This window comes from Pseudomonas sp. NY15435 (assembly GCF_048068295.1).
GTDB lineage: Bacteria > Pseudomonadota > Gammaproteobacteria > Pseudomonadales > Pseudomonadaceae > Pseudomonas.
This window is the reverse complement of the sequence record NZ_JBLUQA010000001.1, coordinates 278034-389484: the sequence shown is the minus strand read 5'-3', so window position 1 is coordinate 389484 and position 111451 is coordinate 278034. Positions and strand designations below refer to the sequence as shown.

General features: G+C 65.6%; 104 protein-coding genes, 1 tRNA gene and 1 other RNA gene (2 of these 106 only partly in view). 68 read left to right on the top strand and 38 right to left on the bottom strand.

The features are described from left to right. A protein-coding gene (gene motA / locus ACNFH5_RS01840; RefSeq protein ID WP_416743788.1) for a flagellar motor stator protein MotA crosses the window boundary here: on the top strand, nucleotides 1-599 show its 3' portion. 274 nt of this gene lie to the left of the window's left edge; only the last 599 of its 873 coding nucleotides appear in the window; its start codon lies beyond the left edge, outside the window; the stop codon is at nucleotides 597-599. Continuing rightward, on the top strand, nucleotides 596-1642 hold the full coding sequence (locus ACNFH5_RS01835; RefSeq protein WP_416743786.1) for an OmpA family protein: 1047 nt from the start codon (nucleotides 596-598) through the stop codon (nucleotides 1640-1642). Before motA ends, ACNFH5_RS01835 begins: the two co-directional genes overlap by 4 nt. Nucleotides 1643-1647: 5 nt before the next feature. Here ACNFH5_RS01835 and ACNFH5_RS01830 read toward each other — a convergent pair whose 3' ends face one another. From ACNFH5_RS01830 to lafA, 3 genes are all read right to left on the bottom strand, one after another. After that, nucleotides 1648-2136 (bottom strand): hypothetical protein, encoded by a 489-nt coding sequence (locus tag ACNFH5_RS01830; RefSeq protein ID WP_416743784.1) that lies wholly within the window; start codon nucleotides 2134-2136, stop codon nucleotides 1648-1650. Then, nucleotides 2124-2966 (bottom strand): winged helix-turn-helix domain-containing protein, encoded by an 843-nt coding sequence (locus ACNFH5_RS01825; protein ID WP_416743782.1) that lies wholly within the window; start codon nucleotides 2964-2966, stop codon nucleotides 2124-2126. The genes ACNFH5_RS01830 and ACNFH5_RS01825 overlap by 13 nt, the downstream gene beginning before the upstream one ends. A gap of 291 nt (nucleotides 2967-3257) precedes the next feature. Beyond that, nucleotides 3258-4139: a lateral flagellin LafA gene (gene lafA, locus ACNFH5_RS01820; protein WP_416743780.1), complete on the bottom strand. Its 882-nt coding sequence runs from the start codon at nucleotides 4137-4139 to the stop codon at nucleotides 3258-3260. A 297-nt stretch (nucleotides 4140-4436) separates the two neighbouring features. Here lafA and ACNFH5_RS01815 point away from each other — a divergent pair, with 297 nt between their 5' ends. The 7 genes from ACNFH5_RS01815 (at nucleotide 4437) to ACNFH5_RS01785 (ending at nucleotide 11485) form a co-directional block, all read left to right on the top strand. After that, a complete protein-coding gene (locus tag ACNFH5_RS01815; protein WP_416743778.1) occupies nucleotides 4437-5057 on the top strand; it encodes a CDP-alcohol phosphatidyltransferase family protein in 621 nt (206 codons plus the stop codon). Between the two features lie 63 nt (nucleotides 5058-5120). Further along, complete coding sequence (locus ACNFH5_RS01810; protein WP_416743776.1) at nucleotides 5121-6875, top strand: bifunctional alpha/beta hydrolase/class I SAM-dependent methyltransferase; 1755 nt, start codon at nucleotides 5121-5123, stop codon at nucleotides 6873-6875. An 8-nt stretch (nucleotides 6876-6883) separates the two neighbouring features. Further along, nucleotides 6884-8224 carry a phosphatase PAP2/dual specificity phosphatase family protein gene (locus tag ACNFH5_RS01805; RefSeq protein ID WP_416744374.1) on the top strand — a complete coding sequence of 447 codons (1341 nt, stop codon included), beginning with the start codon at nucleotides 6884-6886 and terminating at the stop codon, nucleotides 8222-8224. Then, nucleotides 8214-8660 carry a hypothetical protein gene (locus ACNFH5_RS01800; RefSeq protein WP_416743774.1) on the top strand — a complete coding sequence of 149 codons (447 nt, stop codon included), beginning with the start codon at nucleotides 8214-8216 and terminating at the stop codon, nucleotides 8658-8660. The genes ACNFH5_RS01805 and ACNFH5_RS01800 overlap by 11 nt, the downstream gene beginning before the upstream one ends. 14 nt (nucleotides 8661-8674) lie before the next feature. Continuing rightward, the gene (locus tag ACNFH5_RS01795; protein WP_416743772.1) at nucleotides 8675-9304 is read left to right on the top strand and encodes a lysophospholipid acyltransferase family protein; all 630 of its coding nucleotides are present in this window, start codon (nucleotides 8675-8677) and stop codon (nucleotides 9302-9304) included. Between the two features lies 1 nt (nucleotide 9305). Next, nucleotides 9306-10235 carry a phosphatidate cytidylyltransferase gene (locus tag ACNFH5_RS01790; RefSeq protein WP_416743770.1) on the top strand — a complete coding sequence of 310 codons (930 nt, stop codon included), beginning with the start codon at nucleotides 9306-9308 and terminating at the stop codon, nucleotides 10233-10235. Between the two features lie 203 nt (nucleotides 10236-10438). Continuing rightward, nucleotides 10439-11485 carry an ATP-grasp domain-containing protein gene (locus ACNFH5_RS01785; protein ID WP_416743768.1) on the top strand — a complete coding sequence of 349 codons (1047 nt, stop codon included), beginning with the start codon at nucleotides 10439-10441 and terminating at the stop codon, nucleotides 11483-11485. Nucleotides 11486-11609: 124 nt separating this feature from the next. Here the strand turns inward: ACNFH5_RS01785 and flgA are convergent, their stop codons facing one another. Next, entirely contained in the window at nucleotides 11610-12407 is a 798-nt protein-coding gene (gene flgA, locus ACNFH5_RS01780) for a flagellar basal body P-ring formation chaperone FlgA (RefSeq protein ID WP_416743766.1), read from the bottom strand. 86 nt (nucleotides 12408-12493) lie between these two features. Here flgA and flgB point away from each other — a divergent pair, with 86 nt between their 5' ends. The 12 genes from flgB (at nucleotide 12494) to ACNFH5_RS01720 (ending at nucleotide 23051) form a co-directional block, all read left to right on the top strand. Beyond that, entirely contained in the window at nucleotides 12494-12859 is a 366-nt protein-coding gene (gene flgB, locus ACNFH5_RS01775; RefSeq protein ID WP_416743764.1) for a flagellar basal body rod protein FlgB, read from the top strand. Between the two features lie 4 nt (nucleotides 12860-12863). Next, nucleotides 12864-13292 (top strand): flagellar basal body rod protein FlgC, encoded by a 429-nt coding sequence (gene flgC, locus ACNFH5_RS01770; protein WP_416743762.1) that lies wholly within the window; start codon nucleotides 12864-12866, stop codon nucleotides 13290-13292. Then, a complete protein-coding gene (locus ACNFH5_RS01765) occupies nucleotides 13292-13963 on the top strand; it encodes a flagellar hook capping FlgD N-terminal domain-containing protein (protein WP_416743760.1) in 672 nt (223 codons plus the stop codon). Before flgC ends, ACNFH5_RS01765 begins: the two co-directional genes overlap by 1 nt. A gap of 35 nt (nucleotides 13964-13998) precedes the next feature. After that, nucleotides 13999-15186 carry a flagellar hook protein FlgE gene (gene flgE, locus ACNFH5_RS01760; RefSeq protein WP_416743758.1) on the top strand — a complete coding sequence of 396 codons (1188 nt, stop codon included), beginning with the start codon at nucleotides 13999-14001 and terminating at the stop codon, nucleotides 15184-15186. A 9-nt stretch (nucleotides 15187-15195) separates the two neighbouring features. Beyond that, entirely contained in the window at nucleotides 15196-15924 is a 729-nt protein-coding gene (locus ACNFH5_RS01755; protein ID WP_138213237.1) for a flagellar basal body rod protein FlgF, read from the top strand. A 27-nt stretch (nucleotides 15925-15951) separates the two neighbouring features. Next, the gene (gene flgG / locus ACNFH5_RS01750; RefSeq protein WP_413348415.1) at nucleotides 15952-16737 is read left to right on the top strand and encodes a flagellar basal-body rod protein FlgG; all 786 of its coding nucleotides are present in this window, start codon (nucleotides 15952-15954) and stop codon (nucleotides 16735-16737) included. Nucleotides 16738-16739: 2 nt separating this feature from the next. Beyond that, nucleotides 16740-17402 carry a flagellar basal body L-ring protein FlgH gene (gene flgH / locus ACNFH5_RS01745; RefSeq protein ID WP_045213279.1) on the top strand — a complete coding sequence of 221 codons (663 nt, stop codon included), beginning with the start codon at nucleotides 16740-16742 and terminating at the stop codon, nucleotides 17400-17402. A gap of 15 nt (nucleotides 17403-17417) precedes the next feature. Further along, nucleotides 17418-18521 (top strand): flagellar basal body P-ring protein FlgI, encoded by a 1104-nt coding sequence (locus ACNFH5_RS01740; protein WP_416743755.1) that lies wholly within the window; start codon nucleotides 17418-17420, stop codon nucleotides 18519-18521. Beyond that, nucleotides 18521-19561, top strand: coding sequence for a lytic transglycosylase domain-containing protein (locus tag ACNFH5_RS01735; protein ID WP_416743753.1), 1041 nt, complete (start codon nucleotides 18521-18523; stop codon nucleotides 19559-19561). Before ACNFH5_RS01740 ends, ACNFH5_RS01735 begins: the two co-directional genes overlap by 1 nt. Then, nucleotides 19558-20925: a flagellar hook-associated protein FlgK gene (flgK, locus tag ACNFH5_RS01730; protein WP_416743751.1), complete on the top strand. Its 1368-nt coding sequence runs from the start codon at nucleotides 19558-19560 to the stop codon at nucleotides 20923-20925. The genes ACNFH5_RS01735 and flgK overlap by 4 nt, the downstream gene beginning before the upstream one ends. Nucleotides 20926-20947: 22 nt before the next feature. Continuing rightward, nucleotides 20948-21862 (top strand): flagellar hook-associated protein FlgL, encoded by a 915-nt coding sequence (flgL, locus tag ACNFH5_RS01725; RefSeq protein ID WP_416743749.1) that lies wholly within the window; start codon nucleotides 20948-20950, stop codon nucleotides 21860-21862. A 142-nt stretch (nucleotides 21863-22004) separates the two neighbouring features. Next, a complete protein-coding gene (locus ACNFH5_RS01720) occupies nucleotides 22005-23051 on the top strand; it encodes a hypothetical protein (RefSeq protein ID WP_416743748.1) in 1047 nt (348 codons plus the stop codon). Between the two features lie 159 nt (nucleotides 23052-23210). Here the strand turns inward: ACNFH5_RS01720 and mdtI are convergent, their stop codons facing one another. Then, complete coding sequence (gene mdtI, locus ACNFH5_RS01715; protein WP_017521322.1) at nucleotides 23211-23540, bottom strand: multidrug/spermidine efflux SMR transporter subunit MdtI; 330 nt, start codon at nucleotides 23538-23540, stop codon at nucleotides 23211-23213. Next, nucleotides 23534-23905 (bottom strand): SMR family transporter, encoded by a 372-nt coding sequence (locus ACNFH5_RS01710; protein ID WP_416743746.1) that lies wholly within the window; start codon nucleotides 23903-23905, stop codon nucleotides 23534-23536. Before ACNFH5_RS01710 ends, mdtI begins: the two co-directional genes overlap by 7 nt. A gap of 473 nt (nucleotides 23906-24378) precedes the next feature. On the opposite strand from ACNFH5_RS01710, the gene ACNFH5_RS01705 reads away from it, so the two are divergent. After that, nucleotides 24379-26016 carry a SulP family inorganic anion transporter gene (locus tag ACNFH5_RS01705; protein ID WP_416743744.1) on the top strand — a complete coding sequence of 546 codons (1638 nt, stop codon included), beginning with the start codon at nucleotides 24379-24381 and terminating at the stop codon, nucleotides 26014-26016. Nucleotides 26017-26292: 276 nt separating this feature from the next. Here the strand turns inward: ACNFH5_RS01705 and ACNFH5_RS01700 are convergent, their stop codons facing one another. From ACNFH5_RS01700 to ACNFH5_RS01670, 7 genes are all read right to left on the bottom strand, one after another. Beyond that, complete coding sequence (locus ACNFH5_RS01700; protein ID WP_416743742.1) at nucleotides 26293-27087, bottom strand: ABC transporter ATP-binding protein; 795 nt, start codon at nucleotides 27085-27087, stop codon at nucleotides 26293-26295. A gap of 26 nt (nucleotides 27088-27113) precedes the next feature. Beyond that, nucleotides 27114-27875 carry an ABC transporter permease gene (locus ACNFH5_RS01695; RefSeq protein ID WP_416743740.1) on the bottom strand — a complete coding sequence of 254 codons (762 nt, stop codon included), beginning with the start codon at nucleotides 27873-27875 and terminating at the stop codon, nucleotides 27114-27116. Next, nucleotides 27872-28633 (bottom strand): ABC transporter permease, encoded by a 762-nt coding sequence (locus tag ACNFH5_RS01690; RefSeq protein ID WP_416743738.1) that lies wholly within the window; start codon nucleotides 28631-28633, stop codon nucleotides 27872-27874. Before ACNFH5_RS01690 ends, ACNFH5_RS01695 begins: the two co-directional genes overlap by 4 nt. Continuing rightward, entirely contained in the window at nucleotides 28634-29848 is a 1215-nt protein-coding gene (locus tag ACNFH5_RS01685) for an MFS transporter (RefSeq protein ID WP_416743736.1), read from the bottom strand. Further along, on the bottom strand, nucleotides 29835-30890 hold the full coding sequence (locus tag ACNFH5_RS01680; RefSeq protein ID WP_416743735.1) for an ABC transporter substrate-binding protein: 1056 nt from the start codon (nucleotides 30888-30890) through the stop codon (nucleotides 29835-29837). Before ACNFH5_RS01680 ends, ACNFH5_RS01685 begins: the two co-directional genes overlap by 14 nt. 84 nt (nucleotides 30891-30974) lie before the next feature. Then, the gene (locus ACNFH5_RS01675) at nucleotides 30975-32030 is read right to left on the bottom strand and encodes an ABC transporter substrate-binding protein (protein ID WP_416743733.1); all 1056 of its coding nucleotides are present in this window, start codon (nucleotides 32028-32030) and stop codon (nucleotides 30975-30977) included. A gap of 17 nt (nucleotides 32031-32047) precedes the next feature. After that, entirely contained in the window at nucleotides 32048-33202 is a 1155-nt protein-coding gene (locus ACNFH5_RS01670) for an LLM class flavin-dependent oxidoreductase (protein WP_045213251.1), read from the bottom strand. Between the two features lie 340 nt (nucleotides 33203-33542). Here ACNFH5_RS01670 and ACNFH5_RS01665 point away from each other — a divergent pair, with 340 nt between their 5' ends. Continuing rightward, on the top strand, nucleotides 33543-34274 hold the full coding sequence (locus ACNFH5_RS01665) for a class II aldolase/adducin family protein (RefSeq protein WP_416743732.1): 732 nt from the start codon (nucleotides 33543-33545) through the stop codon (nucleotides 34272-34274). A 130-nt stretch (nucleotides 34275-34404) separates the two neighbouring features. On the opposite strand, the gene ACNFH5_RS01660 is transcribed toward ACNFH5_RS01665, so the two are convergent. The 8 genes from ACNFH5_RS01660 to ACNFH5_RS01625 all read right to left on the bottom strand — a co-directional run bounded on the left by ACNFH5_RS01660 (nucleotide 34405) and on the right by ACNFH5_RS01625 (nucleotide 45641). Next, nucleotides 34405-34749 carry a type II toxin-antitoxin system HicB family antitoxin gene (locus tag ACNFH5_RS01660; protein WP_416743731.1) on the bottom strand — a complete coding sequence of 115 codons (345 nt, stop codon included), beginning with the start codon at nucleotides 34747-34749 and terminating at the stop codon, nucleotides 34405-34407. Then, nucleotides 34746-34970, bottom strand: a complete 225-nt coding sequence (locus ACNFH5_RS01655; protein ID WP_416743730.1) for a type II toxin-antitoxin system HicA family toxin — start codon at nucleotides 34968-34970, stop codon at nucleotides 34746-34748. The genes ACNFH5_RS01660 and ACNFH5_RS01655 overlap by 4 nt, the downstream gene beginning before the upstream one ends. A 262-nt stretch (nucleotides 34971-35232) precedes the next feature. Further along, complete coding sequence (locus ACNFH5_RS01650; RefSeq protein ID WP_416743729.1) at nucleotides 35233-36423, bottom strand: MFS transporter; 1191 nt, start codon at nucleotides 36421-36423, stop codon at nucleotides 35233-35235. Nucleotides 36424-36753: 330 nt separating this feature from the next. Further along, nucleotides 36754-38163, bottom strand: a complete 1410-nt coding sequence (locus ACNFH5_RS01645) for an aldehyde dehydrogenase family protein (protein ID WP_416743728.1) — start codon at nucleotides 38161-38163, stop codon at nucleotides 36754-36756. 10 nt (nucleotides 38164-38173) lie between these two features. Next, entirely contained in the window at nucleotides 38174-39769 is a 1596-nt protein-coding gene (locus tag ACNFH5_RS01640; protein ID WP_416743727.1) for a GMC family oxidoreductase, read from the bottom strand. 46 nt (nucleotides 39770-39815) lie between these two features. Then, a complete protein-coding gene (locus ACNFH5_RS01635; protein WP_416743725.1) occupies nucleotides 39816-41978 on the bottom strand; it encodes a TonB-dependent receptor in 2163 nt (720 codons plus the stop codon). Nucleotides 41979-42339: 361 nt separating this feature from the next. Then, nucleotides 42340-43410, bottom strand: a complete 1071-nt coding sequence (locus ACNFH5_RS01630) for an ABC transporter substrate-binding protein (protein WP_416743723.1) — start codon at nucleotides 43408-43410, stop codon at nucleotides 42340-42342. 14 nt (nucleotides 43411-43424) lie between these two features. Next, nucleotides 43425-45641 (bottom strand): TonB-dependent receptor, encoded by a 2217-nt coding sequence (locus ACNFH5_RS01625; RefSeq protein WP_416743722.1) that lies wholly within the window; start codon nucleotides 45639-45641, stop codon nucleotides 43425-43427. A gap of 355 nt (nucleotides 45642-45996) precedes the next feature. On the opposite strand from ACNFH5_RS01625, the gene ACNFH5_RS01620 reads away from it, so the two are divergent. Then, nucleotides 45997-46734, top strand: coding sequence for a metallophosphoesterase (locus tag ACNFH5_RS01620; protein WP_416743720.1), 738 nt, complete (start codon nucleotides 45997-45999; stop codon nucleotides 46732-46734). A gap of 16 nt (nucleotides 46735-46750) precedes the next feature. Here the strand turns inward: ACNFH5_RS01620 and ACNFH5_RS01615 are convergent, their stop codons facing one another. Then, complete coding sequence (locus ACNFH5_RS01615; RefSeq protein WP_081518744.1) at nucleotides 46751-47185, bottom strand: CBS domain-containing protein; 435 nt, start codon at nucleotides 47183-47185, stop codon at nucleotides 46751-46753. A 175-nt stretch (nucleotides 47186-47360) separates the two neighbouring features. Here ACNFH5_RS01615 and ACNFH5_RS01610 point away from each other — a divergent pair, with 175 nt between their 5' ends. Together ACNFH5_RS01610 and ACNFH5_RS01605 are read left to right on the top strand one after the other, a co-directional pair. Further along, a complete protein-coding gene (locus tag ACNFH5_RS01610) occupies nucleotides 47361-47543 on the top strand; it encodes a hypothetical protein (RefSeq protein ID WP_416743719.1) in 183 nt (60 codons plus the stop codon). A 77-nt stretch (nucleotides 47544-47620) separates the two neighbouring features. Then, nucleotides 47621-48346 carry a hypothetical protein gene (locus ACNFH5_RS01605; protein WP_416743718.1) on the top strand — a complete coding sequence of 242 codons (726 nt, stop codon included), beginning with the start codon at nucleotides 47621-47623 and terminating at the stop codon, nucleotides 48344-48346. 35 nt (nucleotides 48347-48381) lie between these two features. On the opposite strand, the gene ACNFH5_RS01600 is transcribed toward ACNFH5_RS01605, so the two are convergent. Then, nucleotides 48382-48975 carry a hypothetical protein gene (locus ACNFH5_RS01600; RefSeq protein ID WP_416743716.1) on the bottom strand — a complete coding sequence of 198 codons (594 nt, stop codon included), beginning with the start codon at nucleotides 48973-48975 and terminating at the stop codon, nucleotides 48382-48384. Between the two features lie 235 nt (nucleotides 48976-49210). Beyond that, nucleotides 49211-49287 (bottom strand) — tRNA-Arg (locus ACNFH5_RS01595). 657 nt (nucleotides 49288-49944) lie between these two features. On the opposite strand from ACNFH5_RS01595, the gene gabD reads away from it, so the two are divergent. The 3 genes from gabD (at nucleotide 49945) to ACNFH5_RS01580 (ending at nucleotide 54332) form a co-directional block, all read left to right on the top strand. Next, entirely contained in the window at nucleotides 49945-51396 is a 1452-nt protein-coding gene (gene gabD, locus ACNFH5_RS01590; protein ID WP_184586317.1) for an NADP-dependent succinate-semialdehyde dehydrogenase, read from the top strand. A gap of 201 nt (nucleotides 51397-51597) precedes the next feature. Then, nucleotides 51598-52878, top strand: coding sequence for a 4-aminobutyrate--2-oxoglutarate transaminase (gene gabT, locus ACNFH5_RS01585; RefSeq protein WP_416743714.1), 1281 nt, complete (start codon nucleotides 51598-51600; stop codon nucleotides 52876-52878). 257 nt (nucleotides 52879-53135) lie between these two features. Continuing rightward, nucleotides 53136-54332, top strand: a complete 1197-nt coding sequence (locus ACNFH5_RS01580; protein ID WP_416743712.1) for an HDOD domain-containing protein — start codon at nucleotides 53136-53138, stop codon at nucleotides 54330-54332. A gap of 54 nt (nucleotides 54333-54386) precedes the next feature. On the opposite strand, the gene argH is transcribed toward ACNFH5_RS01580, so the two are convergent. Then, a complete protein-coding gene (gene argH / locus ACNFH5_RS01575) occupies nucleotides 54387-55781 on the bottom strand; it encodes an argininosuccinate lyase (protein ID WP_037014656.1) in 1395 nt (464 codons plus the stop codon). A 233-nt stretch (nucleotides 55782-56014) separates the two neighbouring features. Between argH and ACNFH5_RS01570 the strand changes: the two genes are divergently transcribed. The 6 genes from ACNFH5_RS01570 to ACNFH5_RS01545 all read left to right on the top strand — a co-directional run bounded on the left by ACNFH5_RS01570 (nucleotide 56015) and on the right by ACNFH5_RS01545 (nucleotide 62012). Further along, complete coding sequence (locus ACNFH5_RS01570; protein ID WP_416744372.1) at nucleotides 56015-57085, top strand: sensor histidine kinase; 1071 nt, start codon at nucleotides 56015-56017, stop codon at nucleotides 57083-57085. A gap of 4 nt (nucleotides 57086-57089) precedes the next feature. Next, nucleotides 57090-57836, top strand: a complete 747-nt coding sequence (gene algR, locus ACNFH5_RS01565) for an alginate biosynthesis regulator AlgR (protein WP_017521347.1) — start codon at nucleotides 57090-57092, stop codon at nucleotides 57834-57836. Nucleotides 57837-57949: 113 nt separating this feature from the next. Next, a complete protein-coding gene (hemC, locus tag ACNFH5_RS01560; protein ID WP_416743709.1) occupies nucleotides 57950-58888 on the top strand; it encodes a hydroxymethylbilane synthase in 939 nt (312 codons plus the stop codon). After that, a complete protein-coding gene (locus tag ACNFH5_RS01555) occupies nucleotides 58885-59643 on the top strand; it encodes a uroporphyrinogen-III synthase (RefSeq protein WP_416743707.1) in 759 nt (252 codons plus the stop codon). The genes hemC and ACNFH5_RS01555 overlap by 4 nt, the downstream gene beginning before the upstream one ends. 27 nt (nucleotides 59644-59670) lie before the next feature. Next, nucleotides 59671-60783, top strand: coding sequence for a uroporphyrinogen-III C-methyltransferase (locus ACNFH5_RS01550; RefSeq protein WP_416743705.1), 1113 nt, complete (start codon nucleotides 59671-59673; stop codon nucleotides 60781-60783). Then, nucleotides 60780-62012 (top strand): heme biosynthesis HemY N-terminal domain-containing protein, encoded by a 1233-nt coding sequence (locus ACNFH5_RS01545; RefSeq protein ID WP_416743704.1) that lies wholly within the window; start codon nucleotides 60780-60782, stop codon nucleotides 62010-62012. The genes ACNFH5_RS01550 and ACNFH5_RS01545 overlap by 4 nt, the downstream gene beginning before the upstream one ends. A 48-nt stretch (nucleotides 62013-62060) precedes the next feature. Here the strand turns inward: ACNFH5_RS01545 and ACNFH5_RS01540 are convergent, their stop codons facing one another. Beyond that, the gene (locus ACNFH5_RS01540; protein ID WP_416743702.1) at nucleotides 62061-63146 is read right to left on the bottom strand and encodes a PQQ-dependent sugar dehydrogenase; all 1086 of its coding nucleotides are present in this window, start codon (nucleotides 63144-63146) and stop codon (nucleotides 62061-62063) included. Between the two features lie 116 nt (nucleotides 63147-63262). Between ACNFH5_RS01540 and ACNFH5_RS01535 the strand changes: the two genes are divergently transcribed. From ACNFH5_RS01535 to ACNFH5_RS01525, 3 genes are all read left to right on the top strand, one after another. After that, a complete protein-coding gene (locus ACNFH5_RS01535) occupies nucleotides 63263-63748 on the top strand; it encodes a disulfide bond formation protein B (RefSeq protein WP_416743700.1) in 486 nt (161 codons plus the stop codon). Nucleotides 63749-64005: 257 nt separating this feature from the next. Next, complete coding sequence (rsd, locus tag ACNFH5_RS01530) at nucleotides 64006-64473, top strand: sigma D regulator (RefSeq protein WP_138519790.1); 468 nt, start codon at nucleotides 64006-64008, stop codon at nucleotides 64471-64473. A gap of 670 nt (nucleotides 64474-65143) precedes the next feature. Further along, nucleotides 65144-66319, top strand: coding sequence for an AlgP family protein (locus ACNFH5_RS01525; RefSeq protein ID WP_416743698.1), 1176 nt, complete (start codon nucleotides 65144-65146; stop codon nucleotides 66317-66319). A 3-nt stretch (nucleotides 66320-66322) separates the two neighbouring features. On the opposite strand, the gene ACNFH5_RS01520 is transcribed toward ACNFH5_RS01525, so the two are convergent. Next, a complete protein-coding gene (locus ACNFH5_RS01520; protein ID WP_416743697.1) occupies nucleotides 66323-66787 on the bottom strand; it encodes a TIGR02444 family protein in 465 nt (154 codons plus the stop codon). 47 nt (nucleotides 66788-66834) lie between these two features. On the opposite strand from ACNFH5_RS01520, the gene ACNFH5_RS01515 reads away from it, so the two are divergent. The 6 genes from ACNFH5_RS01515 (at nucleotide 66835) to ACNFH5_RS01490 (ending at nucleotide 73538) form a co-directional block, all read left to right on the top strand. Then, on the top strand, nucleotides 66835-68745 hold the full coding sequence (locus tag ACNFH5_RS01515) for an ATP-binding cassette domain-containing protein (protein ID WP_416743695.1): 1911 nt from the start codon (nucleotides 66835-66837) through the stop codon (nucleotides 68743-68745). Next, on the top strand, nucleotides 68745-69311 hold the full coding sequence (locus tag ACNFH5_RS01510; RefSeq protein WP_416743693.1) for a mechanosensitive ion channel domain-containing protein: 567 nt from the start codon (nucleotides 68745-68747) through the stop codon (nucleotides 69309-69311). Before ACNFH5_RS01515 ends, ACNFH5_RS01510 begins: the two co-directional genes overlap by 1 nt. Nucleotides 69312-69326: 15 nt before the next feature. Continuing rightward, nucleotides 69327-70085 (top strand): TerC family protein, encoded by a 759-nt coding sequence (locus tag ACNFH5_RS01505; RefSeq protein WP_045213198.1) that lies wholly within the window; start codon nucleotides 69327-69329, stop codon nucleotides 70083-70085. A 240-nt stretch (nucleotides 70086-70325) separates the two neighbouring features. Continuing rightward, complete coding sequence (locus ACNFH5_RS01500; protein WP_054910211.1) at nucleotides 70326-70955, top strand: LysE family transporter; 630 nt, start codon at nucleotides 70326-70328, stop codon at nucleotides 70953-70955. A 139-nt stretch (nucleotides 70956-71094) separates the two neighbouring features. Beyond that, complete coding sequence (locus tag ACNFH5_RS01495) at nucleotides 71095-72996, top strand: FTR1 family protein (RefSeq protein WP_416743690.1); 1902 nt, start codon at nucleotides 71095-71097, stop codon at nucleotides 72994-72996. 71 nt (nucleotides 72997-73067) lie between these two features. Beyond that, on the top strand, nucleotides 73068-73538 hold the full coding sequence (locus ACNFH5_RS01490; protein WP_416743688.1) for a YaiI/YqxD family protein: 471 nt from the start codon (nucleotides 73068-73070) through the stop codon (nucleotides 73536-73538). Between the two features lie 146 nt (nucleotides 73539-73684). Here the strand turns inward: ACNFH5_RS01490 and elbB are convergent, their stop codons facing one another. Beyond that, a complete protein-coding gene (gene elbB / locus ACNFH5_RS01485; protein WP_416743686.1) occupies nucleotides 73685-74335 on the bottom strand; it encodes an isoprenoid biosynthesis glyoxalase ElbB in 651 nt (216 codons plus the stop codon). A 127-nt stretch (nucleotides 74336-74462) separates the two neighbouring features. On the opposite strand from elbB, the gene ACNFH5_RS01480 reads away from it, so the two are divergent. Next, a complete protein-coding gene (locus ACNFH5_RS01480) occupies nucleotides 74463-75701 on the top strand; it encodes a sterol desaturase family protein (protein WP_416743685.1) in 1239 nt (412 codons plus the stop codon). Nucleotides 75702-75714: 13 nt separating this feature from the next. Here ACNFH5_RS01480 and ACNFH5_RS01475 read toward each other — a convergent pair whose 3' ends face one another. After that, entirely contained in the window at nucleotides 75715-76275 is a 561-nt protein-coding gene (locus ACNFH5_RS01475) for a DedA family protein (RefSeq protein WP_026079304.1), read from the bottom strand. Between the two features lie 233 nt (nucleotides 76276-76508). On the opposite strand from ACNFH5_RS01475, the gene hemB reads away from it, so the two are divergent. Next, nucleotides 76509-77528 carry a porphobilinogen synthase gene (gene hemB, locus ACNFH5_RS01470; RefSeq protein ID WP_416743684.1) on the top strand — a complete coding sequence of 340 codons (1020 nt, stop codon included), beginning with the start codon at nucleotides 76509-76511 and terminating at the stop codon, nucleotides 77526-77528. Between the two features lie 20 nt (nucleotides 77529-77548). Continuing rightward, entirely contained in the window at nucleotides 77549-79753 is a 2205-nt protein-coding gene (gene ppk1, locus ACNFH5_RS01465) for a polyphosphate kinase 1 (protein WP_416743683.1), read from the top strand. Nucleotides 79754-79962: 209 nt separating this feature from the next. On the opposite strand, the gene ppx is transcribed toward ppk1, so the two are convergent. Further along, complete coding sequence (gene ppx / locus ACNFH5_RS01460; protein ID WP_416743681.1) at nucleotides 79963-81465, bottom strand: exopolyphosphatase; 1503 nt, start codon at nucleotides 81463-81465, stop codon at nucleotides 79963-79965. Between the two features lie 190 nt (nucleotides 81466-81655). On the opposite strand from ppx, the gene trxA reads away from it, so the two are divergent. The 4 genes from trxA to ACNFH5_RS01440 all read left to right on the top strand — a co-directional run bounded on the left by trxA (nucleotide 81656) and on the right by ACNFH5_RS01440 (nucleotide 86144). After that, complete coding sequence (gene trxA / locus ACNFH5_RS01455) at nucleotides 81656-81982, top strand: thioredoxin TrxA (RefSeq protein WP_015475045.1); 327 nt, start codon at nucleotides 81656-81658, stop codon at nucleotides 81980-81982. 238 nt (nucleotides 81983-82220) lie between these two features. Then, a complete protein-coding gene (gene rho / locus ACNFH5_RS01450) occupies nucleotides 82221-83483 on the top strand; it encodes a transcription termination factor Rho (RefSeq protein WP_015475046.1) in 1263 nt (420 codons plus the stop codon). A gap of 105 nt (nucleotides 83484-83588) precedes the next feature. Next, the gene (gene ubiD, locus ACNFH5_RS01445) at nucleotides 83589-85055 is read left to right on the top strand and encodes a 4-hydroxy-3-polyprenylbenzoate decarboxylase (protein WP_169935069.1); all 1467 of its coding nucleotides are present in this window, start codon (nucleotides 83589-83591) and stop codon (nucleotides 85053-85055) included. A gap of 120 nt (nucleotides 85056-85175) precedes the next feature. After that, nucleotides 85176-86144, top strand: coding sequence for a CDP-6-deoxy-delta-3,4-glucoseen reductase (locus ACNFH5_RS01440; RefSeq protein WP_416743680.1), 969 nt, complete (start codon nucleotides 85176-85178; stop codon nucleotides 86142-86144). Between the two features lie 95 nt (nucleotides 86145-86239). On the opposite strand, the gene ACNFH5_RS01435 is transcribed toward ACNFH5_RS01440, so the two are convergent. Beyond that, nucleotides 86240-87154 (bottom strand): LysR substrate-binding domain-containing protein, encoded by a 915-nt coding sequence (locus tag ACNFH5_RS01435; protein WP_416743678.1) that lies wholly within the window; start codon nucleotides 87152-87154, stop codon nucleotides 86240-86242. A gap of 234 nt (nucleotides 87155-87388) precedes the next feature. On the opposite strand from ACNFH5_RS01435, the gene ACNFH5_RS01430 reads away from it, so the two are divergent. From ACNFH5_RS01430 to ACNFH5_RS01400, 7 genes are all read left to right on the top strand, one after another. Beyond that, complete coding sequence (locus ACNFH5_RS01430) at nucleotides 87389-88507, top strand: ABC transporter ATP-binding protein (RefSeq protein WP_416743676.1); 1119 nt, start codon at nucleotides 87389-87391, stop codon at nucleotides 88505-88507. A 12-nt stretch (nucleotides 88508-88519) separates the two neighbouring features. After that, nucleotides 88520-89446 (top strand): ABC transporter permease, encoded by a 927-nt coding sequence (locus tag ACNFH5_RS01425; protein ID WP_416743675.1) that lies wholly within the window; start codon nucleotides 88520-88522, stop codon nucleotides 89444-89446. Beyond that, nucleotides 89446-90252 (top strand): ABC transporter permease, encoded by an 807-nt coding sequence (locus tag ACNFH5_RS01420; RefSeq protein WP_416744370.1) that lies wholly within the window; start codon nucleotides 89446-89448, stop codon nucleotides 90250-90252. Before ACNFH5_RS01425 ends, ACNFH5_RS01420 begins: the two co-directional genes overlap by 1 nt. A 21-nt stretch (nucleotides 90253-90273) precedes the next feature. Continuing rightward, a complete protein-coding gene (locus tag ACNFH5_RS01415; RefSeq protein WP_416743673.1) occupies nucleotides 90274-91308 on the top strand; it encodes an extracellular solute-binding protein in 1035 nt (344 codons plus the stop codon). Between the two features lie 166 nt (nucleotides 91309-91474). Next, nucleotides 91475-92935, top strand: coding sequence for an amidase (locus tag ACNFH5_RS01410; RefSeq protein ID WP_416743671.1), 1461 nt, complete (start codon nucleotides 91475-91477; stop codon nucleotides 92933-92935). A gap of 29 nt (nucleotides 92936-92964) precedes the next feature. Continuing rightward, nucleotides 92965-94284 (top strand): malonyl-CoA decarboxylase, encoded by a 1320-nt coding sequence (locus tag ACNFH5_RS01405; RefSeq protein WP_416743670.1) that lies wholly within the window; start codon nucleotides 92965-92967, stop codon nucleotides 94282-94284. A gap of 9 nt (nucleotides 94285-94293) precedes the next feature. Continuing rightward, the gene (locus ACNFH5_RS01400; RefSeq protein ID WP_416743669.1) at nucleotides 94294-95817 is read left to right on the top strand and encodes a malonate--CoA ligase; all 1524 of its coding nucleotides are present in this window, start codon (nucleotides 94294-94296) and stop codon (nucleotides 95815-95817) included. A 517-nt stretch (nucleotides 95818-96334) separates the two neighbouring features. On the opposite strand, the gene ACNFH5_RS01395 is transcribed toward ACNFH5_RS01400, so the two are convergent. Next, a complete protein-coding gene (locus ACNFH5_RS01395; RefSeq protein WP_416743668.1) occupies nucleotides 96335-97312 on the bottom strand; it encodes an NADPH:quinone oxidoreductase family protein in 978 nt (325 codons plus the stop codon). Between the two features lie 161 nt (nucleotides 97313-97473). On the opposite strand from ACNFH5_RS01395, the gene ACNFH5_RS01390 reads away from it, so the two are divergent. The 4 genes from ACNFH5_RS01390 (at nucleotide 97474) to ACNFH5_RS01375 (ending at nucleotide 103048) form a co-directional block, all read left to right on the top strand. Further along, the gene (locus tag ACNFH5_RS01390) at nucleotides 97474-97887 is read left to right on the top strand and encodes a flagellar basal body-associated protein FliL (protein ID WP_416743667.1); all 414 of its coding nucleotides are present in this window, start codon (nucleotides 97474-97476) and stop codon (nucleotides 97885-97887) included. A gap of 227 nt (nucleotides 97888-98114) precedes the next feature. After that, a complete protein-coding gene (locus ACNFH5_RS01385) occupies nucleotides 98115-99188 on the top strand; it encodes an HlyD family secretion protein (protein WP_416743666.1) in 1074 nt (357 codons plus the stop codon). Next, entirely contained in the window at nucleotides 99185-101920 is a 2736-nt protein-coding gene (rbbA, locus tag ACNFH5_RS01380) for a ribosome-associated ATPase/putative transporter RbbA (RefSeq protein WP_416743665.1), read from the top strand. Before ACNFH5_RS01385 ends, rbbA begins: the two co-directional genes overlap by 4 nt. Before the next feature lie 3 nt (nucleotides 101921-101923). Continuing rightward, nucleotides 101924-103048 carry an ABC transporter permease gene (locus ACNFH5_RS01375; protein ID WP_416743663.1) on the top strand — a complete coding sequence of 375 codons (1125 nt, stop codon included), beginning with the start codon at nucleotides 101924-101926 and terminating at the stop codon, nucleotides 103046-103048. 236 nt (nucleotides 103049-103284) lie between these two features. On the opposite strand, the gene ACNFH5_RS01370 is transcribed toward ACNFH5_RS01375, so the two are convergent. After that, nucleotides 103285-105144 (bottom strand): diguanylate cyclase, encoded by a 1860-nt coding sequence (locus tag ACNFH5_RS01370; protein WP_416743662.1) that lies wholly within the window; start codon nucleotides 105142-105144, stop codon nucleotides 103285-103287. A gap of 44 nt (nucleotides 105145-105188) precedes the next feature. Continuing rightward, a complete protein-coding gene (locus ACNFH5_RS01365) occupies nucleotides 105189-105650 on the bottom strand; it encodes an EVE domain-containing protein (protein ID WP_416743660.1) in 462 nt (153 codons plus the stop codon). A 310-nt stretch (nucleotides 105651-105960) separates the two neighbouring features. On the opposite strand from ACNFH5_RS01365, the gene ACNFH5_RS01360 reads away from it, so the two are divergent. Beyond that, nucleotides 105961-106095 carry a hypothetical protein gene (locus tag ACNFH5_RS01360; RefSeq protein WP_128082560.1) on the top strand — a complete coding sequence of 45 codons (135 nt, stop codon included), beginning with the start codon at nucleotides 105961-105963 and terminating at the stop codon, nucleotides 106093-106095. Nucleotides 106096-106130: 35 nt separating this feature from the next. Here the strand turns inward: ACNFH5_RS01360 and ACNFH5_RS01355 are convergent, their stop codons facing one another. The 4 genes from ACNFH5_RS01355 to ACNFH5_RS01340 all read right to left on the bottom strand — a co-directional run bounded on the left by ACNFH5_RS01355 (nucleotide 106131) and on the right by ACNFH5_RS01340 (nucleotide 107515). Next, nucleotides 106131-106760: a 5-formyltetrahydrofolate cyclo-ligase gene (locus ACNFH5_RS01355; RefSeq protein ID WP_416743659.1), complete on the bottom strand. Its 630-nt coding sequence runs from the start codon at nucleotides 106758-106760 to the stop codon at nucleotides 106131-106133. Nucleotides 106761-106769: 9 nt separating this feature from the next. Then, nucleotides 106770-106948: non-coding RNA, 6S RNA (gene ssrS, locus ACNFH5_RS01350), on the bottom strand. A gap of 31 nt (nucleotides 106949-106979) precedes the next feature. Beyond that, the gene (locus ACNFH5_RS01345) at nucleotides 106980-107309 is read right to left on the bottom strand and encodes a cell division protein ZapA (protein WP_416743658.1); all 330 of its coding nucleotides are present in this window, start codon (nucleotides 107307-107309) and stop codon (nucleotides 106980-106982) included. Beyond that, the gene (locus tag ACNFH5_RS01340) at nucleotides 107306-107515 is read right to left on the bottom strand and encodes a TIGR02449 family protein (protein WP_017521390.1); all 210 of its coding nucleotides are present in this window, start codon (nucleotides 107513-107515) and stop codon (nucleotides 107306-107308) included. The genes ACNFH5_RS01345 and ACNFH5_RS01340 overlap by 4 nt, the downstream gene beginning before the upstream one ends. Before the next feature lie 182 nt (nucleotides 107516-107697). Between ACNFH5_RS01340 and ACNFH5_RS01335 the strand changes: the two genes are divergently transcribed. The 5 genes in view from ACNFH5_RS01335 to ACNFH5_RS01315 are tightly spaced (at most 50 nt apart) and all read left to right on the top strand, a layout consistent with a single transcriptional unit that may run on beyond the window. Further along, complete coding sequence (locus tag ACNFH5_RS01335; RefSeq protein WP_045213132.1) at nucleotides 107698-108252, top strand: UPF0149 family protein; 555 nt, start codon at nucleotides 107698-107700, stop codon at nucleotides 108250-108252. A gap of 8 nt (nucleotides 108253-108260) precedes the next feature. Continuing rightward, nucleotides 108261-109595: a Xaa-Pro aminopeptidase gene (pepP, locus tag ACNFH5_RS01330; RefSeq protein WP_416743655.1), complete on the top strand. Its 1335-nt coding sequence runs from the start codon at nucleotides 108261-108263 to the stop codon at nucleotides 109593-109595. Between the two features lies 1 nt (nucleotide 109596). Then, a complete protein-coding gene (ubiH, locus tag ACNFH5_RS01325) occupies nucleotides 109597-110781 on the top strand; it encodes a 2-octaprenyl-6-methoxyphenyl hydroxylase (protein WP_416743654.1) in 1185 nt (394 codons plus the stop codon). 4 nt (nucleotides 110782-110785) lie between these two features. Further along, a complete protein-coding gene (locus tag ACNFH5_RS01320; protein ID WP_416743653.1) occupies nucleotides 110786-111268 on the top strand; it encodes a DUF4442 domain-containing protein in 483 nt (160 codons plus the stop codon). Between the two features lie 50 nt (nucleotides 111269-111318). After that, nucleotides 111319-111451, top strand: partial view of a 2-octaprenyl-3-methyl-6-methoxy-1,4-benzoquinol hydroxylase gene (locus ACNFH5_RS01315; RefSeq protein WP_416743652.1) — the beginning only. The gene runs 1085 nt beyond the window's last position; the window shows 133 of its 1218 coding nt (coding positions 1-133); its start codon is at nucleotides 111319-111321; its stop codon lies off the right edge, out of view.

Below are 111451 nucleotides of genomic sequence, written 5' to 3'. Positions count from 1 at the left end.
GCGGCCTGAAGGTGCTCGATGCGCATATCGAGGAGCCGGACCAAAGTGAACTGTTCGCCCGCTATCCGCTGATCCTCCAGGAGAAGAACCTGATGGCGTTCATCGCCGACAACTTCCGCCTGATGGCCATGGGCAAGATCAGCGCCCACGAACTCGAAGGCTTCCTCGAGCAGGAGCTGGACGCCATGGAGCACGCCCTCCTGCAGCCGTCCAAGTCACTGCACAAGGTCGGCGAGGCGATGCCCGGCTTCGGCATTCTCGCGGCGATCCTCGGCATCATCATCACCATGGGCAACATCGGTGGCTCGGTGGCGGAGATCGGCGCCCACGTGGCCGCCGCACTGGTGGGCACCTTCTTCGGCATCTTCGTCTGCTATTGCCTGATGGACCCACTGTCCAACGCCATGTCACAGCGCGTGAAGACCGAGCTGTCGGCGCTGGAATGCGTGCGCACCACGCTGGTCGCACACGTCGCCGGCAAGCCTACGCTGCTGGCGGTGGACGCCGGGCGCAAGTTGATCGAACAGGACGTGAAGCCGGCCTTCAAGCAGCTGGAGACCTGGGTCACCCGCTATGAGGAAGAGCGGGACGCAGCATGAAGAAACGTGCCGACAAGCACAGCGAAGTCATCATCAAGCGGCGCAGCAAGAAGGGTCACGATGATGAACATGGCGGCGCCTGGAAGGTAGCTTTCGCCGACTTCACCCTGGCGATGATGGCGCTGTTCATGGTGCTGTGGATCGTCCACCCGCAGACCGAGCCGCAGCCGGTGGCGGTGGGCGACCAGGACGCCAACCCGGTGGTGGATGGCGGCGCCGGCGTGTTCGATGGTGCCAGTCGTACGCCCACCGAGCTGGATGGCATGCCGCAGCCGATCAAGACGCCGGAGAAGCCCGCGCCGCAGCTCGCGCTGGACGCCGGCAAGCAGGGCAAGGCCGGCGAGCAGGCGAAAGACTCCAGCGTGCCGCAGGACGACGAAGGCCGCCATTACGACAGCAACGAGGACCTGCGCGAGCTGGCCGAGCTGATCCGCGAGGTGTCCGGCAAGGTCGATGCGCTGGCCAACATCGAGGTGACCGTGGTGCCGCAGGGGCTGCGCATCCTGATCAAGGACGACCAGCAGCGCTTCATGTTCGCCCGCGGCCAGGCCACCCTCGACCCGCACTTCCAGACCCTGCTCGGCGCGCTGTCCGGCGTGCTGTCCAAGGTGCAGAACAAGCTGATCCTCAGTGGCCACACCGACGCGGTGCAGTACCGCCGGCCGGATGGCTACAACAACTGGAACCTTTCCGGCGACCGAGCCCTGCGCGCGCGCAACGTGATGGTCGACAGTGGCCTGCCGGCCGCGCACGTGCTGCAGGTGGCGGCGCAGGCCGACGTCATGCCGCTGCGCCCGGATGATCCGGAGAACGGCGCCAACCGGCGCATCGAGATACTCCTGCTGACCCAGCGCGCGGAGAGCCTCTACCGGGAAATCTTCGGCGAGAGTTATGCCCAGGTGCATTACTCGGCGTCCGGCGCAAAGCTCGTCGAGCCGCAGCCGCAGCCGCAGCCGCAGCCGCAGAAAGCAGGGGCGCCGGCGTCAGCGGCGGTCGAGGCAACAGCTCCCGCGGCGAGCGCGGAGCTCCGGTTGAAGCTGTGAAGTGCTCAGCGGTTGCGCAGATGGCGCGGGCAGAACACCTGGCGCGTCTCCACGCCATAGAGGCAACTGCCCAGCGGTTCGAGGGTGATGCGGGCGCCGCGCTGGCGGCCATAGAGCAGGCTGAAGATCAGCTCGCTGTCCAGCCCGCTGTCGGCCTGCAGGTTGCTGATGCTGTTCTCTTCCACCTGCAGCTGGTAGCGCCCGGCGAGGTCGCTGCCGACCTGGCCGGAGACTTCGAGGATGTTCGAGTCCTGCTGGATCATCGAGTAGAAGCGCCCCTCGTGGAACATGGTGGTCTGGGCGATCTCCAGCACCTTGCCGTTGCTCAGCAGCACCTGGCCGGAGGAAGCGTAGCGTCCGTCGATGGGAGAGGTGCCGTGGGCATGCTTCCACAGCATGCCCAGCGCCAGGGCCAGGCAGATCACGCCAAACAGCGAAATCAACAGGCAGCGGCGGGCCACGCCGGTCTGGCGGCGTAGGTTCAGTTCAGGCACTTGCGCAGCTGCTCCTGGGGAATCCGGGCAACCTGGCTCTCATGGATCAGCAGCCAGTTGGAGTTGCCTTCGGGTTGCACGCAGACCAGTTCGTAGAAGCCCGAGGTCATGTGCAGCATGAGGCCGATGGGGCGAGTGGCCAGGTCGGCCAGTTGCTGGGCCAGGGGGCGGGTGTTGCGCATGAGCTGCTGCAGGTCCTGTTCGTTGTCTTCGACATAGGTGATCTGCAGGGAGCCGACGTTCTGTTCGGCGGTGAGGACCGGACTGCGCACCTGGGTGTAGTAGAAGGCGCCGGAGAGGAACAGCAGGCCGAGGATGCAGAGGCTGGCGGCGGCGAGTTTCAGGCGCCGTGGATTCGGCGCTCGCGGCGCTGGCGAGGGGTTGCTGGCGCCCCCCAGCGGAATCACTTCCGGGGTGGCGTCCGTCACTTCCGCATCCGGCTCGCCGGCCTGGCTGACCAGGTACTGCGGATTGAACATGTAGCCGCGGCGCGGCAGCGTCTGGATGATCTGCCGCTGCTTCTCGTCCGCCAGCACCTGGCGCAGGGTGTAGATCTGCTGGTTCAGGCTGCCCTGGCCGACCACACGGTCGGACCACGCATGCGTCAGCAGTTCATCGCGTGCGACCACGTCCCCCGGGCTCTGCAGCAAGCGCTCGAGAACCCGGCTGCCGGAAAAACCCAGGTCGATACGCTCTACCTGGCCATCACGGTCGAGGTCGAGTTGGTAGAGCGCGGGATAGAACTGCGCGACGCAATCGGAACGCCCGGTCCGGAGGGTCAGGCACGTGATCGGCCGACTGTCCGGTAGCGTGGAAGTGAGTGTGTTCATCGTGCCCTTGCGAGCCGCTCCCTTGACGGTCGCGGGAAACTCCATTTGTCCATGGAGGCGGAGGCATTATTTTGACGTCAGAAAAATGTGGGTGCAAGTTCTGAATTTTGCACACTCGTGCTTGCGTTTTTCATACAAGCCTCGAAACCACTGCCGCAGAGGGGCCACACCGCGACCCAGGGTCGCAATGCCACTTGTCAGCGTACCCGCAGACAGCAAAACGCCCCGCCGGGGCGGGGCGCTCGCGGATCAGGGGGCGCGAGGCGGGGGGCGCCTCGCGCAGGCCGGGCATTAGCCCAGCAGGCCCATGATCATGCTGGGCATCTGGCCAGCTTGCTTGAGCATGGAGATGCCGGACTGCATCAGCATGGAGTTCTTGCTCATGTTGGCGCTCTCGACGGCGAAGTCGGCGTCCATGATGCGGCCCTTGGACAGGTCGGTGTTGTCCTTCATGTTGGCCAGGTTGTTGGAGGTGTGCTGCAGGCGGTTGATGTTCGCACCGAACTGCGCGCGCAGGGCGCCGATGGCGTCCAGGGCATCGTTGGCTTTATCGATGGAACCGTTGGCGCCAGCGATGGTTTCCAGCTCGGTACCGGCGGCCGGGGTCGCGGCGAACTGGGTGGTCAGCGCGCCCAGGGCGGTGGTCACGGCGCCCAGTTGAGTGGTGACATCGACTTTCAGGGTTTCGGCCTTGTCCGAACCGATCTGGAAGGTCACGCCGCCAGTGGCGCCGAACTTGCCGGCGGTGCCGGAAACGCTGAACAGGTTGTCACCGGCGAACTTGGTGTTGGCGATGATGTTGGTCAGCTCCTTGCCCAGCTCGTTGAACTCGGCGGACAGCGCCTTGCCGTCGTCGGTGGAGTTGGTGCCGTTGGCGGCCTGGGTGGCCAGGTCCTTCATGCGCTGGGTGATGTCGGTCAGCTCGCTGAAGGAGCCGTCAGCGGTCTGCATCAGGGAAATGGCGTCGCTGGTGTTGCGCATCGCCACGTCCATGCCACGGGACTGGGCGTTCAGGCGGGTGGCGATCTGCAGGCCGGCGGCGTCGTCGGCGGCGGAGTTGATGCGCAGGCCGGTGCCCAGGCGCTGCTGGTTGGTGGCCAGCAGGTTGTTGGTCTTGCCCAGGTTGGTCTGGGTGATCAGCGAGGAGTAGTTGGTTTGAATCGACAAGGCCATGGTGGACTTCCTGTATGAGCTGAATGAAGCCGGCGTTGTGCCTGCTGAAGGGGTAAGGCGACAGCTCGCGGAGCAGGATTAAGGGCGGATGAAAAAAATTTGGCGCGGGGATTCCGGCGATCGCCTCGTCGACCTTCTTCCCCTAAGCCATGTGCCCTGATGCGCAGGATCGGTCATCTATGTTGTTGAGACATATCTGACAGCCCTGATGCCGGGGTGCGGCTAAGCTCCCCAGGTCCACATGGTTGTGGATCGTTCGTATGAACCGCTCGTTCCGAACCCCTGAGAAGGACCTTCATGATTTCCGTCTACCAGCTCAAGTCGCGTTTCCAGAACCTGCTCCGTCCCCAGGTCACCCGTCTCCACGCGCGTGGCGTTACCGCCAACCAGGTGACCCTGGCCGCCTGCGGCCTTTCGCTGCTGGTCGCGCTCGCCGTCGCACTGCTCGCCAGCCACGCCTGGATATTCCTGTTGATCCCCCTGTGGATGTTCCTGCGCATGGCGCTCAACGCCATGGACGGCATGCTCGCCCGCGAGTTCGGTCAGCAGTCGAAGCTCGGCGCCTACCTCAACGAACTGACCGACGTGATCGCCGACAGCGCGCTGTACCTGCCGTTCGCCCTGCTGCCGGGTGTGAGCCCGGCGCTGGTGGTGCTGGTGGTGGTGCTCGCGGTGATCAGCGAATACGCCGGCGTGCTCGGGGTGATGGTCGGTGCCTCCCGGCGCTACGACGGGCCAATGGGCAAGAGCGATCGGGCACTGTGCTTTGGCGTTTTCGGCGTGGCCGTGGCGGCCGGGCAGCTGCCGCTGGTCTGGCTGAACCCGCTGCTGGTGCTGCTGGCACTGCTGCTGGTGCTGACTATCGTCAACCGGGTGCGCCAGGGGCTGGCCGAGCAGAAGCAACAACAGGGCGGTTGAGCAAGGGCCGCCATGTCAGGACAGGGACCGGACAGTCCCGCAAGCCATCGAACAGAGGAAGTTATGCGCGAGTCTTCGAATCATCACTTCGTTACCCATGACGGCGTCGAGCTGTTCTACCGCCACTGGCCGGCTGCCGCCGGTGACGCGCCGCGCCGCGCGGTGCTGCTGTTCCACCGTGGCCATGAGCATTCCGGGCGTATCGGCCACCTGGCCGACGAACTCGACCTGCCCGGCTTCGACGTGTTCGCCTGGGACGCCCGTGGCCACGGCCAGTCCCCGGGAGCGCGTGGCGACAGCCCGAGCTTTGGCACCAGCGTGCGCGACGTGCAGACCTTCGTCGAGCACATCGCCGCCACCTACGGCATCGCCGTCAGCGACATGGCGGTGGTGGCGCAGAGCGTCGGCGCCGTGGTCGCCTCCACCTGGGTGCACGACTACGCGCCGCCGATCCGCAGCCTGGTGCTCGCCTCGCCGGCGTTCAAGGTCAAGCTCTACGTGCCTTTCGCCCGGCCGGGCCTGAAGCTGGCGCGCTGGTGGCGCGGCAACTTCTTCGTCAACAGCTACGTGAAGGCGAAATTCCTCACCCATGACCCCGAGCGCATCGCCTCCTACGACAGCGACCCGCTGATCGCCAAGGCCATCTCGGTGAACGTGCTGCTGGGCCTGTATGAGGCGGCCGACCGCGTGGTGGCGGACGCCCAGGCGATCCAGGTGCCGACGCAGCTGCTGATCTCCGGTTCGGACTTCGTGGTGCACCGCAAGCCGCAGCAGCGCTTCTTCGACAGCCTCGGCACCGCGCGCAAGGAGCTGCACGTACTCCCCGGTTTCTTCCATGACACCCTCGGCGAGCTGAATCGCGAGCAGGCCGTGACCCGCGCGCGGCGCTTCATCCTCGAATGCTTCGCCCGCGAGGCGGAGCGACCGGACCTGCGTGACGCCGACCGCTTCGGCTACACCTGCGCCGAGGCGGAAGCACTGGCGACGCCACTGCCCAACTTCTCGATCCGCGATCTCTACTGGCGTGCCACCCGCGCCAACATGCGCCTCGGCCGGCTGCTGTCGGACGGCATCAACCTGGGCTTCCAGACCGGCTTCGACTCCGGCAGCACCCTGGACTACGTCTACCGCAACCAGCCCGCCGGTGCGGGGCCGGTGGGCCGGATGATCGACCGTACCTACCTGGAGTCCGCCGGCTGGCGCGGCATCCGCCAGCGCAAGGTCAACATCGAGGAACTGTTGCGCCTGGCCATGGCCAGCCTGCGCGAGCAGGGGCGCGAGGTGCGCATCCTCGACATCGCCGCCGGCCACGGGCGCTACATCCTCGAAGCGTTGCAGGGCGTCGAGGCGCTGCCGGAAAGCGTGCTGCTGCGTGATTACAGCGAATTGAACGTGCGCGAAGGATCGGCGCTGATCGAGCGCCTCGGCCTGAAGGCGCGTGCGCGTTTCGTCCAGGGTGATGCCTTCGATGGCGCGGACCTCGCCGCCGTAGCACCGAAACCGACCCTGGCGGTGGTGTCCGGCCTCTACGAACTGTTCGCCGACAACGCCATGGTCGGCGGCTCGCTGGCGGGGCTCGGCGAAGCAGTCGAGGAAGGTGGCTACCTGATCTATACCGGCCAGCCCTGGCACCCGCAGCTCGAACTGATCGCCCGCGCCCTCACCAGCCACCGCGCCGGGCAGGCCTGGGTCATGCGTCGCCGCACGCAGCTGGAAATGGACCAACTGGTCGAAGCGGCGGGCTTCCGCAAGCTGGCCCAGCGCATCGACGAGGACGGCATCTTCACCGTTTCCCTGGCCCGCCGGGAGCGACGCTGATGGCATCGATGCCGCCGCGTGACCCCGGGGTATTTCTCCGTGCGGTGATCTGGCTGTTGTGCCTCGGGCCGTTCTTTTTCCTGAGCTACGGATTCGCCAACTGGGTGGCAGGGCAGCGCGAGTCGGTCGGCGTGCTGGTGTTCGACTGGGAGCGCGGCATGCCCCTGTGGCCCTGGACGATCATTCCGTACTGGTCCATCGACCTGCTCTACGGGCTGTCCTTCCTGCTTCCGCGCACCCGCCGGGGCCTGGATTGCCATGCGCTACGCCTGCTCACTGCGCAGGTCGTGGCGGTGAGCTGCTTCCTGCTGTTTCCGCTTCGCTTCAGCTTCGAGCGACCGATGCTGGGTGGCTCGTTCGGCTGGCTGTTCGACCTGCTGATGGGCTTCGACAAACCCTTCAACCAGGCGCCCTCGCTGCATATCGCCCTGCTGGTGATCCTCTGGGTCGCCTACGGTCGCTATGCCAGTGGCGCGTGGCGCTGGCTGCTGCACGGCTGGTTCGCGTTGATCGGCCTTTCCGTGCTGACCACCTGGCAGCACCATTTCATCGACGTGCCGACCGGTGCGTTGCTCGGCTTCCTTTGCGTATGGCTGTGGCCGCGGGAAGTCGCCTCGCCATTGCAGGCGCGGAAGCTCAGCAGCGATCCGCAGCGCCGCCGGCTCGCCGGTTTTTACGCAGCAGGATCGCTGCTGTGCCTGACGGTTGCGCTGGCCGGTGGCGGCCTGTGGCTCTGGCTGTGCTGGCCGGCTGTGTCCCTGGCACTGGTCGCGCTCTGCTACCTGGCCATCGGCCCGGTGGGTTTCCAGAAGCGTCTGGACGGCCGCCACTCCACGGCGGTCTCCTGGCTGCTGGCCCCCTACTGGCTGGGCGCCTGGCTCAATGCGCGCTGGTGGACGCGTCACCACCCGCAGCCAGACGAGGTGCTGCCCGGGCTTTGGCTCGGACGCCTGCCGGACTGGTACCGGCCCCAGCACTCCCCGAGCCTGGCGATCCTCGACCTTTGCGCGGAGTTGCCCTGTACTGCGCTGACCCGCCGCTACCAGTGCCTGCCGCTGCTCGACCTGGTTGCGCCCGGAGTCGAGCAATGTCGGCAAGGTGCGCAACTGATCGAGCAGATGCGCACCGAGGGTCCACTGCTGGTGTGCTGTGCGTTGGGCTACTCACGCAGCGCCACGCTGGTAGCGGCCTGGCTGCTGGTTTTCGGCCATGCGGCCAGCGTGGAGGACGCGGTGGCACTGATTCGCCGTGCGCGGCCGCAGATCGTGCTCAAGGGCGAGCAACTGGCGGTGCTGGCGCAACTCGCCGGACAGCCGCAACTGTCAAAGGAGATGAGCCATGCCAACTGATCCGGGACTGATTCTGGTCGCCAGCCTGCTGCGCCGCGGCAGTAGCCTCAACGGCCTGTCTTCCGCACTGACGGTGCTGGCCCTGGCGCTGGGTTTCTATGGTGCGCTGATGGCCAGCGCCACCCTGGCGTTCAGCCTGAGCATGGCGCTGCTGGTGCTGCTTGGCCTGGTGCAGAAGTTCTACGCCATGCGCGTGGCGCTGGACGCCGACCTGTTCGAAGCCATGGCCAACGCCGGAGAAGCGCTGCCGGAGAAAACCCGGCAGCTGGACGAGGCGCTGGCCACCTATGTCGGTGTGCCGGCAGAGCTGTCCGGCCGCGCCTGGAGCGAACGCAGCCGTGGCGCGCTGGCCTTGCTGCGCCGGCAGGTGCTGCTCTGCGCAGTGCAGTGGCTGGTCGCGCTGCTGTGCCTGATTACCCTGACTTTCCAATCCTGAGGAATCCACCTGCAATGCTGGAACGACTCTTCGCCTACGCCATCATCGCCGGCGCCCGTGCGGTGACCGGCCTGCGCAGCCTGTGGATCGGCACCACGCCGATCCCGGCGCAGCGCATCTACTACGCCAACCACAGCAGCCATGGCGATTTCGTCCTGCTCTGGGCCTCGCTGCCGCCGGAGCTGCGCTCGCGCACGCGGCCGGTGGCCGGCATGGACTATTGGGGCAAAGGTGGCCTGCGTGGCTTCATCATCAATCGTGTGTTCCATGGCGTGCTGATCGACCGCACGCGCGGTGCCGAGGGCGGCAATCCGCTGGAGCCCGTGGAGCGCGCCCTGGCCGACGGCGATTCGCTGATCCTGTTCCCCGAAGGTACCCGCAATCTCGACGAGGAAGTGCGCCTGCTGCCGTTCAAGAGCGGCATCTATCACCTGTCCAAAGCCCATCCCCAGGTGGAACTGGTGCCGGTGTGGCTGGACAACCTCAACCGTGTGATGCCCAAGGGGCGCGCGTTGCCGCTGCCGCTGCTGTGCACCCTGAGCTTCGGCGCACCGCTGGCGGTGGAGGAGGGCGAAGCCAAGGAGGCCTTCCTGGAGCGCGCCCGCGAGGCGCTACTGAAGCTCGCCACGGCGGAGGGTCGTTGAGATGAACCAGACCTGGCTGCTCTTCGGTGGCATCGGCGCCATCCTCGTCCTCGCCTCGCTGGTCGGCGCAGTGCTGCGCTGGCGCGCGCCGGCGGGACCGCACGCGGTGATCGACAATCTCAACGCGCGGATCAACGCCTGGTGGGTGATGGTTGCGGTGATCGGTTGTGCCTTCGCCCTGGGCTACTGGGCGGTGATCCTGCTGTTCTACGGGGTCTCGTTCTACGCCCTGCGCGAATTCCTCACCCTGATGCCGACGCGCCGCAGCGACTATCCGGCGCTGGTCGCGGCGTTCTACTTCGTGCTGCCGATGCAGTACCTGCTGATCGGCATTGGCTGGTACGGGCTGTTCTCCATCTTCATTCCGGTGTACGTGTTCCTCCTGCTGCCGATCCTCGCCTCGCTGGGTGGCGACTCCAAGCACTTCCTCGAGCGTGCCTCGAAGGTGCAGTGGGCGCTGATGCTGGCGGTGTTCTGCATCTCCTACGTGCCGGCGCTGCTGACGCTGAACATCGAGGGGTATGAAGGGCGCAACCTGCTGCTGATCGCCTTCCTGGTGATCGTCGTGCAGCTGTCCGACGTGCTGCAGTACGTCTGCGGCAAGCTCATGGGCAAACGCAAGATTGCGCCGAACCTGTCGCCGTCCAAGACCCTGGAAGGCTTCGTCGGCGGCGTGACGCTGGCCACGCTGATCGGCGGCGCGCTGTGGTGGATCACGCCCTTCACCTTCTGGCAGGCACTGCTGATCGCCCTGATGATCAACATCCTCGGCTTCTTCGGTGGGCTGGTGATGTCGGCGATCAAGCGCGACCGTGGCGTGAAGGACTGGGGGCACATGATCGAAGGCCACGGCGGCATGCTCGATCGCCTGGATTCGGTGTGCTTCGCCGCGCCGGTGTTCTTCCACTTCGTCCGTTACTGGTGGACCTGACTTCCGTCGGAAATCCGCCGGGCGCTCCGGGGTAACCAATCCGGAGCGCCGGTTCACGGCTACGCTTGCCTTGCTCATCGATGGAAATTCACTGACGAACTGTCGCATGGCAACAGGGCGTTTTGGGTGTAGGTAGTCGAATCTGTGCGGGGCCATGAAGCAATGAACACTCTCTTTGCGCGAGTCACCGGCGAGGCCGCGTCTTGAGCGTCTCGGCCGGCGCTTTCCCCTTTACCTGCCTGGTCACCGCCATCGGCTCTTACTCCGCCGAATCGGTGATCTCATCATTGCGCGAACACTGGTGCGCGCGAGTGGTGGGGACCAATACCCAACCCCGCGACTGGTGCACGACCTCGGCCTTGCTGGATACCTTCCATCGGGTTCCTCCGGCGAGAAATGTCAGCGAGTATGTGGAGTGCATCCTCAGGATCTGCGAGGCCGAGCAGGTGACCCATGTGTTGCCGCTGATCGACCCGGAGGTCGATGCCTTTGCACTGCACCACGAAGCGTTCGCCGAGCGCGGCATCACGCTGTGCATGCAGCCGCTGGAGACCATTCGCGTCGCCCGCGACAAGTGGCTGGTGCACCAGGCCTTCCGCAATGATCCTCTGATCCGCACGATACCCACCTGGCGCCTGGAGGACCTGCCCGTGTCGGGGCTGGACCTGCCGCTGATCGCCAAGCCGCGTGACGGGCGCAATTGCGAAGGCCTGATGCAGGTGCGCGATGGGGACTTCCTGCACTACGTGCGCAAGCGTTTCTCGGACCGCGACTACATCGTTCAGCCCTTGCTGCCGGGTGAGGTCTGCGTGGTGGATGTGGTGCGCCAGCAGAGCAGCGGGGACTGGGCGGCCATGGCGCGCCAGGAGCTGGTGCGCACGCCTACTGGCGCGGGCCTGACCGTGCGCATGCTGGCCGATCCGCAACTGGTCGAGATGGCCGGTCAGGTCGCCCGCGTGCTGGGCGTGAACGGCTGTATCAACATGGAGTTCCTGGTGCAGGACGGCGAGGCGCTGCTGATGGACGTCAATCCGCGCTTCTCCGGCGGGATCGCCTTCAGCCACCTGTCCGGCTACGACATGGTCTCCAACCATCTGCGCTGTTTCCGCGAGGCGCGGCTGGATGAACCGGTGCTACCGGCCCCGAGCATTCACGCGCGGCGGCTGGTGGAGGTGACCACCTGCACGGGGCAACCGGCACGCGTAGGAGCGGACTCTGTCCGCGATGTCCTGTCGCCGTTTCAGCGTTGAAGGGCCCTGCGGGAGCGGACGCGCGCCACCTGTGGGTTCGCTGTCCGCCGCGCAGCCGATCGCGGACGGAGTCCGCTCCTGCGCACCCCAGGAAGTCAGGATCGACCTGCTGGAGCGGGCGGCATCAGAAGAGGCTGCTCACCTCGCCTGACGCGCTCACCTTCGCTTCGATGATCTTCTGGCTGCGCAGGTTCTTAACGCGGATCACTTCGTCCTGCTTGCCGTTGGCCATTGCCTCGCCGACGGCGCTGGCCTGGATACCGTCCTGGCTGGCGACGATCTTCACCTGCTGGCCGCGACGCACCAGCATGGCGCCATCGAGCAGCGCCGGCGTCAGTGGCTGGTCGGCGCGGATACGGCGGCGGGCCGTCTTGCCGGCCACCTCGGCGATATCGGTGAAGTAACTCCGCGAGCTCTTGCCGATCTCCACCGGTGCGAGCTTGAGCTGCGCCGCGTCCAGCGTCTGGCCACGCGCGATCTCGCCGCTGGCGACCACCGTTGGCAGGTACACGGTGGGTTGGCTGATGAAGCTCACCGGCCAGCCGGATTGTCCTGCGCAGGAGGCTTCGAAGCGCCGTCGCGCGGTGATCGAGGCGGGGGCTTCGAGCGCGCGCAACTGCGGCCCGCCGGGGCAGGCAGCGAGCTTGCCCAGGCTGTTGGGCAGGTTGTTGTTCACCGTGAAGGTCATGCCTTTCCAGCCAGCTTTCTGCGCAGCGCTTTTCAGCTCGGCGGCGACCTGCTGCCTGGCCAGGGCGTCGAGTTGCCCGCGCGCGTCCTGCGCATCGGCGAGGGCGGGCAGCAGCAGGAGGAAACAGGCGGAAAGGGCCTTTCCGCATCCCGCCGTGCAGCGCGTCGAAAGCGGAAAAGCCGCGTTGCGAGCGCTCTTGGAGGCTGCGATTAAAGCCTTGAAAATCAATGGCATGAAGCGAATTTCCGGGGTGGGCATGCTTTGTGCTCTGTCGCTGCGCACGCCGAAAGATGGCCGAACGACGAGAGCGGGTTGCGCGAATGAGTATACGGTTTGACGAGACCCTGGGTATCCACGAGAGAGCCCTCTCGCTGCACATGCAGCGCAGCGAAATCCTGGCCTCCAACCTGGCCAACGAAGACACCCCCGGCTTCAAGGCGCGGGACATCGACTTCGCCGCCGAGATGCAGCGCCAGGACAATCCTTCGGCCCTGCTGGCCAGCGCCGGCCCGCGATCGATGGAGCTGAAATACCGCATTCCCAACCAGCCATCCCAGGACGGCAACAGCGTCGAGCTGGCCACCGAACAGGCGGAGTTCTCGCGCAACGCGATGGATTTCCAGACCAGCCTGACCTTCCTGACCATGAAATTCCGCGGCCTCAAGCAGGCCATCGAAGGACGCTGACGCCATGGCATTCGACTCCATCTACCGCATCGCCGGCTCGTCGATGAACGCGCAGACCGTGCGCCTGAATACCGTGGCCAGCAACCTGGCCAACGCCGACTCGGCTTCCGCCAAGCCTGAAGATGTATACCAGGCGCGCAAGCCGATGTTCGCCGCCGTCTACGAGAACGACCAGCTCACCCGCGGCGCCGGCATGGGCGGCGCCCACGTGCAGGTACTCGACGTGGTGACCTCGGGCCGTTCGCCGCAACGCCGCTACGAACCGGGCAGTCCGCTGGCCGACGCCACCGGCTACGTCTACTACCCCGACGTCAACGAGATCGAGGAAATGACCGACATGATGTCCGCCACTCGTAGCTTCGAGACCGGTGTGGAAGTGCTCAACCGCGTGAAGAGCATGCAGTCCAGCCTGCTGAAACTGGGAGATGCCTGATGAGCACGGTCAACAACGACACCAGCGGTACCAGCACCAACGGCACGTCGTCCGGCACGCCCAAGCAGGCGGTGAATCTCGGCGAGCTGACCGACATGGAGAACAGCTTCATCACCCTGCTGGTCGCCCAGGTGCAGTACCAGGACCCGACCAAGCCGGTGGACAGTACCGAGTTCATCAATCAGTACTCGGCCATGGCGCAGGTGAAGAGCATGCAGAACATGACCACCCTGCAGCAGAACAACCTGGTGCTGATGGACAACCTGCAGACCCTTACCGCTGCCGGTCTGGTCGGCCAGGAAGTGAAGGTCAGCGCCGACAGCCTGCAGCTGGACGGCGACAAGGTCAGCGGGCAGATCACCCTGGAACACGCCTCGGCCACCACCGTGCTGCAGCTCACCGATGCCAACGGCGTGCGCACCGACATCACCCTTGGCCCGCAGGAAGCCGGCGCCGTGCCTTTCACCGTGGACCCCCAAGCGCTGGGCCTGAAGCCCGGCAAGTACAGCCTCGCGGTGAAGACCGAGAGCGGCGAAACGCCGGGCGTCGAGGTCTCCGGCCTGGTGCACAGCGTCCGTGTCAGCGCCGACGGCCCGGTGCTGGAAGTCGAGGGCGCAGGCTCGGTGCCGTTCTACAAAATCGTCGAATTCAGTCAGGGCCAGGCTGCCTGAGCGCCTGTTCCCCCCACTTAGGATGAGCTAACGCCATGAGCTTCAACATCGCCCTGACCGGCCTGAATGCCGTCACCCAGCAGCTGGACACCATCAGCAACAACATCGCCAACTCCGGCACCGTCGGTTTCAAGTCCTCGCGCACTGAGTTCGGCAGCGTTTACGCCGACACCAAGGGCATGGGTGTGGAAGTCACCGGCACCACCCAGAGCATCAGCCAGGGCGGTTCGCTGGTGTCGACCAACCGTGCACTGGACCTGGCCATCTCCGGCGGCGGCTTCTTCGTGGTCAAGAGCGGCAACGGTGACACCCAGTACACCCGCGCCGGCGTGTTCAGCCAGGACAACGCCAACTTCCTGATCAACGCCACCGGCCAGCGCCTGCAGGGCTATCCGACCGATGCTGCCGGCAACCTGCTGGTGGGCACTGTCTCCGACCTGCAGGTGAAGACCGCCAACCTGCCGGCCAAGGCCACCGACAAGCTGGAGTTCGTCGCCAACCTCGATTCCAACGAGAAGGTGCCGGCCGTCGCGCCGTTCGATCCGCAGAAGGTGGAGACCTACAACTCCACCTACACCAGCAAGATCTACGACTCCCAGGGCAAGGAACATACCCTGACCCAGTACTTCGTGCTGACCGGCACCAACACCTGGGACGCGCACTACGCAGTGGACGGCAACGCCGTCGGCGCCGCCCAGTCGCTGACCTTCGCCCCGGACGGCTCGCTGTCCTCGCCGATCGCTTCCGTGCCGGTGAGCTTCACCCTGCCGGGCGTCGATCCGATGAACATCGCCCTGGACTACACCGGCACCAGCCAGTACGGCTCGGACTTCGTCGTCACCACCAACCGCACCACCGGTTACGCCGCCGGCGAGCAGACCGGTATCGCGGTGGAGAACGACGGCAAGGTCTACGTCAACTACAGCAACGGGCAGCGCATGCTGCAGGGCCAGGTCGCGCTGGCGAACTTCGTCAACACCGGCGGTCTGCAGAACCAGAGCGGCACCGCCTGGACCGAGACCTCCGCGTCCGGCGCCCCGCTGATCGGCGTGCCCGGCATCGGCCAGTTCGGCTCGCTCTCGGCCGGCAACCTGGAAGGTTCCAACGTCGACATCACCCAGCAACTGGTGGGCCTCATGGAAGGCCAGCGCAACTACCAGGCGAACACCAAGGTGATGACCACCGACAAGGAACTCACCCAGGTCCTGTTCTCGGCCATCTAAGGACTCGTCATGGATCGCCTCGGCTACACCGCAATGACCGCCGCCAGCCGCAGCATGGCGGCGCTGGACGTGCGCGCGAACAACCTCGCCAACGTCAACACCCCCGGCTTTCGCGCCGACCTGGAACACGCCACGGCCGTGGACGTGAGCGGCGCCGGCTACGACAGTCGCCACCTCGCGCGCATCGAAAGCAGCGGCGTGGACATGAGCGCCGGCACCCTGATGGCCACCGGGCGCGACCTCGACGTTGCCATCCAGGGCGCCGGGCTGCTCGCCGTGCAGAGTGGCAACGGCGAGGCGTACACGCGCCAGGGCAACCTGGAGATCGACGCCGACCGCCAGCTGATGATCAACGGCCGCGCCGTGCTCGGCGAAGGCGGCCCGATCACCCTGCCCGAATACGACGCCATCGCCATCGGCAGCGACGGCACCATCTCGGTCATGCCGCGCGGCGATTTCATGATGACCGACGTCGATCGCCTCAAATTGGTCGACGCCCCGGCTGCGTCGCTGGTGAAGAACGCCCAGGGCCTGCTGGTGAGCAAGGACGGCCAGAACGTCGCCGCCAGCGAGGATGTGCGCCTGGTCTCCGGGCACCTGGAGCAGAGCAACGTCTCGGCCATCGACCAGCTGGTGGGGACCATGAGCCTGAACCGGCGGTTCGAAACCCAGGTGAAGATGATGAAGGCCGCCTCGGATCTCGCCGAGGCCGGCGACCGCATGATCCGCGGCGGCTAACGCGCGGCGCGCAGACAGGAGCACAACATGAGTTCGGCACTTTGGGTCAGCAAGACCGGCCTGGCAGCCCAGGACACCGCGATGTCCACCGTGGCCAACAACCTGGCCAACGTCAACACCGTCGGCTTCAAGAGCGACCGTGCGGTCTTCGAGGACCTGTTCTACCAGGTGCAACTGCAACCCGGCGCCCAGGCTGACCAGGTCAACACCGTGCCTTCGGGCATCCAGTTGGGCAGCGGCGTGCGCGTCGTCGGCACCCAGAAGGTATTCACCGAAGGCAGCATGCAGACCACCGGGCAACCGATGGACCTGGCCATCGTCGGCAGCGGCTTCTTCCAGGTCGAGGCGCCCAATGGCGACACCTACTACACCGAGAACGGCCAGCTGCAACTGAACAACGAAGGCATCGTGGTCAACGCCCAGGGTCTGCCGCTGACGCCGAACATCGAAGTGCCGGCCGGCGCCAGCCGCTTCACCGTAGGCAGTGACGGCATCGTCACCGCCGTGCTGCCGGGCGAGACCCTGCCCACCGAGCTGGGCCAGATCACCCTGGTCAGCTTCACCAACCCGGCGGGTCTGGAAGCCCTCGGCGGCAACCTCTACAAGGAAACCGCCGCCAGTGGCGAGCCGCAGGAAGGCACGCCGGGCGAGGAAGGCCTCGGCACCTTGAAGCAGGGCGTACTGGAAGGCTCCAACGTACAAGTGGTGGAAGCGATGGTGAACATGATCGCCATCCAGCGCGCCTACGAAGCCAACGCCAAGGTGCTCGACGCCGCGTCGGGCATGCAGCAGTTCCTCAACCAGACGGTCTGACGATGACGCGCCTTGCCCTGCTGCTCGCCCTGGCGCTGCTCGCCGGCTGCCAGAGCTTCGAGGAGATGCTGCCGGACGAGGACTCCTCGACCTACCAGCCCCCGGAGCTGGACTACAGCCAGCCGCCGACCACCAGTGGCGGCCTGTTCCGTTCCGGCTACGGCGGTTCGCTGCTGCGCGACAAGCGCGCCATCGGCGTCGGCGACATCGTCACCGTGGTGCTCAGCGAATCCACCCAGTCGAGCAAGAGCGCCGGCACCAGCTTCGGCAAGAAATCCAGCCTGGACGTGCCGGTGCCGACCATCCTGACCAAGGAATACGGCGGCCTGGAAACCTCCGCCACGGCCAACCGTGACTTCGACGGCTCGGCAAAAAGCTCGCAGCAGAACACCCTGACTGGCTCCATCGCCGTGACCGTGCACAAGGTGCTGCCCGGCGGCGTGCTGCTGGTGAAGGGCGAGAAATCCCTGCGCCTGAACCAGGGCGACGAGTTCATCCGCCTTACCGGGCTGGTGCGTATCGACGACATCAACCGTTCCAACCAGGTGTCCTCGCAGAACGTCGCCAACGCGAAGATTTCCTACGCCGGGCGCGGCGTGCTCAACGACAGCAATTCGGCCGGCTGGCTGACGCGCTTCTTCACCCATCCGCTGTTCCCGATGTAAGCAGGCGAGCCCACCATGCGTAGAACTCTTTCCCGCCTGCTGGCGACGGCCTGCCTGTTCTGGCAGGCCGAGGCGCTGGCCATCCCGCTGCTCGACCTCGTGGACATCGAAGGCGTGCGCGAGAACCAGCTGATCGGCTACGGCCTGGTGGTCGGCCTGGACGGCACCGGCGACAAGAACCAGGTGAAGTTCACCAACCAGTCGGTGGCCAACATGCTCAAGCAGTTCGGCGTGAACCTGCCGCCGAACGTCGACCCGAAACTGAAGAACGTCGCCGCGGTTAGTGTCACCGCCAGCGTGCCGCCGTCCTATAGCGCCGGGCAGACCATCGACGTCACGGTGTCCTCGCTGGGCGACGCCAAGAGCCTGCGCGGCGGCCTGCTGCTGATGACGCCGTTGCAGGGCGTGGATGGCGAGGTCTATGCGCTGGCCCAGGGCAATCTTGTCGTCGGCGGCCTGCATGCCCAGGGCCAGAGCGGCTCCAGCGTGTCGATCAACAGCGCCAACAGCGGCCTGATTCCCAACGGTGCGACCATCGAACGGATGATTCCCAGCGACTTCACCCAGCGCCCGGACGTGATGCTCAACGTGCGCAAACCGAGCTTCCAGACCGCCACCCAGGTGATGAACGCGGTCAACCAGCGCTTCGGCTCCGGCACCGCCACCGCGCTGGACGGCACCAAGGTGTCGGTGCGCGCTCCGGTCAGCCTGGCCCAGCGCACCAGCTTCATGGCCATGCTCGAAGGCATGGACGTGCAGGAAGGCCGTACTCGCCCCAAGGTGGTGTTCAACAGCCGCACCGGCACCGTGGTGGTTGGCCAGGGCGTGCGCGTGAAAGCCGCCGCAGTGGCCCACGGCACGCTCACCGTGACCATCAGCGAGAACCCCCAGGTCAGCCAACCGGGGGCCTTCTCCAACGGCACCACGGCGGTCACGCCGCAGTCGGACGTGTCGGTCAGCCAGGACAAGAAACCGATGTTCAAGTGGCCCGAGGGCACCAGCCTGGAAAGCATCATCAACACGGTGAACAGCCTGGGCGCCACGCCGGACGACGTGATGAGCATCCTCCAGGCGCTGGAGCAGGCCGGCGCACTGAATGCCGAGCTGGTGGTCATCTGATGAGCATCACCTCGCTCAATCGCCCTATCGTTCCCAACGGCCAGCCGGGCGAGTCGCCTGAGCAGGTGCGCCGCGAGCAGTTGCAGGCGGCCTCTGAGCAGTTCGAGGCGATGTTCCTGCAGCAGATCCTCAAGCAGATGCGCAAGGCTGGCGACGTGCTGTCCGCCGGCAGCCCGCTGCGCAGTCGCGACCTCGATACGATGCGCGACTTCTACGACGAGGCGCTGGCCGAGCACCTGGCCTCGCGCAAGCAGACCGGCATTGCCGAGCTGCTGGTGCGCCAGCTTTCCAGCGAACCCACCGACACCTCGCAACCGGTTGCCTTCGCCGATGAGGGTGAAGCCTTGCGCCGTCCCTCGGTGTCCAGTCGCAACCCGCTGGTGGATAGCTGGCAGCGCGGCGTCGATCGCCTCGCTCATGCCTGGCAGCAGGGCAGCGCTGGTTTCCGAACCCTGGTGGACAGCGTCATCGGCCAGGAATCCGGCGGTGACGCCTCCGCCGTCTCGCCCAAGGGCGCGCGCGGGCTGATGCAGCTGATGCCCGACACCGCCCGCGAAGTGGCTGGCGAGCTTGGCCTGCCCTACGACGAGCAGCGCCTGACCAGCGACTCGGCCTACAACAAGGCCCTGGGCAGCGCCTACCTGGGCAAGATGCTCGATCGCTACGACGGCCAGCACGTGCTCGCCCTGGCCGCCTACAACGCCGGCCCCGGCAAGGTGGACGAGTGGCTGAAGAACAATGGCGACCCGCGCAGCGGGCAGATCGGCATGGCCGACTGGGTACGCAGCATTCCCTACGACGAAACCCGCGACTACACCCTCGGCGTGCTCCGTCGGGTGCGCGAGGCCCAGGCGCCAGCACGGATGCCCGGCAGCGGCCTATCGCCGGAGAGCGGCCTGAAGCACGCGCCGCAGGAAGGATTTAAGCGCCACAGCGATTGCGTCGCCTATCAGGGACAACAGCCCGAATTTGTTTCCCGACCGGCCTCGGCGGCGTTTGCCCAGCCGATCCGCCTCGAGTCGAAGGAGAATGCCTCTTGAGTATGTTGAGCCAGATCGGCTACAGCGGCCTGCGCGCGGCGCAGATCGCCCTGGCCACCTCCGGCCAGAACGTCGCCAATGCCAACACCCCCGGTTTCAGCCGGCTGAGCCCGGTGCTCGCCTCGCTGGCCGGCGAGGGTGGCCTGAACGTCGGCGGCGGCGTGACGGTGACCAGCATCCGGCGCATGGCCAACGACTTCCAGAACCAGCAGCTGTGGCGCGCCACCACCGAGCAGAGCTATTACGACAGCGGCCAGCAGTACCTGTCCGCGCTGGAGGGCCTGATGGGCGGCGAAGGCTCGAGCATCAGCGTCGGCCTGGACAACTTCTTCGCCGCGCTCAGCGAGGCCACCGCCACACCGGGCTCGGTCGCCCTGCGCCAGCAGATCGTCAACGAGACGAAGAACCTTGCCCAGCGCTTCAACGGCCTCTCCGGCAACATCGACAGCCAGCTGCGCGCCCTGCAGGAGCAGCGTGGTTCCATGGTCGGCGAGATCAACGGCCTGACGTCCAACCTTGCTGCGCTGAACAAGCAGATCGTCGAGGTCGGTTCGTCCGGCGGCGACACCACGGCGCTGCGCGATCACCGCGAAAGCCTGGTGCAGGACCTCTCCAAGTACGCCTCGATCCGCGTCAACGAAGTGGCCGACGGCTCGCTCACCGTTTCCCTCGCCAACGGCCAGCCGCTGGTGGCCGGCAACTCTGCCGGTCAGCTGGCGATCAGCCGCACCGCCAGCGGCGAGCAGGCAATCGCGCTGACCTTCGCCGGCACCAGCTTCCCGCTGGCCCAGGACGGCATGGGTGGTTCCCTCGGTGCGCTGTACGACACCGAGTACGACACCCTGCGGCCCAACCAGACCGCTCTGCACGAGATGGCCGGGCAGTTCGCGCAGATGGTCAACGACACCCTGGCCAATGGTTTCGACCTCAACGGCAACCCCGGCCAGGCGCTGCTCACCTACAACGCCGGCAGCACCACGGCGATGCTCAGCGTGAACGAGCTCAAGCCTGAGGAACTGGCGCTGTCGGACACTGCGGGCGAATCCGGCAACAACGTCAACCTGCTGAAGCTGCTCGATCTCAAGGGCCAGTCGATCACCCTCTCCGGCAGCCAGGTGACGCTCAACGACGCCTTCGCCGGCCTGCTCGGCAAGGTGGCCAGCGCCAGCCGGCAGAACCAGGCCGACCAGAAGACCGCCACCACCGTGGCCAGCCAGGCGCAGGCCAGCCGCGACAGCGTCAGCGCGGTGAGCCTGGATGAAGAGGCGGTCAACCTGATCACCTACCAGCAGGCCTACCAGGCCAACATGAAAGTCATCAGCACCGCCAAGGAGCTGTTCGACTCGATGCTCGCGGCCTTCTAGGTCCCTGGCTAAGGAAAGCACCATGCGCATTACCAACGCACAGATCACCGCGCTGATGGGCGGCTCGATGAACAGCAATTCGGCGGCCCTGGGCAAGCTGATGCAGCAGATGTCCAGCGGGCAGCGCATCCTCCAGCCTTCCGACGACCCCATCGCCAGCGTGCGCATGCTGCGCATCCAGCGCGAGGAAGCGAGCCTGGCGCAATACCGCACCAACATCGGCAACGTCTCGGGCAACCTGTCGACCCAGGAAACCAACCTGCAGGCGACCTCCGACGCGATGCTCAACGTGCGCGACCTGCTGCTCTGGGCGGCCAACGGCTCCAACACTGGCGGCGATCTCAACGCCATGGCCGGGGAGCTGGAGAACATCGAGAAGACCATCGTCAGTTTCGTCAACGTGCGCGACGAGGAAGGCCGCTACCTGTTCTCCGGCACCCTGAGCGACACCGCCGCGGTGACCTACGAACCGCTGACCGACACCTACGTCGCCACCGGCAACGACAAGTCGCGCCAGGCCGCCGTGGCCAACGGTGTGCAGGTGGAAGAGAACGTCACCGCGCTGGGCGTGTTCGGTAGCAACATGGACTTCCTCAACCAGCTGCATGCCACGGTGAAGATGCTCAAGGACCCGGCGCTGGATGTCACTGATCCTGCGGTGCACGCGCAGATCGCCGCGACCATCGACAGCCTCGACAGCGGTCATGACGGTGTGCTCGGCGCCATCACCGAGCTGGGCGGCCGGCAGAACACCCTGACCATGCTCAACTCGAGCAACGAGGAAGTCTCGCTGGTGAACCAGAAGATCAACGGCGAGCTGTCGCAGCTGGACTATGCCGGCGCGAGCATTGACCTGAACACCTACCAGCTGGCCCTGCAGGCGACGCAGAAGACCTACCTGAAGCTCAACGACCTGTCGCTGTTCAGCCGCCTGTAAGTTTCTTCGTAGGGGAGCCGGGCCGCACCGCAAGGAGGTCTGGACGCCAATCGGCGGCGCACCGTCCGGTTCCCCTACTTTTTATCCCGCCTCCGCCCGGCCCCCAGTGCCGGGCGGATGCACATCCGGTGCAGAGGTCACCATGAAGGTCATCAAGCAACTGCCGGCCGCTGCCGTCTTCGATCCCAGCGCCCGCCGCGACGTCATCCTGCCCCCCACCGGTGAGCGGCAGAACGCCCTGCGCAAAGGCGCGGAAAAAGGCGAGAACGCCGCACAGATGGCGCGCGGCGCGCAGAAGAGCGGCAGCTTCAACCTGCAGCTCAACCAGCAGTTGTCCTCCATGCAATCGGCGGACAGCTACCTGGGCGACCTGCAGGATCGCCTCGGCGGCCTCAAGCTCAACCTCAGCCGCGAACTCAGCGCGCCGCAATCGCAGGACCGCGAAGGCGTGCGCCAGGCCACCCGGCAGGTCAACGAACTGCTGGAGCAGCGCGCCCAGCGTTCGGACGGCAGCCTCGACGCGAACTTCCGCCTGCGCCTCAACGAACCGGTACGCAGCCGCTTTAGCCTGGAAGGCCTGGAATCGGTGCAGGACATCCAGCGTTCGGGCAAGGAAACCCTGCTGTTCAGCGCCGGGCGCCAGCTCGCCGAGCCGGCCGCGGTGGTGCTGGACGATGGCATGAGCACCGAGCAGGTGCTGCGTCGCTTCAACGCCACACTGGGCCAGGCCGGCATCCGCGCTGAGCTTGATAGCGATGGCGCGTTGAAGTTCTCCGCGCCCGAGGCCGACTGGCAGCAGTTCAAGGGCCAACTGGCGGTGCAGGGCGAGGGCAAACTGTTCGCCAAGGGCAAGAACACCCGGCTGAAAAGCCAGGAAGAAGGGCTCCTGGCGTTCCCCACCGAGATCAGGACCGATGCCTTCCGCGAGCAGCGTCAGTTGCTCGACTCGGTCGTCTCGGCGCTGGATCGCATCGGCGGTCTGCGCGACCAGCTGCGTCATCGCCAGGACGACATCCGCGATTTTCTCGACCGCCACGCCAGCGAGGATGAGCGCGAGTGGGCGCACCACTTTGCCGCCTCCATGCTCGACCGCATGGGGCGCAGCGCCACGCACTACAGCGCGGCGGCGCAGACGGTGGTGGCGCAGGCCAATCTCAGCCGGTTTGCGGTGGTGAGCCTGCTGGCCTGATACGCCGGCGCAAGGGCTGTTCGCGAGCAAGCTCGCTCCTACGAAGAGCAAACCGTGGCCAACCTGTAGGAGCGAGCTTGCTCGCGAACCGCACGGCGCCTGCTTCAAGACAAAAAAAGGCGGAGCCCAGCTCCGCCTTTTTTCATTTCACTTCCGCAATCACGCCAGCTTCAGCAGGCCCATGCCCAGCACCAGCATCGCCAGGCCGACCCAGCCGCGCCACACCAGGCGCTGGCCAAACAGGGCCCAGCCCATGGCAACGGTGGCGAGGATGCCGAAGCCGCCCCAGATGGCGTAGGCCACCGACAGTTCAATGCCGCGTACCGCCTGCGCCAGCGCGGTGAACGCACCCAGTACGCAAAGGATCGAGGCCACGCCGATCAAGCGCTTGCGGAAGCCGTCGGAGTACTTCAGCAGCAGGTTGGCGATGACTTCCAGGACGATGGCCAGGCCCAGCCAGGCCATCGGAATCAGGTCATGGTTCAGCATGTCACGGCCTCCCCAGTCAGTTCACGGCTCTCTTCACGCTTGCCGGTACGGGTACCGGACTTCACCAGCAGGATGCCGGCAATCATCACGGCCAGGCCCAGGGCCTTGTCCAGGCTCAGGTGCTCGCCGAGGAAGAAGGCACTGACCAGAGTGATCAGCACGATGCCGATGCCTTCCCACAGGGCGTAGGCCACGCCGACCGGCACGCGCTTGATGGCCAGCGACAGGAAGTAGTACGACAGGCCGATCATCAGGTACATCAGCAGCAGCCCGGCAATCGGGAACAGCGTGTGGGTGAATTTCATCGAGGTGGTGCCAACGACTTCAAAGCCGATGGCGGCAAACAGATAGATCCAGGAACGCATGGTAAAGCCCTCCCACGGGCAGCCGCGCGCAGTCTCGCTAAGAGCATCCTTGCGGCGGTTTTCGGTTCGGGTTCGGCGGCGCCGACTCGGGCGGCAATCACCTTTGAGTGTTTGCCGCGCTTGGCGCCACCAGAAGGTGGTTGCCGAAGGGAGGAGCTAGAGGTCGCCGGTCCAGTGACGCTCGCGCGAAACCAGGCGGGAAGTGGGGAGAGGTAGAGCCTTGATGTTCAACATAATGAACATATTGTGCCAAATTTCAGGTCGCCTGGCAAATCGACTGCCTGTGCTGTGGAGTTTCAGGCCCATATTCCGGCGTTTCACAAGCCTGCTGGAAGCAGCGCGCTGTCAGGGTTGTGCAATATTTTGTTCACTCTGTTTCGCCTGCGACAGCGCGCCACAGTCATGACCTGCGCCAGGCCGTTTTCCGCTCCGGCCTGCTAGCATCCAGCATCGATATCCCGTCGGAGACTGTGATGATCGCCCTGCGAGAAGCCTGGAAGGCCGGACTGTTCGGCCGTGAGCATTGGACGCGCAACCTGGTGGCGGGCGTCATCGTCGGGGTGGTCGCCCTGCCGCTGGCCATGGCCTTCGCCATCGCCAGCGGGGTGAAGCCCGAGCAGGGCATCTACACGGCGATCTTCGCCGGCGCCCTGGTCTCGCTGTTGGGCGGCAGCCGCGTGCAGATTGCCGGACCGACCGGCGCCTTCATCGTCATCCTCGCCGGGGTTACCGCCAAGTACGGCGTGGACGGCCTGCAGATCGCCACGCTGATGGCCGGGGCGATACTCGTGCTGCTGGGAGTCAGTCGCCTGGGCAGCATCATTCGCTTCATCCCCGCGCCGGTGATCGTCGGCTTCACCGCGGGTATCGGGGTGATCATCTGGGTCGGCCAGTGGAAGGACTTCTTCGGCCTTCCCGCCGTCACCGGCGAGCACTTCCACCAGAAGCTCTGGCACCTGATCCAGGCCCTGCCGCAACTGCACATCGCGACGACCCTGCTGGCGCTGCTGAGCCTGGCGCTGGTGCTGTTCACCCCGCGCATCGCCGCGCTGCGCCGGGTGCCCGGCCCGCTGGTGGCGATGGTGGTGGTGACGGCGATCCAGTCGCTGTTCCATTTCGACGGCGTGGCCACCATCGGCAGCGCCTTTGGCGGAATCCCGCAGGGGCTGCCCAGCTTCAGTCTCCCGGAAGTGACCCTGCCGCGTGTGCTGGAACTGATCGGTCCGGCGTTCGCCATCGCCATGCTCGGCGCCATCGAGTCGCTGCTCTCGGCGGTGGTCGCCGACGGCATGGCCGGCACCCGTCACGACTCCAACCAGGAACTGATCGGCCAGGGCATCGCCAACCTGGTCACCCCGCTGTTCGGCGGCATCGCCGCCACGGGTGCCATCGCCCGCACCGCGACCAACATCCGCAACGGCGGCAACAGCCCGCTGGCCGGCGTCACCCATGCCGCGACCCTGGTGCTGATCCTGCTGTTCCTCGCGCCGCTGGCGTCGAACATTCCGCTCTGCGCGCTGGCGGCGATCCTTTTCGTGGTGGCCTGGAACATGAGCGAGGCGCGGCACTTCCTGTTCATGCTCAAGCGCGCGCCGCGCGCCGACGTGGCCATCCTGCTGGTGACCTTCCTGCTCACGGTGTTCAGCGATCTGGTGATCGCGGTGAACATCGGCGTGATCCTCGCCATGCTGCACTTCCTGCGGCGCATGGCGTCCTCGGTGGAAGTGCATGCCGACGACGGCCCGGAGCTGGACGTGGAGCTGCGCGGCCGTGGCCTGGGCGACCTGCCGCCGGGGGTGCTGGTGTACAGCATCGAGGGGCCGCTGTTCTTCGGCGCGGCGGAAACCTTCGAGCGCGCGCTGGCCAAGACCCACACCGACCCGAAGGTGCTGATCATCCGCCTGCGCCATGTGCCGTTCATGGATATCACCGGCCTGCAGACCCTGCAGGAAGTGATTGAACAACTACAGCGGCGGGGCATCGAGGTGCGCCTGTGCGAGGCCAATGCGCGAGTGCTCGGCAAGCTGCGCAAGGCCGGCGTGCTGGAGGAGATTGGCGCGGGGTATCACCCGGATTTCCCGGCGGCGCTGGCGGCGGGTGCGGAGGGGTAACGGGCGGGTTGGGTGCGTTGGTTTGGCAGCCTCTCCCCAGCCCTCTCCCTGAAGGGAGAGGGAGCCGTCCTCTGCATCGTTACATATCGGCGTTAGTCGGCGAGTGTAGATATGTCCGTGCATGCCGGCCGGTCCCCTCTCCCTTCAGGGAGAGGGTTAGGGAGAGGGCAAGCCATCGCTGCGAGCTGACAGATCGCGTAGGAGCGGACTTCGTCCGCGATCGATATCCGGCGCGATGCGGACCCATCGCGGACGAAGTCCGCTCCTACGTCAGGTTCAGCCCTGCATCAGCTCCGCCAGCAGTTCTTCCTTGAGCTTCGTCAGCACCGGCTCCCCACGCTCGCGCGGATGCGGCAGATCGACCCGCACTTCGTGGCGGATCCGCCCCGGCCGCGCGTCCATGACGATCACCCGGTCGCCCAGGTACAGCGCCTCTTCCACGTCATGGGTGACCATGATCATGGTGCTGCGCTGCTGCACCCAGATGCGTTGCAGCTCGTGCTGCAGGCGCACGCGGGTGAGGGCGTCGAGGGCGCCGAAGGGTTCGTCCAGCAGCAATACCTTGGGCCGGGTGATCAGCGCACGGGCGATGGCCGCTCGTTGCGCCATGCCACCGGAGAGCTGATGCGGATAGGCCTGCTCGAAGCCGGTCAGGCCCACCAGTTCCAGGTGATCGGCGACCCGCTCGCGCTTCTCGGCACGGCTGATCTTCTGGTTCTTCAGCGCCAGGGCGACGTTCTCTTCCACGGTCTTCCAGGGGAACAGGCGGTGGTCCTGAAACACGATGCCGCGCTCCAGGCTGGTGCCGGTGACCCTCTGGCCGTCAAGCAGGATGCGCCCGCTGTAGTCGTTCTCCAGCCCGACGATCAGCCGCAGCAGCGAGGATTTTCCGCAGCCGCTGGCGCCGACGATGCTGACGAATTCGCCGGGGCGTACGTCGAGGGAAATGTTCTCCAATACCGGCAGGCTGCGGCCGTCGATGGAATAGGCCTTGCTCAGGCCCTGGATGGCCAGCGCGCCGTGTTGCGCCTGTTGGGCCGGAAGTATGGCGGGATCGAGGATCGCATTCATGATCGAGGCACTCATGGCAATAAGGGTCAGCGCAGGTTGCGCCAGCGCAGCAGGTGACGACTGAGGCGGGCGAATAGCTGGTTCATGGCATAGCCGAGCAGGCCGATGCTGAGCACGCCGATCACCACGATCTCCATGCGCGAGCCGGTCTCGGCGTTCATCATCAGGTTGCCCAGGCCCATGCCGGTGGAGAGGAACAGCTCGCAGCCCACTGAGCTGACCCAGGCGAAGGCCAGCGCATGCAGCACGCCGTTGCTCAGGCTGGGCAGGGCGCCGGGCAGCAATACGTCGCGAAACTGTTGCCAGGGGCCGAAGGCGTAAAGACGGCCGACTTCGCGGTAGCGCTTTTCCACGTCGCGGAAGCCCTCGAAGGCATTCAACGTCATCGGATAGAAGGCGGCCAGGCTGACGATCAGCACCTTGGACGGCTCACCGCTGCCAAACCACAGGGCGATCAGCGGGATCATGCCGAGGATCGGCACCTGGCGGATCGTGTGGTACAGCGGCGCGAACAGCCGCTCCAGCGGCTTCGACAAGGCCATCCCGGCGCCCAGCGCGAAACCGGCGAATACGCCCAGCAGCAGCCCCAGGCTGGTGCGTTGCAGGCTGGCGGCGACACTCAGCCACAGCTCGCCGGTGCGGATCAGTTCGGCGAAGCCTGCACCGATGCGTTCCAGCGGCACGAAGGCATAGGCAGCGCTGGCGCCCTGTTGCGATTGCCAATGCCAGGCGGCGATCAGCAGGGCCGGCAGCACCAGGCCACGCAGTGATTTGAGGTGGGGGATCATGGCGTCGGTCTCCAGCGCAGCAGGCGCTTCTCCAGCAGGCGGAAGGCGAAATCGAGAATGAAGCCGATGGCGCCGGTGACGATCACCCCGACCATCACGATGTCGATGCGCAGCATCTGCCGGCTCAGCTCGATCATCTGCCCCAGGCCGCTGTCGGCGGCGAGCAACTCGGCGGCCACCAGCACCATCCAGGCGCGGCTCAGGCTGATGCGCAGGCCGGTGACGATGGGCGGCGCGGCGGCGGGGAAGGCGACGTCGCGCAGCAGGCTCCACAGCGGCAGGCGGTACACGCTGGCGACCTCGAAGTAGCCGCGCGGAATGCCCTTCACGCCTTCGCTGGCGGCCAGCGCCACGGGAAAGAAGGCGGCCTTGGTGACGATCAGGATCTTGAAGGTTTCTTCCACGCCGAAGAACAGGATGAACATCGGGATCAGCGCAATCGATGGCACCTGGCGCAGGGTGTGGAACAGTGGCGCGCAATAAACCTCCACGGTTTTCGACAAGGCCATTGCGGTACCGAAGACCAGCCCGCCGACGGCGCCGATGGAGAAGCCGATGGCCAGGCGCGACAGGCTGTTGAGCACGTGCTCGCGCAGTTCGCCGCTGGCCAGCAGGTCCTTGAAGCTGGCCCAGACTTCCGCCGGCGGCACCAGCAACTGTGGCGGGAACCAGCCGGCGCGCGCGGCGACGAACCAGGCCAGCAGCAGGAGCAGCGGCGAAGCGAACCAGCTCAGACGATCAAAGGTGTGGTTGAGCATTCAGCCCTCCTGTCCAAGCAATGGCTCGGTGGTTTGCCGGCGCAGCTTGCGTTGCCAGCAGAACAACGCGGCCAGCAGCACCAGGGGGATCCAGCAGAGGAACAGGTTGCCCAAGCCGACGAAGTGGCTGATCGCTCCGCCCAGCAACGCGCCGGAAAAGCTGCCGGACATCGAGGCGAGGTTGAACAGCCCGGAAATCTTGCTCTTGTCCATGGCGTGCTCGCCCAGCTGGGCCATGTTCACCAGGTGGATAAGCGCCGCCGCCGCGCTGAGCAGCACGCCGCCCAGGGCCAGCAGCCAGTAGTTGTGCGCGCTGCCGAGCAGCAGCAGGGCGAGTAGTGCCGCGCAAAGGCTGCCGATGTAGGCCAGGCGCCGGCCGCTGCGTTCGATCAGGTAGCCGAAGCCGAACAGCCCGAGCACCGAGGCCAGGCCCTGGATCATCACCAGGCTCACCGCCTGGCCTTGCGAGAGGCCGGCGACTTCCATCGCCAGCAGCAGGATGAAGGTGCCAAACAGCGCGCTGGTGGCGGCGCTGAGCAGCTCGATCAGGCAACTCTCGGCGATCTCGACGTTGGCCAGCATGGCGCCGACCTGTTGCAGCAATCCACCGGTGGCGGCAGCGACGGGTACGTCTTCGCTGGGTGCCTCGCCTTCCCAGAAGCCGAGGCTGTAGAAGGCCATCAGGCCAAAGCACAGGCCGATGGCGGCAAAGCCCCAGGTGAAGCTGGCCGCGCCACTCAACCAGTTGCCCAGCAGCGGCCCGAGCAGGCCCATGCCCAGGGTCAGGGAGCCGCGGTACCAGCCGGCCTTGTCGTTGCCGATGCGCTTGAGCTGACGCAGGAAGGCGCTGTTCATGGCGACGATGCGGAAGGGGATGCACAGGCCGATCAGCAGCCGCGCGAAGGCCAGCCACAGCCAGCCGCCGAACAGCGGGATGGCCAGGTTCAGCAGCATCGGCCCGAGGCTGGCGAGAAAGTACACCCGGCGCGCACCGAAGCGGGCGATGACGAAGCCGGCGGGGAGGGTGAGGATCACCATGCCGAGGGCTTCCATGGCCGAGATGATGCCGATCTGCATGGCGTTGGCACCGATGCTGATGGCGTAGAGCGTGGTGACGATCTTCGCCATGCCGATGGTGGCGCCGCTGAAGGCCGCCAGCAGCATGAAGTTGAGCAGGAAGGCGCCGGGCCTTTCGCGCACGTCAGATGGCGACATCGATCTTCCCCAGCAGGGCTTCCAGCGGGCGCGGGTCGATCCAGTCGTCGACGCTGAAGTTGTCGCCGATGAATTCCCAGCGCTGGAGGAACGCGGTGAGATCGCGTAGCGCGTTGATCGAGCGCTCGGCGAGGTTGGTCTGCAGGCGCAGGTGTGCGTCTTCACCGTAGGCGCTGGCGACCCAGAACTCGCTGGTGTTCAGCTCGCGGGCGAGGAAGCGACGGGTTTCTTCGGGGTGTGCCCAGGCCCATTGTTCGGCGCGCAATACGGTATCGAGCACCAGCACGGCGGCGTCGAAGTGCTCGTCCAGCAGTTGCTGGTCGACGGTCAGGGTGCGTGGCGTGCCGATGTTGGAGCGCACCAGCGGCTCGGGGTGCGAGCCGACATCCATCACCACATGCAGGCCGAACTCATGGGCCAGCTGCAGGCCGTGGGCACCCTTGAGGAAGATCGCGTCGATGTCGCCGCGCAGCAGGCCGATCAGCTCGTTGTTGCGCTGCACCACGCGGTTGCCCTTGAGCGCCACCTGGGCGCCGAATACGTGGCGTACCGGATCGTCGCTGAAGGTGCCGCCGTAGGGGTAGTCCACCAGCTCGACGTCGCGCACTTCCAGGCCTTCCAGCCGCAGGGCGTTTTCCAGGCCGCGCAGGGACTGGGCGCGGGTGAAGTCGATCTGCACGTTGGCCCACTTCGGCAGGCCGAAGCGCCGGTGGCGCAGGTCGCGGATACTGCGCACGCCGCTGTCCGGGGCGCTGACGATGAGCTGCACCTCGTCGCTCCACGACAGCCCGACCACCCGCGTACGCGCGCCGCTGGCGCGCGCCCAGATGGCCGGGATGTTGCCGCCGTGGCGGACGGAGTAGGGCAGGTGATGGTCGAAATGCGCCTCGCGCACCTCGCGCTCGGATGACTCGCGCAGTGACTGGATGCGCGTGCCGAAGGGGCGGAAGGCCTGGGCCAGGCGCCCGGACTCGACGGCGATGCCGAGGCCCGTGGGAACGGGACTGTGGGTGTACCAGAGGGTTTCCAGCGGTGTGCTCATGGGTGTCCGTCAGGGGTGAAAGCCCCCGCGCCGTCGCGCGGGGGCCAGGTCGGGAAACAGAGGGAATCGCCCTCGTGACGTTGATCAGCCAGTCTTCTGTGCCAGGCGGCTGCGCAGGGCTTCCAGCGGGCGCGGGTCGATCCACTCACGCACGTCGAAGCGTGCCGGGATGAAGTTCCAGCGCTGCAGGAAGTCGGTGAAGTCCTGCAGGGCGAGGATCGAGCCTTCGTCGAGGTTGGTGCGCAGGCGCAGGTGGGCGTCTTCGCCATAGGCGGTGGCGACCCAGAACTCGCTGCTGTTGGTTTCCCGCGCCAGGTAGCGGCGGGTGTCGTCCGGGTGCTGGTGCGCCCAGTCTTCGGCGCGCAGCACCGAGGCGAGGATCGCGGTGGCGGCGTCGGGATGCTGCTCCAGCAGATTGAGGTCGACGCTGAGGGTGCGCGGCGTGCCGTTGTTGGAGCGGATCAGCGGCTCGGGGTGAGCGCCGGTGTCGATCACCGTGTGCAGGCCGAACTGCTGCGCCAGCTGCACGGCGTGGGCGCCCTTGAGGAAGATCGCGTCCACTTCGCCACGCAGCAGGCCGACCAGTTCGGGGTTCTGGCTGCGTCGGCGGCTGCCGCCGTGGCCGGTGATGCCGACGATGTTGCCCGGCGCCTCATCGCTGAAGGTGCCCTTCAGGCCGAAGTCCACCAGCTCCAGGTCGCGCACTTCAAGGCCTTCCAGGCGCAGGGCGTTCTCCAGGCCGCGGATGGCCTGGGCGCGGGTGAAGTCGATCTGCGCGCCGCTCCAGTCCGGCAGGCCGAAGCGCCGGCCCTTGAGGTCGCGCACGCTGCGGATGCCGCTCTCGGCGGTGGTCAGGATCAGTTGTGCTTCATCGGCCCAGGACAGGCCGATCACTCGGGTCTCACGGCCGCTGGCGCGGGCCCAGATGGCCGGGATGTTACCGCCGTGGCGCACCGAGTTCTGCAGGGTATGGTCGAAGTGCGACTCGCGCACCGCCTGGTCGGCGGACTCGCGCAGCGACTGGATCTTCGTGCCCTGCTCGGCCAGGGACTCTTCCAGCCAGCCTTTCTGCACGGCGATGCCAAGGCCCGTGGGGACCGGGCAACGGGTGTACCAGAGGGTATCGAGGGGACGGGACATGTGCAGCTCCTTGTGGGTCAGGCGCGGGCCTTGAGTTCGTGGACGTCGGCGCGTTTGCCCTGTACCAGTGGCAGGACTTCCTGGCCGATGCGCAGGGCTTCTTCCAGGTGCGGGTTGCCGGCAAGGATGAAGGTGGAGAAACCGGCGTCGCGGTACTCGGCGAGGCGCTCGGCGACGTTCTCGTGGCTGCCGACGAGACCGATGGTCGGGCCTGGCTTGGCCTTGCCGAAGCCGGCCCAGAGATTGGGGCCGAGGATCAGGTCGTCGAAGCGCTCGACGTTCTGGTGGTAGGCGGTCTGCCGCGCGGCACCGACCGAGTCCGAACCGGTGGCGAAGTTCTTGATGAAGGCGCTGGTGCGCGCGTCGATGCGCTCGTACTGGCGGCGCAGCTCGCTCCAGGCGGCCTCTTCGGTCTCGCGTGCGAACAGGTCGATGCGGATGCCGAAGCGGATTTCACGGCCCTGCTTGTCGGCCAGCTCGCGCACGCGCTCCAGGTGCGGCTTGAGCTTGTCGATGGGTTCGGCCCAGTTCAGGTAGACGTCGGCGTGTTTCGCCGCGACGTCCAGCGCCGGGTCGGAGAAGCCGGAGAAGTACACGCCGGGTTTGCGCACGTTGCGCAGCGCGATCGGCAGCGAGCCGTTCTCCAGTTGGTAGATATCGCCCTGGTAGGAGAACTGCTCGTTCTTCCACAGGCCGTCGATGATGTCGAGGAACTCGCCGGTGCGCTGGTAGCGCTTGTCGTGCTCGAGGAAGTCACCGTTGGCGCGCTGGCTGGCGGGGTTGCCGCCGGTGATGATGTTCCACTCCAGGCGGTCGCGGGACAGGTGCTGGAGGATCGCCGCCTGCTGCGCGGCATAGGCCGGCAGGGTCCAGGCGGCCTGGAAGGCGATGAGGAATTTGATCCGACGGGTTTCGCGGGCCAGCGCGGCGGCGGCGATCCACGGCTCCGGCCCGGTGGGCAGCAGCGCACCTTCGAAGCCGGCGATCTCGGCGGCCTTGGCCACCTGGGCGATGTAGTCGATGTAGGTGAAACCGTCCGGCTCACCGTTAGGCAGACGTCCCGGGGCGATGTTGCCGGGGCGCTCGATGTGGCTGCCGCGGTTGTTCTTGTCCGAGGCGAGATAGGGACCGTCGCTGCCCAGCGGCAGTCGCCAGAAGAATTCGGTGCTCATGGGCTTGCTCCTTTGCTTTGCGGGGGGCAGCGTCGTGCTGCTCGTGCAGGGTCTTGAGCAAGGGCTGTGCCCAAAGGCTGGAGGCCAGGCGGGGCGGGGCTTTCAGGACAGTGTGCTGCGATAGCAGCAGGGCGTTTGTCTGTACAGCAGCAGTGGGGCAGCAGAGGATGCTGGGCGGGCAGCAATTTCGGCAGCGTTCAGACCGTTTCAGCCATCATGCGCATTCGCGTTGTTCATAAATTGCTGATTTTGTTGAGTATTTTTTAATGGCACAAGTCCTGCTCAGTCACTGGAACACCGCCACGCGGTTCATCCATTCCCGACTGCCAGGAGGCATTCCATGTCCACCCTCGATCCGCAACTTGCCAACCAGCTCGAACAGGTTCGCCGTGACTTTGCCAAGGCCTTCCGCGTGCTCAAGGAAAGCCGCACCCTCACCGCCACCAACACCTACCAGGCCTATGTGCGAGTGCCGGACAGCGACAAGGTGATTGCCGTCCATGCACCCAACCCGTGGGCGGACGACCAGGAAATCCGTGCCGTGATCTCGACCTGGGACGGCGAGGTGATCCTCGACGAAAGCATCGCCGGAGCGACCCCGCTCAGCGGTCGTGGCGCCGGCGGCAACGGCAAGCGCTATGCGGCAATCTTCCAGGCGCGCCCGGAAATCAACGTGGTGATCCACGTGCACACGCCCTACCTCGGCGGCTGGGCCAGCGCCCACCGCGTGTTGCCGATCCGCTATGCCGCTTCCCAGCGCGTGACCCTGGCCCGTGAGCTGCCGATCTACATCGACCGCCGCCAGCCCGAGCCGCTGTTCATCCTCGATCGCATCGCCGAGAACCCGCATACCCCGGCCATCCTCGAAGCCAACGGCGGCGCGACCTTCTGGGGCGAGGACCTGATCAAGGCGTCCAAGCTGATCCTGCTGATCGAGGAAGGCGCCTACTTCCAGGGCCTCGCCGAAGGCCTCGGCGGCTCCCAGGAATTCGGCCCCGGCGTGCTGGAGCAGCAATGGAAAATGACCGGCCTCTGGGAGCAGGGCCAGAAGCTGCTGGGCGCGGCGGCCTGAGTATTCGCCTGAACTGAAAAAGCCCTCTTGCGAGGGCTTTTCTTTGGCTGTTCGTAGGAGCGAGCTTGCTCGCGAACCGAGTCCGCCGCAGGGTTTGTTCGCGAGCAAGCTCGCTCCTACACATGTGCGCTCAACTGCTGGTGCGTCTGCGTACGGCTCGCTCGAAAACGCTCTCCGCCCACTGGTTCAGGCTCTTGCCGGACGCCTTGGCCGCAATGGCGGCGGCGGCGTGAACCTCGGGGCGGATGCGCAGCATGATCTTGCCGGACGCCGGCTTCTCCGGTTCTACACCGCGCGCCGCACAGTCGACCAGGTAATCCTCAACGGCATCCTGGAAGGCGGCATGGAGCCCACCAACGCTGTCGGCATGGAAGCTGATGATGTCGTTCACTCCCAGCAGGCGGCCAACGAAGAGGTCATCACGATCGTCGAATTCAATACGGGCGGTGTAACCCTTGTAGGTCATGCGGCTCATGTTTCCACTCCAGCCCGACGCAGGAATTCACGGGCTTCCTCGACCTGGTAACGCTTGGCCTCCTTGCCCGGATGCGGGCGATGGCAGCGCCAGGTCTGACCATGCAGAACCAATTTCACCCGTGACCCTTCACGCTCCTCCACGGTGCCGCCCAGATGCAGAACCAGAGCTTCGATGTCGGTAAAGACTATCGATGCACTGGTTGGCGTGCGGAAGATCATGGCGAGGGTTTTGCGGTGGCGGTTCTGTATCCAGAAATGCTATCGAGATATGATAGCACTCTATGGTTGCCATTTCCTCGAGATGGGCCGGCCACCTCGGATGCTTTTGTAGGAGCGAGGGGGCGCCCAGTTCTTGCTCGCGAACCGAGCCCGCCGCGGGGTTTGTTCGCGAGCAAGCTCGCTCCTGCACGCGACGGCCTATCCGGCGCGTCTCATTCGATGAAAAGCTCGATGGTGAGGTTTCCTGCAAGTGTCGATTCGATCAGGCGGCTACCGGCGGCTCCGCCGCGCGCCAGCGCAGCCCCAGCGGCAGCAGGAACAGCGGCAACAGGCTGGCGACGATCAGCACCGCGAAGAACGGCAGGCGCGAGGGGAGGCTGAACAGCGGGAACAGCAGCACCGGGCCTAGGAACATCGACAGGTACAGCGCCTGTTCGGCCACGCCGCCGGCGCCCATCACGTCGCCGCCACGGCTCATGCGTGGGATGCTGGTGAATACCCAGGCGACCACGAAGCTGCCGACGAAGCCCTGGACGATCTTCGCCACGATGGCGGTGGACGCCGCGATGCCGGGAATGAATACCAGGACCTCCAGCACCACCCCGATCAGCGCGCCGCCGACCACGGCCAGCGGGCCGAAGAAGCGCAGGTTGAGCACAAAGCCGGCGAGCAACCCGGCCAGCACGCTGGAGAGGATGCCGATGGTGGAGATCACCCCGATGGTCGACGGTGCCACGCCCAGGCTGTGGATAAAGTAGTCCGGGGTGATGGTCACCAGGCCCAGCGCCACGGTCAGCGGCGCGCCCACCGCCAGCGCCAGGCGCAGCACGGACGGGTCGGCGTAGAGGCGGAAGGTCTGTCGCAGGGAATGGCGCTCGCTGCGCGTCGCCAGGTTCACCGATGGCAGCAGCGGGGTCGCCAGCAGCAGGGCCAGTAGCACCAGGGCATGACCGCTGAAGGCGCTGCGCCACTCGCCATGCTGGCCGCCGACATAGGGCGCCACGGCGAAGATCGCGATGGCGCCGCCCAGCGGCGAGGCTACCGACCAGAACGCCAGCGCCGTGGTGCGGCGGCGGCCTTCGGTGGTGTGTACCAGCAGAGCGAGTGCGGCGAGCACCACGCTGATGTAACCGGCGCCTTCGGTGACGCGCAGGGCAATCAGGGTAGTGAAGTCTTCGCTGCGGCTCGCCAGGTAGCTGCACGCCGCCGCCAGCAGCAGGCCGAAGACGATGGCGCGGCGCTCGCCGACCCGCGCCACGATCCAGTTGACCAGGGGAGAGGCGAGGGCGGCGACTACCGCCACTGCCGACACCACCCAACTGGCCCGCGAGGGGCTGACCGAGAAGGCGTTGGCGATGTCGGCGACCAGCAGGATGGTCTTGCCGTGGCACGCTGCGATGATCACAGCGAAGGCGAGGGTGAGCAGGATCGAGGGCCAGCTTCCGGCACGCATCGGGGAATCCTCTTCAAGGGTTTGGTTGGAATGACTATTTGTGGGGCCTGTGCAGGCGCGTTCCCCTCACCCCAGCCCTCTCCCTCTGGAGAGGGAGCAGTCCGTGCCGGCTGTCGCGGTCGTTTCATCCAGCGCCGAACGGTCCTCTCCCTCCGGGAGAGGGAGCAGTCCGTGCCGGCTGTCGCGGTCGTTTCATCCAGCGCCGAACGGTCCTCTCCCTCCGGGAGAGGGAGCAGTTCGTGCCGGCTGACGCGGTCGTTCCATCCTGCGCCGAACGGTCCCCTCTCCCGCGTGCGGGAGAGGGTTAGGGAGAGGGGCTTTTGAAGCGCCTCAGCGCCGCGAAATATTCAGGACCTGGAGTTCGCTGAAGGCCTCATAACCGCGTTGCCCGCCTTCGTAGCCGAGCCCGCTCCACTTGTGCCCGCCCTTGGGCGCGCCGGGCTGGATGTGGCCGTGCTGGTTGACCCAGGCCAGGCCCGCCTCCAGCTGCGCCGCAATGGCTTCGCCGCGCGCCAGGTCGCGGGTCCACACCGAGGCGCCGAGGCCGTAGTGGCTGGCGTTGGCCTGGGCAATGGCGTCCTCTTCGTTGCGGAAGGAGATCACCGGCAACACCGGGCCGAACTGTTCCTCGTCCACCAGCGCGACGCCGGCCGCCACGCCGCTGACCAGGGTCGGCGGGTAGAAGTAGCCGGGCCCTTCGGGCCGTACGCCGCCACTGTGGATTTGCGCGCCGTGTGCCTTGGCGTCTTCCACCAGGGCGATGACCCGTTCCAGTTGTTGCGCGTTGGTCAGCGGCCCCAGCTCCGTCTGCGGGTCGAGCCCATGCCCGAGGCGGGTGTGCTGGGCGCGCTCGGCGAGTTTCGCCAGCAGGGGTTCGAACAGGCTTTCATGCACGTACAGGCGCTTGATCGCAAAGCACACCTGGCCGCTGTTCCAGAAGGCGCCCCAGAACACTGGTTCGACGATGGCGTCGAGGTCGGCGTCTTCCAGCACCAGCGCTGCATCGTTGCCACCCAGCTCCAGGGTCAGGCGTTTCAGGTCGTCCGCCGCGCCGGCATACAGGCGCTTGCCGGTGGTGACGCTGCCGGTGAAGGTGACGTGGCGCACTCGCGGATGGCGCACCAGGTGTTCGCCGACTTCGCCGGCACCGGCGATCACGTTGAGCACGCCCGCAGGGAACACATCACCCAGCAGTTGCGCCAGCAGCAGAGTGGACAGCGGCGTGTGCTCCGAGGGCTTGGCCACCAGGGTATTGCCGGCGTGCAGGGCGGGCGCGATCTTCAGCACCAGCAGGATCAGCGGAACGTTCCATGGGGTGATCGCGGCGACCACGCCGAGGGGTTTGCGGGTGATGCGCACCAGGCGCTCGCCGTCGTCGCGAAGTGACGTGTCGGCGGGCAGCTCGAGGTGCGCGTGGTGTTCGAAGGTGGCGGCGACGCCAGCCACTTCCTCCAGCGTCGAGCGCAGCGGGCGACCCTGCTCGCGGGTAATCAGTTCGGCCAGCGCCTGGGCGTTCTCGCGCACGCGTTGGGCAGCGAGGGCCAGGCTGTGGCGGCGTGCGTCCAGATCGGCGGCCCAGGCCGGGAAGGCCCGGTGCGCGGCGTCCACCGCCGCGTCGACCTGCTCCCGGCTGGCGCGGGCGGCTTCGCCGACGAGTGCTTCGCTGGCCGGGTCGATCACCCGGTCATAGTGCTCGGCCGCCTGGAGGCGACCATCGATCAGCAGTTCATAGCGTGACATGGCGAGTTCCTCAGGCACCGCCCAGGATGGCATCGGCGATCTTCTCGGCGAGCATCAGGGTCGGCAGGTTGGTGTTGGCGGTGGGGATCACCGGGATGATCGACGCGTCGGCAACGCGCAGGCCCTCGACGCCATGGACGCGACCGGCGCTATCGACCACGGCCTGCGGGTCATCGGCAGCGCCGATGCGGCAGGTGCCGCTGGGGTGCCAGACGCCGCCGATGTGGCGGCGCAGGTAGGCTTCCAGCGCCGCGTCGTCGGCCAGCAGGGCCTCCAGTTTCGGCCCGCCGGGCTGAGGCACGGCGAATGGGGTGAGCGCCAGTTGCAGGTCGTAGCGCGCCAGGACCGGGTGCTTGAACAGGCGCTGGATGGTGCGTAGCGCCACGCGTGCGCGTTGCAGGTCGCGCGGGTCGGAGAGCAGGTTGAAATCGACTTGCGGTGGGCTCGCCGGGTCGCGGTCGCGCAGGCTCAAGCGGCCGCTGGAGCTGGGCTTGTTGATCCAGAACAGCGCGTGGGCGACGCCGCGCTCGGCGTCCGCGCCGATGGCCAGGTAGAGGTCCGAGGGGGTCTCCGGATCGACGCCCGAGGACACCCGGATACCCAGTTGGTGAGACGTGCCGGGCCGCGCCAGCACGGCGTCCGAGCGCGCGGCATCGCCCAGGGTGGCCAGGGTGCCCAGCGAGCTGTGCTCCCACAGGTTGCCGCCGACGCCGGGGCGATCGGCGATCACCTCGATGCCCAGCTCCTGCAACTGGCTGGCCGGGCCGATGCCGCTACGCAGCAGGAAGGCTGGCGATTGCAGCGCACCGGCGGCGAGGATGACTTCGCCGGCTTCCACGGCGACGCGCTCGCCATCGCGCAGCAGTTCGACGCCAGTGATACGCGTGCCTTCGCGCAGCAGACCAAGCACCTGGCTGTCGGTCCACAGCGTCAAGTTGGGCCGCGCGCGCACCGCTTCGTCGAGGTAGCCACGGGCAGCGGACACGCGCTGGCCGTGCTCCAGGTTCACCGCCGGGGGGAAGTAGCCGTCGTCGAACACGCCATTCTGGTCGCCGATGTCGCGCAGGCCTTCGGCTTGCAGTGCCGAGACCACGGAGCGGGTGAAGGGCGTCCAGTCGCGGGTGGAGACGCGGTTGATCGGGATCGGTCCGTCGTGCCCGTGCAGTGGGCCGGCGTAATCGGTGTCGCGCTCAAGCTTGCGGAAGTACGGCAGCACGTCGTCCCAGCCCCAGCCTTCGGCGCCCAGTTCGGCCCACTGGTCGTAGTCGCGCGGCAGGCCGCGGTTGGCCACCAGCACGTTGACGCTGGAGCCGCCACCGAGGACGCGGGCCTGTTCGAGGTAGCGTTCGGGGCGCTCCACACCTTCTGGCTGCGCGCCATGGCGGACGCTCAGGTCCGGCCAGAAGTAGCGCTCGCGCAGCTCCAGGCGCAGGCGGAAGGGATTGTGGCCGTCGAGGATTTCCGCCGGCGTGGCGTGCGGCGGGGTGTCCGGGCCGGCCTCGATGAGCAGGACGCGGCGCTGCGGATCGGCGGAAAGGCGCCCGGCGAGAACGCTGCCGGCGCTGCCGCCGCCGACGATGATGTGGTCGTAGCGAGGAGTGGTCATGTCGCCTCCCGACCCGGCGCTCCCGCACCGGGCGCGTGCAGGGTGATCAGAAGCCGACGGAGATGCCGGCGACCAGGGCGCGCGGTGCGCCTTTGTAGTACTTGGGCGCGCCGTAGAAATCGCCGTCGGCCGGGTCGGCGGAGACCGTCCCCGAGTTCACGCCCGACAGGTAGTGCTTGTCGAAGACGTTGTTGAGGTTGAGCGTCAGGGTGGTTTCCTTCAGCGCGCTGCCCAGGTCCTTGAGGCGGTAGCCCAGGTTGGCGTCGAACACGGTGTAGCCGCCGATCTTCTCGTTGTTCGCCAGGTCGCCGTAGAAGCTGCCGGTGTGGCGGCCGAGGAAGTTGGCGTAGAAGGTCTGGTTGTCGTAGCCGATACCGGCGCTGAACAGGTTGCGCGGGGTGTCGTAGAGCTGGTTGCCTTTGGTGTCGAGGCTGGCGCCGCCGGCGCTGTAGTCGTCGTCCTGGGTGGAGCGCAGGTAGGTCCACGACGCGAAGTAGTTGAAGTTCGCCGGCAGCAGGCCGTTGAGCGACAACTCCAGGCCCCTGGTGGTGACGTCGCCGGCGTTGAAGTAGGAGGTAACGCCGGAGACTTCCTCGAAGGCCGCCTGGCGGTCCTTGAACCTGTCATAGAACAGCGCGGCGCTGAGCAGCAGGTCATCGGTGCTGTAGCGCCAGCCGATCTCCTGGTTCCAGGTGACTTCCGGCTTCTGCTTGTCGCCGCCGTTGGCCTGGCCGTACACCGCCGCCACCGCCGGAGTGCGCATGTTCGAGGTGGTGTTGTAGTAGAGCTGTTGTTGCGGGTCGAGCTGGTAGGCAAGGCTCAGGCTGGGCAGGAAGCGGTAGTAGTCGGCGCTGTCGCCGAAGCCGCTGAGGCGATCGTCGCCCTTGTTCTGCGTGTGCTGCCAGGCCAGGCCGCCGGTGAGCACGAGCTGCGAGGTGATGTCCCAGGTGTCCTGTACCCAGAGCTTCTGGGTGGTGATCTCGTTGCGCTGGTCGGTGAAGTAGATGGCGTTGCCGTTGCCGTCGCGCAGCTTGTGGCTACCGTCGATGCCGGCGGGCTTGCCGTTGCCCTTGATCTCGACCACCGGGAACTGGTTGCGGGCGTGGGTGTAGTCGGTCCACAGGCCCAGTTGCAGGGTGTGGTCGTCGTTGACCAGGAAGTCCAGCGTATTGGTGGAGCCGATGCGGTACTGCGTCGGGTAGACGCTGAGCGCGCCGGTCACCAGCGGGTCGATGCTGTCGCCGTCGCCATTGAGATCGGCGTTGACCTTGTTCTCGTTGACCGGCACCACGGCTACGGCGGCGGTGCCGTCGGTGACGCGGACGAAATACGGGTCGACCTTCAGCTGGACCTTGTCGGAGAGGTTGAACAGGCCATTGAGCGCGTAGGTCTGGATCTTGAAGTCGGCGCGCGAGGCCGCGGCGCTCTGGCCGGGGACGGTGACGTCGGGCACGCCGTTGGTGCCGTTGCCCTTGGTCGGGTAGATGTCGCGCGGGTAACCCTGGTCGTACTTGTTGGCGCGGTACTCAGCCAGCGTCGGGTGGTTGTAGCTGTTGGTGCGCATCAGGAAGCTGGAGAAGATGCCGTTGATGCGGTTGCCGTCCCACTCGTATTGCAGGTTGCCTTCATAGCGGTTGGAGGACAGCTCGCCGCCGCTGTTGTCCCACAGGTCGGCGGTGGTGCGCGAGGCCGAGAGCCAGGCGGAGAAGCCGTTCACCTCGCCGGTGTTGACCCGCGCGAAGGTGCGGAACAGGCTGTCGCTGCCGACGTTCTGCTTCACCAGCAGGCCGCTTTCCTTGGTCGGCGCCACGGACTTGATCAGCACGCTGCCGCCGCTGGCAGTAAGAGTCGGGGCGTTGATCGAGGAGGAACCGTAAAGCACTGACACCGACTCGTAGTTTTCCGGGTCGCCCATGAAGTCGGCGTGGGGCGTGAGGAACTGCGGATCGTTGAGCGGGATGCCGTCGCGGACGAAGCCGATCTGGTCCTGGGAGAAGCCGCGGATGTTCAACCCGCCTTCTGTAATACCGCTGTTGTCGCCGCCGCTGACGTGCACGCCGGGCAAGTATTTGAGGGCGCCGGTGACGGCGCTGTCGAGGCCGACGAATTTCTCCAGCTGGGATTTGGTCAACGTGCCCTTGGAGACTGGCGCCACTTCCTTGCGGGCGTCGCCGACCTGGGTTTCCTGGCTTTGGCCCTCGACGGTCACGGTACTCAGCGTGACGCCTTCAGGGGATTTCGAATCATCGGAAAGTGCAACTTCCGTGTTGAATAAAAGAGCGCTGGATAATGCTATTGCCAGCGGTTTGAGGCGGAACTCTCTTGCATGCTTCATGGCAGTCACTCGGGGCTTTTAATACGTTATGAGTGAGCTAGAGCAAGCTCTGTGCCATGCGTTTTAGAGCGGTTCAAGGCGGTTTTCGGGTGTTTTTCTGCTGTTGCTGCAGCAACTGCTTTTACAGTGGTGCTGGCGCAGCTACTTGTTATGAACAGTGCTTCGGAAAGTGCTGCGCTAAAAAGATAAAGCCCCGCTATCGGGGGCTTTATTGTTTGGCTGAGTTGTCTTGTGTTCAGGGTTGTCGGGCGACGGTTCTTGCCTGCTCTTTCCAGAATCCTTCGAGCTGCTGATTCTTCAATCCCTGCTCGACGAACTTCGGTTCCAGCAGGTCATCCACCTTCACCTCGTTGCGGATCAGTTTCGCCTTGAGGCTGTAGGCGATGCCATCGGTGTAGTGCTGGCGCAGGGCGTCGTCGTAGAGCGGGGAGAAGTGCGCTGACCAGGGCTCGCCGGAGACCTCGCGCTGCAACACGCTCAGCGGTACGCCGGAGCGGGTCTGGGCGTCCTGGTAAGCCGCCTGGTTGGCGTCCTGGGAAACCCACCACGCGGCCTTCAGGTAGGCGTCCACCACCAGTTGGGTGAGGTCGGGATGTTCCTTCACGAAGTCCTTCGCGCCCCAGACTTCGGCGCGCATCTTCCAGTCCGCGGGTGCCTCCTTGCTTGACCAGATGATGCGGCCGACCTGCTTGTCTTCCAGCAGGAAGGCGTCGCTCAGGGTGAAGAACGCATCCACCCGCCCGGCGCTCAAGGCAGCGGCGCCGGCCTGGGGGTTGAGGTTGAAGATGCGGAAGTCCTCGAAGCCCAGGTGGTTGGCTTCCAGCAGCTTGGCGAACGACAGTTCCCACGGCCGACCACGGTGCAGGGCGATGCGCTTGCCCTTGAGGTCGGCGATGGATTTCGCTGTCGATCCCGGCGGCACTACGAGGTAGACGTTGTTGCCGATGCCGCCGGGGACGATCAGTTGGGTCTGCACACCCGAGGCGTTGGCGATGATCGACGGCAGGTCGCCGTAGAAGGCGAAGTCGATACGCTTGTTGGCGAATTCCTCGTTGACGAAGGTGCCCACCGAACCGGTGGCGGCGGGCACCCATTCCAGCTTGATATTGCGCTGGGCCAGTTGCTGCTCCAGCCACTTGTCGCGGTCGATCACGTACGAGGGGCCGTTGAAGGTGATCTGCCCGGCGTTGGCGTAGGCCACCGTAGCGATGCGCAGGGTGGTGGGTTGCTCGGCGGCCAGTGCGTGGCCTGCGAGCAGCACGACGGCTGGCAACAGGCGGCGCAACGTGCGATGGATCAGGGACATGGCGGTTACCTCGCTCAGAAGTCGGTGGTGACCGAGACGCCGAAGGTGCGTGGGTCACCGAACATCACGGCGGCGGTCTGGTAGCCGCCGGGCAGGGTGTGGTTGCGGTATTCCTTGTCGGTCAGGTTGTTCACGTAGGCGGTGACGCGGGTGGTTTCGCCCGGCAGCTCGTAGGTCACCCGCGCATTGCCCAGGGTGTAGCCGCCGCTGCGCATGTTGGCGCTCTGGTCGTTGGTGAAGAAGTACTGGCGGCTGCGGGTGTTCCAGTCGGTACCGAGGATCACCGCGCCACCCACGTTCAGCGGGATGCGATAGTCGGCGCCAATCACCGCCGAGACGCTGGGCGCGCGGACGAAGTGGTTGCCGGAGTAGTCGTCGGTGCCCGAGGTGTAGTCGGTGAACTCGGTGTGCAGCAGGCCCAGGCCGAGGTTGACATGGAGGTTCTGCACCGGGATGGCTTCGAGTTCGAACTCGGCGCCGTAGGCCTCGCCCTGGGCGCCGTTGGCCAGGCGCGAGACGGTCTGGTTGTTCACCGCGGTGACGATGTTGAGCTGGATGTCCTTGTAGTCGTAGTAGAAGACGCTGGCGTTGGCGTTCAGGCGGCCATCGAACCACTCCGACTTCAGGCCCAGTTCATAGGAGGTGAGGTATTCCGGGTCGACCTTGGCCACCGTGGCCTGGCTGGTGACGCCGGCGTTGTAGCCGCCGGAGCGGAAGCCGCGGGCATAGCGGAAGTAGGCGCGGGCGTTGTCGGAGATCCGGTACTCCGGCGTCAGGTCCCAGCTGTAGTCGCTCCAGGTGTTGCTCTCATCCTGGGTGGCGTTGACGATCAACGGCGTCTCGACGTTGCCTGGCTGCCACCAGTGGCCATCGCCGAAGCTGGCGGCGCCCCGGTTGACCAGGCGCGCCAGGTCGATGTCCTTGGTCTCGCGGGTCCAGCGCAGGCCGGCGGTGAGGCTGAAGTCGTCGGTGAAGTTGTAGGTGGTGCTGCCGAAGATGGCGTAGCTCTCGGTCTTCTGGTCGTAGCTGACGTTGTTGTAGTAGCTGGGGACGTAGACGTTGGGCAGCGCGGCGTTGGCGTTCTTCGATTCCAGGTCTTCGTTGAAGTAATGGAAGCCCAGCACCCAGTTCAGGCGGTCGCTGCGCGGCGAGGCCAGGCGCAGTTCCTGTGACCACTGCTGGCTGTCGGCATAGCTGTAGCTGCGTTGCAGTTCCAGCGGGGTGTTGTCGCTGTCGGTCCAGCCGTCGCGGGTGAAGTGTTCGAAGGCGGTGATGGAGGTCAGCTCCAGCTCGCCCAGTTGCCAGACCAGGTTGAGGTTGCTGCCGGCCTGGTCGATCTCGGCCTGGTACTTGGCGTTGAAGTTGGCCTTGCCCAGTTCCGGATCGATGGAATAGCCGAACTGGTTGGTGCCGTTGGGCCGGGTACCGTAGCTCACCGTGTTGTAGCTGGCGGTGTCGTGGTAGTGGCGGGCGTGAACGTTGAGGTTGGCGTCGAGGTTGTCGTTCACCCGCGCGGCCAGTTGCAGGCGCACGGCGTCGTCTTCCAGCGCGCCCTGGTCGTTGCCATCGTTCTTGTTCTCGGTGTAGCCGTCGCGCCCCTGGTGGTGGAAGGACACGCGCCCGGCCAGCTTGTCGTCGACCAGCGCATCGCTCACCGCGCCTTCAACGATGCGGTTGGCGTAATTGCCCATGTCGACCTTGAAATAGCCCTCGGGGCTGAAGGTCGGCTTGCGCGAGATGAAGTTGATCGCGCCGCCCGTGGTGTTCTTGCCCCACAGCGTGCCCTGCGGGCCGCGCAGCACTTCCACGCGCTCCTGGTCGAACAACGGGAAGCCGGTGGCGCTGATGTTGGCGATGTACACGTCGTCGACGTAGATGCCGATCGGGCTGACGGTGTTGGCGCCCTGATCGCCCGTGCCCAACCCGCGAATCCACCAGCGCGGACGGCCATGGCCATCGGTGGTGCCGGCGGAGGCGTTGGGGGTGTAGCGGGTGACTTCGTTGGCCGATTGCAGCGAGGCATCGCGGATTTTCTCGCCGCTCAGCACGGTGATTGGCGCCGGTACTTCCTGCACCGACTCTTCGCGCTTCTGCGCGGTCACCACCACCTTGCCGAGGGTCGGTGCGGCGCTGCTGTCCTCCTTGGTCTGCGTCTCGCCGTCAGCGGCATGGACGGCGACGCTGGCGAGGCTCGCCAGGATCGCGAGGGAAAGGGTGTTACGTTTGAACATGGTGTCCCCAGGGGGCGGCGAAAGGACGGCTGGCTCTGTGGTGCTCGGTCGTCGCCGCAAGGCATGAAGCTGTTATTGCGTTGCTCTTGTACTGGCTCACGCGTGATGAAGGCCGGAAGGCTTGCCGGGAACATCGCAACATCCGTACCGCTTTCGCGTTGAATGTTAAATGGCTGATACAAAAGGGTTTTTTATGTTTGTTGCGGGCGCTGTGCTGCTGGGGCAGCAGTCCATGCTGGGCCATCGCTGCCTGGGCAGCAGCGCGGCAGCAGGTTCTCCGCAGCTTTCGTCGAACTGCCGTGGGAACGCCATTTGCAGCTGATAAGCTGGTCTCTCTGAAGCCCTGGAGTTGGCGATGAACACGCTTCTGCCGGAGCAACCCCTGCAACGCTTCCCGCGCAATCTGCGCGGCCGCGATTTCGTGGTGGGGGATGTGCACGGCCATTTCGAATTGCTGCAGCGATTGCTTGACCTGGTCGGATTCGATCCGGCCGTCGATCGCCTGTTCGCCGCCGGCGACCTGGTGGACCGCGGCCCCTATTCCCCGCAGGTGCTCGATTGGTTGGCCAAGCCCTGGTTCGCCTCGGTGCGCGGCAACCACGAGCAACTGGTGATCGACGTGGTGCTGGCCGGCGATGACCGCGACCTGCACTTCCGCAATGGCGGCGCCTGGCTGTACAAGCTCACGCCGGTGACTCGCGAACGCATCGCCCGCCGGTTGCAACAATTGCCGCTGGTGATCGAAGTCGAACTGGGGGATGGGCGCCGCGTGGGCATCGTGCATGCCGAGGCACCGGTCTCACCGGCATTTCCGGACTGGGACAGCGGCGTCGCTGCGCTGGCCGGCGAGCTGGGTGAAACCGCCCGGCGCAATGCCGTTGGCCTGGCCATGTGGGCACGCACGCGGATCGAGAAGGAGGACACCACGCTCATCGCCGGGCTGGAGCGCCTGTATGTCGGCCATACCGCGCAAGGCGCCGTGCGCCCGCTGGGCAATACCCACTACATCGACACGGGCAGCGGCTACGCCGACGGTTGCCTGAGCATCGTCGACATGCACAGTGGTGAAGTGGAAACGGCGGCCGCCCGCTGAGCGACCGCCGGGACGATCACTCGCCGCGGATGTACTGTTCCAGTTGCTGGATCAGCTCGGCCTGTTCGGCGATGGCGGCCTTCACCAGGTCGCCGATGGACAGCAGCCCGAGCAGCTCGCCGTTCTCCACCACCGGCAGGTGGCGCAGGTGGCGCTCGGTCATGATGCCCATGCACTTGTCGACGTTGAGGTGGGTGTCCACGGTGATCACTGGCGCGGTCATCACCGCGCTGATCGGCGTGTCTTCCGAATTGCGCCCCTTGAGCGCCAGGCGCCGGGCGTAATCGCGCTCGCTGAAGAAGCCGACCAGCTGGTTGGCCTCCACCACCGGCAGGCCGCCGAGGTTCTTTTCCGCCATCAGGCGCAATGCATCGATCACCAGCGCATCCGGGGCGATGGTGTAAACCTGCTGGTCCGCCTTGGCGTTCAACAGCTGAGCCACAGTCTTCATTCCTACCCCCTGTTCGTCGTTCACGGCGCGATACCCGTGGTTCATAGAGAATCGTGGACGAATCGCGATCCGGCAAGGTCGCAAAGCGGCGTCCGCCGTCACGACAGCGTCATCCGCCCGCGACGCGACTTATACTGTGATTCCCTTCCCCTTATCCCCCCACGAAAGACCGGCCATGACTGACGACGATCTCGACCTCCACGAGCCTGAACACGACCACCTGCTGGACCTCGATGACGACCTCGACGGCCTGCTGGAGGAGGACGCGGCGTTCTTCGAGGATCAGCCCGACGATCATGAGGACGGCGACGAGGAAGCGGACGAGTATCAGCCGGGCCTGGATGACGAGGACTGGTAGAGGACCGACCTCCGGACGATATCCGGGCGTCATGATTGGCTGGCAGAATGCCGGCCAGACAATAAAGAGAAAGCATCATGCGCAACATCACGCTCGCCCTGGCCGTCTCCCTGCTCTGTGGATGCTCCTCGGACGTCCGCCGGGATGACCGCACCGCGCCCATCTCCCTCTATCGAGACACCCGCCACGTGATGGTGGTGAACTTCCAGCCCGATCCCACGGTGGCGGCCAACCCGCGCTGGGGCGCGCTGAAGGCCAGCTGGCGTGAGGCGCTGCGCGACGAGGCGGGGTCGGCGGACTACCAGCTCACCGAACAGGACGGCGAACCGCGCGCCACCGACACCCTGTCCACCCTGGTGGTGATCGAGGTCGGCGCCGGCCATAGCGCGAACAACCGCATGAGCAGTGATGGCGAGGAATGGATCGCCTCGACCGTGCGTTACCACGATGGCCTGACCGGCCAGCTGCTCGCCTCGCGTCGCTACGAGAGCGAAGCCGATGGTGATCTGTTCAGCTCCATGAGCTCTTCCGAAGTCAGCGCAGTGTCCGAGCAGATCGTCGAGGAAATCACCGGCGCCCTGCTGGTGGCGCGACCATCCCGCAGCCTGCCGACGCCTCTGCCCGCCACCACGCCGGCGCAGCCGCCCGAGGCCGTGCCGCAGCCGATGTCGCCTACCGCGGCGGAAACCGTCGCCCACGTCTCGCAGCCGCTGACCAAGGAGCAGCGCCTGATGGAGTTGCAGCGGCGCAACCTGCCGTATGAGGAATACCGCGACGAGTACCAGCGGATCATGGGGCGCTGAACAACCGCACGCTATAAAGCGATCATCGGCGGCTGCTAGAACCAGCCGCCGCTCGACAATTCCTGCTCGCAGCTCTTGTACTGGGCGCCGTACAGCGACGCGCGTGCCTGGACCTTCTGTGACGTCGTCTTCAGCCACGGCTTGGCGTCGTAGCTGCGGTTGCGATAGCCGCCCCAGCCCTCGTGGTAGTTCAGATACTGGCCGTAAGCATCCCACTTGGAGACGCGATTCACGCTGTAGGTCTTGTTCATGTACCAGCCCATGAAGTCCAGCGCGTCGGCGAAGTCGTCGCGGTCCGCGCCCCAGCCTCCCGCCTCTTTCTTGTAGTCCGCCCAGGTTTCGTCCTTGGCCTGGGCGTAGCCGTAGGCGGAACTGACCCGACCCCAGGGGATGAAGCCGAGGAAGTAGTAACGCGGTGGCAGGGCGTCGTGTTTGAAGGAGGACTCCTGGTACATCATCGCCATCGGTACCTGGACGGTCCCGCCCCAGCGCTTCTGCACCTTCAGCGCCGCTTCGTGCCATGCGGGCTTCTCGCGAAAGATCTCGCAGAGGTTCTCGGGGTGCGCCGGCGGCTTGGTGGCACAGCCGGCAAGGGCCAGGAGCAGGGCTGGCAGCAGAAGCCGAAGCATGGGCGGTTTGTCCTTTTCTCGCGCGATCGCGGAAGGCTTATACAGCCTCTGGTGGCGAAGAGGAATCGTCGGGCATCGAGGGTGATTGTCGCCCCGCGCCTGCCGCGATGCCCGATCCCCACGGTGGGTGGCTGCAGCGGCGCAGGGCTTTACTCCCGGAAACAAAAAAGCCCGCTCAGGGCGGGCCTTTCAGGCGGCTTCGCAGACTGCCAGGGGCAGCTGGAAACAAGGTAGATGGCGCACCAGGCGGGATTCGAACCCACGACCCCTGCCTTCGGAGGGCAGTACTCTATCCAGCTGAGCTACTGGTGCGTATGCCGCGGCTGGCGCGGCAGGCGGCAATCATACGCATCTCCCGTGCGGGCGTCCAATATGGGTGCGCTCGTTCATGATATCGAACGAAAACAGCCGCCTGTCGGTAGAAATCCTCCGAAAACCCCCTGCAACCTGATACCTTCGTTGGTTTTGTCGAACGAGCTATTGCCCTTTGCAGTCGAGGGCCCTAGGATTCGTTTGAGATTTCAAACGCCTCCCCATCACAACAACAGGAGACCGGAGAATTGGCATCACACCAGCCGGCCATCAGCCTGCGGGATGACAGTCTTCCGTTGCACCCACCGCATGTCCCTTGTGACAGGTCTCCGTGCGGCTTCCGTCGATCAGCGTACCGGAAGGTTGTAGGGCAGTCGTACTCCTGGGCCGAGCCCGGGAATCTGCGCGTGAACGAGTTCAACCAGACCGGGCAATGACCTGGGCCTGCGTTTTTTCGTGTCCGCATGCCGAGCGAACTAAGAGCCGTTCGCCTGGCGTCGCCTCCATAGCAGGGCGACATTCGCATCCAGGGTCGATAATGGTCGGCCGGGGCGAATGAACGGCAGAGACTGCGGTCTCTCCCATCCAGACAACAAGGCAGGCGGGGACTCGAGGTAGACCCGCTGTCCACAGGCTTTCCTCGAAAGGAGACAGGTCATGCAACTCAATGATGCCAAGCTGTTCCGCCAACAGGCTTACATTGACGGTTCCTGGGTCGACGCCGACAACGGCAAGACCATCAACGTGAACAACCCGGCCACCAACGAGATCATCGGCACCGTGCCGAAGATGGGCGCCGACGAGACTCGTCGTGCCATCGAAGCCGCCGACAAGGCCCTGCCGGCCTGGCGTGCGCTGACCGCCAAGGAGCGCGCCAACAAGCTGCGCAAGTGGTTCGACCTGATGATTGCCAACCAGGACGACCTGGCTCGCCTGATGACCATCGAGCAGGGCAAGCCGCTGGCCGAAGCCAAGGGCGAGATCGCGTACGCTGCCTCCTTCCTCGAGTGGTTCGGCGAAGAAGCCAAGCGCATCTACGGCGACACCATCCCGGGCCACCAGCCCGACAAGCGCATCATCGTGATCAAGCAGCCGATCGGTGTCACCGCGGCCATCACCCCGTGGAACTTCCCCTCCGCGATGATCACCCGTAAAGCCGGCCCGGCCCTGGCCGCTGGCTGCACCATGGTGCTCAAGCCCGCATCGCAAACCCCGTACTCCGCCCTGGCCCTGGCCGAGCTGGCCGAGCGCGCCGGCATTCCGAAGGGCGTGTTCAGCGTCGTCACCGGCAGCGCCGGCGAAGTCGGCGGTGAGCTGACCAGCAACCCGATCGTGCGCAAGCTGACCTTCACCGGCTCCACCGAGATCGGTCGCCAGCTGATGGCCGAATGCGCCAAGGACATCAAGAAAGTGTCCCTGGAACTGGGTGGCAACGCTCCGTTCATCGTGTTCGACGATGCCGACCTGGACGCCGCCGTCGAAGGCGCGCTGATCTCCAAGTACCGCAACAACGGCCAGACCTGCGTCTGCGCCAACCGCCTGTACGTACAGGACGGCGTGTACGACGCCTTCGTCGAGAAGCTGAAGGTCGCCGTGGCCAAGCTGAACATCGGCAACGGCCTGGAGCAGGGCGTCACCACTGGCCCGCTGATCGATTCCAAGGCGGTTGCCAAGGTCGAAGAGCACATTGCCGACGCCGTTTCCAAAGGCGCCAAAGTCCTCACTGGCGGCAAGCCGCACAGCCTGGGCGGCACCTTCTTCGAGCCGACCATCCTGGTCGACGTACCGAAGTCCGCACTGGTATCCAAGGACGAGACCTTCGGCCCGCTGGCGCCGGTGTTCCGCTTCAAGGACGAGGCCGAAGTCATCGCCATGTCCAACGACACCGAGTTCGGCCTGGCTTCGTACTTCTACGCCCGCGACCTGGCCCGCGTGTTCCGCGTTGCCGAGCAGCTGGAATACGGCATGGTGGGTATCAACACCGGCCTGATCTCCAACGAAGTCGCGCCGTTCGGCGGCATCAAGGCCTCGGGCCTGGGCCGTGAAGGTTCGAAGTACGGCATCGAGGACTACCTCGAAGTCAAATACCTCTGCCTCGGCGGTATCTGATCCGTTTTTTCCGTGGGCGCGGGGTGGCAGGCAAGAGCTGACAGCCACCTTCGCGTCGGCGTTTTCCGGTGGTAGCACCGGACAACCCGTCTGGCGGGCCGCAAGTTCCACGACAGTCGATCATCGTATGCTGTCGCGTGAGGCTTCTCCCCGCTTTCATCCTTTGATCCGGTCGCCCGATGAGCGGCCACTGAGGAAGCTATGAGCAAAACCAACGAATCCCTGCTGCAACGTCGTCAGGCCGCCGTACCTCGCGGTGTAGGCCAGATCCACCCGGTCGTCGCCGAGCGCGCCGAGAACTCCACCGTGTGGGACGTCGAAGGTCGTGAGTACATCGACTTCGCCGGCGGCATTGCCGTACTGAACACCGGCCACCTGCACCCGAAAGTGGTTGCCGCCGTTCAGGAGCAACTGACCAAGCTGACCCACACCTGCTTCCAGGTGCTGGCGTACGAGCCCTACATCGAGCTGGCCGAAGAAATCGCCAAGCGCGTTCCGGGCAACTTCCCGAAGAAGACCCTGCTGGTCACCTCCGGCTCCGAAGCTGTTGAGAACGCCGTCAAGATCGCCCGTGCCGCCACTGGCCGCGCCGGCGTGATCGCCTTCACCGGCGCCTACCACGGCCGTACCATGATGACCCTGGGCCTGACCGGCAAGGTCGTTCCGTACTCCGCTGGCATGGGCCTGATGCCGGGCGGCATCTTCCGCGCCCTGGCTCCGTGCGAACTGCACGGCGTGAGCGAAGACGAATCCATCGCCAGCATCGAGCGCATCTTCAAGAACGACGCTCAACCGCGCGACATCGCTGCCATCATCATCGAGCCGGTTCAGGGCGAAGGTGGCTTCTACGTCAACTCCAAGGCCTTCATGCAGCGCCTGCGCGCCCTGTGCGACGAGCACGGCATCCTGCTGATCGCTGACGAAGTACAGACCGGCGCTGGCCGTACCGGCACCTTCTTCGCCACCGAGCAACTGGGCATCGTTCCGGACCTGACCACCTTCGCCAAGTCCGTTGGCGGTGGTTTCCCGATCTCCGGTGTTTCCGGTAAAGCCGAAATCATGGACGCCATCGCTCCCGGCGGCCTGGGCGGCACCTACGCCGGTAGCCCGATCGCTTGCGCCGCGGCCCTGGCCGTGCTGAAAGTGTTCGACGAAGAGAAGCTGCTGGAGCGTTCGCAAGCCGTTGGCGAAAACCTGAAGGCTGGTCTGCGCGACATCCAGGCCAAGCACAAGGTAATCGGCGACGTTCGTGGCCTGGGTTCGATGATTGCCATCGAGCTGTTCGAAGGCGGCGATCACAACAAGCCGGCCGCTGAGCTGGTCAGCAAGATCGTGGTTCGTGCCCGTGAGAAAGGTCTGATCCTGCTCTCCTGCGGTACCTACTACAACGTGATCCGCTTCCTGATGCCCGTCACCATCCCTGACGCGCAGCTGGAAAAAGGCCTGGCCATCCTGGCCGAGTGCTTCGACGAACTGGCCTGAGCTTTACCGCTCTAACGGTTCAAGAGAAAGGCCCGCGCAAGCGGGCCTTTTTTTGTGCCTGCTTATCGTGCTCGTTTGTGTGAATTGTCCACCGAAGTTGATGGCGCGCATGGGAAGCTCGTGGGCTTTGGACTACGCTGCGCAGTATCCGAAGGCCGTTGGCCGGCGGCATCCGAAGGACCGGGCACGTGGCAGGGAAGGCTCAGGATCGGTTGTTTCCGCCCGCGACGGCATGCGTCCCGAACGAGGTGCGATCCATGAGCGTTTCTCCCGGCGTGCTGGTCGCTGCCAGTGATCCCTGGAGCCGCGAGCTGCTTGGCCAACTGGTGCTGAGCGTGCGTTGCGATGCGACCGTCGAATTCTGCGAGGACGGTGATACCGCCATCGAGGCGTGTCGCCGGCATCCCTTCGTCCTGATCCTGGCCGAGCGCGAGCTGCCCGGCAGCGACGGCCTGGAATTGCTCCGCCACGTGCGCATGCGTCGTCGCGGGCCGGTTGCCCAGCCATTCATCCTGATCAGCTCCAAGGCCGATGCCGCCAGCGTGCGCGCTGCCTTGCCGCTCGCGCCTACGGCCTATCTGGTCAAGCCCTTCAATGCCGAGAACCTGCGCGAACGCCTGCGCTCGCTCCTGCTGTCGCCAGGGGAAAGCGTCGTCTGCGAGCTGCCGACCCTGGAGCAGAGCCTGTCGCTGGAGCGCTTCCTGCAGACCGAGCGCGACGCCACCGAGGGCGCACCGCTGATGGGCGAGGTCGGCGCGGCGGTGAACCGCTGCATGGAGGCCAGCGACATCAACCTGGAAATGCTCGAGCAGGAGTTCGGCCATGACCCGCAGATCACCGCTTGCTTGATCTCCGCTGCCAACAGCGCTGCGCGGCACGTCGGCATGCCCTGCCAGACACTGATGCAGGCGCTGTCGCGCCTGGGCGTGGCGCAGGCGCTGAACCTGATGCTGGCGGTGGCGCTGCAGCGCGCCGCGACTCTCGCCGACCCGCTGCTGAAAGAGCGTGCCGAGCGCTTCTGGGAATTGTCCCGGCATACCGCCGACGCCGCTTTCGCCCTGGCCGAGTCCCTGGGTGCCGATGCCGACCGTTGCTTTACCGCCGGCTTGCTGCACTGCCTGGGCGATCTCGCCCTGCTGCGCAGCCTGCAGGACTGGCACAGTGCCGGCGGCGAGCTGAGCGAGGCGGATGTGGATAAGGCCCTGAAGGAGCACGGTGCGAGCTTTGGCTCCGCCCTGCGTACCCGCTGGCGCCTGCCGCTGGAGTTGCGCAACCTGATCGCGGCGGCCTATGCCATCGATAACGGCGTGTTCAGCCGCGAGGCGCTGATCGTCAACCTGGCTTCCAGTGGAGCGCGCTTGCCAGAGGATCAACTGCCTGCACTGAGCGAACACAAGGCGGCGCGGATGCTGCGGCTAACGCCGGCGCAGCTGGGCTTTCTAGGCAGAAGCTGAAACGAAAAAGGCCGCGTCGATTGACGCGGCCTTTGCTTCTGGCGAGTAGCGCGATCAGCGCGAAGCCAGCAGTTCCTTGCCGCGCACGACAGCGGCGCGGACCTGGTTCGGCGCAGTGCCGCCGATGTGGTCGCGGGCGTTCACCGAGCCTTCCAGGGTCAGCACGGCGAATACGTCGTCGTCGATCTGGTCGCTGAACTGGCGCAGCTCGTCCAGGCTCATCTCCGCCAGGTCCTTGCCGCTGTCCACGCCGTACTTCACGGCGTGGCCGACGATCTCGTGGCAGTCACGGAACGGCAGGCCGCGGCGCACCAGGTAGTCGGCCAGGTCAGTGGCGGTGGAGAAGCCCCGGCGGGCCGCTTCGCGCATGATCTCGCGCTTGGGCTTGATCGCCGGAACCATGTCGGCGAAGGCACGCAGGCTGTCGCGCAGGGTGTCGGCGGCGTCGAACAGAGGTTCCTTGTCTTCCTGGTTGTCCTTGTTGTACGCCAGCGGCTGGCCTTTCATCAGGGTCAGCAGCCCGGCGAGGTGGCCAAACACGCGGCCGGACTTGCCACGCACCAGTTCCGGTACGTCCGGGTTCTTCTTCTGCGGCATGATCGAGGAGCCGGTGCAGAAGCGGTCGGGCAGGTCGATGAATTGGAACTGGGCGCTGGTCCACAGCACCAGCTCTTCGGAGAAGCGCGACAGGTGCATCATCGCCACGGCGGCGGCGGCGCAGAATTCGATGGCGAAGTCACGGTCGGATACGCCGTCCAGCGAATTGCCGGAGATCGCTTCGAATCCCAGCAGTTCGCAGGTGATGGTCCGGTCGATCGGGTAGGTGGTACCCGCTAGCGCGGCGCTGCCCAGGGGCATGCGGTTGGCGCGTTTGCGGCAGTCCACCAGGCGCTCGTAGTCGCGACTGAGCATTTCGAACCAGGCCAGCAGGTGGTGGCCGAAAGTCACCGGCTGCGCGGTCTGCAGGTGGGTGAAGCCGGGCATGATGGTGTCCGCTTCGGCGTCTGCCAGGCCCAGCAGGCCCTGCTGCAGGCGGGTGATTTCGGCAAGGATCAGGTCGATCTCGTCGCGCAGCCACAGGCGGATGTCGGTGGCCACCTGGTCGTTGCGCGAACGACCGGTGTGCAGTTTCTTGCCGGTGATGCCGATGCGGTCGGTCAGGCGCGCTTCGATGTTCATGTGCACGTCTTCCAGGTCGACGCGCCAGTCGAAGGTGCCGGCCTCGATCTCGCTCTGGATCTGCTTGAGGCCGTCGATGATGGTGTCGCGCTCGGCGTCGGTCAGCACGCCGACCTTGGCCAGCATGGTCGCGTGGGCCATGGAGCCCATGATGTCGTGGCGGTAGAGGCGCTTGTCGAAGTCGACGGAAGCGGTGAAGCGGGCGACAAAGGCATCGACGGGCTCGCTGAAGCGGCCGCCCCAGGACTGGTTGGTCTTCTCTACGCTCATGGATCTCTCTCGCTGAAACGGGCAGGCGCGGCGCGCGGCCTGCATGAAGGGCAAAGTGCGACGATAATAGCAGGCTGAGGGACAAAACCGGCGGCGCTTTGGCGGGTTGGGGCAGGGCAGTGGCGGTGAATCGTCGCAGGGCCCGTGGCCGATCCTTGCGCTGGCCGACAATTCCTGGCTTTTGATCGCACGCGGCGCTTGCCGCCGTGCAGGCGCTTACGGAAACTGCGTCGATGCCCAGACTGACGAAGACCGGCGACAAGCCGGCGCCCAACGAAGACTTCTTCATCCCCGAACTCTGCCAGCCCGAAGCGCTGTTCAGCCTGGTGCTGCTCGCCGAGTTGCTGGTGCTCGTGCTGGTGCTTGCCGAGCCGATGACGCCCAGCTTCAACTGGGTGCGCCTGGCGCTGTCCTCACTGTTCGTGCAATGGATCGTCCTGCTCTCGGCAGGCCTGCTGTGCCAGCTGCGGCCGTTCATGGCGCGCTGGCCGGCGTGGTTCTCCGGGCTGCTCAGCTGCGCGCTGGTGGTCATGCTGACGCTGGGTTGCACCGCGGTGGCGGATTACTTCTCCCTGGGCGGGCCCATGTCGCGCACCGGCGAGGTCAATCTCTACCTGCGCCATGCGTTGATTGCGCTCATCATGTCCACGCTGTTGCTACGCTACTTTTATCTCCAGAGCCAATGGCGACGTCAGGAGCAGGCTGAGTTGCGGGCGCGGATCGAGTCGCTGCAGGCGCGCATCCGTCCGCATTTCCTGTTCAACAGCCTGAACAGCATCGCCAGCCTGATCGAGATCGATCCGGGCAAGGCCGAGCTGGCGGTGCTGAATCTTTCGGACCTTTTTCGCGCCAGCCTGGCCAAACCTGGAACATTAATTTCCTGGGGAGAGGAACTTGAGCTGGCCAGACGCTATCTTTCCATTGAACAGTTCCGTCTTGGCGATCGGTTGCAGATGGACTGGCAGGTGAGCGGCGTGCCCGATGGCGTGCCGATTCCCCAGCTGACGCTGCAGCCGTTGCTCGAGAACTCATTGATTTATGGCATCCAGCCGCGCATCGAAGGCGGTCTGGTGAAAGTTGAGGCGGACTACCGTGACGGTGTGTTCCAGCTCTGCGTGAGCAACCCGTACGACGAGTCGACCGAGACGCTGCCCACGAAGGGGACCAAGCAAGCCCTGCAAAATATTGCGGCGAGACTTGCGGCACTTTTCGGGCCAAAAGCTAGTCTCAGCGTCGAGCGCCGTGACGGACGGCACTTCACCTGTCTACGCTATCCATGTGCGCGTCTCATGCAGGAAGCCTGAGCTTATGAATGTCCTGATCGTCGATGACGAACCCCTGGCGCGAGAGCGCCTGGCCCGGCTGGTGGGGCAACTGGACGGCTATCGCGTCCTCGAGCCATCCGCCAGCAACGGCGAAGAAGCGCTGACGCTGATCGACAGCCTGAAGCCGGATATCGTCCTGCTGGATATCCGCATGCCCGGCCTGGACGGGCTTCAGGTGGCCGCCAAGCTGTGCGAGCGCGAAGCCCCGCCGGCGGTGATCTTCTGCACCGCCCATGATGAATTCGCCCTGGAGGCGTTCCAGGTCAGTGCGGTCGGCTACCTGGTCAAGCCAGTCCGCAGCGAGGATCTGGCCGACGCCCTGAAGAAAGCCTCGCGGCCCAACCGCGTGCAGTTGGCGGCGCTGACCAAACCCCCGGCCGCCGGCGGCCCCGGCCCGCGCAGCCACATCAGCGCGCGGACCCGCAAAGGCATCGAGCTGATTCCGCTGGAAGACGTGATCTTCTTCATCGCCGACCACAAGTACGTGACCCTGCGCCACGCTGGCGGCGAAGTGCTGCTGGACGAGCCGCTGAAGGCACTGGAAGACGAGTTCGGTGACCGCTTCGTGCGCATCCACCGCAACGCGCTGGTTTCCCGCGAGCGCATCGAGCGCCTGCAACGCACGCCGCTGGGGCACTTCCAGCTGTACCTGAAAGGACTCAATGGCGATGCGCTGACCGTCAGCCGCCGCCATGTCGCCGGCGTTCGGCGACTCATGCACAACCTGTAGCGACACAGTGCCGCAGCGCTAGAAGCCCGGGGGGCGGCCCCCGGGCTTTTCGTTTGCGTGAGCTGTTATCATGCGGGCACTTTCTTGCACGCTTCCTTTGCCTGGAAATGCCCATGTCTCGCGAAATCCGTATCGCCACGCGCCAGAGCGCCCTGGCACTCTGGCAGGCCGAATACGTCAAGGCCCGCCTGGAACAAGCTCATCCTGGGCTGACCGTGACCCTCCTGCCGATGACCAGCCGCGGCGACAAGCTGCTGGATGCGCCGCTGGCGAAAATCGGCGGCAAGGGCCTGTTCGTCAAGGAGCTGGAAACCGCCCTGCTGGACAACGAAGCGGACATCGCCGTGCACTCCATGAAGGACGTGCCGATGGACTTCCCCGAAGGCCTGGGGCTGTACTGCATCTGCGAGCGTGAAGACCCGCGCGACGCCTTCGTCTCCAACACCTACGCGAGCCTCGACGACCTGCCTGCCGGCAGCGTGGTCGGCACCTCCAGCCTGCGCCGCCAGGCCCAGCTGCTGGCCAGCCGTCCTGACCTGCAGATCCGCTTCCTGCGCGGCAACGTCAATACCCGCCTGGCCAAGCTCGATGCCGGCGAGTACGACGCCATCATCCTCGCCGCCGCCGGCCTGATCCGCCTCGGCTTCGAAGACCGTATCCGCTCCTCCATCAGCGTCGAAGCCAGCCTGCCGGCCGGTGGCCAGGGTGCGGTGGGTATCGAGTGCCGCAGCGCCGACGTGGAAATCCATGCCCTGCTGCAACCGCTGCATCACCGCGAGACCGCCCTGCGCGTCACCGCCGAGCGCGCGCTGAACAAGCGCCTCAATGGCGGCTGCCAGGTGCCCATCGCCTGCTACGCCATCCTCGAGGACGATCAGCTGTGGCTGCGTGGCCTGGTCGGCCAGCCCGACGGCAGCCAACTGCTGCGCGCGCAAGCGCGTGCGCCCTTCGCCGACGCCGAAGCCCTGGGCGTGAAGGTCGCCGAGGACCTGCTGGGCCAGGGCGCCGAGGAAATCCTCAACGCGGTGTATGGCGAGGCTGGTCACCCGTGAGTCGCTGGCGGCTGCTGCTGACCCGTCCCGAAGAGGATTGCGCGGCCCTTGCCACCACTCTCGCCGAACACGGTATCCACGGCGACTGCCTGCCCTTGCTGGCGATCACGCCGCGCGAAGAGACGCCCGCCGAGCGCAGCCTGATCCTTGACCTGGACCGCTACTGCGCGGTTATCGTGGTCAGCAAGCCCGCGGCGCGCCTGGGCCTGGAGCGGCTCGACCGCTACTGGCCGCAACCGCCGCTGACCCAGCGCTGGTTCACCGTCGGCGCCGCTACGGCGGCTATTCTCGAGGATTACGGCCTGGACGTGGTCTGCCCGCAGGACGGCGACGATAGCGAAGCCCTGATGGCCCTGCCTGAGTTCGAGCAGGCCCTGCAGGTGCATGATCCGAAGGTGTTGATCATGCGTGGCGAGAGTGGCCGAGAATTCCTTGCCGAACGCCTGCGCGGCCAAGGCGTGGCGGTGGACTATCTGGAACTCTACCGGCGCGAATTGCCGGCTTATCCCCAGGGCGAGCTGCTGCGGCGAATTCAGGCGGAGCGTTTGAACGCCATCGCGGTCAGTAGTGGGCAGGGGCTGGAGCACCTGAGACAGCTGGCGGCGGAGGATTGGCCGCAAGTGAGCGCGATGCCATTGTTCGTGCCCAGCCCGCGGGTGGCTGACCAGGCGCGGGAGATGGGTGCGCTGCAAGTAATCGATTGCCGGGGCGCAAGCCCGGCGGCATTAATGGAAGCGTTGAGAAGCGCCGACTAGAACAATTTTCGAGCGAAGGATGGATCTGTGAGCGAAGCCGTCACTCCCCAAGAGACTTCACCAACATCGTCCAGTCCGGCCGCCGCGCCGGCCCCGCGCAAGGGCGGCACGGGTATCGCCCTGCTGGCCCTGCTGGTCGGCGCCGCCGGCCTCGCCGCCGGTGGCTGGGGCCTCTGGCAGGTCCAGCAGCTCAAGGGCGCCGAGCAGCAGCGCGCTGCGCAACTGGAAGATGCCCGCGCCCAGGCGCAGGGCGTACAGAGCGCCAACGCCGAGCTGAACAAGCGCCTGGATACCCTGCCCAACGCCGACGAACTCGAAGCCCGCCGCCGTTTGGTGGTTGAGCTGCAGGGCGATCAGCAGCAGTTGGCCAAACAGGTCAAGCAAGTACTTGGGCAGAGCCGCCAACAGTGGCGCCTGGCCGAATCCGAACACCTGCTGCGCCTGGCAGCGCTGCGGCTCTCCGCGCTGCAGGACATCGACAGCGCTACCGAGCTGGTCCAGGGCGCCGACGACATCCTTCGCGTGAACAACGATCCGGGCGCCTTCGCCGCCCGTGCGCAACTGGCCAAGAGCCTGGAAGCGCTGCGCGCGTTGCCACGACCGGATCGCACCGGTTTGTTCCTGCAGCTGGGCGCGCTGCGCGACCAGGCTGCCCAACTGCAACCTCTGAGTCCGGCGTTCAAACCCTCCGAGGGCGGTACCGGTCCCAGCACGGCCTGGGGCGACGGCAGCAGCACCTGGGACCAGTGGTGGGAACGCATCTCGCGCTACGTGCGCATCGATTTCAATGCCGGGCAGGACATCCGCCCGCTGCTCTCCGGCCAGCAACTGGACCGCGTTCGCCTCGCCCTGAGCCTTGCCCTGGAACAGGCGCAGTGGGCCGCACTGAACGGCAAGCAGGACGTCTACGAGCAGGCGCTGAAGCAGGCCAGGCAGATCATCGCCGACTTCTTCAACGCCGACCTCGCCGACAGCCGCGCGCTGGTTGCGCGCCTGGATGAGCTGGGCGGCCAGGCCGTCACCGTGCAGACGCCGGACCTCGGCCCGGCCCTGAGTTCGCTGCAGGCCTACCTGTCGCGCCGCGAGAACGCGGTGCAGCAGCAGGAGGCGGTGGCGCCGGACGCGGGGACCCAGCCATGAGCCGTGTGTATGTCCTGATCCTTGCCGTGGTCCTCGCGGCGACCCTGATCGGGCTGGCCATCGCCGAGCAGTCCGGCTACGTGTTGATCGCCTACAAGAGCTTCCGCTACGAATCCAGCCTGTGGACTTTCCTCGCGCTGCTGGTGGTGCTCTGGGTGATCTACCTCGCCGTGCGTCTGGTGCTGCGGCTGCTGGGCGTTTCCGGTCGCGTGGTGAACCCCTGGTCGCGCTTCAACCGTCGCCGCCGTTCGCAGCTGGCCGAGGAACACGGCCAACGCGACCTCGCCGAAGGGCACTGGGCGCAGGCGCTGCGTCATCTGCGGCGTGCCGCCGAGCTGAGCGATCGTCCGCTGTCGCATTACCTGGGCGCCGCCCGCGCGGCCAACGAACTGGGCAAGACCGAAGAGTGTGACGAACTGCTGGACCGCGCCCAGGAGCGCGAGCCCGGCGCCGAGCTCGCCGTCGGCTTGACCCGCGCGCAACTGCTGATCAACCGGGGCGACTTCACCCGCGCCCGTGTGGTGCTGGACAAGCTGCACCAGGATCACCCGCGTCACCCGACCGTGCTGCGCCTGCTCCAGCAGCTCTACGTCAGCCTCCACGAATGGCAGGCGTTGTGCGTACTGCTGCCCGAGCTGCGCAAGGAGCGTGTACTGCAGAATGCCGAGCTGGCGGACCTGGAGCGCCGCACCTGGATGGCCGCGCTGAGCGCCGCGGGCGAACAGGGCGTCGGCCAGGGCGAGAGCAGCCTGCAGCCTCTGACCCAGCGCTGGCAGAACGTGCCGTCGAATCTTCGCGCCCAGCCGCCGCTGGTGGCCGCCTACGCTGAGCAGCTGCTGCGCCTGGGCGCGCCGGAAGAGGCCGAGGAAGTGCTGCGCAAGGCGCTCAAGGAAGGCTACGACAGCCGCCTGGTGCACCTCTATGGCCGCGCCCGCGGCCGCGATGGCGCGCACCAGTTGAAGACCGCCGAAAGCTGGCTGAAGCAGCATGGCGACGATCCGGAGCTGCTGCTGACCCTTGGCCGCCTGTGCCTGCAGAACAAGCTCTGGGGCAAGGCGCGTGAATACCTGGAAGCCAGCCTGGCCCGCCAGCGCAGCGCGGAAACCTGCGCCGAGCTGGCGCGCCTGCTTGCGCAACTGGGAGAGGTGGAGCACAGCAACCAGTTGTTCCAGGAAGGCCTGGGCCTGCTGGCGCCGCCGGTTTCCCTGCCGGTTCCCGTACGGGCCTGATCCCGTCGCAGCACGCGAAAACGGCGCCTGAGGGCGCCGTTTTCGTTGTCAGGGGTTGCCGTAACTGATGCGGTAGATGGCGCCGTTCTGGTCATCGCTGACCAGCAGCGAGCCGTCCGGCGCCACCAGTACGTCCGCTGGCCGCCCGTGCACCTCGCCATCCTTGTCGAGCCATCCCTCGGCGAACACGCTCTGGCGCTTCAGCGTGCCGTCCTCGTTGAGCTCGATACGCGCCACGCGATAGCCGATCTTCTGCGTGCGATTCCACGAACCGTGCTCGGCGATGAACAAGTTGTTGCGGTACTCCGCGGGGAACTGCTCGCCGGTGTAGAACCGCAGCCCCAGTGCGGCGACGTGCGGGCCGAGTCTGGCCACTGGAGGCGTGAAGGCGGAGCAGGGCTTCTTGCCTTCCTCGGGGTCGGCGATATCGCCCTGGTGGCAGTCGGGGTAGCCGAAGTCTTCGCCCACCTTGCTGACCTTGTTCAGCTCGTCATCGGGCTTGTCGTCGCCCAGCAGGTCGCGGCCGTTGTCGGTAAACCACAGCTGTTTGGTCTGAGGATGCCAGGTGAAGCCGACGGTGTTGCGGATGCCATACGCGACCACTTCCCGTGCGCTGCCATCGGCGTTCATGCGTTGCAGGTTGGCGTATTTCTCGCGGTCCGGACGGCAGATGTTGCAGGGGGCTCCAACCGGCACATAAAGCTTGTCGTCCGGGCCGAAGGCGATGAATTTCCAGCCGTGCGCCGTTTCCTTCGGGAACTGTGCCGGCAGTTCCTCGGCCTTGGGCGGAGCGTCCAGGTGCGACTCGATAGCGCGCAGCACGACGATGCGGTTGATCGAGGACACGTACAGGTCGCCCTTGTGGAAGGTCACGCCCACGGGCATCTGCAGGCCTTCGGCGAGCATCTTCACCTGGCCGTCGGGCTTCACTGCGTAGACCTTGTCGGCGGAGCGACTGCCCACGAACAGCGTGCCCTTGTCGCCCCAGGCCATGGCTCTCGCACCTGGTACCTGGTCAGTGAACAGGCTGATGTGGAAGCCTTCTGGTAGACGGATCTGGCTGAGATCGGTGTCGGCAATGGCCGTCGTTGCTGTCAGAGAAAGCAGCGAGAAAAGTGGAAGATAACGACGCATGGCAGGAATTCCCGGATGAGTGCCTCGGCCAGTCTAGACACTCGCCTTGAACTGATCGTCGTGTTTCCTCTACCGTAGCGACCTTTCCTGCAACAGCGCTTTTCAGCGGAGCCGCCATGAATCTGGCCAGCCCTCGGTCCCTGTTCTTCCTTGCCTTCCTCGCTTGCGTCGCCATGCTTGGCACCGGCTTCTACCTGCAGTACATGGTCGGGCTCGAACCCTGCCCGCTGTGCATCCTGCAGCGGATCTTCTTCGCCGGTTGCGGTCTGTTCTCGCTGATCGCTGCGCTGCACGGTCGTGCGCCGCGCATCTACTCCGTGCTGATCCTGCTCTGCGCCCTGGGCGGCGCCGGCACCGCGGGCCGTCAGGTCTGGCTGCAGACTCTGCCGCCGGACCAACTGCCATCCTGCCTGCCGCCGCTGGAATACATGATGGAGAGCATGCCCTATGCCGACATCATCTGGACCATGTTCCACGGTTCGGCCGACTGCGCCGAGGTGTCCTGGACCCTGCTTGGCCTGAGCATTCCGGAGTGGAGCCTGCTGGCCTTCATCGGTTTCGCCCTGTTCGCCATCGTGCAGTTCTTCCGCCGCCGCGGCTGAGCGTCGCATCTCAATTCGCCATGGCCTGCGCCTCATCGGCTCAGGCCAGAGGCGTCGCGGTCTGTCGATTAAACGCTCGTATGAATTTTCCCGATGCCGGTGTCTTGAAGGCGTTAACGGGCGGGCATACTCTGGTTTTCCACTCCGTCGGAAAGCCGCCGCCGAACAAGCTTCACACATCGCGGATGTCGAAATTCGACAGAATATTGTCCCGGGGCGGACTTTGCCGGGACGGCGACAAGGGAAGTGAGGACAACATGCTCGAGAGCTGCCGTAATGCCCAGGAACGTTGGGGAGGCGTACACCAGCTGATCGACCGCTGGTTGCGGGATCGACATGAATTGGTCCGGGCATTCGATTCCCTGGACGGTGTCCAGGCGCCGAAGACCAATGCCGAGAATCTGCAAAGCTTCTGTCAGCTGCTGCTCGACTACGTGTCGGCAGGCCACTTCGAAGTCTACGAACAGCTGATGAACGAAGCGCAGGCCTTCGGCGATACGCGTGGTCTGGAACTGGCCAAGCAGATTTACCCCCGCCTCGAAACCATCACCGCCAATGCGCTGAACTTCAACGACCGTTGTGACAACGGCGACTGCCGTGAAGGCACCTGCCTGACCAGCGAACTGAAGAGTCTGCGCCAGCAACTGCACGAACGCTTCGAACTGGAAGACTGCCTGATCGAAGTGCTGCACAACGCCCACGAGCAGAAAGCCGTCACGGCCTGAGCCAAGGGTGATCCGACAACGGCGCGAGCGCTTGAAGCACTCGCGCCGTTTTCGTTTCCGCTTTCGTATTGAGTCTGTGCCGTTCATGCCTGTCGCGGACGGAGTCCGCTCCTACCCAAGGTTCAACTCCGCGTAGGAGCGGACTCTGTCCGCGATGCTTCGAGCCCCGTGCACCCGCAACGCTGAAGAACTCGGGCCGTTCGGCAGCTTGCAGTTGTGTTCGCGCAGTCTTTTTTACGCGATGAGTCGCGACTAAAAACGGGCTGCGATGGTGACTGCGAAGGCGTGCTCGCGAGAGCGTTTCCACGCTGTAGTGGTCGCGATTCTCACGTCGTGCTGGCGCGCCGCGAACGACTGCCAGCCTGCCTTCGTCAGGGCTGTCACGTGTCACGGAAAAGGCTCTGCGGCGAGGGTTTCCGGCCTGTCCGGAATATTTATTTTTCGTCGTCAAACGCACGCGCCACGGGCGTTTGCGCTGCGATGCCGCTTGCGCCAACGGAACCAAGTGCGGGTTGCAGCGTCTCTGGATGAGTGAAAAAACGCGCCTTCGCGCACTGCTGAAAACCTCTGAAGCCGATGCCTGCTGCGGCCTGCAGCACAATCGGGACATTGGCGAGAGGCCATCAGCGGGGCTAGTATGGGCGCAACCACGTCCGCCAGGAGGCACGTCATGTCGGCCAACAAGAAACCCGTCACCACTCCGTTGCATCTGCTGCACCAGTTGTCCAACAGTCTGATCGAACACCTCGAAGGTGCCTGCAAGCAGGCGCTCGTCGATTCCGAAAAGCTGCTCGCCAAGCTCGAGAAACAACGCGGCAAGGCACAGGAGAAGCTGCACAAGGCTCGCGCCAAACTGCAGGACGCGACCAAGACCGGCAAGGCAAAGGCGCAGGCGAAAGCCAAGTCGACCATCGCCGATATCGACGGTGCACTGGACGTCCTGAAGGCCCGTCAGACCGAAACCCGTGCCTACATCGCCAACCTCAAGCGTGATGTGCAGGAGAGCCTGAAGCTGGCCCAGGGCGTGACCAAGGTGAAGGAAGCCGCTGGCAAATCCCTCGCTACCCGTAAGCCGGCTACTGCCGCTGCCAAACCGGTTGCCAAGGCTGCCGCCAAACCGGCCGCTAAAGCCGTTGCCAAACCGGCTGCCAAGCCCGCCGTGAAAGCTGCCGCCAAGCCTGCTGCGAAGCCGGTTGCCAAGGTTGCCGCTGCCAAGCCGGTCGCTGCCAAAGCGGCTGCCAAGCCGGCTGCGAAACCTGCCGTCAAACCTGCCGCTAAAGCCGCTGCAAAACCGGCTGCCAAACCGGCCGCGAAAACTGCTGCTGCCAAACCCGCTGCCAAAGCCGCCGCTAAACCGGCTGCCAAGCCTGCTGTAAAAGCCGCCGCCAAGCCTGCAGCCAAGCCAGCCACCAAATCCGCCGCGAAGCCTGCCGCCGCCGCTGCCAAGCCGGCTGCGAAGCCCGCCGCTAAACCCGCTGCCAAGCCTGCTGCGAAGGCCGCCGTCAAGCCCGCAGCCAAGCCTGCCGCCAAAGCAGCAGCCAAGCCTGCTGCCGCCAAGCCTGCCGCTGCCGCCAAACCAGCTGCCGCTGCCAAACCGGCTGCCAAGCCTGCCGCGAAACCGGCTGCCAAGCCGGCGGTGAAAGCTGCTGCCAAGCCCGCTGCAAAACCGGCCGCCAAGCCTGCTGCCAAACCGGCTGCGCCCAAGCCCGCCACTGCTGCCAAACCGGCCGTTCCGGCTGCTCCGAGCGCACCGGTTGCTCAGCCGAGCGCTCCGGCCGCTACCTCGGTTGCCAGCGCCACTCCGGCACCGGCTGCTCCGGCCAGCAGCACCTCCAGCGCCTCCTAAGGCTCAGGAGAGGCTCGCCGCGGTGCGCAGGATTTCCCGCGCATCGCGGCGCAAGCTGCCGGCTTCACCTGTCGCGGCTTCCAGCCAGCGCGCCAGGTCTTCTGCTTCTCCGCGTGGCCAATCCTGGGCCACTGCTTCCAGTCTCCCCAGCAGGACCTTTTCCGCTTCCAGTTCGAGCTGCTTGATCTGCTCGCGCAACGGCGCCAGCTGTGCATCCTGCTTCGCCGATTCTCGCCAGCCCTGACGCAGCGAACGCAGCGGAACGACCACCTCTTCGCGCCATCCCTGCGCCGTGCTTTCCAGCTCGCTCATTCGCACTGTCGCGAAGGCCACGCCAGTGCTGCCCAGCCACGCCGCAGCGAGCACCAGGCAGACATCCGCACCGCCTTCCTGCAGCGACAGGCAAGCCGTCTCAACCCCAGGGCGGGCGTAGAGTTTCAGCGCATACGACCAGACATCATCAGACATAGAGCACCCACAGCGATTGCCAGGCGAAGCTGATAAACTCCGCCGCCATGATTCGACTACAAAATCTTACGCTACAGCGTGGCCCCCAGCGCTTGCTGGAAGGTGCCGAACTCACCCTGCACGCCGGACAGAAAGTCGGCCTGATCGGCGCCAACGGCGCCGGCAAGTCGAGCCTGTTCGCCCTGCTGCGCGGCCAGCTCGGCCAGGACGCCGGCGATTGCTACCTGCCGGCGGACTGGCGCATCGCGCACATGCGCCAGGAAGTCGATACCCTCGACCGCCTCGCTGTCGACTACGTACTCGATGGCGACGTGCACCTGCGCAATATCCAGGCGGACCTGGCCGCGGCGGAAGACGCCCATGACGGCACCGCCCTGGCACGCCTGCACAGCGAGCTGGACAGTGCCGACGGATACACTGCCGACGCCCGCGCGCGCAAGCTGCTGGCAGGCCTGGGCTTCACGCCCGAGCAGATGGACCGACGGGTTGGCGACTTCTCCGGTGGCTGGCGGATGCGCCTGAACCTGGCACAGGCGCTGATGTGCCCGTCCGAACTGCTGCTGCTCGACGAACCCACCAACCACCTGGACCTCGACGCCATCCTCTGGCTGGAAGAGTGGCTCAAGGGCTACCCGGGCACGCTGCTGCTGATCTCCCACGACCGTGACTTCCTCGACGCCGTGGTGGACAACATCGCCCACCTCGAACAGCGCAAGCTGACCCTGTACCGCGGCGGCTACTCGGCCTTCGAGCGCACCCGCGCCGAACGTCTCGCCCAGCAGCAACAGGCGTACGAGAAGCAGCAGGCGCAGCGTGCGCACATGGAAAAGTACATTGCCCGCTTCCGCGCCCAGGCCACCAAGGCCCGCCAGGCGCAGAGCCGGATCAAGGCACTGGAGCGTCTGGAAGAGCTGGCGCCGGCCCACGTCGATTCGCCGTTCGACTTCGCCTTCCGCGAATCCGACAAGATTTCCAGCCCGCTGCTGAACCTCTCCGAGGCCCGCCTGGGCTACGGCGACAAGACCGTGCTGGAGAAGGTCAAGCTGCAGTTGGTGCCCGGCGCGCGCATCGGCCTGCTCGGCCCCAACGGCGCGGGCAAGTCGACGCTGATCAAGACCCTGTCCGGCGACCTGTCGCTGCTGTCCGGCGAGCTCGCCCGTGGCGAAAACCTCGCCATTGGCTACTTCGCCCAGCACCAGCTCGACTCGCTCGATCCCAAGGCCAGCCCGCTGCTGCACCTGGCGCGCATCGCGCCAGCCGAGCGCGAGCAGACCCTGCGCGACTTCCTCGGCGGCTTCGACTTCCGTGGCGAGCGCTGTGACGAACCGGTGCTGAACTTCTCCGGTGGCGAGAAGGCGCGCCTGGCCCTGGCGCTGATCGCCTGGCAGAAGCCCAATCTGCTGCTGCTCGACGAACCGACCAACCATCTCGACCTGGAAATGCGCCTGGCGCTGACCCTGGCGCTGCAGGAGTTCTCCGGCGCCGTGGTGGTGGTATCGCACGATCGTCACCTGCTCAAGAGCACCACCGACGAATTCCTGCTGGTGGCCGACGGGCGCATCCAGGAGTTCGACGGCGACCTGGAGGACTACGCGCGCTGGCTGGTGGACTTCCGCGCGCGGCAGACGCCTTCATCGCCCGCCACTCCCGCTGGCGACAAGACCGACAAGCGCGCCCAGCGCCAGGCCGCTGCGGCCCTGCGCCAGCAGCTCGCCCCGCACAAGCGCGAAGCCGACAAGCTGGAGAAGGAGCTGGGCAAGGTCCACGAGCAGCTCGCCGAGCTGGAACATCGCCTGGGCGACAGCGCACTGTACGAATCCTCGCGCAAGGATGAACTGCGTGATCTGCTGGCCCGCCAGGCGACTCTGAAGGGCCGCGAAAGCGAGCTGGAAGAGTCCTGGCTGATGGCCCTGGAAACCCTCGAAGAGCTGCAGCGCCAGCTCGAGGCCAGCGAGTGATGGATGACGTAAACCTGCTGGTGGCGTGGAGCGAACCGCTGGTGCGCGGCGGGCAGATCATCCTCATCCTGCTGCTGGCGTGGGTGGTGCAGCGCATTGTCACCCGTGCCATCAGCCGCCTGGGCGAGCGCTACCCGATGCCACCGGAGCTGCTGCTGCCGCTGCGCGGCGGCCTGCGCTGGTTGATCATGGGCTCGGCAGTGATGCTGGTGCTGGAGCGCCTGGGCGTCTCCGCCGATGTGCTCTGGGCGGCGCTGACCGGCTTCGCCGCCGTTGCGGCGGTGGCCTTCTTCGCCATCTGGAGCGTGCTCTCCAACCTGTTCTGCGCGCTGATGATCTTCACCATGGGCCCGTTCCGCCTGGGCGACCGCGTGGAAGTCATCGAGTCCGCCGACAAACCCGGCGTGAAGGGCCGGGTGATTGCCATCAACCTGCTCTACACCACCCTGGAAGAAGTGGCCGAGGACGGTACGCCCGGCGCGCTGCTGCAAGTACCAAACAACCTGTTCTTCCAGAAGGCCATCCGCCGCTGGCGCGGGCCGAACTTTCCCACCACCACACCCTGACGGACGTCTCCCACTATGGAATGGCTCACAAGCCCTGAGATCTGGGTTGCCTTTCTGACCCTGACTGCCCTGGAAATCGTACTGGGCATCGACAACATCATCTTCATCTCGATCCTGGTGGGCCGCCTGCCACCGGAGCAGCAACCCAAGGCGCGCTTCTTCGGCCTTGCGCTGGCGATGGGCACGCGCATCCTGCTGTTGCTGTCGATCACCTGGGTGATGCGGCTCACCGCCGACCTGTTCACTGTGTTCGAACACGGTATCTCCGGGCGCGACCTGATCCTCTTCTTCGGCGGCCTGTTCCTGCTGTTCAAGAGCACCATGGAAATCTTCCACAGCCTCGAAGGCGCGGAAGAGGGGGGCCAGCAGGGCGGCAAGTCCCGCGGTTTCATGGGCATCATCATCCAGATCGCGATCATCGACATCGTCTTCTCCCTGGACTCGGTGATCACCGCCGTGGGCCTGGTGCAGCACGTGCCGGTGATGGTTGCGGCCATCGTCATCTCGGTCGGCGTGATGATGCTCTCGGCGGGCACCATCAGTGCCTTCATCGAGAAGCACCCGTCGCTGAAGATGCTGGCGCTGTCGTTCCTCATCGTGGTCGGCACCGTGCTGATCGCCGAGGCCTTCGAGATTCACGTGCCCAAGGGCTACGTGTACTTCGCCATGGCCTTCTCGCTGGCGGTGGAGGCAATCAACATCCGCCTGCGCGGCGCCCTGGCGCGCAAGCGTGGCGAGGAGCCGGTGAAGCTGCGCAAGGACATTCCGAGCTGATCGGTCTGTCGTGAAACCAAAAGCCCGGCCCAGCGCCGGGCTTTTGGTTTTTCGTAGGAGCGCGCCTGCTCGCGAACGGAGTTTCCCGGCGACTCCGGAGTTATGGCGGTTCGCGAGCAAGCTCGCTCCTACAGGGCTCCCCCGACCTTCGTCGGCAATGCTGGGCGGCGCAGCCTGACTGAGGCACACTGGGCCTCCGTAACAAATTATTGCGCCTGCCTGGGCGCCGTGAGGTCCGCAATGCTCGCCAGTACCTGGTTCGCCTTCTTCATCGCCTGCTGGGTGATCAGCCTGTCGCCCGGCGCCGGGGCCATCGCCTCGATGTCCTGCGGGCTGCAATACGGCTTCTGGCGCGGCTACTGGAATGCGCTGGGCCTGCAGATCGGCCTCGCCCTGCAGATCGCCATCGTTGCCGCCGGCGTCGGCGCGCTGCTCTCGGCATCGGCCGTGGCGTTCAGCGCGATCAAGTGGTTCGGCGTGGTCTACCTGGTCTATCTCGCCTACCGCCAGTGGACCGCTGCGCCGCAGGTGATGGCGGCGAGCGGCGAGCGGCCCATCGGCCGGCCGCTGACCCTGGTGCTGCGCGGCTTCCTGGTCAACGCCAGCAACCCCAAGGCGGTGATCTTCATGCTCGCGGTACTGCCGCAGTTCGTCGACCCGCACCGCCCGATGGCAATCCAGTACGTGATCATGGGCGCGACCATGATCACCGTCGACCTGATCGTCATGGCCGGCTACACCGGATTGGCTGCCCGCGTGCTGCGTGCTTTGCGTTCGCAGCGTCAGCAGCGGGTGATGAACCGTACTTTCGCTACCCTCTTCGTGGGCGCCGCCGCGCTGCTTGCCACTGTCCGCCGCGCCCCGGCCTGAGGGCGTTTGAGGAGAACTTGCGGAAATGCCGGAGTGTCCGCACGGTCACTCCAGGCGCAACTTCGCAGGACATTGTCCTTGCATAGACGGAAACCTGAGGTGACAATTTAATCTCTTTCATTCTCATTTAACTTCCCGTATGCGCCCCTCCAAACTTTTCGTCTGGCTGTTGCCGCTGGTCGGCCTTTTCAGCCTTGGAGCTCAAGCCGACACGGCTGTCGACCCCTCCCAAGCCCTTCACCTGCTCAGCTATCTCGCTGCCGACTACCCGGCCACCGTCACCGACGGCAAGGTCGTGGACGAGAGCGAATACAAGGAGCAGCTGGAGTTCGTCGGTAATCTGCAGTCGCTGATCGTCACCCTGCCGGCCGTTCCCGAGCGTGCGGACCTGGAGAAGGACGCCGCCAGCCTCAAGCAGGCCATCGAGCAGCGCCGCCCCGGCAAGCAGGTTGCCCAGCAGGCCCGTCACCTGGAGGCGCGCGTCGCTGATCTCTACCAGGTGGTGCAGACGCCTTCGATCACCCCGGACCCGACCCGCGCCGCCGAGATCTACACCCAGCAATGCTCGATCTGCCACGGTGATACCGGCAAGGGCGACGGCCCGGCGGGTATCGGCCTGGAGCCGCCGCCGGCCAACCTGACCGACCGCGCGCGCCTCGACCAGCTGAGCCTGTACGATCTGCGCAACGTCATCGGCCTGGGCGTATCCGGCACCGACATGCCGGCCTTCGCCGACCAGCTCGACGAGCGTCAGCGCTGGGACCTGGCAGCCTATATCGCCGGCCTCAGCGCTGGTCAGGCCAAGGCCGATCCGGCCCACGCCTACCCGCTGGCGACTCTCTCGACGCAGACCCCGGCCGACGTTGCCGAACGCGATGGTGAGGCGGCGGCCGAGAGCTTCCGTGCCCTGCGTGCCCATCCTCCGCTGGAGCACCGTGGCCCGGCGCAGCAGATCGACTACACCAGTGCGACGCTGGACAAGAGTTTCGCCGTGTACCGCTCCGGCGACCACGACCAGGCCTACGACCTCTCCGTGGCGGCCTACCTGGAAGGCTTCGAGCTGGTGGAAAGCTCGCTGGACAACGTCGACGCCGACCTGCGCAAGGCCACCGAGAAGCAGTTGATGGCGTACCGTCAGGCGCTGCGTGACGGTCTGCCGGAAGCCGAGGTGGCGCAACAGCTGGCGCTGGCCAAGGCCAAGCTGGTGGACGCCGCCAAGGCCCTTAGCGGCGACTCGCTGAGCTTCTCCATCAGCTTCCTCTCGGCCCTGCTGATCCTGCTGCGCGAAGGCGTGGAAGCGATCCTGGTGCTGGCCGCGATCCTCGCCTTCCTGCGCAATACCGGGCAGGAGAAAGCAGTGCGTGGCGTGCACATCGGCTGGGGCCTGGCCTTCGTTGCCGGTTTCGCCACCTGGGCGGTCGCGGCCTACGTCATCGACATCGGCGGCGCCCAGCGCGAGCTGATGGAGGGCTTCACCTCGCTGTTCGCCTGCGTGATGGTGCTCTGGCTTGGCGTGTGGATGCATGACCGTCGCCACGCCGCCGCCTGGCAGGACTACATTCGCAGCAGCCTGGTGGGCGGTGGTGGCCGCTTCGGCTTCGCCGTGCTGGCCTTCTTCTCGGTCTACCGCGAGCTGTTCGAGGTCATCCTGTTCTACGAAACCCTCTGGCTGCAGGCCGGCCCGGCCGGTCACAACGCGGTGATCGCCGGTGCTGGCACCGCCGTGGTGATCCTGATCGCCATTGCCTTCGTGATCCTGCGTGGCTCGGCGAAGCTGCCGCTGAAGCTGTTCTTCACCGTCAACGCCGCGCTGCTCTGCGCCCTGTCGGTGGTGTTCGCCGGCCATGGCGTGGTCGCCCTGCAGGAAGCCGGCGTGATCGGCACTCGTCCGGTGCCGTTCTTCGACTTCGACTGGCTCGGCATCAAGGCCGACGCCTACTCGCTGTCGGCCCAGGCCGTGGCGCTGCTGGCGGTGGCCGTGCTCTACGGACGCAGCTACTTCTCCGAGCGCCGCAAGGCCGCCGAGATCGCTTCGTCCTGAGGCAATAGCTGAGCGACCCACGACGGCCAGTGCGATACTGGCCGTCGTGCTTTCTGGAGAATGGTTTTCTGATGCGTATCTGGATCGATGCCGATGCCTGCCCGCGCGCGGCCAAGGACCTGGTGGCGAAATTCGCCCTCAAGCGCAAGCTGGAGGTGGTGATGGTTGCCGGCCAGCCCGTGGCCAAGCCGCCGTTCGCCTGTGTCAGCCTGATCGTTGTGCCCAGCGGGATGGACGCCGCCGACGATTACCTGGTGGAGCAGGCCGAGCCCGGCGACCTGGTGATCTGTAGCGACGTGCCGCTGGCCGATCGGCTGGTGAAGAAGGGCGTCGATGCGCTGGACCCACGTGGCCGCGAGTTCGACGAGAAGAACATGGGCGAACGACTGGCCGTGCGTAACCTGTTCACCGACCTGCGCGAACAGGGCCAGGTGGGAGGAGGGCAGGCGCCCTACGGCGACAAGGACCGCCAGGCCTTCGCCAACGGCCTGGATCGGCTGCTGACGCGGCTGCTGCGTGAGGCAGAGGCCCGCAAGCCCTGAAACGAAAACGCCCGGCATTGCCGGGCGTTTTCATTTCAATGGGCTGGATCGGTGTGGCATCGGTTCGCGAGCAAGCTCGTTCCTACAGGGTGCGGCCGCTCCGGGTAGGAGCGAGCTTGCTCGCGAACGTTCGACGCTCAATTGCTTCAGGCCAGCTCCAGCACCCGATCCACGGCCTTGTTGATGCCGCTGGCGGCTTCGGCGATGGACTGCGCCAGCATGTATGCCGGGGTTGTGACCAGTTTGTGGTCCTTGTCCTCGACGATGTCTTCCACGGCGCAGTCGATGTGCTTGGCACCCATGTTGGTCAGCGCCTGGGCGGTACCTTCGTCGGTGCCGATGGTGCATTCCACGCCTTCGCCATAGATGCGCGCGGCCATGGCCGGGGCGATGCAGAACAGCCCGACCGGCTTCTTCGCCGCGGCGAAGGCCTTGGCCAGGGCCAGTACGTCCGGCTGCACTTCGCACTGGTCGCCCTTGAAGGCGAAGTCGCTGAGGTTCTTCGCGGCGCCGAAGCCGCCGGGCACGACCAACGCGTCGAAATCTTCGACCTTGGCCTCGCGGATGTCCTTGATCTCGCCACGGGCAATGCGCGCGGATTCCACCAGTACGTTGCGTTTTTCGGCCATCTCCTCGCCGGTGAGGTGATTGAGCACATGGTGCTGCTCGATGTTCGGCGCGAAACACTGGACCTGCGCGCCGCGCTGGGACAGGCGCAGGAGGGTGATCACGCTCTCGTGGATTTCCGCGCCGTCGTAGACGCCACAACCGGAGAGGATAACGGCAACTTTCTTCATGGACTGCTCCTGTACGAGGGGGCCGGGGCTGTCGCGATATGCCGCCCGGGCTGTCGCCGACGGCCGTGGCCGGCGTCGGGCAAGGGACTAGGATCCTTGTTCATAAGCATAACGATTCGGTCGCGCCATGAACTACATCCTCTTCGCCGTGCCCTTCTTTTTCCTCCTGATCGCGATCGAGTTGCTCGCCGACCGCTGGCGCGGCCTGCGCACCTATCGTCTGAGCGATGCGCTGAACAGCCTCAGCGCCGGCGTGCTGTCCACCACCAGTGGTCTGCTGACCAAGGGCCTGGCGCTGGTCACTTACACCCTGGCCTGGCAGCAGCTCGCATTGCTCGAGCTGTCGGCCAAGAGCCTGTGGGTCTGGGCTTTCGCCTTCGTCTTCTACGACTTCTGCTACTACTGGAACCACCGCCTGGGCCACGAGCGCAACGTGCTCTGGGCTGCACACTCGGTGCACCATCAGAGCGAGGACTACAACCTCTCCACTGCGCTGAGGCAGACCAGCACCGGCTTCATCTTCGGCTGGATCTTCTACCTGCCCATGGCCATCGCCGGCGTGCCGCCGCTGGTGTTCCTCACCGTCGGTGCGCTGAACCTGCTCTACCAGTTCTGGGTGCACACCCGGCACATCCCCAAGCTGGGCTGGTTCGAATGGATTTTCATCACCCCGTCCAACCACCGCGTCCACCACGCACAGAACCCTGTTTACATGGATCGCAACTACGGCGGGGTGTTCATTATTTGGGACCGTCTGTTCGGCACCTTCCAGGAGGAACTGGACGAGGAGCCGGTGGTGTTCGGCGTGACCGTGCCACTGGCCAGCTGGAACCCGTTGTGGGCCAACCTGCAGGTGTACGCGCACCTGTGGAACGACGCGCGCCGCGCCGGCAGTTCCTGGGACAAGCTGCGCATCTGGTTCATGCGCACCGGCTGGCGCCCCGATGACGTCGCCCAGCGCTACCCGATGGCCAAGCCGGACCTGGCGTCCTTCCGCAAGTTCGAGGTGCCGCTGACGCGCGGCCGCCAGTGGTACGCCGGGCTGCAGTTCGCCACCTATGTGGTGGTCGGCACCTGGCTGCTGGGCGTCGGGGAACACTGGCAGGTGCTGCCGCTGGTGATCGGCTGGAGCTGGATGGCTTTCGGGCTCTACGCCATCGGCTGTTGGCTGGAGAATCGAAGCTGGGCGCTGCGCCTGGAACTGCTGCGATTGGCGCTGAACGTGCTGGCAGTGGCGGCTATGGCGCTGTGGGGAGGCATCGAGCTGCCACAGTGGGCGCCCTGGGCGCTGGCAGTCTACTCGCTGCTCAGCCTGATCGGTCTGTCGGGCCTGCGGCGCGCCGAACGCCTGCCGCAGGCGGCCTGATCGGCCGGCGTGGTCAGTCGGTCTTGCTGGCCTTGAAGCGGCGGCGCAGCCAGAACAGCAGGCCGATCACCACCAGGCCGCCGAGGACCATGAGTTCGTACTTCTTGATGTTGCCCAGCACGCCTTCGAGCACGCTGCCGAAGTAGAAGGCGGCGCTGCCCAGCACGGTAGCCCAGACGATGGCGCCAATACCGTTGAGCAGCAGGTAGCGCGCCGGAGGGTAGCCTGACAGGCCGATGGCCACCGGCATCACGGTGCGCAGACCGTAGACGAAACGGAAGCTCAGCACCCACAGGTCGGGGTGTTTGCGCACGTGCTCCAGCGCCTTGTCACCCATTTTCTGCCAGCGCGGCTTGCGCGCGAGCAGCTTGCGCCCGTGGCGACGGCCGAGGAAATACCAGAGCTGGTCGCCCGCGTAACTCCCGAAGAACGCCACCGCGATGACGTACTCCAGCTGCATGTAGCCGCGGAAAGCCAGGAAGCCGGCCAGGACCAGAATGGTCTCACCCTCGAAGAACGTGCCGAGAAACAGCGCGAAGTAGCCGAAATCCTGCAGGAATTGTTGGAGCATTATCGAGGCAACGCAGCGAAATGAACGCGAAGCCTAACCCGGTTGTCGCCCGCAGGGAAGGCACCCCAGTCTGCACAACTGACCTGGAACAAGTCTGTGCCGGTGCAGAGCGGCGGTGTGCCGCTGCGGCAGGATGCCGCGACCAAGGGTCACTGTTACCGGTTGTTACCAATCGGTCATAATTCAGGGCTATAACTGTCAGACTGTGCCTGCTGTATCAGGCCCTGGAGTACGCCGTGAGCTTCATTCCCGCCGATCGTGCCTTCCCCTTTACCCGACTGCGTCGTAACCGTCGCGACGAATTTTCCCGCCGCCTGGTTCGCGAAAACGTCCTGACCACCAACAACCTGATCCTTCCGGTATTCGTCCTCGACGGCAAGAATCAGCGTGAAGCGGTGCCCTCGATGCCGGGTGTGGAGCGCATGTCCATCGACCTGCTGCTCAAGGAAGCCGAAGAACTGGTGGAGCTGGGCATCCCGGCGCTGGCGCTGTTCCCGGTGACCCCGCTGGAGAAGAAATCCCTCGATGGCGCCGAAGCCTTCAACCCCGACGGCATCGCCCAGCGCGCCACCCGCGCCCTGCGCGAGCGCTTCCCGGAACTGGGCATCATCACCGACGTGGCGCTGGACCCGTTCACCAGCCACGGCCAGGATGGCATCCTCGACGAGGACGGCTACGTCCTGAACGACATTTCCGTTGATGTGCTGGTCAAGCAGGCACTTTCCCACGCCGAAGCCGGCGCCCAGGTCGTGGCCCCCTCGGACATGATGGATGGCCGTATCGGCGCGATCCGCGAGGCCCTGGAATCCACCGGTCACATCAACACCCGCATCATGGCCTACTCGGCCAAGTACGCCAGCGCCTACTACGGCCCGTTCCGCGACGCCGTCGGCTCCGCCGCCAACCTGGGCAAGGGCAACAAGGCCACCTACCAGATGGACCCGGCCAACAGCGACGAAGCGCTGCACGAGATCTACGCCGACCTCGCCGAGGGCGCCGACATGATCATGGTCAAGCCGGGCATGCCGTATCTCGACATCGTTCGCCGCGCCAAGGACGAATTCCGCGCGCCGACCTTTGTCTACCAGGTGAGCGGCGAGTACGCGATGCACATGGCCGCGATCAACAACGGCTGGCTCAGCGAGGCGGTGATCCTCGAATCCCTGCTGGCCTTCAAACGCGCGGGCGCAGATGGCATCCTGACCTACTTCGCCAAGCGCGCGGCACAACAATTGAAAATGAAAAGCGGGGGCTGACCCCGTCGATGAGACGAGCGATGAATACCGAAGGCATTAGCGAAACCGAAGTTATCGAAGCTGACACCACCGCTGAAATCACCGAAGTCGTCGTGACGGAGGTCGCCGAGGCGACGCCGCCTCCCGCCGAACCGGCGGTTCCGGCGATCAACGTGGACGACAGTGCCCTCTACATTCATCGCGAGCTCTCGCAGCTGCAGTTCAACATCCGCGTGCTGGAACAGGCGCTGGATGAGTCCTACCCGCTGCTGGAACGCCTGAAGTTCCTGCTGATCTTCTCCAGCAACCTCGACGAGTTCTTCGAGATTCGTGTTGCCGGTCTGAAGAAGCAGATCACCTTCGCCCGCGAGCAGGCCGGGGCCGACGGCCTGCTGCCGCACCAGGCGCTGGCGCGCATCAGCGAGCAGGTGCACGAGCAGGTCGCCCGCCAGTACAGCATTCTCAACGACATCCTGTTGCCGGAGCTGGCCAAGCACGACATCCGCTTCATCCGCCGCCGCTACTGGACGCCGAAGATCAAGGCCTGGGTCCGTCGCTTCTTCCGCGACGAGATTGCACCCATCGTCACCCCGATCGGCCTCGACCCGACTCACCCGTTCCCGCTGCTGGTGAACAAGAGCCTGAACTTCATGGTCGAGCTAGAGGGCCTGGACGCCTTCGGCCGCGACTCCGGCCTTGCGATCATCCCGGCGCCGCGTTCGCTGCCGCGGATCATCCGCCTGCCGGAGGAAGTTGCCGGCCCCGGCGACAACTACGTGTTCCTGTCGTCGATGATCCACGCCCACGCCGACGACCTGTTCCACGGCATGAAGGTGAAGGGCTGCTACCAGTTCCGCCTGACCCGTAACGCCGACCTCTCGGTGGACGCCGAGGACGTCGAGGACCTGGCCCGCGCCCTGCGCGGCGAGCTGTTCTCGCGCCGCTATGGCGACGCCGTGCGCCTGGAGGTGGTGGATACCTGCCCGGTGCCCCTGTCTAATTACCTGCTCAAGCAGTTCGGCCTGTCCGAGACCGAACTGTACCGCGTCAGCGGGCCGGTCAACCTGACGCGCCTGTTCAGCGTCACCGGCCTCGCCAGCCACCCGGAGCTGCAGTCGCCACCGTTCACCCCGACGATTCCCAAGCTGCTGCAGAAGAAGGAAAACCTCTTCAACGTGCTGGGCAAGCTCGACGTGCTGCTGATGCACCCGTTCGAGTCCTTCACCCCGGTGATCGACCTGCTGCGCCAGGCCGCCAAGGACCCCAGCGTGCTGGCGATCAAGCAGACGCTGTACCGCTCCGGCGCCAACTCCGAGATCGTCGACGCGCTGGTGGAAGCCGCGCGTAACGGCAAGGAGGTCACCGTGGTGATCGAGCTGCGAGCGCGTTTCGACGAAGAATCCAACCTGCAACTGGCCAGCCGCCTGCAGCAGGCCGGCGCGGTGGTGATCTACGGTGTGGTCGGCTTCAAGACCCACGCCAAGATGATGCTGATCCTGCGTCGCGAGGACGGCGAGCTGCGCCGCTACGCGCACCTGGGCACCGGCAACTACCACGCCGGCAACGCCCGCCTGTACACCGACTACAGCCTGCTGACTGCCGACGTGGCGCTCTGCGAGGACCTGCACAAGCTGTTCAACCAGCTGATCGGCATGGGCAAGACGCTGCGCATGAAGAAGCTCCTGCACGCGCCCTTCACCCTGAAGAAGAACCTGCTGGAGATGATCAACCGCGAGGCCGCCCAAGCCGCCGAGGGCAAGCCGGCGCACATCATGGCCAAGGTCAACTCGCTGACCGATGCCAAGGTCATCCGCGCGCTGTACAAGGCCAGCCAGGCCGGCGTGAAGATCGACCTGGTGGTGCGCGGCATGTGCTGCCTGCGTCCGGGCGTGCCGGGCGTATCGCACAACATCCAGGTGCGCTCGATCATCGGCCGCTTCCTCGAGCACAGCCGGATCTACTACTTCCTCAACGGCGGCGAGGAGAAGCTCTATCTCTCCAGCGCCGACTGGATGGAGCGTAACCTCGACATGCGCGTGGAGACCTGCTTCCCGGTAGAAGGCAAGAAGCTCGTGCTGCGGGTGAAGAAGGAACTGGAGTCCTACCTGACCGACAATACCCAGGCCTGGGTGCTGCAGTCCGACGGCAGCTACGTGCGCCAGAGCCCCAGCGGTAACCAGAACGCCCGCAACGCCCAGGCGACGCTGCTGGAGCGCCTGTGCACGCCGGTGATCAGCGTTCGCTGATCCTCCCGGTGGTATCGAAAGCCCTGCCTCGGCAGGGCTTTTTTGTGCCCGAGTGCTTTTCGTGGGAGCGAGCTTGCTCGCGAACATTGCCCGGCGGAGTGGCGGGGTTCGCGAGCAAGCTCGCTCCTACAGATCATGCCGGGGCTGGCGCGCGAAATGAAAAGGCCCCGGCGTTTGCGCGCCGGGGCCTTTGTCGTTCGTGGTAGCGATCAGCTCACGCTGAGCGAATAGCCCACGCGCTTGAGCCACTCGGCTTCCTGTTCGAAGTCCGCCTGGGTCAGCGGGTTGGCCGCCAGCCAGCCATCGGGGAAGCGCACGTCCAGCGATTTGCCCGAAGCCTTCAGGGCCACCGCCGGCATTTCCTGGGTGCCACGGATGTGGTGGAAGAGAATGGCGAAGCGCAGCACGATGCACAGGCGGATCAGCTTGTCGCCCTCGTCGCCCAGCTCGTTGAACTTGTCCACCGGGATATTGCGGCGGTGGCCGCGCACCAGCAGCGCCAGGGTCAGCTGGTCCAGGCGCGAGAAGCCGGCCAGGTCCGAGTGCTCCAGCAGGTAGGCGCCATGCTTGTGGTAGTGGTAGTGAGCGATGTCCAGGCCCAACTCGTGCACGCGCGCAGCCCACATCAGCAGCTCGCGGTGGCCTTCGTCGTTCAGGTCCCAGGCCTTGGCGACCTGGTCCAGGGATTCCAGCGCCTTGGCTTCGACGCGCGCGGCCTGCTCCGGATCGACGTGGTAGCGCTCCATGAGCGCGCCGATGGTGCGCTCGCGGACGTCCTCGTGGTGGTGGCGGCCCAGCAGGTCGTAGAGCACGCCTTCGCGCAGGGCGCCTTCGGAGTGGGTCATGCGGGTCAGTTCGAGGGCGTCGAACAGCGCCTCGAGGATCGCCATGCCGGCCGGGAAGATCGGCCGGCGGTCCGGCTTGATGCCGTCGATGTCGAGCTTCTCGACCTCGCCCAGCTTGAACATCTTGCGCTTGAGCCAGGCCAGGCCGTCGGGATTGATCTCGCCGTTGCCATGGCCGCCGGCCTGGATCGCCAGGCAGATGGCGCGGATGGTGCCGGAGGCCCCGACGGCCTCGTCCCAGCCCAGGCGGCGCAGGCTGTTCTCGATGCTCATCAGCTCCAGGCGGGCCGAGGTGTAGGCCTGGGCGTAGCGCGCCGGGGTGATCTTGCCGTCCTTGAAGTAGCGCTGGGTGAAGCTCACGCAGCCCATCTGCAGGCTCTCGCGCAGCTGCGATTCGAACTGCTGGCCGATGATGAACTCGGTGCTGCCGCCGCCGATGTCGACCACCAGGCGCTTGCCGGGGTTGTCGGGCAGGGTGTGGGAGACGCCGAGGTAGATCAGGCGCGCCTCTTCACGGCCAGAGATGACTTCCACCGGGTGCCCGAGTATCTGGTCGGCGACGCGGATGAATTCGGCGCGGTTGCGCGCTTCGCGCAGGGCGTTGGTGCCCACGACACGCACCGAACCCGGCGGCATGCCGTTGATGAACTGGGCGAACTGCTTCAGACAGTCGTAGCCGCGTTGCATCGCTTCGGCGGTGAGCATGCGGTCTTCGCCGATACCGGCAGCCAGTTGGACCTTCTCGCCCAATCGCTCGAGGATGCGGATCTCGCCGTGATCGGCCTTCGCCAAAACCATGTGGAAACTGTTCGAGCCAAGGTCAATGGCCGCGATCATCGGGAAGGTCTTGGCAGGGGTATGGGGCATAGGGAGAGGTCCGGGTAAATACGGAAGACATCCTGCCATTTTAGGCAGGTAGTGCCAATGAAGGGGTTGTCACCGATCAGAAGTCACCGCGGCAGCGATAGATACACTCAATCGGCTGTGCCTTTCGGTGTGGGCCGAGGCGGGATATGATGGCGGACACTTTTTCGCATCCGATTGACGGAGAGAATACATGAGCGAACATATCGTCAATGTTACCGATGCCAGCTTCGAGCAGGACGTACTGAAGTCCGACGGTCCGGTGCTGGTCGACTACTGGGCCGAATGGTGCGGCCCGTGCAAGATGATTGCCCCGGTACTCGACGAGATCGCCAAGGACTATCAGGGCAAGCTGAAAGTCTGCAAGCTGAACATCGACGAGAACCAGGACACCCCGCCCAAGTACGGCGTGCGCGGCATTCCGACCCTGATGCTGTTCAAGGGCGGCAACGTCGAAGCGACCAAGGTCGGCGCACTGTCCAAGTCGCAGCTGGCTGCCTTCCTCGACAGCAACATCTGAGTCGAAGAAGCTCGAAAAGCCCCGCCAACGCGCGGGGTTTTTTCGTTATTGCCCCTAGACGCTCCGAAACTCGGGTGTTAAATTCGGGCGCACAACGAGTATTTCGTTGTTCCCTGCAAGCCGTCGCCGACGCACTTCCTATTCGAATTCCAAGCGATCCTGTCCGTCATCTACGGCGCGGCTCTTCAAGCATCACGCTTGTTCCCTTTTCCCCTTTCAGCGTATTTACGTCCCTTCTATGAATCTGACCGAACTCAAGCAAAAGCCGATTGCCGAATTGCTGGAAATGTCCGATGCCATGGGCCTGGAAAACATGGCTCGTTCGCGCAAACAGGACATCATCTTCGCGCTGCTGAAGAAGCACGCGAAAAGCGGCGAGGAAATCTCCGGTGACGGCGTGCTGGAGATTCTCCAGGATGGCTTCGGCTTCCTGCGCTCCGCCGATTCCTCGTACCTGGCCGGCCCCGACGACATCTACGTCTCGCCCAGCCAGATCCGTCGCTTCAACCTGCGCACGGGCGATACCATCATCGGCAAGATTCGTCCGCCGAAGGAAGGCGAGCGTTATTTCGCCCTGCTGAAAGTCGACTCGATCAACTTCGATCGTCCGGAGAACGCGAAGAACAAGATTCTCTTCGAGAACCTGACGCCGCTGTTCCCGACCAAGCGCCTGACCATGGAAGCCGGCAACGGCTCCACCGAGGACCTCACCGGCCGTGTGATCGACCTCTGCTCGCCGATCGGCAAGGGCCAGCGCGGCCTGATCGTCGCCCCGCCGAAAGCGGGCAAGACCATCATGCTGCAGAACATCGCCTCGAACATCACCCGCAACAACCCCGAGTGCCACCTGATCGTCCTGCTGATCGACGAGCGCCCGGAAGAAGTGACCGAGATGCAGCGCACCGTGCGCGGCGAAGTGGTTGCTTCCACCTTCGACGAGCCGCCGACCCGCCACGTGCAGGTTGCCGAAATGGTGATCGAGAAGGCCAAGCGCCTGGTCGAGCACAAGAAGGACGTGATCATCCTGCTCGACTCCATCACCCGTCTGGCCCGTGCCTACAACACCGTGATCCCCAGCTCTGGCAAGGTGCTCACCGGTGGTGTCGATGCCCACGCTCTGGAAAAGCCCAAGCGCTTCTTCGGCGCCGCGCGCAATATCGAGGAAGGCGGTTCGCTGACCATCCTCGCCACCGCGCTGATCGAAACCGGCTCGAAGATGGACGAAGTGATCTACGAGGAATTCAAGGGTACCGGTAACTCGGAACTCATCCTCGACCGTCGCATCTCGGAAAAACGTGTATTCCCGGCGATCAACATAAACCGCTCGGGCACCCGTCGCGAAGAGTTGCTCACCGGTGAGGAAGAGCTGCAGCGCATGTGGATTCTGCGCAAGATCCTCCACCCGATGGACGAGATCGCCGCCGTGGAGTTCCTGCTGGACAAGCTGCGCCAGACCAAGACGAACGACGAGTTCTTCGACTCGATGAAGCGCAGCAAGTAAGCGCTCTGCGAGACCAACGAGGCCGGGGAAACCCGGCCTTCGTGTTTCTGCAAGGCGCTGATAGGCGGTAGACTGTCGCATCATCCTGCCGCCATCGAGACCCTCATGCAGTATCGCGACCTGCGCGAGTTCATTGCTGCCCTGGAGCAGCGCGGACAGCTCAAGCGCATCCAGGCGCCGGTATCCCCGGTGCTGGAAATGACCGAGGTGTGCGACCGCACCCTGCGCGCCAAGGGCCCGGCCCTGCTGTTCGAAAAGCCCACCGGCTTCGACATGCCCGTACTCGGCAACCTGTTCGGCACGCCTGAGCGCGTGGCGCTGGGCATGGGCGCCGAGGACGTCTCCGAGCTGCGCGAGATCGGCAAGCTGCTGGCCTTCCTCAAGGAGCCGGAGCCGCCCAAGGGGCTGAAGGACGCCTGGTCCAAGCTGCCGATCTTCAAGAAGGTCATCAACATGGCGCCCAAGGTCCTCAAGGACGCGCCGTGCCAGGAAGTGATCGAGGAGGGCGACGATGTCGACCTGTCAAAGCTGCCGGTGCAGACCTGCTGGCCCGGCGACGTCGCGCCGCTGATCACCTGGGGCCTGACGGTCACCCGCGGGCCGAACAAGGAACGGCAGAACCTGGGCATCTACCGCCAGCAGGTGATCGGGCGCAACAAGGTCATCATGCGCTGGCTCAGCCACCGTGGCGGCGCGCTGGATTTCCGCGAGTGGTGCCAGAAGCATCCCGGCCAGCCCTATCCCGTGGCTGTGGCCCTGGGCGCGGACCCGGCGACCATCCTCGGCGCCGTGACCCCGGTGCCGGACAACCTCTCCGAGTACGCCTTCGCCGGCCTGCTGCGCGGCCACAAGACCGAGCTGGTCAAGTGCATCGGCAGCGACCTGCAGGTGCCGGCCAGCGCCGAGATCGTCCTCGAAGGGGTGATCCATCCCGGTGAGATGGCCGATGAAGGTCCGTACGGCGACCACACCGGCTACTACAACGAGGTGGACCGCTTCCCGGTATTCACCGTCGAGCGCATCACCCGCCGGCAGAAACCGATCTACCACAGCACCTACACCGGCCGCCCGCCGGACGAGCCGGCGATCCTCGGTGTGGCGCTGAACGAAGTCTTCGTGCCGATCCTGCAGAAGCAGTTCCCCGAGATCACCGACTTCTACCTGCCGCCCGAAGGGTGCTCCTACCGCATGGCGGTGGTGACCATGAAGAAGCAGTACCCCGGCCACGCCAAGCGCGTGATGCTGGGTGTCTGGTCGTTCCTGCGACAGTTCATGTACACCAAGTTCGTCATAGTCACGGACGACGACATCAATGCCCGCGACTGGAACGATGTGATCTGGGCCATCACCACGCGCATGGACCCCAAGCGCGACACGGTGATGATCGATAACACGCCGATCGACTACCTGGACTTTGCCTCGCCGATTTCGGGGCTGGGTTCGAAGATGGGCCTGGACGCCACCCACAAGTGGCCGGGCGAGACCAGCCGCGAGTGGGGCCGGGTGATCGAGAAGGACCCGGCGGTGACCCGCCGCGTCGACGAAATCTGGGCGAGCCTGGGCATCGATTGATAGGGCCGCCCCCTGTAGGAGCGAGGGGGACGCCCAGTCCTTGCTCGCGAACATGACTCCGCTGCGGGGCTGGGTTCGCGAGCACGCTCGCTCCTACATGAACAACAACGAGAACATCGCTTGAAAGTGACCTTGCAACCCTCCGGCGCCCAGCTCGACCTGCGGCCCGGGGAACGTATCCTCGACGGTGCGCGGCGCCTGGGCTACGAGTGCCCGCAGAGCTGCCGCAACGGCAACTGCCATATCTGCGCGGCGCTGCTGGTGGAAGGCCGTGTGCGCCAGGATGGCGAGGTGCGCGACCACGGCGAACTCTTCACCTGCCTGGCTGAACCGCTGGAAGACTGTGTGCTGCACTGGGACGGCGTCCTGGCCCCCGGCGAGCTGCCGGTGCGCAAGCTGTCCTGCCAGTTGACCCTCTGCGAGCCGGTCGGCGGCGACGTCTGGCGCGTGCGCCTGCGTGCTCCGGCCGGCAAGCCGCCGCGCTACCACGCCGGGCAGTACCTGCTGATCGAGCGCGAGGGCAGCGATCCGGCGGCCTTCTCCCTGGCCTCCGCGCCGCAGGACGGGCGGGACCTGGAGCTGCACATCCTGGCCCGCGAGAACAGCGCCATCGAACTGCTGGCCCAGTTGCAGCGCGATCGCTTCGCCCGCGTGCAGATGCCCTTTGGCGATGCGCACCTGGCCGATCTGCCGGACGGCCCGCTGGTGCTGATCGCCGCGGGCACCGGTATGGCGCAGATGCACAGCCTGATCGAATTCTGCCGCGCCGCCGGCTTCGTCCACCCGGTACACCTGTACTGGGGCGTGCGCCGCCCGGAGGACTTCTACGAGCTGCCGCACTGGGAAGAGTGGGAAAGCGTGGCCAACCTGCATCTGCACAAGATCGTCAGCGACCTGTGCGGCTGGCAGGGGCGCTGCGGCCTGTTGCACGAAGCGGTGTGCGAGGACTTCGCCGAGCTGTCCGGCCTGCGCGTTTACGCCAGCGGCTCGCCGGCGATGGTCTACGGCACGCTGGATGCGTTGGTCGCCGCAGGCATGGACCCGCACCAGATGCGCGCCGACGTCTTCGCCTACGCCCCGCGAGGCTGATTCGAGCCCGCAACGCTTTTGGTAGGAGCGAGCTTGCTCGCGAACCGCACGGCACCGGCATATCCGGTAACTCTGGTTCGCGAGCAAGCTCGCTCCTACAGGTCCCGCTGTGTCGCGGCGCCGAGGGAGAATTCCTCCTGCAGCGCCGCACGAATCCAGTCCTCGAACCAGGCCACGTCGGCGCTTACAGCACCGGTAGGCAGCAGCAGTTGGTAGCTTTCCAGCGGTACTTCCTCGGGCAGCGGCCGCACCAGCGTGCCGGCGGCCAGTTGGTGCTTCACCAGCACCAGGTTGGCCAGGGCGATGCCGTGGCCGGCTTCGGCCATGGACAGGGCGTGGTCGTTGCTGACGTAGAGCACGTCGGAGTTCACCCGCAGGTCCAGCCCGATGGTGGATAGCCAGAGGTTCCACCATTCGCCGTCGTCGACGTGGATCAGCTTGTGCTGCGCCAGCTCGTGCACGCTGGTCAGCGGGCCGTGCTGTTCGAGGTAGGAGGGCGAGCACACCGGGAAAACCGCTGGCCGCACCAGAGTAGCGTGGCACTGCGGGTAGACGCCCGGAAGCCCGTAGACTATCCCCAGATCGGCGCTTTTGCCGTCAACTTCAGTGAAAGTCGGGTTGGGTTCCACCGCCACTTTCAGGCCGGGGCGTTGCTGGCGCAGTGTCTCCAGGCGCGGCATCAGCCAGCGCTTGGCGAAGGCGGGCACCACCATGATCTTCAACCAGCGCGCGGTGCCGCCCGGCGCCAGTTCGTGGCCGGCGTCGGCGATCTGCTGCAGGGCTGTGGATATCTTCGCGTAGTAGCGCTGCCCGGCGGGCGTCAAGCTCACCCCGCGCGGGGTGCGCTCGAACAACTGCACGCCCAGCCAGTCCTCCAGCAGCTTCACGTGACGGCCGATGGCCGGCTGCGTCACATGCAGGTCTTTCGAGGCGGCGACATAGCTGCCCAGCCGGGCGGCGGCCTCGAAGGCGCGGACGGCATTGAGCGGCGGAAGGCGCTGGATGGACATGGCGTGGCCTCGGGGGGTATCAGCTTTTTAGCTGTTAAATTATTTAATATCGAATGTAAGAAAATTGAGCTTTCCGCTCAACCACCTTTCTTCGAATATCCGCCTCAACAACACCACAACTTGGGCCTGACCCAAGGCCAGCGCTGCAATCCAGCGTCTCTAGTCCTGCCAGAACAACTACAAGATCCCCCGACCGCCTGCTGGTGGCGGAAGGGAAGGTACGGAGGTTTCACCATGAGTGCCCTGCACAGCCTGCAGACGGCGGCGGTCTCCATCCGCTCCGTGCGCAAGGTCTACGGCGATCCGGCGAGCGGTCCCGTCGCTCTGAAATGCGTCGACCTGGATATCCGCGACAACGAATTCTTCACCCTGCTCGGCCCCTCGGGCTGCGGCAAGACCACCCTGCTGCGGATGATCGCCGGCTTCGAGTTCCCCACCTCCGGGGAAATCCAACTCTACGGCGAGAACATCGCCGACCGGCCGCCCTTCGAGCGCCCGGTGAATACCGTGTTCCAGCACTATGCGCTGTTCCCGCACATGACCATCGCCGAGAATCTGGCCTTCGGCCTGGAGTCCCACCCGATGGGCCAGCGCATGAGCAAGGCGCAGGTTGCCGAGCGCGTCCGCGAGATGCTCGCCCTGGTGCAGATGGAGCGCTTCGCCCAGCGCAAGCCGACCCAGCTCTCCGGCGGCCAGCAACAGCGCGTCGCCCTGGCCCGCGCGTTGGCGCCGCATCCCAAGGTGCTGCTGCTCGACGAGCCGCTTTCCGCGCTCGACCTCAAGCTGCGCCAGGCCATGCGCGAAGAGCTCAAGGCGATCCAGTCCAAGACCGGCATCACCTTCATCTTCGTCACCCATGACCAGGAAGAAGCCCTGACCATGTCCGACCGCATCGCCGTGCTCTCCGAGGGCGAGGTGCAGCAGGTCGGCCGTCCCGACGACATCTACGAAAACCCGCGCAATCGCTTCGTCGCCGACTTCATCGGCGAGACCAACTTCCTCCCGGCTCGCGTCGAGAACTTCGACGGCGAGCGCGCGTACTACCGGATTGCCGGCGATCAGTTGATCGAGGCCGGCAGCCGCGAGGGCCTGAAGGTCGGCGCCGAGGTCACGCTGTCGATCCGCCCGGAGCGCCTGCAACTGGTGGCCGAGGACACCCCGTCCGCCACGCCCTGCAACGTCGTCCAGCAGATCTACCTGGGCACCGACCTGCAGTACCAGGTCAGCCTTGCCGACGGCACCCGCCTGACAGTCCGCGCGCCCAACAGCGCCGGCCAGCGTGGGCGGCTGGCAGCCGGGCAGCGCGCCGGGCTGCTGTTCGAAAAAGGCAGTGCCAGCGTCCTCGTGGACTGAGCGGAGGTGTGCATGAACCGGTTATCCACAACCGCCGGCAATTCGCTGGAGCGGCGCCAGGCGCTGCGCAGCTTCCTCGGTGTGTCGCCCGCGCTGGTTTCCATCGGCCTGTTCCTGATCGTGCCGATCTTCATCGTCGTCGGTTACTCGCTGATGCAAGCCAACCCCTATGGTGGGGTGAACCCGCACTTCAGCGTCGACGCCTATGTCTCGCTGCTGTTCGAGCGGCAGCTCGACGACAGCCTGGCCTTCGCCGACTCGTACATGGTGATCGCGCTGCGCTCCATCGGCATCGCTGCGGCGACCACCGTCATCACCCTACTGGTGGGCTTCCCGGTGGCGGTGTGGCTGGCGATGCAGCCGGCGCACCGTCGCGGCCTGCTGATCTTCCTGATCACCGTGCCGTTCTGGGCCAACCTGCTGATCCGCACCTACGCCTGGATCCTGCTGCTGCGCGGCACCGGCGTGGTCAACGGCACGCTGATGAGCCTCGGCATCATCCACCAGCCGCTGAATATGCTCTACACCGACGGCGCCGTACTGCTGGGGCTGGTCTACACCTACGCGCCCTTCGTGGTGCTGCCGATCTACGCCACCCTCGAGAAGATGGACATGCGCCTGCTCGAGGCTGCCCAGGACCTCTACGCCGGACGCATCCGCACCCTGCGCAAGGTCGTCCTGCCGATCGCCCGTCCGGGCATCCTGGCCGGCGCCATCCTCACCTTCGTGCCGTGCCTGGGCGCGATGATCGCCCCCGAACTGCTCGGCGGCGGCACCAAGATGATGCTCGGCAACCTGATCTTCCGGCAGTTCAGCGACTCGCGGAACTGGCCCTTTGGTGCGGCGCTGTCGCTGGTGCTGATGGGCGCGGTGATGCTGGTGCTGATGTTCTATGCGATGCGCGCCGAACGCCTGCGTATCGCCCGGGGAGGTGAATGATGCTCTCGCTGCTGACCAAGCGCCGCCTTGGCGTACAGGATTTCCGTGGCTTCGGCGTCCTGAGTTTCCTGTTCTATCTCTACCTGTACGCGCCCATCGTGGTGCTGGTGGTGCTCTCGTTCAACGCCAACCAGTCCGCCACCGTGTGGACCGGCTTCAGCTTCGACTGGTACCGCGCCGCTTTCGCCAACCAGGCGCTGCGCCAGGCCGCCGGCAACAGCCTGCTGATCGCCGTGTGCGCCAGCGTGATTGCCACGGCGATCGCCACCCTGGCCGCGCTGGGCACCTCGCGCGGGGCCAAGTTCAAGGGCCTGCGCCTGTCCATGGGGGCGATCATGTTGCCGCTGGTGCTGCCCGAGATCGTGGTCGGCGTCGCCACCCTGGCGCTGTTCTCCACCCTCGGCCTGTCGCTGGGCTACGGCAACCTGATCATCGCCCACACGGTGTTCTGCATCCCGTTCGCCTACCTGCCGATCCGCGCGCGCCTCAACGACATGGACCTGTCCCTGGAGCAGGCCGCCGCCGACCTCTACGCCGGGCCCTGGCGGACTTTCCGAAAGGTCACCCTGCCGCTGCTGATGCCGGGGATCTTCTCCGGGTTGATGCTGGCCTTCATCGTCTCGCTGGATAACTTCGTGATTTCGATGATGGTCTCCCAGGCCGGCACCACCACCTTGCCGATCTTCATCTTCGGCCTGCTGCGCATGGGCGTGACGCCTGATGTGAACGCGGTGTCGACCCTGATCCTCGGCGTTTCCGTGCTGTTCGTAACCCTGTCGTTCCTGCTCGGCAAGAAGAAGGCCTGAGCCCACATACCGGAGTAGAAGATGAGCAAACTGATCGCTGCTGTAGGGGCCTCGCTGACGCTGGCCATGGCCGTCCACGCGCAAGCCGCCGAGCAACTGAACGTGGTGAGCTGGAGTGGCTATTTCACCCCGCAGATCCTGGAGAAGTTCGAGAAGGAAAGCGGCATCAAGGTGACCGTGGATTCCTACGATTCCAACGAAACGCTGCTGGCCAAGCTCAAGCAGGGGGGCGCCGGCTACGACGTGGCGATTCCTTCCCACGCCTTCGTGCCGATCCTGATCCAGGAAAAGCTGCTGGAGCGCTTCGACCCGGCCAGCCAGCCGTACTACGCCAACGTCGAGGACAACCTGAAGAAGCCCGCCTGGGACCCGGAGGGCGCCTACGCCGTGCCCTTCATCTGGGGCACCACCAGCGTGGTGCTGGACAGCGCCAGGTACAGCGGCCCGGCCGACAGTTACTCGGTGCTGTTCACCCCGCCCAAGGAGCTGCAGGGCAAGATCAACATGTTCGACTCGGCCAGCGAGGTGATCGACACCGCCAGCCTCTACCTGGGCATCCCGCTGTGCAGCGAGGACCCCAAGCAGATGCAACAGGTGCTGACCCTGCTGAAGAACCAGAAACCCTTCGTGAAGACCTACAGCTCCAAGGCTGGCTCGATCCGCGAGAACCTGGCCTCGGGCGAAGTCGACATGTCGATGTTCTGGGGCGGCTCGTCGATGCGTGCGCGTGAGATGAAGTCCAGCCTGAAGTACCTCTACCCGAAAGAGGGCGTGATGGCCTGGGTGGACAACCTGGTGATCCCTGCCGGCGCCAAGCATCCGGAGAACGCGAAGAAGTTCATCGCCTTCCTCAGCCAGCCGGAAAACTCGGCGCTGACCCAGAACTTCCTCAAGCACCAGAGCCCGATCAAGGGCGTGGAGCCCTTCCTCGATGCCAGCCTGAAGGATGCGCCGGAACTGCACATCCCCGAGGGCACCAAGGTGGTGTTCAGCAAGACCTGCGGCGAAGGCGCGATCCGCCTGGCCGACCGCATCTGGACCAACCTGATGCGCTGATCCCCGCCCGACGGGAACACGGCACGGCGATGCACGCGTGCGCCAGCTTGGCGCAGCGGCATCGCTCGGCCTGCAGAACGCAACAAGCCCCGCTCAAGTGCGGGGTCGCTGAACCCGACTGACGCTTCCCATCGACCGGAAGCCTGATGAAAAAAGGCCGCGCTCCATGAGCCAGTACAAGCACAACAACGAACTCGTCCAGCTCCAGGCCCACGAACTGGCCCAGCGCATCCGCCTGCGCCAGGTTTCCTGCCGTGAAGTGATGCAGGCGCACCTCGAGCAGATCGAGCGCTTCAACCCGGCGGTCAACGCCATCGTCAGCCAGCAACCCGAAGCCCTTCTGCTGGCCGAAGCCGACCAGCGCGACGCCGAGCTGGCGCGTGGCGAATACCGCGGCTGGATGCACGGCCTGCCGCACGCGGTGAAGGACCTGTCGCTGACCCAGGGCATCCGCACCACCCTCGGCTCGCCGCTGTTCCGCGACTACCTGCCCGAGCGCGACGGCATCATGGTCGAGCGCATCAAGGCGGCCGGCGCGATCATCATCGGCAAGACCAACACCCCCGAATTCGGCCTCGGCTCCCACAGCTACAACCCGATCTTCGGTGCCACCGGCTGCGCCTACGCGCCCGAACGCACCGCCGGCGGCAGCAGCGGTGGCGCGGCGGCGGCGCTGGCGCTGCAGATGGTCCCGGTGGCCGACGGCAGCGACATGATGGGCTCGTTGCGCAACCCGGCGGCCTTCAACAACATCATCGGCTTCCGTCCGTCCCAGGGGCGCGTGCCCTTCGACGACAGCGCCGACCTGTTCATCGACCAGCTCGGCTACGAAGGCCCGATGGGCCGCAGCGTGCGCGACGTGGCTTTGCTGCTGTCGGTACAGGCCGGTGGCGATGCCCGTGCGCCGCTGTCCATTGCCGAGAGCGGCGAGCAGTTTGCCGGCAAGCTGGAACGTGATTTCAAGGGCGCACGCCTGGGCTGGCTGGGCGACCTGGGCGGGCACCTGACGATGGAGAAAGGCGTGCTGGAGCTCTGCCGGAAATCCTTCGCTGACTTCGAAGCCATCGGCTGCCACGTCGAGGACACCGCCATGGGTTTCTCGCCCGAGCGCCTCTGGGACACCTGGCGCACCCTGCGCCACTGGATGGTCGCCGGCTCCCTGGGCGGGGCCTACACCGACCCGGCCAAGCACGAGTTGCTCAAGCCCGAGGCAATCTGGGAGGTGGAGAACGGCCTGAAGCTTTCCGCCATGGATGTGTTCCGCGCCTCCGCCGCGCGCAGCGACTGGTACCGTGCGATCAGCAAGCTGTTCGAGCGCTACGACTACCTGCTGCTGCCCAGTGCCCAGGTGTTCCCGTTCGACAAGACCTGGGACTGGCCGAAAGAGATCGCTGGCAAGGCCATGGACACCTACCACCGCTGGATGGAAGTGGTGATCCCGGCCACCCTGTCCGGTTGCCCGGCGGCCAACGTGCCGGTGGGCTTCAATGAGCAGGGCCTGCCCATGGGCCTGCAGATCATCGGCAGGCACCAGGCCGACATGGCCGTGCTGCAACTGGCCCATGCCTATGAGCAGGCTTCGCGCTGGTACCAGCGCTGCCCGCCGCCGATGCTGGCGGGGGATTGATTCACTTTTCCACAAGCTGAGGGGGATGCATGAACATCAGCTTCTTCCAGGAACTGCTGCAGAGCATCAGCGAGCGCGGCCGGCAATTGCTCGAGTCGCGCGAGCCGGCGCCGGCCAATGCCCAGGCGCTGGCGCAGGCCTGCCGCAAACTGATCTCCGGCCACGGCGAGGCCTCCGGCGTGGCCTTGGCGCGGCAGGTGCTGTGCGCCTATCGCGACTGTCCCGAGGAGCAGCAGAAGGCCTTCTTCGACACGCTGCTCAAGGATTTTGCGCCGCCTCACGAGGCGCTGGCCGCCGCCTGCCAGCGTTATCTGGACGATCCTTCGTCGGCCAACACCACGAAGCTGTTCGAGGCCAGCGAACCGCCGCGCCAGGAGCTGTTCCGCCGCCTCAACCAGGCGCCGGGAGGCACGACTGAACTGATCGCCATGCGTCGCCGGCTGCTGGGGGAACTCAAGGGCAAACCCGAGTTGGCGGCGGTGGACCATGACCTGCAGCACCTGCTGGCGTCCTGGTTCAACCGCGGTTTCCTGGTGCTGCGGCGCATCGACTGGTCGACGCCGGCGTCGATCCTGGAAAAAATCATCAAGTACGAGGCCGTCCACGCCATCAAGGACTGGGACGACCTGCGCAGCCGGCTGCAGCCGGCCGACCGCCGTTGCTTCGCCTTCTTCCACCCGGCGCTGGCCGACGAGCCGCTGATCTTCGTCGAGGTGGCGCTGACCCGGGCGATGCCGGGTGCCATCGCTGACATTCTGGAGCCTGGTTCGCCGGCGCAGCCGCTGGAAGAACCCGACACCGCTGTCTTCTACTCCATCAGCAACTGCCAGGACGGCCTGCGCGGCATCTCCTTCGGCAACTTCCTGATCAAGCAGGTGGTGGAGGAGCTGGCGCGGGAGATTCCGAGCCTGCGCCAGTACGTCACGCTGTCGCCGGTGCCTGGCTTCCGCCGCTGGCTCGACGGCCTGGGCGCTGACCCGCAGCTGGGCTCGGCGGCTGCCGACCTGCTCAAGGCGCTCAAGCCCGATGCGCCGCCTCCACCTCGCACTGAAGAACCCATGCTGGCGCTGGCCGCCGAGTATTTCCTGCACGCCAAGAATGGCGCCGGCCTGCCGCTGGACCCGGTGGCGCGTTTCCACCTGGGCAACGGTGCCCGCCTGGAACGCCTGAACTGGCGTGGCGACCTGTCCGCCAGCGGCCTGCGCCAGGCCGCCGGGTTGATGGTCAATTACCGCTACGAACTGCGCCAGATCGAAAAGAACCACGAAGCCTACGCCAACCAGGGCGCGGTCGCGGCCTCACCCGAGGTACGCAAGCTGGCCACCCTGACGGTGAAAACAAAACGCTAGGACCTCACGATGAACCAGAGTCTTTTCGCCGAAGTCGGCAAACACCTGCCCAGCGACCTGTCCAAACCCTTCATCCGCACGCCCCTGGGGGGCGGCTACAGCTATGCCGACATGCTGCGCAGCACCTCGCAGTTCGCCCACGCGCTGGTGGAGCTTGGCGTGCAGCCGGGCGACCGCGTTGCCGTGCAGGTCGACAAGAGTCCCGAGACGGTGATGCTCTACCTCGCCGTGCTGCGCGTCGGCGCGGTCTACCTGCCGCTCAACAGCGGCTACACCGGCGACGAGCTGCGCTACTTCCTCGACGATGCCGAGCCCTCGCTGTTCGTCTGCGCGCCGGTCTTCGAGGCCCAGGCCCGCGAGCTGGCGAAAGTCAGCGGCGTGGCCCACGTGGAGACCCTGGGCGATGCCGGTGACGGTTCGCTGATGGCTCGGGTGCACGGCAAGCCGGGGCGCTTCGTCGACGTGCCGCGCGCCTCCAGCGACCTCGCGGCGATCCTCTACACGTCGGGCACCACCGGGCGTTCCAAGGGCGCGATGATCAGCCACGGCAACCTGGTGTCCAACGCCCGCGCGCTGGTGGATGCCTGGCAGATCACTGACAGGGACTGGCTGCTCCACGCGCTGCCGATCTTCCACATCCATGGCCTGTTCGTGGCCTGCAACAGCCTGCTGATGGCGGGCGGCTCGATGCTCTTCCTGAGCAAGTTCGATGCCGCGCAGATGCTTCGCCTGCTGCCCCAGGTGAACCTGCTGATGGGCGTGCCGACCTTCTACACGCGCCTGCTCGACCAGCCTGGCCTGAGCCGTGAGGCGGTCGCGCACATGCGCCTGTTCATCTCCGGTTCCGCGCCGCTCACCGCCGAGACCCACAAGGCGTTCTCCGAGCGCACCGGCATGGCCATCCTCGAGCGCTACGGCATGACCGAGACCGGCATGAACACCTCCAACCCGCTGGATGGCGAGCGTATCGCCGGTACCGTTGGCTTCCCGCTGCCGGGCGTCGAGCTGCGCATCACCGACCCGGCCAAGGCCGAGCCGACCCCGCTGCCCCAGGGCGAGCCGGGGATGATCGAAGTGCGTGGGCCGAATGTGTTCCAGGGCTATTGGCGGATGCCGGAAAAGACCGCCGAGGAACTGCGCGCGGACGGCTACTTCATGACTGGCGACATCGGCTTCGTCGACGACCGTGGCTACGTGCAGATCGTCGGCCGCAACAAGGACATGATCATCAGCGGCGGCTTCAACGTGTACCCCAAGGAGCTGGAGGAGATCCTCGACACCCTGCCGGGCGTGGTCGAGTCGGCGGTGATCGGCGTGCCGCACCCGGACTTCGGCGAGGGCGTTACCGCTGTGCTGGTGGCCAGCCAAGGGCAGGCGCCGAGCGAGGCGCAGGTACTCGCCGCGCTGGACGGCAAGCTGGCGCGCTTCAAGCAGCCCAAGCGGGTGATGGTGGTCGATGCGCTGCCGCGCAATGTGATGGGCAAGGTGCAGAAGAATGTGCTGCGCGAGCAGTTCAAGGCGTTGTATTCCTGATAGTCCGCGCGGGTCAGTTGTTCGCGAGCAAGCTCGCTCCTACAGGTCGGGCCTAGCGCCGGAGCGCTCTTCGTAGGAGCGAGCTCGCTCGCGAACCGCCCAACGCCGGTACCCATTGTAGGAGCGGGCCATGCACGCAATCCGCCGGCAGGGCCGGCATTTCCTTTTGCGCTGATGTTGCAGGTCTTCTGCGTTGGCTTGGGTGTTCCCGCGCCGCTTTGGCGTGCGCGCGAACTTCTTGTTTCGCCCCCTCGGGCGACCTCCTTTGGAAAGACCCAAAGGAGGCAAAGGTCTTGCCCCGGACATCCGGCTTTTCGCTCAGGCGAAAAATTCCCTCGTTGAACGGGGCGGCTCGGCGTGCGCGGATGTTTCTCTGGAAATCCTTTTAAAGCCAAAACCAAAGCCGGCGGGATAGGGCTCTTCGTAGGAGCGAGCTTGCTCGCGAATCGCTCAACGCCGGAGCGACGCAATGAAAAAGCCCCGCATCAGCGGGGCTCTTTCATGTTGCACAAATCGATCAGCGAACGGTCACCACCACCTTGCCCACCGCCTTGCGCTGGCCCAGGTGATTGATCGCCTCTGCCGCCTTCTCCAGCGGGTAGGTCTGCGACACCAGCGGCTTGATCTTGCCCTCGGCGAACCAGGCGAACAGTTGCTGGAAGTTCGCCGCATTGTCCTGCGGCTGGCGCTGGGCGAAGGAGCCCCAGAATACGCCGACCAGGGATGCACCCTTGAGCAGGGTAAGATTGGCCGGCAGCGACGGAATGGTGCCGCTGGCGAAACCGACCACCAGCATGCGGCCGTTCCAGGCGATGGAGCGGAAGGCTTCTTCGAACAGGTCGCCGCCCACCGGGTCGTAGATCACATCCACGCCCTGGCCGCCGGTGATTTCCTTGAGCTTGTCCTTCAGGCTGCCTTCGCTGTAGTTGATCAGCACGTCGGCGCCGGCGGCCTTGGCTACTTCCAGCTTGGCCTCGCTGCTGGCGGCGGCGATCACTTTCGCGCCCATGGCCTTACCGATTTCCACGGCGGCCAGGCCCACGCCACCCGAGGCGCCGAGTACCAGCAGGGTTTCGCCCGGCTGCAGGTTGGCGCGCTGCTTGAGCGCGTGCATGGAGGTGCCGTAGGTCATGCCGAAGGCAGCGGCGCTGGCGAAGTCCATGCCGTCGGGGATCGGCATCACGCTGTAGCCGGGTACCGCCACTTCTTCGGCGAAGCTGCCCCAGCCGGTCAGCGCCATCACGCGGTCGCCGGGCTTCACGTGGGTCACTTTCTCACCAACCGCGCCGACCACACCGGCGGCCTCGCCGCCCGGGGAGAACGGGAAGGGCGGCTTGAACTGGTACTTGCCCTCGATGATCAGGGTGTCGGGGAAGTTCACCCCGGCGGCGTGAACCTGCAGCAGGACCTCGTTCTTCTTCGGCTCGGGGCTGGCGATGTCTTCCAGCACCAGGGTTTCGGCGGGGCCGAAGGCTTTGCACAGCACGGCTTTCATGAGGACGTACTCCGTTGGAGGTTGTTCTTTGTGAGTAGCGGGCAGTGTAGGAGCGCAGGCACAGGGGGCAAATGACCATGGCCTGGGCTTATGCCCCGATATAGCTTGGGCGGCGGCGCGAGTGTGGCTATCCTTTGCCCATCGAATCCGGAGACATCGCCTTGAGAGCTTTCCTCGCCCTGTTGCTGGCCTTTTCCTTCAGTACCTTCGTCATGGCTTCCGAGTCAGAAGAGGCCAAGCCGGAAGATGCCAACAAGCCTGTATTCGTCGACCTCACTCCCGCACTGGTGGGCAACTACGGCAGCGGTCCGCGGCTGAAATACTTCAAGGCCGACATCGCGCTGAAGGTCACCGGCAAGGAGGCCTCCGAGAAGGTCGAGCACCACGAGCCGCTGATCCGCAACCAACTGGTGATGCTGTTCGCCCAGCAGACCGACGATTCCCTGGGCAGCGTCGACGGCAAGGAGAAGCTGCGCCAGGAAGCTCTCAAGCAGGTGCAGACCGTCCTCCAGCAGGAAGAGGGCAAACCGCTGGTGGACGACCTGCTGTTCAACAACCTGATCGTCCAGCCCTGACCGCTGCATGAGCGCCTGCATGAGCGCGACTCATCTGCGCGCCGCAGGCGCTCCTCGTTCCCGGCTGCGGCTGCTCGCCGCAATGCCGGGCTGAAAGCCCCGTCCCGCAAGGCGCGTAGGAAATTTCCTGCGCACGCCTGACCTGAATCAAACCCCATTCGCTGCCTGTCGCCGAACATCCCCTCATGATTCGCTCGAATTCGAGCGCCTGGACAAGGGGAAATCGGATGACAGGAAACGCAAAAAGCTGGCGCACCCGCGGACTCGCGGTGCTGGTAGTGGCCGTGCTCGCCGCGCTGGCCTGGCAGACGTTCAAGCCAAATGGCCTGGGCGAAGGCTTCGCCAGCGGCAACGGGCGCATCGAAGCCACCGAAGTCGACGTGGCCACCAAATTGGCGGGCCGCGTGGCGGAGATCCTGGTGGACGAGGGGGACTTCGTCACTGCCGGGCAGGTCGTTGCGCGCATGGATACCCAGGTGCTCAAGGCCCAGCTGGCGCAGGCCGAGGCCGAGGTGCGGCGGGCGCAGAACGCCAAGCTCACCGCCGAGTCGCTGGTTGCACAGCGGCATAGCGAGAAGGCCACCGCCGAAGCCATGGTCGCCCAGCGCCAGGCCGAACTTACTGCCGCGCAGAAGCGCTTCACCCGCACCGAGCAACTGGTCAAGCGCAACGCTCTGCCGCAGCAACAGCTCGACGACGACCGTGCGGCATTGCAGAGCTCCCAGGCAGCGCTGGCCGCCGCGCGCTCGCAGGTCATCTCGGCGCAGGCCAGCATCGCTGCAGCCAGTTCCCAGGTGATCGAGGCGCAATCGGCCATCGAGGCCGCCACCGCCAGCACCGTGCGCCTGCAGGCCGATATCGACGACAGCGACCTCAAGGCCCCGCGCAACGGTCGCGTGCAGTACCGCGTGGCGCAGCCGGGTGAAGTGCTGTCCGCTGGCGGCAAACTGCTCAACATGGTCGACCTGGCTGATGTCTACATGACCTTCTTCCTGCCCTCGGGGCAGGCCGGCAAGGTCGAGCTGGGCCAGGAAGTGCACCTGGTGATCGACGCGGTGCCGGAGTACGTGATCCCGGCGAAAGTCTCCTACGTCGCCAGCGTCGCGCAGTTCACGCCCAAGACCGTGGAGACCGCCAACGAGCGCGAGAAGCTGATGTTCCGCGTCAAGGCGCGCCTCGATCCGGGCCTGCTGGAAAAATACATCACCTACGTGAAAACCGGCGTGCCGGGCATGGCCTATATGCGCCTCGACCCGCAGGTGGAATGGCCGGCTGACCTGCAGATCAAGGTCCCGCAATGAACGCCGCCGACTGCGTGGCCCGTCTGGCTGGCGTCTCGCTGCGCTATGGGCAGACCTGCGCAGTGGACGACGTCACCCTGGAGATCCCGGCCAACCGCATGGTCGGCCTGATCGGCCCGGACGGCGTCGGCAAGTCCAGCCTGCTGGCGCTGCTGGCGGGCGCGCGGAAGATGCAGGATGGCGAAATTCAGGTGCTCGGCGGCGATATGCGCGACGTGCGCCATCGCCGCGCCGTTTGCCCGCGCATCGCCTACATGCCCCAGGGCCTGGGCAAGAACCTCTACCCGACGCTCTCGGTGTTCGAGAACGTCGATTTCTTCGGCCGCCTGTTCGGCCACGACAAGGCCGAGCGTGAGCGGCGCATCGCCGACCTGCTGCAAAGCACCGGCCTTGCGCCCTTCGCCGAGCGGCCGGCGGGTAAGCTGTCTGGCGGTATGAAGCAGAAGCTCGGGTTGTGCTGCGCGCTGATCCACGATCCCGACCTGCTGATCCTCGACGAGCCCACCACCGGCGTCGACCCGCTCTCGCGCAACCAGTTCTGGGAGCTGATCGGGCGCATCCGTGCCGGTCGCGAGGGCATGAGCGTGCTGGTGGCCACCGCCTACATGGAAGAGGCCGAGCGTTTCGATTGGCTGGTGGCGATGGACGAGGGTAAGGTGCTCTCCACTGGCACGCCTGCCGAGTTGCGCGAGCAGACCGCGACAGCGAACCTCGAGGAGGCTTTCATCGCGCTGCTGCCCGAGGCCAAGCGCGCCGGGCACCACAAGCTGGTGATCCCGCCACGCACGTTGAGCGAGGGCGCCCCTCAGATTGCCATCGAAGCCGAAGGGCTGACCTGCCGCTTCGGGGATTTCGTCGCGGTCGACCACGTCAGCTTCCGCATCGAGCGCGGGGAAATCTTCGGTTTCCTCGGCTCCAACGGTTGCGGCAAGTCCACCACCATGAAGATGCTCACTGGCCTGCTGCCGGCCAGCGAAGGCACCTGTGCGCTGTTCGGCCAGCCGGTGAACGCCAACGACATGGAGACCCGCCGGCGCGTGGGCTACATGTCCCAGGCCTTTTCGCTGTATGCCGAACTGACGGTGCTGCAGAACCTCGAACTGCACGCCAGGCTGTTCCACCTGCCGGCCGACCAGATCGGCCCGCGCGTGGAGGAAATGCTCAAGCGCTTCGACCTCGGCAAGGTCCGCAACGAGTTGCCGGACAGCCTGCCGCTGGGCATCCGCCAGCGCCTGTCGCTGGCGGTGGCGGTGATCCACAAGCCGGAAATCCTGATCCTCGACGAGCCCACCTCGGGCGTCGACCCGGTGGCCCGCGACGGCTTCTGGGAGCTGATGGTGGAGCTGTCGCGCAATGACGGCGTGACCATCTTCATCTCTACCCATTTCATGAACGAGGCCGAGCGCTGCGACCGCATTTCGCTGATGCACGCCGGCAAGGTACTCGACAGCGACACCCCGCAGGGCTTGATCGACAAGCGTGGCCTGCCGACCCTGGAAGCCACCTTCATTGCCTACCTGGAAGAGGCCGCCGGCAGCGCGCCGGTGCCGGATACCGCGCCTGCGTCGGAAGCACCTGCCGAGCCGACCCGATACAAGGGCAGCGACCGTTTCAGCTGGCTGCGGCTGTTCAGCTACGCGCGCCGCGAAGCCATGGAGCTGCGCCGTGATCCGATCCGCCTGACCCTGGCGCTGGTGGGCACCGCGCTGCTGATGTTCATCATCGGCTACGGCATCAATATGGACGTCGAGGACCTCACCTACGCCGTACTTGATCGCGACCAGACCACCACCAGCCAGTCCTATGCGCTGAACATCGCCGGCTCGCGCTACTTCATCGAGAAAGACCCGATCCAGGACCCGGACGATCTGGAGCGCCGCCTGCGCAGCGGCGACATCAGCCTGGCGGTGGAAATCCCGCCGAACTTCGGCCGCGACCTCAAGCGCGGCGCCGATCCGGCCATCGGCGTGTGGATCGACGGCGCCATGCCGACCCGCGCCAACACCGTGCTCGGTTATGTGCAGGGCCTGCACTCCAGCTACCTGGCCGACCTCTCACGGCAGAACGGCAACGCGGCCGCCAGTGCGGCGGCCAGCACCGAGGTGCGCTACCGCTACAACCCGGACGTGGAGAGCCTGAAAGCCATGGTGCCGGCGGTGATCCCACTGCTGCTGATCATGATTCCGGCGATGCTCACCGCCCTGGGCGTGGTGCGGGAGAAGGAGCTGGGCTCCATCACCAACCTCTACGTCACCCCCGTCACGCGCCTGGAATTCCTGCTGGGCAAGCAGTTGCCCTACATCGGCATGGGCATGATCAACTTCGTGCTGATGCTGGCCATGGCCGTGCTGCTGTTCCAGGTGCCGCTCAAGGGCAGCTTCCTCGCGCTGCTGGTCGGTGCGTTCCTCTACGTGGTGACCAGCACCGGGCTGGGGCTGCTGCTCTCGACTTTCATGAAGAGCCAGATCGCTGCCGTGTTCGGCACCGCCATCGCCACCATGATCCCGGCCATCCAGTTCTCCGGGCTGATCCACCCGGTGTCGTCGCTGGAAGGCGCGGCAGCCTTCATCGGCCAGCTCTACCCGACCTCGCATTTCCTCATCATCAGCCGCGGCGCCTTCTCCAAGTCGCTGGGCTTCCCTGACCTATGGGTCTACTACCTGCCGCTGGCGGCGATGATCGTGGTGCTGACACTGCTCAGCGTGGCCTGCCTGAAGAAGCAGGAGGACTGAGCCATGAAGAAGCTGGCGAACATCTTCAACCTCGGCATCAAGGAGTTCCGCAGCCTGGGCCGCGATTACGCGATGCTGATCCTGATCGCCTGGGCCTTCACCCTGGGGGTCTACAGCTCGGCCACCGGCGTACCGGAAACCCTGCACCACGCGCCTATCGCCATCGTCGACGAGGACCAGTCGCAGCTCTCCACGCGGATCATCAACGCCTTCCAGCCGCCGTACTTCCGCACACCGGAGATGATCGGCCACGCCGAGATGGACCGTGGCATGGATGTCGGCCTGTACACCTTCACCCTGGACATCCCGCCGGACTTCCAGCGCGACGTGCTGGCCGGGCGGCAGCCGGCGATCCAGGTCAACGTCGATGCGACGCAGACCGGCCAGGCGTTCTCCGGCGCCGGTTACATCCAGAATATCGTCGGCACCGAGGTGCGCGAGTTCGTCAGCCGTTACCGCGCCGAGGCGGCGATGCCGGCAGAGCTGGCGGTGCGCATGGAGTTCAACCCGAACCTCACCCAGGCCTGGTTCGGCGCAGTGATGGAGGTGATCAACCAGATCACCATGCTGTCGATCATCCTCACCGGCGCCGCGCTGATCCGCGAGCGTGAGCATGGAACGGTGGAGCACCTGCTGGTGATGCCGTTGACTGCCTTCGAGATCATGATGGCCAAGGTCTGGTCCATGGGCATCGTGGTGCTGGTGGCGGCAGCCATCTCGTTGCAGCTGGTGGTGCGCGGCTGGCTGGACGTGCCGATCAGCGGTTCGGTAGGGCTGTTCCTGCTGGGCGCGGCGCTGCACCTGTTCGCCACGACGTCCATGGGCATCTTCCTCGGCACCGTGGCGCGCTCGATGCCGCAACTGGGCCTGCTGGTGATCCTCACGCTGATGCCGCTGCAGATTCTCTCCGGCGGCACCACGCCGCGCGAGAGCATGCCGGAGCTGGTGCAGTACATCATGCTCGCGGCGCCGACCACCCACTTCGTCAGCCTGGCCCAGGCGATCCTCTACCGCGGCGCGGACCTGTCCATCGTCTGGCCGCAGTTGCTGGCGATCGTCGGGATCGGCGCGGCGTTCTTCAGTGGCGCGCTGTGGCGCTTCCGCCGGACCATCGGGCAGATGGCCTGACGCTTCGCCCATTCTGTAGGAGCGAGCTCGCGAACGGTCTATCCGGCAGCGCTGACGCCAGGCGGGTTCGCGAGCAAGCTCGCTCCTACAGAGACCCTCACCCTGACCGCGCACCTCGCTCCGAAGGGAGAGGGGGCTGGTTTGGTGCCGGCGTAAACCGAAGTGCCAGCCGGCACTTTCAGCGCCCTCTCCCTTCAGGGAGAGGGTGGGGGAGAGGGCATGCCTCGTACGGATTTTCAGGTAAGCGTGCGCTCGGCCATATCTGCCGGCCACACACAGGTCTGGTTCCTGCCCCTGTGCTTGGCCGCGTACAGCGCCTGGTCGGCCTGGGCGATCAATTGGTCCGGCTCGGCATCCTGCCCAGGCGTGGCGATGGCCAGGCCGATACTCACCGTCAATCGTCCCAGCTCGGCGGCCGGATGCGCGATGCCCATCTCGGCCACGCGCTGGTGGATGCGCGCGGCTACATGGCTGGCGCCTTCCAGGCCGGTATCGGTCAGGATGATGACGAACTCTTCGCCGCCATAACGGCATGCCACGTCGCCTTCGCGTTGCAGGCACTCCTGCAGGCAGCTGGCGAGGCGTCGCAGTGCGTCGTCGCCGGCCAGGTGGCCAAGGCAGTCGTTGAAGCGCTTGAAGTGGTCGACATCGAGCATCAGCACCGCCAGCGGCGCATCGGCGCGGCGCAGGCGACGCCATTCGCTCTGCAGCTGGCGGTCGAAGTAGCGGCGGTTGTAGAGCCCGGTCAGCCCGTCCTGCTGCGACAGTTTCTGCAACTGCGCTTCGAGTTGCAGGCGCTCGCTGTTGTCGCGGGCCACGGCGATCAGGTAGTCGCGGTCGCCCTGGTGGATCAGTTGGGTGTTGATCTCCGCCGGCTGCAGGCTGCCGTCGCGGCGCTGCATCTCGCGCTGGAAGATCATCGACAGGTTCAGCCGGTGTGCCTGCTGCACCAGCTGGATCCAGGCGTGGAAGCCGGGGATCAGGCGCTCGGGATCGTCGCGCAGCAGGTGGCGGAAATCTTCTGCGCTGTAGCCCAGGCCATTGTAGGTGGCGCGGTTCATGTGCAGCAGCTCGCGTTGCTGCAGATCGAAGATGAACAGCGCGTCGCGGCTGGAGTCGGTGAGGTCCAGCGCCAGCTGCAGGCGTTCTCGGCTGTCGTGCAGGGTGGCTTCGACGGACTGGCGCTGTCGCGCCTCCTCGCTGAGCAACTGGTTGCTGGCGCTCAGGGCAGTGGCGCGGCGGGCATTCTCACGGGCGAGGAACAGCGCTGCGACCAGCAGCAGGCTGATCGCCACGCCGCCACCGAGCACCACGTTGGGCAGGGGCGTGGAAATCGACCGCACCAGCGTGGCGGTGGGACGCAGCTCCAGCTCGAAGCTGCGGTTGTTGAGCAGGCGCAGCGGCACGCGCAGGGGAGGCTCGGCGTCACTGTCGGGCTGATCGCGCACGTAGATGGGCTGTCCGTGTTCCAGCAGGCGCACGCTGAACAGGTGGTTGTCGGTTTGCTCCAGCAAGTGGTCCATCAGGTTGCCGACGCGGAAGACGCCCTGCATGAAACCGTCGAAGCGCAGCTGGTTGGTCGCGTCGCGAATGAACACCGGCGTGTAGAGCACAAAGCCACGTCCGCCCTGGAGCAGTTCCACGCTATCGCTCAGGCGCGACTTGCCGCTGTCGCGCGCGGCCATGGCAGTGGCGTAGTTGGGGTGCCGGTCGGTGAGGCGGAAATTCAGCGCCGCCTCGTTGCCTTGCAGCGGCTCCAGCCAGCGGATGCGCAGGTCCGGGTCCGACCACTGGATCGACTGGTAGCCGGGAAAGCTGCGCACGTAGAAGCGCGCGTCCAGCTCCCACTCGGCACGGGGCATGCGGCCGTGGTGGGTCCACAGCTGGGCGAGCAGGTCCAGGCCCTGGACCTGCTCGTGGAGGTTGGCTTCCAGCTGGTGCGCCAGGCTGCGTCCCTGGTAGGTCAGGCGCTCCTGCACGCGTTGCCGTTCGCTGCTTGCCAGCTCCTCGCCGAGCCAGGCGCTGGCAAGCAGGAGCACGCAGAGCAGACCGCCAAGCCCGAGGTAAGTAGCTAATGAGGACTGAAGGCGGTACATGTGGCGAATTCCGGGGGCTTCAGTAACCTAATAGCACAGTGCCTCTATTTCTGCGCCAGGCCGACGACGATCGCCCATTGTTCGGCGGTGACCGGCATCACCGACAGGCGGCTGCCTTTCTGTACCAGGGGCATCTCTTCCAGCCCGGCCTGCGCCTTGAGGGTGCCCAGCGGCAGCACCGAGCGGAATGCCTCGACGAAGCTCACGTCGCGGGCCGTCCAGGGATTCTTCTCGTCGCTGGCCTTGGGGTCGTGGTAATGACTCTTGGGGTCGAGCGCGGTCGGGTCGGGGTAGGGCTCGCCGTCGATCCGGGCGATGCCTGCGATGCCCGGCTCGGGGCAACTGGAGTGGTAGAAGAAGAACAGGTCGCCCGGCTGCATGCTGCGCATGAAGTTGCGTGCCTGGTAATTGCGCACGCCGTCCCAGCGTGCGGTCTTCAGGCGCTGCAGGTCGTGGATCGAGAGTTCGTCGGGCTCGGATTTCATCAGCCAGTAAGCGCGTGCCATCCGCGAGGGTCTCCTTTTGCGTGGCGGGTCGTGATCTTCATTTTTACCAAGGGTAGGCGTTTGCCTGCGACAAGCTGCCGGCTCGTCGGAAACAAATTGTAGGAAGAATATGTAGGAATACCGGCATGAACATTGCCTGAATGAGCCGGAAGTTTTGGGGGCGACTGCTCCTCCGACGATCGGTTGGCGTCAGAATTGCGAGAAGCTTTTCATTGTCGGAGAATGCCGCCGTTTTTAGCTTTGCCTGCCGGACGGACCAAAAACCACCGCCGGCTGTCGTGAACAATTGCCTGGAAGGGGGAGGCAATCGATGAAACGCAAGCCTGATCTTTTGTGGGTGCTGGTAATACTTTTCGGTCTGGGTGTCGTCACTACCGGTTACACCCAGAGCCTGTGGGAACAACGCCAGGGCAATGCCCCGGTGCAGGTCACCCAGCAGCCCTGATCCCGCTTCTGGAATCAGCACTGCTATCGCCACGGTTATCGCAAGGAACGCGATTCCGTCGCGAGACGGCCATACCAGCCGCCGTCCGTCACTATGCCCATCAGTGGCACATCCCAGCTCGCCAGCTCCAGCCTATCGACCTTCTGGCATTCGTGCGCCAGGCCCAATAGCGTCGGTTTCTGCCATTTTTTGCGCATTCCGAGGTAAGCCAGGGTTCGGTCGTAGAATCCCTTGCCCATGCCCAGGCGGCCGCCCTGCGGATCGAAGCCCACCAGCGGCAGCAACAGCAGGTCCAGCGCCCAGGCTGGACGCTGGCGCCCGCGGTCGGCCTGCGGTTCGGCGATGTTGAAGCGGTTGCGCACCCAGCGCTCGCCAACACCGACCTGCTGGAAGGTCATGTGAGTGCGTGGCCAGTCCGAGAGCACCGGCAGGTAGGTCGCCTTGCCGCGCTTCTGCGCCGCCTTCATCAGTGGACGCGGGTCGATTTCGCCGTCGGCCGGCAGATAAAAGGCGATATGCCGCGCGCGGCGAAACAGCGGGTGTTGCGCGAGCTGGCGATACAGGGCCTGGGCGGCGAGGCGTTGCTGAAGGGGAGTAAGCGCGCGTCTGGCCTGGCGCAGCTGGCGGCGCAGGGCAGGGCGGGAAAGACCGTCAGAATGGATCATCGAAGGGTAAAGCTCCCCGGACATGCCGCTGTCGGGTTAGCCCTTGAACCCGAGAGTTCAAGGTGGTGGTTGCAGTAGGCTTTAAGGCTTTCCGTCGTGCGGACATGCACACCAGCCCAACTGGCAACCCCCGTTGTTGCAATTATCGGCTCAGGGACATCACCGACTGGCCAACACACCAGGGAGCGAGGCAATTATACCCCAAGGAAATTTCCCTGGTCAGACTTCACCCTGATCCTTATCAGTGGTAAGGGAGTCGGTGGTCAGCGCGCGGTCCACGCGCTCGAGCAGTTCGCGCACGCGCTCGCGGGTGGAGCCGCTGTCCTGCTCCACGCGTTCCTGCTTGTGCAGCAGGTCGTGGGTGATGTTCAGGGCGGCCATTACCGCGACGCGATCAGCACCGATCACTTTGCCGCTGGAGCGGATCTCGCGCATCTTGCTGTCCAGGTAGCGCGCGGCGCTTTCCAGGTTGACGCGCTCGTCCGGAGGGCAGGCGATGCAGTACTCCTTGTCGAGGATTTGGACGTTCAGGGTGTTCGACTGGCTCATGAGTCCTGCTCCAGGGCTTTAAGACGCAAAATCATCGCTTCGACCTTCTGACGAGCCAAATCGTTCTTCTCGATCAGATGGGCGCGTTCTTCCCGCCAGCTTTTCTCGTTCGCCCGCAGCAGCCGGTTCTCGGCCTTGAGCTGTTCCAGGCGCTGGAGCAGCAGGTCGAACTTGGCGATCAGCGCGTGCAGGTCGGCGTCTTCCATGGGCTCTCGCTTGGGAGTTGCTTAAGTAATCGAGAACTATATAGGACTGCCGTGGGGGTGGGTCAACGCACGGCTGCCCGGCGCGTCGTCACATGGTCTTGCGGTGTGCGCCGGTGCTAGGATAACGGACCATATTCTATGCGCGGCGCCTGATGGCGCCTAGCCGTCATCCGGGTTCGATCATGTCCACTTCCAGCTCCGCCTATACCGCCTTCGCCGCCCTGCTCGCCGAGGCTGCCCTGCCCATCTCTCCTGCTGAACTGCACGGCCACCTGCTCGGTCGCGTCTGCGCCGGGTCCGGCTTCGATCAGGGCGAATGGCTGCAGGCCGCCGGTGAACTGCTCGGTGGCGAGCCGGGCGAGCGCCTGGGCGCGGCCCTGGGCGGCCTGCTGGGTATGGTCCAGCAGGACTTCAGCCAGGGCGAGATGGCCGTGGTGCTGATGCTGCCCAACGATGACGAGCCACTGCTGGAGCGCGCCACCGCCCTGGGCCAGTGGTGCCAGGGCTTCCTCGCCGGCTTCGGCCTGGCGCTGCGTGCCCCCAGCCTGTCGGATGAAGCCGACGAAGTGCTGCAGGACATTGCCGCCATCGCCCAGGTCGGCGGCCAGCTGGAAGAATCCGAAGACGGCGAGGCCGACTACATGGAAGTGCAGGAGTACCTGCGCGTCGCCCCGCTGTTGCTGTTCTCCGAATTCGGCAAGGTGCCGGCACCGGCCGAGAAACCCTCCCTGCATTGAGGTCGCGCATGATCCGTATCGCCAAGTCGGAATACGCCCGTCGTCGCAAGGCGCTGATGGCGCAGATGGAACCCAACAGCATCGCCATTCTCCCGGCGGCGCCGATGTACATCCGCAACCGCGACGTGGAGCACGTCTACCGCCAGGACAGCGACTTCCAGTACCTCACCGGCTTCCCCGAGCCGGAAGCGGTAATGGCGCTGATCCCCGGCCGCGAGCACGGCGAGTACGTGCTGTTCTGCCGCGAGCGCGATCCGGAGCGTGAACTCTGGGACGGCCTGCGCGCCGGCCAGGACGGTGCCATCAGCACCTTCGGCGCCGACGATGCCTTCCCCATCGGTGATATCGACGACATCCTGCCGGGCCTGATCGAAGGCCGCGACCGCGTGTACTACGCGCTGGGCGCCAACCAGGAGTTCGACCGCCGGCTGATGGAGTGGATCAACGTGATCCGTTCCAAGGCGCGCCAGGGTGCGCAGCCGCCGAACGAGTTCGTCGCCCTCGACCACCTGCTGCACGACCAGCGCCTGTACAAGAGCGCCGGTGAGGTGAAGGTGATGCGCTACGCCGCGGAAGTCTCCGCTGGCGCGCACATCCGCGCCATTCAGGCGTGCCGTCCGGGGCTTTACGAGTACCACCTGGAAGCCGAGCTGGAATATGCCTTCCGCCTGGGCGGCGCGAAGATGCCGGCCTACGGCTCGATCGTCGCCACCGGCCGCAATGCCTGCATCCTGCACTACCGGGAGAACGACGCGCAGATCAAGGACGGCGACCTGATCCTGATCGACGCCGGCTGCGAGATCGACTGCTACGCCAGTGACATCACCCGCACCTTCCCGGCCAGCGGCGTGTTCAGCCCCGAGCAGAAGGCCATCTACCAGTTGGTGCTGGACGCCAACATGGCGGCCTTCGACTGCATCGCGCCGGGCCGCCACTGGAACGAAGCCCACGAGGCCACCGTGCGGGTCATCACCGCCGGCCTGGTGGAACTGGGCCTGCTCAAGGGTGACGTCGACGAACTGATCCAGCGCGAATCCTACAAGGCCTTCTACATGCACCGTGCCGGCCACTGGCTGGGCATGGACGTGCACGATGTCGGCGAATACCGCGTCGGCGGCGAATGGCGTGTGCTCGAGCCGGGCATGGCGATGACCGTCGAGCCGGGTATCTATATCTCCCCGGACAACACCGACGTGCCGAAGAAGTGGCGCGGCATTGGCGTGCGCATCGAGGACGACGTGGTGGTGACCAAGACCGGCTGCGAAGTGCTGACCAACGGCGTCCCGAAGACCGTCGCCGAGATCGAAGCGCTGATGGCCGAGGCCAAGGCCCAGGCCGCCTGACATGCAACGTACGCAACTGGCCATCATTGGTGGCGGACTTGTCGGCGCGAGCCTTGCGCTGATTCTCCAGGCCGGCGCCCGCGAGCGCGGCTGGCAGATCGTGCTGATCGAGCCCTTCGCCCCCGGCGATGCCTACCAGCCCAGCTATGACGCGCGCTCCTCGGCGCTGTCCTTCGGCAGCCGGCAGATCTACGAACGCCTGGGGCTCTGGCAGCAGATTTCCCAGCGCGCCGAACCCATCACCCAGATCCACGTCTCCGACCGTGGCCGTTTCGGCGCCGCGCGCCTGACCGCAGTGGAAGAGGGCGTTCCCGCCCTTGGTTACGTGGTGGAGAACGCCTGGCTCGGCCAGTGCCTGTGGCACGCGCTGGACCCGGACGTGGTGAGCTGGCGCTGCCCGGCGGAAGTGCGCCGGATGGACGCCCTCGGCGACGGCTACCGCCTGACCCTGGACGACGACTCGCAACTGGACTGCGACCTCGCCGTGCTGGCCGACGGTGGCCGCTCCGGTCTGCGCGAACAACTGGGCATCAACGTGCGCTCCTCGTCCTACGGGCAGACTGCGCTGATCGCCAACATCAGCCCGTCCGAAGCCCATCGCGGACAGGCCTTCGAACGTTTCACCGAGAACGGCCCGCTGGCCCTGCTGCCGCTGCCGGAAAACCGCTGCGCGCTGGTCTGGACCCGCAACGGCCGCGACGCCGAGCGCCTGCGCGAACTCTCCGATGCGGCCTTCCTCGCCGAGCTGCAGGAGGCCTTCGGCTATCGCCTGGGCACCCTGCGCCAGGTTGGCGTGCGTTACGGTTACCCGCTGAGCCTCAGCGAGGCCGACGAACAGATTCGCCCGCACCTCGTGGTGCTCGGCAACGCCGCCCACAGCCTGCACCCGATTGCCGGGCAGGGCTTCAACCTGTCGCTGCGCGATGCCAAGGCTCTCGGTGACCGCCTGTTGCAGGAAGATGCCGCGCCGGGCGATTTTGCCGTGCTGCAGCGCTACCTGGACGGCCAGCGCCTGGACCAGCAGATGACCGTCGGTTTCTCCGACCGCGTCACCCGCCTGTTCTCCAATGCTCAGCCGTTGCTGGCCACCGGCCGCAACATCGGCCTGCTCGGCCTCGATCTGCTGCCGCCGGCCAAGCGCTGGTTCGCCCGCCAGGCCATGGGCCTGGGCGCACGACCGGTCTGAGCCGATGGAACCACGCAAAAGCTCCCACCGCGCCCGCCTGCTGCGTTTTGGCCTGAACCTCTACCCGCCCTACCTCGGCGCTGGGGTGCGGGTGCGCCACATCAGCGCGGATTTCCGCGAGGTGCGCGTGAAGATGGGGCTGAACCTGTTCAATCGCAATTACGTCGGCACCCAGTTCGGCGGCAGCCTGTACAGCATGACCGACCCCTTCTTCATGCTGATGCTGATGGAGAACCTGGGACGCGACTACATCGTCTGGGACAAGGCCGCCAACATCGAGTTCGTCAGCCCCGGCAAGGGGCCGGTGTATGCCGATTTCCGTATCGATCAGCACCTGCTCGACGATATCCGCGCGCAGACCGCTGCGGGTGAGAAATACCTGCCGCGCCTGCACGCCGAAGTGCGTGACGGCGAAGGCACCCTGGTGGCGCGGGTGCAGAAGACCCTGTACGTCCGGCTCAAACCGCGCGCGCGGCAGGCCGCTTGAATTTCGATGCCCGCGCAGGAGCTGCGCGGGCCGCTGAAGAAGGAACGCACATGCACGCGGATCTGGTTATCGTCGGGGCGGGAATGGTCGGCAGCGCGCTGGCCCTGGCTCTGGAAGGCAGTGGGTTGGATATCCTGCTGCTGGACGGCTCGCCGCTGAGCGTCAAGCCGTTCGACCGCGAGG

Excerpts from the sequence above, each read along its gene's own strand:
- ACNFH5_RS01835 (WP_416743786.1), top strand. The coding sequence starts at position 596 with ATGAAGAAACGTGCCGACAAGCACAGCGAAGTCATCATCAAGCGGCGC.
- ACNFH5_RS01825 (WP_416743782.1), bottom strand. The coding sequence starts at position 2,966 with ATGAACACACTCACTTCCACGCTACCGGACAGTCGGCCGATCACGTGC.
- lafA (WP_416743780.1), bottom strand. The coding sequence starts at position 4,139 with ATGGCCTTGTCGATTCAAACCAACTACTCCTCGCTGATCACCCAGACC.
- ACNFH5_RS01815 (WP_416743778.1), top strand. The coding sequence starts at position 4,437 with ATGATTTCCGTCTACCAGCTCAAGTCGCGTTTCCAGAACCTGCTCCGT.
- ACNFH5_RS01810 (WP_416743776.1), top strand. The coding sequence starts at position 5,121 with ATGCGCGAGTCTTCGAATCATCACTTCGTTACCCATGACGGCGTCGAG.
- ACNFH5_RS01805 (WP_416744374.1), top strand. The coding sequence starts at position 6,884 with ATGCCGCCGCGTGACCCCGGGGTATTTCTCCGTGCGGTGATCTGGCTG.
- ACNFH5_RS01800 (WP_416743774.1), top strand. The coding sequence starts at position 8,214 with ATGCCAACTGATCCGGGACTGATTCTGGTCGCCAGCCTGCTGCGCCGC.
- ACNFH5_RS01795 (WP_416743772.1), top strand. The coding sequence starts at position 8,675 with ATGCTGGAACGACTCTTCGCCTACGCCATCATCGCCGGCGCCCGTGCG.
- ACNFH5_RS01790 (WP_416743770.1), top strand. The coding sequence starts at position 9,306 with ATGAACCAGACCTGGCTGCTCTTCGGTGGCATCGGCGCCATCCTCGTC.
- flgA (WP_416743766.1), bottom strand. The coding sequence starts at position 12,407 with ATGCCATTGATTTTCAAGGCTTTAATCGCAGCCTCCAAGAGCGCTCGC.
- flgB (WP_416743764.1), top strand. The coding sequence starts at position 12,494 with ATGAGTATACGGTTTGACGAGACCCTGGGTATCCACGAGAGAGCCCTC.
- flgC (WP_416743762.1), top strand. The coding sequence starts at position 12,864 with ATGGCATTCGACTCCATCTACCGCATCGCCGGCTCGTCGATGAACGCG.
- ACNFH5_RS01765 (WP_416743760.1), top strand. The coding sequence starts at position 13,292 with ATGAGCACGGTCAACAACGACACCAGCGGTACCAGCACCAACGGCACG.
- flgE (WP_416743758.1), top strand. The coding sequence starts at position 13,999 with ATGAGCTTCAACATCGCCCTGACCGGCCTGAATGCCGTCACCCAGCAG.
- ACNFH5_RS01755 (WP_138213237.1), top strand. The coding sequence starts at position 15,196 with ATGGATCGCCTCGGCTACACCGCAATGACCGCCGCCAGCCGCAGCATG.
- flgG (WP_413348415.1), top strand. The coding sequence starts at position 15,952 with ATGAGTTCGGCACTTTGGGTCAGCAAGACCGGCCTGGCAGCCCAGGAC.
- flgH (WP_045213279.1), top strand. The coding sequence starts at position 16,740 with ATGACGCGCCTTGCCCTGCTGCTCGCCCTGGCGCTGCTCGCCGGCTGC.
- ACNFH5_RS01740 (WP_416743755.1), top strand. The coding sequence starts at position 17,418 with ATGCGTAGAACTCTTTCCCGCCTGCTGGCGACGGCCTGCCTGTTCTGG.
- ACNFH5_RS01735 (WP_416743753.1), top strand. The coding sequence starts at position 18,521 with ATGAGCATCACCTCGCTCAATCGCCCTATCGTTCCCAACGGCCAGCCG.
- flgL (WP_416743749.1), top strand. The coding sequence starts at position 20,948 with ATGCGCATTACCAACGCACAGATCACCGCGCTGATGGGCGGCTCGATG.
- ACNFH5_RS01720 (WP_416743748.1), top strand. The coding sequence starts at position 22,005 with ATGAAGGTCATCAAGCAACTGCCGGCCGCTGCCGTCTTCGATCCCAGC.
- mdtI (WP_017521322.1), bottom strand. The coding sequence starts at position 23,540 with ATGCTGAACCATGACCTGATTCCGATGGCCTGGCTGGGCCTGGCCATC.
- ACNFH5_RS01710 (WP_416743746.1), bottom strand. The coding sequence starts at position 23,905 with ATGCGTTCCTGGATCTATCTGTTTGCCGCCATCGGCTTTGAAGTCGTT.
- ACNFH5_RS01705 (WP_416743744.1), top strand. The coding sequence starts at position 24,379 with ATGATCGCCCTGCGAGAAGCCTGGAAGGCCGGACTGTTCGGCCGTGAG.
- ACNFH5_RS01700 (WP_416743742.1), bottom strand. The coding sequence starts at position 27,087 with ATGAATGCGATCCTCGATCCCGCCATACTTCCGGCCCAACAGGCGCAA.
- ACNFH5_RS01695 (WP_416743740.1), bottom strand. The coding sequence starts at position 27,875 with ATGATCCCCCACCTCAAATCACTGCGTGGCCTGGTGCTGCCGGCCCTG.
- ACNFH5_RS01690 (WP_416743738.1), bottom strand. The coding sequence starts at position 28,633 with ATGCTCAACCACACCTTTGATCGTCTGAGCTGGTTCGCTTCGCCGCTG.
- ACNFH5_RS01685 (WP_416743736.1), bottom strand. The coding sequence starts at position 29,848 with ATGTCGCCATCTGACGTGCGCGAAAGGCCCGGCGCCTTCCTGCTCAAC.
- ACNFH5_RS01680 (WP_416743735.1), bottom strand. The coding sequence starts at position 30,890 with ATGAGCACACCGCTGGAAACCCTCTGGTACACCCACAGTCCCGTTCCC.
- ACNFH5_RS01675 (WP_416743733.1), bottom strand. The coding sequence starts at position 32,030 with ATGTCCCGTCCCCTCGATACCCTCTGGTACACCCGTTGCCCGGTCCCC.
- ACNFH5_RS01670 (WP_045213251.1), bottom strand. The coding sequence starts at position 33,202 with ATGAGCACCGAATTCTTCTGGCGACTGCCGCTGGGCAGCGACGGTCCC.
- ACNFH5_RS01665 (WP_416743732.1), top strand. The coding sequence starts at position 33,543 with ATGTCCACCCTCGATCCGCAACTTGCCAACCAGCTCGAACAGGTTCGC.
- ACNFH5_RS01660 (WP_416743731.1), bottom strand. The coding sequence starts at position 34,749 with ATGAGCCGCATGACCTACAAGGGTTACACCGCCCGTATTGAATTCGAC.
- ACNFH5_RS01655 (WP_416743730.1), bottom strand. The coding sequence starts at position 34,970 with ATGATCTTCCGCACGCCAACCAGTGCATCGATAGTCTTTACCGACATC.
- ACNFH5_RS01650 (WP_416743729.1), bottom strand. The coding sequence starts at position 36,423 with ATGCGTGCCGGAAGCTGGCCCTCGATCCTGCTCACCCTCGCCTTCGCT.
- ACNFH5_RS01645 (WP_416743728.1), bottom strand. The coding sequence starts at position 38,163 with ATGTCACGCTATGAACTGCTGATCGATGGTCGCCTCCAGGCGGCCGAG.
- ACNFH5_RS01640 (WP_416743727.1), bottom strand. The coding sequence starts at position 39,769 with ATGACCACTCCTCGCTACGACCACATCATCGTCGGCGGCGGCAGCGCC.
- ACNFH5_RS01630 (WP_416743723.1), bottom strand. The coding sequence starts at position 43,410 with ATGTCCCTGATCCATCGCACGTTGCGCCGCCTGTTGCCAGCCGTCGTG.
- ACNFH5_RS01625 (WP_416743722.1), bottom strand. The coding sequence starts at position 45,641 with ATGTTCAAACGTAACACCCTTTCCCTCGCGATCCTGGCGAGCCTCGCC.
- ACNFH5_RS01620 (WP_416743720.1), top strand. The coding sequence starts at position 45,997 with ATGAACACGCTTCTGCCGGAGCAACCCCTGCAACGCTTCCCGCGCAAT.
- ACNFH5_RS01615 (WP_081518744.1), bottom strand. The coding sequence starts at position 47,185 with ATGAAGACTGTGGCTCAGCTGTTGAACGCCAAGGCGGACCAGCAGGTT.
- ACNFH5_RS01610 (WP_416743719.1), top strand. The coding sequence starts at position 47,361 with ATGACTGACGACGATCTCGACCTCCACGAGCCTGAACACGACCACCTG.
- ACNFH5_RS01605 (WP_416743718.1), top strand. The coding sequence starts at position 47,621 with ATGCGCAACATCACGCTCGCCCTGGCCGTCTCCCTGCTCTGTGGATGC.
- ACNFH5_RS01600 (WP_416743716.1), bottom strand. The coding sequence starts at position 48,975 with ATGCTTCGGCTTCTGCTGCCAGCCCTGCTCCTGGCCCTTGCCGGCTGT.
- gabD (WP_184586317.1), top strand. The coding sequence starts at position 49,945 with ATGCAACTCAATGATGCCAAGCTGTTCCGCCAACAGGCTTACATTGAC.
- gabT (WP_416743714.1), top strand. The coding sequence starts at position 51,598 with ATGAGCAAAACCAACGAATCCCTGCTGCAACGTCGTCAGGCCGCCGTA.
- ACNFH5_RS01580 (WP_416743712.1), top strand. The coding sequence starts at position 53,136 with ATGAGCGTTTCTCCCGGCGTGCTGGTCGCTGCCAGTGATCCCTGGAGC.
- argH (WP_037014656.1), bottom strand. The coding sequence starts at position 55,781 with ATGAGCGTAGAGAAGACCAACCAGTCCTGGGGCGGCCGCTTCAGCGAG.
- ACNFH5_RS01570 (WP_416744372.1), top strand. The coding sequence starts at position 56,015 with ATGCCCAGACTGACGAAGACCGGCGACAAGCCGGCGCCCAACGAAGAC.
- algR (WP_017521347.1), top strand. The coding sequence starts at position 57,090 with ATGAATGTCCTGATCGTCGATGACGAACCCCTGGCGCGAGAGCGCCTG.
- hemC (WP_416743709.1), top strand. The coding sequence starts at position 57,950 with ATGTCTCGCGAAATCCGTATCGCCACGCGCCAGAGCGCCCTGGCACTC.
- ACNFH5_RS01545 (WP_416743704.1), top strand. The coding sequence starts at position 60,780 with ATGAGCCGTGTGTATGTCCTGATCCTTGCCGTGGTCCTCGCGGCGACC.
- ACNFH5_RS01540 (WP_416743702.1), bottom strand. The coding sequence starts at position 63,146 with ATGCGTCGTTATCTTCCACTTTTCTCGCTGCTTTCTCTGACAGCAACG.
- ACNFH5_RS01535 (WP_416743700.1), top strand. The coding sequence starts at position 63,263 with ATGAATCTGGCCAGCCCTCGGTCCCTGTTCTTCCTTGCCTTCCTCGCT.
- rsd (WP_138519790.1), top strand. The coding sequence starts at position 64,006 with ATGCTCGAGAGCTGCCGTAATGCCCAGGAACGTTGGGGAGGCGTACAC.
- ACNFH5_RS01525 (WP_416743698.1), top strand. The coding sequence starts at position 65,144 with ATGTCGGCCAACAAGAAACCCGTCACCACTCCGTTGCATCTGCTGCAC.
- ACNFH5_RS01520 (WP_416743697.1), bottom strand. The coding sequence starts at position 66,787 with ATGTCTGATGATGTCTGGTCGTATGCGCTGAAACTCTACGCCCGCCCT.
- ACNFH5_RS01515 (WP_416743695.1), top strand. The coding sequence starts at position 66,835 with ATGATTCGACTACAAAATCTTACGCTACAGCGTGGCCCCCAGCGCTTG.
- ACNFH5_RS01510 (WP_416743693.1), top strand. The coding sequence starts at position 68,745 with ATGGATGACGTAAACCTGCTGGTGGCGTGGAGCGAACCGCTGGTGCGC.
- ACNFH5_RS01505 (WP_045213198.1), top strand. The coding sequence starts at position 69,327 with ATGGAATGGCTCACAAGCCCTGAGATCTGGGTTGCCTTTCTGACCCTG.
- ACNFH5_RS01500 (WP_054910211.1), top strand. The coding sequence starts at position 70,326 with ATGCTCGCCAGTACCTGGTTCGCCTTCTTCATCGCCTGCTGGGTGATC.
- ACNFH5_RS01495 (WP_416743690.1), top strand. The coding sequence starts at position 71,095 with ATGCGCCCCTCCAAACTTTTCGTCTGGCTGTTGCCGCTGGTCGGCCTT.
- ACNFH5_RS01490 (WP_416743688.1), top strand. The coding sequence starts at position 73,068 with ATGCGTATCTGGATCGATGCCGATGCCTGCCCGCGCGCGGCCAAGGAC.
- elbB (WP_416743686.1), bottom strand. The coding sequence starts at position 74,335 with ATGAAGAAAGTTGCCGTTATCCTCTCCGGTTGTGGCGTCTACGACGGC.
- ACNFH5_RS01480 (WP_416743685.1), top strand. The coding sequence starts at position 74,463 with ATGAACTACATCCTCTTCGCCGTGCCCTTCTTTTTCCTCCTGATCGCG.
- ppk1 (WP_416743683.1), top strand. The coding sequence starts at position 77,549 with ATGAATACCGAAGGCATTAGCGAAACCGAAGTTATCGAAGCTGACACC.
- ppx (WP_416743681.1), bottom strand. The coding sequence starts at position 81,465 with ATGCCCCATACCCCTGCCAAGACCTTCCCGATGATCGCGGCCATTGAC.
- trxA (WP_015475045.1), top strand. The coding sequence starts at position 81,656 with ATGAGCGAACATATCGTCAATGTTACCGATGCCAGCTTCGAGCAGGAC.
- rho (WP_015475046.1), top strand. The coding sequence starts at position 82,221 with ATGAATCTGACCGAACTCAAGCAAAAGCCGATTGCCGAATTGCTGGAA.
- ubiD (WP_169935069.1), top strand. The coding sequence starts at position 83,589 with ATGCAGTATCGCGACCTGCGCGAGTTCATTGCTGCCCTGGAGCAGCGC.
- ACNFH5_RS01435 (WP_416743678.1), bottom strand. The coding sequence starts at position 87,154 with ATGTCCATCCAGCGCCTTCCGCCGCTCAATGCCGTCCGCGCCTTCGAG.
- ACNFH5_RS01430 (WP_416743676.1), top strand. The coding sequence starts at position 87,389 with ATGAGTGCCCTGCACAGCCTGCAGACGGCGGCGGTCTCCATCCGCTCC.
- ACNFH5_RS01425 (WP_416743675.1), top strand. The coding sequence starts at position 88,520 with ATGAACCGGTTATCCACAACCGCCGGCAATTCGCTGGAGCGGCGCCAG.
- ACNFH5_RS01420 (WP_416744370.1), top strand. The coding sequence starts at position 89,446 with ATGCTCTCGCTGCTGACCAAGCGCCGCCTTGGCGTACAGGATTTCCGT.
- ACNFH5_RS01415 (WP_416743673.1), top strand. The coding sequence starts at position 90,274 with ATGAGCAAACTGATCGCTGCTGTAGGGGCCTCGCTGACGCTGGCCATG.
- ACNFH5_RS01410 (WP_416743671.1), top strand. The coding sequence starts at position 91,475 with ATGAGCCAGTACAAGCACAACAACGAACTCGTCCAGCTCCAGGCCCAC.
- ACNFH5_RS01405 (WP_416743670.1), top strand. The coding sequence starts at position 92,965 with ATGAACATCAGCTTCTTCCAGGAACTGCTGCAGAGCATCAGCGAGCGC.
- ACNFH5_RS01400 (WP_416743669.1), top strand. The coding sequence starts at position 94,294 with ATGAACCAGAGTCTTTTCGCCGAAGTCGGCAAACACCTGCCCAGCGAC.
- ACNFH5_RS01395 (WP_416743668.1), bottom strand. The coding sequence starts at position 97,312 with ATGAAAGCCGTGCTGTGCAAAGCCTTCGGCCCCGCCGAAACCCTGGTG.
- ACNFH5_RS01385 (WP_416743666.1), top strand. The coding sequence starts at position 98,115 with ATGACAGGAAACGCAAAAAGCTGGCGCACCCGCGGACTCGCGGTGCTG.
- rbbA (WP_416743665.1), top strand. The coding sequence starts at position 99,185 with ATGAACGCCGCCGACTGCGTGGCCCGTCTGGCTGGCGTCTCGCTGCGC.
- ACNFH5_RS01375 (WP_416743663.1), top strand. The coding sequence starts at position 101,924 with ATGAAGAAGCTGGCGAACATCTTCAACCTCGGCATCAAGGAGTTCCGC.
- ACNFH5_RS01370 (WP_416743662.1), bottom strand. The coding sequence starts at position 105,144 with ATGTACCGCCTTCAGTCCTCATTAGCTACTTACCTCGGGCTTGGCGGT.
- ACNFH5_RS01365 (WP_416743660.1), bottom strand. The coding sequence starts at position 105,650 with ATGGCACGCGCTTACTGGCTGATGAAATCCGAGCCCGACGAACTCTCG.
- ACNFH5_RS01360 (WP_128082560.1), top strand. The coding sequence starts at position 105,961 with ATGAAACGCAAGCCTGATCTTTTGTGGGTGCTGGTAATACTTTTCGGT.
- ACNFH5_RS01355 (WP_416743659.1), bottom strand. The coding sequence starts at position 106,760 with ATGATCCATTCTGACGGTCTTTCCCGCCCTGCCCTGCGCCGCCAGCTG.
- ACNFH5_RS01345 (WP_416743658.1), bottom strand. The coding sequence starts at position 107,309 with ATGAGCCAGTCGAACACCCTGAACGTCCAAATCCTCGACAAGGAGTAC.
- ACNFH5_RS01340 (WP_017521390.1), bottom strand. The coding sequence starts at position 107,515 with ATGGAAGACGCCGACCTGCACGCGCTGATCGCCAAGTTCGACCTGCTG.
- ACNFH5_RS01335 (WP_045213132.1), top strand. The coding sequence starts at position 107,698 with ATGTCCACTTCCAGCTCCGCCTATACCGCCTTCGCCGCCCTGCTCGCC.
- pepP (WP_416743655.1), top strand. The coding sequence starts at position 108,261 with ATGATCCGTATCGCCAAGTCGGAATACGCCCGTCGTCGCAAGGCGCTG.
- ubiH (WP_416743654.1), top strand. The coding sequence starts at position 109,597 with ATGCAACGTACGCAACTGGCCATCATTGGTGGCGGACTTGTCGGCGCG.
- ACNFH5_RS01320 (WP_416743653.1), top strand. The coding sequence starts at position 110,786 with ATGGAACCACGCAAAAGCTCCCACCGCGCCCGCCTGCTGCGTTTTGGC.